78 protein-coding genes, 2 tRNA genes and 1 other annotated feature are annotated in these 80,989 nt (G+C 59.6%); of the genes, 52 read left to right on the top strand and 28 right to left on the bottom strand.

Translation table 11 applies throughout. From position 1 onward, the window contains the following. The 9 genes from Q0367_RS21045 to rplL form a co-directional block, all read left to right on the top strand. The coding region (locus Q0367_RS21045; RefSeq protein ID WP_298980716.1) for a hypothetical protein at positions 1-77 on the top strand (77 nt) is incomplete at its 5' end. A gap of 73 nt (positions 78-150) precedes the next feature. Continuing rightward, positions 151-223 (top strand) — tRNA-Trp (locus Q0367_RS05930). 78 nt (positions 224-301) lie between these two features. Next, the gene (secE, locus tag Q0367_RS05925; RefSeq protein ID WP_297638068.1) at positions 302-526 is read left to right on the top strand and encodes a preprotein translocase subunit SecE; all 225 of its coding nucleotides are present in this window, start codon (positions 302-304) and stop codon (positions 524-526) included. A 49-nt stretch (positions 527-575) separates the two neighbouring features. Next, positions 576-1,196 carry a transcription termination/antitermination protein NusG gene (gene nusG, locus Q0367_RS05920; protein WP_297638065.1) on the top strand — a complete coding sequence of 207 codons (621 nt, stop codon included), beginning with the start codon at positions 576-578 and terminating at the stop codon, positions 1,194-1,196. A gap of 167 nt (positions 1,197-1,363) precedes the next feature. After that, the gene (gene rplK / locus Q0367_RS05915; protein ID WP_297638062.1) at positions 1,364-1,789 is read left to right on the top strand and encodes a 50S ribosomal protein L11; all 426 of its coding nucleotides are present in this window, start codon (positions 1,364-1,366) and stop codon (positions 1,787-1,789) included. Positions 1,790-1,846: 57 nt separating this feature from the next. Beyond that, positions 1,847-2,566: a 50S ribosomal protein L1 gene (gene rplA, locus Q0367_RS05910; RefSeq protein ID WP_297638059.1), complete on the top strand. Its 720-nt coding sequence runs from the start codon at positions 1,847-1,849 to the stop codon at positions 2,564-2,566. A 142-nt stretch (positions 2,567-2,708) separates the two neighbouring features. Beyond that, positions 2,709-3,593 (top strand): Hsp33 family molecular chaperone HslO, encoded by an 885-nt coding sequence (hslO, locus tag Q0367_RS05905; protein ID WP_298981217.1) that lies wholly within the window; start codon positions 2,709-2,711, stop codon positions 3,591-3,593. Between the two features lie 74 nt (positions 3,594-3,667). Next, positions 3,668-3,840: a sequence feature (ribosomal protein L10 leader region), on the top strand. A gap of 35 nt (positions 3,841-3,875) precedes the next feature. After that, positions 3,876-4,406 (top strand): 50S ribosomal protein L10, encoded by a 531-nt coding sequence (rplJ, locus tag Q0367_RS05900; protein ID WP_298981215.1) that lies wholly within the window; start codon positions 3,876-3,878, stop codon positions 4,404-4,406. Positions 4,407-4,508: 102 nt separating this feature from the next. Beyond that, positions 4,509-4,898 (top strand): 50S ribosomal protein L7/L12, encoded by a 390-nt coding sequence (rplL, locus tag Q0367_RS05895; protein WP_297638049.1) that lies wholly within the window; start codon positions 4,509-4,511, stop codon positions 4,896-4,898. Between the two features lie 551 nt (positions 4,899-5,449). Here rplL and Q0367_RS05890 read toward each other — a convergent pair. From Q0367_RS05890 to Q0367_RS05880, 3 genes are all read right to left on the bottom strand, one after another. Then, a complete protein-coding gene (locus Q0367_RS05890; RefSeq protein ID WP_298981214.1) occupies positions 5,450-6,589 on the bottom strand; it encodes a SpoIID/LytB domain-containing protein in 1,140 nt (379 codons plus the stop codon). A 10-nt stretch (positions 6,590-6,599) separates the two neighbouring features. Then, positions 6,600-7,637, bottom strand: coding sequence for a hypothetical protein (locus tag Q0367_RS05885; RefSeq protein ID WP_298981213.1), 1,038 nt, complete (start codon positions 7,635-7,637; stop codon positions 6,600-6,602). A gap of 392 nt (positions 7,638-8,029) precedes the next feature. Continuing rightward, on the bottom strand, positions 8,030-9,283 hold the full coding sequence (locus tag Q0367_RS05880) for a CSLREA domain-containing protein (protein ID WP_298981212.1): 1,254 nt from the start codon (positions 9,281-9,283) through the stop codon (positions 8,030-8,032). A gap of 190 nt (positions 9,284-9,473) precedes the next feature. On the opposite strand from Q0367_RS05880, the gene Q0367_RS05875 reads away from it, so the two are divergent. The 3 genes from Q0367_RS05875 to Q0367_RS05865 all read left to right on the top strand — a co-directional run bounded on the left by Q0367_RS05875 (position 9,474) and on the right by Q0367_RS05865 (position 12,879). Beyond that, a complete protein-coding gene (locus tag Q0367_RS05875; protein WP_298981211.1) occupies positions 9,474-10,298 on the top strand; it encodes an IS982 family transposase in 825 nt (274 codons plus the stop codon). A gap of 289 nt (positions 10,299-10,587) precedes the next feature. Beyond that, positions 10,588-11,661 carry a DNA polymerase III subunit delta' gene (locus Q0367_RS05870; protein ID WP_297638042.1) on the top strand — a complete coding sequence of 358 codons (1,074 nt, stop codon included), beginning with the start codon at positions 10,588-10,590 and terminating at the stop codon, positions 11,659-11,661. A 171-nt stretch (positions 11,662-11,832) separates the two neighbouring features. Next, the gene (locus Q0367_RS05865; RefSeq protein ID WP_297638040.1) at positions 11,833-12,879 is read left to right on the top strand and encodes a stage 0 sporulation family protein; all 1,047 of its coding nucleotides are present in this window, start codon (positions 11,833-11,835) and stop codon (positions 12,877-12,879) included. Positions 12,880-12,972: 93 nt separating this feature from the next. Here Q0367_RS05865 and Q0367_RS05860 read toward each other — a convergent pair whose 3' ends face one another. The 3 genes from Q0367_RS05860 to Q0367_RS05850 all read right to left on the bottom strand — a co-directional run bounded on the left by Q0367_RS05860 (position 12,973) and on the right by Q0367_RS05850 (position 15,595). Then, positions 12,973-13,296 carry a stage V sporulation protein S gene (locus Q0367_RS05860; RefSeq protein ID WP_297638037.1) on the bottom strand — a complete coding sequence of 108 codons (324 nt, stop codon included), beginning with the start codon at positions 13,294-13,296 and terminating at the stop codon, positions 12,973-12,975. A gap of 189 nt (positions 13,297-13,485) precedes the next feature. Beyond that, positions 13,486-14,340, bottom strand: coding sequence for a (Fe-S)-binding protein (locus Q0367_RS05855; RefSeq protein WP_297638034.1), 855 nt, complete (start codon positions 14,338-14,340; stop codon positions 13,486-13,488). A 19-nt stretch (positions 14,341-14,359) separates the two neighbouring features. Further along, positions 14,360-15,595: a Xaa-Pro peptidase family protein gene (locus Q0367_RS05850; RefSeq protein ID WP_297638031.1), complete on the bottom strand. Its 1,236-nt coding sequence runs from the start codon at positions 15,593-15,595 to the stop codon at positions 14,360-14,362. Positions 15,596-16,136: 541 nt separating this feature from the next. On the opposite strand from Q0367_RS05850, the gene ssb reads away from it, so the two are divergent. Further along, entirely contained in the window at positions 16,137-16,544 is a 408-nt protein-coding gene (gene ssb, locus Q0367_RS05845; RefSeq protein WP_297638028.1) for a single-stranded DNA-binding protein, read from the top strand. Between the two features lie 204 nt (positions 16,545-16,748). On the opposite strand, the gene Q0367_RS05840 is transcribed toward ssb, so the two are convergent. After that, the gene (locus tag Q0367_RS05840; RefSeq protein ID WP_297638026.1) at positions 16,749-17,372 is read right to left on the bottom strand and encodes an MOSC domain-containing protein; all 624 of its coding nucleotides are present in this window, start codon (positions 17,370-17,372) and stop codon (positions 16,749-16,751) included. A 196-nt stretch (positions 17,373-17,568) separates the two neighbouring features. Here Q0367_RS05840 and Q0367_RS05835 point away from each other — a divergent pair, with 196 nt between their 5' ends. Genes Q0367_RS05835 through Q0367_RS05825 form a run of 3 tightly spaced genes read left to right on the top strand, consistent with a single transcriptional unit; the run spans position 17,569 to position 20,517 of the window. Continuing rightward, positions 17,569-18,276, top strand: a complete 708-nt coding sequence (locus Q0367_RS05835; RefSeq protein WP_297638023.1) for a haloacid dehalogenase — start codon at positions 17,569-17,571, stop codon at positions 18,274-18,276. Beyond that, positions 18,273-18,530, top strand: coding sequence for a hypothetical protein (locus tag Q0367_RS05830; protein WP_297638020.1), 258 nt, complete (start codon positions 18,273-18,275; stop codon positions 18,528-18,530). Before Q0367_RS05835 ends, Q0367_RS05830 begins: the two co-directional genes overlap by 4 nt. A 10-nt stretch (positions 18,531-18,540) precedes the next feature. After that, the gene (locus Q0367_RS05825) at positions 18,541-20,517 is read left to right on the top strand and encodes a hypothetical protein (protein WP_297638017.1); all 1,977 of its coding nucleotides are present in this window, start codon (positions 18,541-18,543) and stop codon (positions 20,515-20,517) included. A 3-nt stretch (positions 20,518-20,520) separates the two neighbouring features. On the opposite strand, the gene meaB is transcribed toward Q0367_RS05825, so the two are convergent. Together meaB and Q0367_RS05815 are read right to left on the bottom strand one after the other, a co-directional pair. Beyond that, positions 20,521-21,552 carry a methylmalonyl Co-A mutase-associated GTPase MeaB gene (meaB, locus tag Q0367_RS05820; RefSeq protein WP_297638012.1) on the bottom strand — a complete coding sequence of 344 codons (1,032 nt, stop codon included), beginning with the start codon at positions 21,550-21,552 and terminating at the stop codon, positions 20,521-20,523. Continuing rightward, entirely contained in the window at positions 21,553-21,957 is a 405-nt protein-coding gene (locus tag Q0367_RS05815) for a cobalamin B12-binding domain-containing protein (RefSeq protein ID WP_297638009.1), read from the bottom strand. It lies immediately after the preceding gene. 236 nt (positions 21,958-22,193) lie between these two features. On the opposite strand from Q0367_RS05815, the gene Q0367_RS05810 reads away from it, so the two are divergent. The 6 genes from Q0367_RS05810 to Q0367_RS05785 all read left to right on the top strand — a co-directional run bounded on the left by Q0367_RS05810 (position 22,194) and on the right by Q0367_RS05785 (position 28,034). Then, entirely contained in the window at positions 22,194-23,687 is a 1,494-nt protein-coding gene (locus Q0367_RS05810; protein WP_297638006.1) for an endonuclease/exonuclease/phosphatase family protein, read from the top strand. Positions 23,688-23,705: 18 nt separating this feature from the next. Next, on the top strand, positions 23,706-24,194 hold the full coding sequence (locus Q0367_RS05805) for a hypothetical protein (RefSeq protein ID WP_298981210.1): 489 nt from the start codon (positions 23,706-23,708) through the stop codon (positions 24,192-24,194). Positions 24,195-24,224: 30 nt separating this feature from the next. Beyond that, on the top strand, positions 24,225-25,301 hold the full coding sequence (locus Q0367_RS05800; protein ID WP_298981208.1) for a phosphatidylserine/phosphatidylglycerophosphate/cardiolipin synthase family protein: 1,077 nt from the start codon (positions 24,225-24,227) through the stop codon (positions 25,299-25,301). Between the two features lie 41 nt (positions 25,302-25,342). Next, positions 25,343-26,539 carry an acyl-CoA dehydrogenase family protein gene (locus tag Q0367_RS05795; RefSeq protein ID WP_297638001.1) on the top strand — a complete coding sequence of 399 codons (1,197 nt, stop codon included), beginning with the start codon at positions 25,343-25,345 and terminating at the stop codon, positions 26,537-26,539. Between the two features lie 81 nt (positions 26,540-26,620). Beyond that, a complete protein-coding gene (locus Q0367_RS05790) occupies positions 26,621-27,343 on the top strand; it encodes a ComEA family DNA-binding protein (RefSeq protein WP_297637998.1) in 723 nt (240 codons plus the stop codon). A 61-nt stretch (positions 27,344-27,404) separates the two neighbouring features. Continuing rightward, on the top strand, positions 27,405-28,034 hold the full coding sequence (locus tag Q0367_RS05785; protein WP_298981207.1) for a phasin family protein: 630 nt from the start codon (positions 27,405-27,407) through the stop codon (positions 28,032-28,034). 43 nt (positions 28,035-28,077) lie between these two features. On the opposite strand, the gene Q0367_RS05780 is transcribed toward Q0367_RS05785, so the two are convergent. The 5 genes from Q0367_RS05780 to Q0367_RS05760 all read right to left on the bottom strand — a co-directional run bounded on the left by Q0367_RS05780 (position 28,078) and on the right by Q0367_RS05760 (position 34,400). Continuing rightward, entirely contained in the window at positions 28,078-28,785 is a 708-nt protein-coding gene (locus Q0367_RS05780) for a sulfite oxidase heme-binding subunit YedZ (protein ID WP_297637992.1), read from the bottom strand. Between the two features lie 12 nt (positions 28,786-28,797). Continuing rightward, on the bottom strand, positions 28,798-29,802 hold the full coding sequence (gene msrP / locus Q0367_RS05775) for a protein-methionine-sulfoxide reductase catalytic subunit MsrP (protein WP_297637989.1): 1,005 nt from the start codon (positions 29,800-29,802) through the stop codon (positions 28,798-28,800). Between the two features lie 765 nt (positions 29,803-30,567). Further along, entirely contained in the window at positions 30,568-31,971 is a 1,404-nt protein-coding gene (locus Q0367_RS05770; RefSeq protein WP_298981206.1) for a cell wall metabolism sensor histidine kinase WalK, read from the bottom strand. Between the two features lie 6 nt (positions 31,972-31,977). Next, positions 31,978-32,709 carry a response regulator transcription factor gene (locus tag Q0367_RS05765; RefSeq protein ID WP_297637983.1) on the bottom strand — a complete coding sequence of 244 codons (732 nt, stop codon included), beginning with the start codon at positions 32,707-32,709 and terminating at the stop codon, positions 31,978-31,980. Beyond that, positions 32,706-34,400: a multicopper oxidase family protein gene (locus Q0367_RS05760; RefSeq protein ID WP_297637980.1), complete on the bottom strand. Its 1,695-nt coding sequence runs from the start codon at positions 34,398-34,400 to the stop codon at positions 32,706-32,708. The genes Q0367_RS05765 and Q0367_RS05760 overlap by 4 nt, the downstream gene beginning before the upstream one ends. A gap of 234 nt (positions 34,401-34,634) precedes the next feature. Here Q0367_RS05760 and Q0367_RS05755 point away from each other — a divergent pair, with 234 nt between their 5' ends. The 5 genes from Q0367_RS05755 to Q0367_RS05735 all read left to right on the top strand — a co-directional run bounded on the left by Q0367_RS05755 (position 34,635) and on the right by Q0367_RS05735 (position 39,029). Beyond that, positions 34,635-34,886, top strand: coding sequence for an SHOCT domain-containing protein (locus Q0367_RS05755; protein WP_297637978.1), 252 nt, complete (start codon positions 34,635-34,637; stop codon positions 34,884-34,886). A gap of 74 nt (positions 34,887-34,960) precedes the next feature. Then, positions 34,961-35,668: a DUF2085 domain-containing protein gene (locus Q0367_RS05750; protein ID WP_297637971.1), complete on the top strand. Its 708-nt coding sequence runs from the start codon at positions 34,961-34,963 to the stop codon at positions 35,666-35,668. Next, on the top strand, positions 35,640-36,224 hold the full coding sequence (locus Q0367_RS05745; RefSeq protein ID WP_297637969.1) for a cytochrome c: 585 nt from the start codon (positions 35,640-35,642) through the stop codon (positions 36,222-36,224). Before Q0367_RS05750 ends, Q0367_RS05745 begins: the two co-directional genes overlap by 29 nt. A gap of 108 nt (positions 36,225-36,332) precedes the next feature. Then, positions 36,333-38,366 (top strand): copper-translocating P-type ATPase, encoded by a 2,034-nt coding sequence (locus Q0367_RS05740; RefSeq protein WP_297637967.1) that lies wholly within the window; start codon positions 36,333-36,335, stop codon positions 38,364-38,366. Positions 38,367-38,549: 183 nt separating this feature from the next. Beyond that, entirely contained in the window at positions 38,550-39,029 is a 480-nt protein-coding gene (locus Q0367_RS05735) for a DUF2231 domain-containing protein (protein WP_297637965.1), read from the top strand. 15 nt (positions 39,030-39,044) lie between these two features. Here Q0367_RS05735 and Q0367_RS05730 read toward each other — a convergent pair whose 3' ends face one another. From Q0367_RS05730 to Q0367_RS05720, 3 genes are all read right to left on the bottom strand, one after another. Beyond that, positions 39,045-40,571: a phytoene desaturase gene (locus tag Q0367_RS05730; RefSeq protein WP_297637963.1), complete on the bottom strand. Its 1,527-nt coding sequence runs from the start codon at positions 40,569-40,571 to the stop codon at positions 39,045-39,047. A gap of 223 nt (positions 40,572-40,794) precedes the next feature. After that, positions 40,795-41,613: a TspO/MBR family protein gene (locus tag Q0367_RS05725; RefSeq protein ID WP_297639142.1), complete on the bottom strand. Its 819-nt coding sequence runs from the start codon at positions 41,611-41,613 to the stop codon at positions 40,795-40,797. Positions 41,614-41,813: 200 nt separating this feature from the next. Next, a complete protein-coding gene (locus Q0367_RS05720; protein WP_297639145.1) occupies positions 41,814-42,815 on the bottom strand; it encodes a hypothetical protein in 1,002 nt (333 codons plus the stop codon). Positions 42,816-43,154: 339 nt separating this feature from the next. Between Q0367_RS05720 and Q0367_RS05715 the strand changes: the two genes are divergently transcribed. Continuing rightward, positions 43,155-44,027, top strand: coding sequence for an aldo/keto reductase (locus Q0367_RS05715; protein WP_298981205.1), 873 nt, complete (start codon positions 43,155-43,157; stop codon positions 44,025-44,027). A 163-nt stretch (positions 44,028-44,190) separates the two neighbouring features. Here Q0367_RS05715 and Q0367_RS05710 read toward each other — a convergent pair whose 3' ends face one another. From Q0367_RS05710 to Q0367_RS05700, 3 genes are all read right to left on the bottom strand, one after another. After that, on the bottom strand, positions 44,191-44,718 hold the full coding sequence (locus Q0367_RS05710) for a universal stress protein (protein WP_297639159.1): 528 nt from the start codon (positions 44,716-44,718) through the stop codon (positions 44,191-44,193). Between the two features lie 248 nt (positions 44,719-44,966). Further along, positions 44,967-46,259 (bottom strand): isocitrate lyase, encoded by a 1,293-nt coding sequence (gene aceA, locus Q0367_RS05705; protein ID WP_298981203.1) that lies wholly within the window; start codon positions 46,257-46,259, stop codon positions 44,967-44,969. A 183-nt stretch (positions 46,260-46,442) separates the two neighbouring features. Beyond that, positions 46,443-46,805 (bottom strand): cold shock domain-containing protein, encoded by a 363-nt coding sequence (locus Q0367_RS05700; protein ID WP_298981201.1) that lies wholly within the window; start codon positions 46,803-46,805, stop codon positions 46,443-46,445. 61 nt (positions 46,806-46,866) lie between these two features. On the opposite strand from Q0367_RS05700, the gene Q0367_RS05695 reads away from it, so the two are divergent. After that, positions 46,867-46,937, top strand: a tRNA-Cys gene (locus tag Q0367_RS05695). An 81-nt stretch (positions 46,938-47,018) separates the two neighbouring features. Here Q0367_RS05695 and glgD read toward each other — a convergent pair. After that, positions 47,019-48,281: a glucose-1-phosphate adenylyltransferase subunit GlgD gene (gene glgD / locus Q0367_RS05690; protein ID WP_297639170.1), complete on the bottom strand. Its 1,263-nt coding sequence runs from the start codon at positions 48,279-48,281 to the stop codon at positions 47,019-47,021. A gap of 79 nt (positions 48,282-48,360) precedes the next feature. Next, on the bottom strand, positions 48,361-49,617 hold the full coding sequence (locus Q0367_RS05685; protein ID WP_298981199.1) for a glucose-1-phosphate adenylyltransferase: 1,257 nt from the start codon (positions 49,615-49,617) through the stop codon (positions 48,361-48,363). Between the two features lie 203 nt (positions 49,618-49,820). Here Q0367_RS05685 and Q0367_RS05680 point away from each other — a divergent pair, with 203 nt between their 5' ends. Together Q0367_RS05680 and Q0367_RS05675 are read left to right on the top strand one after the other, a co-directional pair. Continuing rightward, complete coding sequence (locus Q0367_RS05680; RefSeq protein WP_298981198.1) at positions 49,821-50,438, top strand: bifunctional 2-polyprenyl-6-hydroxyphenol methylase/3-demethylubiquinol 3-O-methyltransferase UbiG; 618 nt, start codon at positions 49,821-49,823, stop codon at positions 50,436-50,438. Positions 50,439-50,567: 129 nt separating this feature from the next. Beyond that, a complete protein-coding gene (locus Q0367_RS05675) occupies positions 50,568-51,797 on the top strand; it encodes a Xaa-Pro peptidase family protein (protein ID WP_298981197.1) in 1,230 nt (409 codons plus the stop codon). 220 nt (positions 51,798-52,017) lie between these two features. On the opposite strand, the gene Q0367_RS05670 is transcribed toward Q0367_RS05675, so the two are convergent. Continuing rightward, positions 52,018-54,462: a S41 family peptidase gene (locus tag Q0367_RS05670; RefSeq protein WP_298981196.1), complete on the bottom strand. Its 2,445-nt coding sequence runs from the start codon at positions 54,460-54,462 to the stop codon at positions 52,018-52,020. After that, positions 54,459-55,472, bottom strand: coding sequence for an NAD(P)-dependent oxidoreductase (locus Q0367_RS05665; RefSeq protein ID WP_297639187.1), 1,014 nt, complete (start codon positions 55,470-55,472; stop codon positions 54,459-54,461). The genes Q0367_RS05670 and Q0367_RS05665 overlap by 4 nt, the downstream gene beginning before the upstream one ends. A gap of 327 nt (positions 55,473-55,799) precedes the next feature. On the opposite strand from Q0367_RS05665, the gene Q0367_RS05660 reads away from it, so the two are divergent. The 9 genes from Q0367_RS05660 to Q0367_RS05620 all read left to right on the top strand — a co-directional run bounded on the left by Q0367_RS05660 (position 55,800) and on the right by Q0367_RS05620 (position 66,287). Then, a complete protein-coding gene (locus Q0367_RS05660) occupies positions 55,800-56,957 on the top strand; it encodes a CHAT domain-containing protein (RefSeq protein ID WP_297639190.1) in 1,158 nt (385 codons plus the stop codon). A gap of 81 nt (positions 56,958-57,038) precedes the next feature. Then, positions 57,039-58,454, top strand: coding sequence for an NADP-dependent phosphogluconate dehydrogenase (gene gndA / locus Q0367_RS05655; protein ID WP_297639193.1), 1,416 nt, complete (start codon positions 57,039-57,041; stop codon positions 58,452-58,454). Beyond that, positions 58,454-58,984, top strand: coding sequence for a redoxin domain-containing protein (locus tag Q0367_RS05650; protein ID WP_363325838.1), 531 nt, complete (start codon positions 58,454-58,456; stop codon positions 58,982-58,984). The genes gndA and Q0367_RS05650 overlap by 1 nt, the downstream gene beginning before the upstream one ends. 18 nt (positions 58,985-59,002) lie before the next feature. Beyond that, positions 59,003-59,761: a class I SAM-dependent methyltransferase gene (locus tag Q0367_RS05645; protein WP_297639196.1), complete on the top strand. Its 759-nt coding sequence runs from the start codon at positions 59,003-59,005 to the stop codon at positions 59,759-59,761. Between the two features lie 48 nt (positions 59,762-59,809). Next, positions 59,810-60,568, top strand: coding sequence for a class I SAM-dependent methyltransferase (locus Q0367_RS05640; RefSeq protein WP_298981195.1), 759 nt, complete (start codon positions 59,810-59,812; stop codon positions 60,566-60,568). A gap of 142 nt (positions 60,569-60,710) precedes the next feature. Next, positions 60,711-63,767 carry a penicillin-binding protein gene (locus Q0367_RS05635; RefSeq protein ID WP_297639202.1) on the top strand — a complete coding sequence of 1,019 codons (3,057 nt, stop codon included), beginning with the start codon at positions 60,711-60,713 and terminating at the stop codon, positions 63,765-63,767. Between the two features lie 15 nt (positions 63,768-63,782). After that, positions 63,783-64,580, top strand: a complete 798-nt coding sequence (gene surE, locus Q0367_RS05630) for a 5'/3'-nucleotidase SurE (RefSeq protein ID WP_298981194.1) — start codon at positions 63,783-63,785, stop codon at positions 64,578-64,580. A gap of 1 nt (position 64,581) precedes the next feature. Continuing rightward, a complete protein-coding gene (locus Q0367_RS05625) occupies positions 64,582-65,475 on the top strand; it encodes a PH domain-containing protein (protein ID WP_297639209.1) in 894 nt (297 codons plus the stop codon). Between the two features lie 14 nt (positions 65,476-65,489). Beyond that, entirely contained in the window at positions 65,490-66,287 is a 798-nt protein-coding gene (locus Q0367_RS05620; protein WP_297639221.1) for a dolichyl-phosphate beta-glucosyltransferase, read from the top strand. Here Q0367_RS05620 and Q0367_RS05615 read toward each other — a convergent pair. Further along, the gene (locus Q0367_RS05615) at positions 66,254-66,982 is read right to left on the bottom strand and encodes a CPBP family intramembrane glutamic endopeptidase (RefSeq protein WP_297639224.1); all 729 of its coding nucleotides are present in this window, start codon (positions 66,980-66,982) and stop codon (positions 66,254-66,256) included. The two genes, Q0367_RS05620 and Q0367_RS05615, sit on opposite strands and share 34 nt — an antisense overlap. Positions 66,983-67,416: 434 nt before the next feature. Between Q0367_RS05615 and Q0367_RS05610 the strand changes: the two genes are divergently transcribed. Together Q0367_RS05610 and Q0367_RS05605 are read left to right on the top strand one after the other, a co-directional pair. After that, the gene (locus Q0367_RS05610; protein WP_297639227.1) at positions 67,417-68,193 is read left to right on the top strand and encodes an electron transfer flavoprotein subunit beta/FixA family protein; all 777 of its coding nucleotides are present in this window, start codon (positions 67,417-67,419) and stop codon (positions 68,191-68,193) included. A gap of 11 nt (positions 68,194-68,204) precedes the next feature. Continuing rightward, positions 68,205-69,185: an electron transfer flavoprotein subunit alpha/FixB family protein gene (locus Q0367_RS05605; RefSeq protein WP_297639230.1), complete on the top strand. Its 981-nt coding sequence runs from the start codon at positions 68,205-68,207 to the stop codon at positions 69,183-69,185. A gap of 138 nt (positions 69,186-69,323) precedes the next feature. Here Q0367_RS05605 and pdxT read toward each other — a convergent pair whose 3' ends face one another. Further along, positions 69,324-69,968: a pyridoxal 5'-phosphate synthase glutaminase subunit PdxT gene (gene pdxT, locus Q0367_RS05600; protein WP_297639234.1), complete on the bottom strand. Its 645-nt coding sequence runs from the start codon at positions 69,966-69,968 to the stop codon at positions 69,324-69,326. 30 nt (positions 69,969-69,998) lie between these two features. Beyond that, on the bottom strand, positions 69,999-71,009 hold the full coding sequence (locus tag Q0367_RS05595; protein WP_363325839.1) for an LLM class flavin-dependent oxidoreductase: 1,011 nt from the start codon (positions 71,007-71,009) through the stop codon (positions 69,999-70,001). A gap of 331 nt (positions 71,010-71,340) precedes the next feature. Here Q0367_RS05595 and Q0367_RS05590 point away from each other — a divergent pair, with 331 nt between their 5' ends. From Q0367_RS05590 to cofC, 3 genes are read left to right on the top strand one after another with little or no spacing between them, the layout of a single operon-like run. Continuing rightward, positions 71,341-72,048 carry a nitroreductase family protein gene (locus Q0367_RS05590; RefSeq protein ID WP_297639251.1) on the top strand — a complete coding sequence of 236 codons (708 nt, stop codon included), beginning with the start codon at positions 71,341-71,343 and terminating at the stop codon, positions 72,046-72,048. Continuing rightward, positions 72,045-73,094, top strand: a complete 1,050-nt coding sequence (gene cofD / locus Q0367_RS05585) for a 2-phospho-L-lactate transferase (protein ID WP_297639254.1) — start codon at positions 72,045-72,047, stop codon at positions 73,092-73,094. Before Q0367_RS05590 ends, cofD begins: the two co-directional genes overlap by 4 nt. Continuing rightward, positions 73,091-73,882: a 2-phospho-L-lactate guanylyltransferase gene (cofC, locus tag Q0367_RS05580; RefSeq protein ID WP_297639257.1), complete on the top strand. Its 792-nt coding sequence runs from the start codon at positions 73,091-73,093 to the stop codon at positions 73,880-73,882. The genes cofD and cofC overlap by 4 nt, the downstream gene beginning before the upstream one ends. Here the strand turns inward: cofC and Q0367_RS05575 are convergent. Then, a complete protein-coding gene (locus Q0367_RS05575) occupies positions 73,857-74,360 on the bottom strand; it encodes an iron chaperone (RefSeq protein ID WP_297639260.1) in 504 nt (167 codons plus the stop codon). The genes cofC and Q0367_RS05575 overlap by 26 nt on opposite strands. Positions 74,361-74,465: 105 nt before the next feature. Between Q0367_RS05575 and Q0367_RS05570 the strand changes: the two genes are divergently transcribed. The 7 genes from Q0367_RS05570 to Q0367_RS05540 all read left to right on the top strand — a co-directional run bounded on the left by Q0367_RS05570 (position 74,466) and on the right by Q0367_RS05540 (position 80,831). After that, complete coding sequence (locus Q0367_RS05570) at positions 74,466-74,867, top strand: hypothetical protein (RefSeq protein ID WP_297639263.1); 402 nt, start codon at positions 74,466-74,468, stop codon at positions 74,865-74,867. A 35-nt stretch (positions 74,868-74,902) separates the two neighbouring features. After that, the gene (locus Q0367_RS05565) at positions 74,903-75,790 is read left to right on the top strand and encodes a transposase family protein (RefSeq protein ID WP_297639266.1); all 888 of its coding nucleotides are present in this window, start codon (positions 74,903-74,905) and stop codon (positions 75,788-75,790) included. A gap of 9 nt (positions 75,791-75,799) precedes the next feature. Beyond that, the gene (locus tag Q0367_RS05560) at positions 75,800-76,435 is read left to right on the top strand and encodes an ISAs1 family transposase (RefSeq protein ID WP_298981193.1); all 636 of its coding nucleotides are present in this window, start codon (positions 75,800-75,802) and stop codon (positions 76,433-76,435) included. 123 nt (positions 76,436-76,558) lie between these two features. Continuing rightward, positions 76,559-77,422, top strand: a complete 864-nt coding sequence (locus tag Q0367_RS05555) for a MurR/RpiR family transcriptional regulator (RefSeq protein ID WP_297639272.1) — start codon at positions 76,559-76,561, stop codon at positions 77,420-77,422. A 234-nt stretch (positions 77,423-77,656) separates the two neighbouring features. Next, complete coding sequence (locus Q0367_RS05550) at positions 77,657-78,940, top strand: sugar ABC transporter substrate-binding protein (protein WP_297639275.1); 1,284 nt, start codon at positions 77,657-77,659, stop codon at positions 78,938-78,940. Between the two features lie 168 nt (positions 78,941-79,108). Next, the gene (locus tag Q0367_RS05545) at positions 79,109-79,990 is read left to right on the top strand and encodes a carbohydrate ABC transporter permease (RefSeq protein WP_297639277.1); all 882 of its coding nucleotides are present in this window, start codon (positions 79,109-79,111) and stop codon (positions 79,988-79,990) included. After that, positions 79,983-80,831 (top strand): carbohydrate ABC transporter permease, encoded by an 849-nt coding sequence (locus tag Q0367_RS05540; RefSeq protein ID WP_297639280.1) that lies wholly within the window; start codon positions 79,983-79,985, stop codon positions 80,829-80,831. Before Q0367_RS05545 ends, Q0367_RS05540 begins: the two co-directional genes overlap by 8 nt. The last annotated feature ends 158 nt before the right edge of the window (positions 80,832-80,989 follow it).

The raw sequence follows: 80,989 nt of genomic DNA, 5'->3' as shown, positions 1-80,989 counted from the left end.
AGACAGGCAGCCGCTTCGCCATCCGCGAGGGCGGTCGCACCGTCGGCGCAGGCGTCATCACCGAAATCGTCAAGTAAATTTCTTGCAGACTGTCTGACTCTATTGTAAAATGGATGTTTGCAAACTGAGAGTTCTGGCAGTCTGCTTCACAGGCGAGTAGCTCAATTGGCAGAGCAGCGGTCTCCAAAACCGCAGGTTGCGGGTTCGAGTCCTGCCTCGCCTGCCTGAATCTGACCACCGGAGCGTAACGCCCGGTGGTCGTTTTCGGATAAGGTTCGATTCAATTGATTCGAGGGCACATATGACGAAATCTGCTGTAACGCCCAAGCCGGAGAATCGCATCGTCCGTTATTTGAAGGATACGCGCGCTGAAATCGCGAAAGTCACATGGCCGACCCGTGAAGAAGGTCTGAGGCTGTCTGCGATTGTCTTCGTGGTGACGATCATTGCGACCATCGTTCTGTTTGGTGTGGATTCATTGTTCGGATTCATCATCGGTCTGCTGATCCGGGGAACAGCGGGGTAATCTGCGCGAGACGATTGAAGGCTTGCAAGAGCGAGCAGGGGAGGCGAAAATGGCCGAACAACCGAAACCGAAGCAGCCTTCGGGCGAAATGCAAACCGAACAGCCGGTTGTCGCCGACGAGTCTGCAACGGCGGAAGAAAAGCCTCAGGCGCAATGGTACGTCGTTCACAGTTACTCCGGCATGGAGAACAAGGTGAAGAAAAACATCGAGCACCGCGCCGAATCGATGGGGATGACCGACCAGATTCTGGAAGTGGTTGTGCCGACGGAAACCGAAATCGAGATACGAAATGGCGTGCGTCGAGAGGTCGAGCGCCGCGTCTTCCCTGGCTATATCCTGGTCCACATGATCATGACCGAAGACAGCTGGTACGTCGTGCGCAACAGCCCAGGGGTGACCGGCTTCGTCGGGATGGGCAACAAGCCGACGCCGCTCAGCCAGGAAGAAGTCGACAAAATCATGAAGCGCATCGAGTCGGATGCACCTCGCATCAAGGTCAGTTTTCAGCGCGGGGAGCATGTGCGCATCCTGAGCGGCCCGTTCGCCGAGTTCACAGGCGTGGTCGACGACATTTTTCCAGACAAAGGCAAGGCGAGGGTGCTCGTCAGTTTCTTCAACCGCGAGACGCCGGTTGAGGTGGATTTTGTTCAGTTGGCGCGCGACGCCTGAGCCATCGCAAAAGAGGGTCGCTCGCTTCTGACAGCGTCGATGATTCGATGAGATAGCGTGCGTCGTTAATAACGGTTGAGTAAATTTTTATTTATGGCTGAGTCTGGGAGCTGAAGCTCGATCGCCACTCGAGCCAAGGCGTTCACCAGTCTCAGAAGGAGCGACAAATGGCGAAAAAACTAAAAGCAATTGTAAAACTCCAGCTTCCCGCCGGGAAAGCAAACCCGGCGCCGCCTGTTGGCACCGCGCTCGGTCCGCAGGGCGTCAACATCATGGCCTTCTGCAAGGAGTACAATGCCCGCACCCAGGGGCAGATCGGCCAGGTGATTCCGGTTGAAATCAGCATCTTCACCGACGGCTCTTTCACCTTTGTGCTCAAGACGCCGCCCGCCGCCGATTTGATTAAAAAGGCGGCCGGCATCCCCAAAGGCAGCGGCGAGCCTAATAAGAACAAAGTCGGCAAGATCACCCGAGCGCAGGTGCGCGAGATCGCCGAGATCAAGATGAAAGATCTCGAGGGCGTCAGCCTGGAGAGCGCCATGCGCATGGTGGAAGGCACCGCGCGCAGCATGGGCGTTACAGTGGTGGATTAAAGCGGACAAACAGTGTGGGAGGGTCATTGGCCCGTTATCACCACAAAGGAGTGAACCATGGCAAAACACAGCAAACGATATTTGGCATTAAAACAGAAAGTAGATCGCACCAAGGCGTATCCTCCCAAAGAGGCGATTGAGCTTGTCAAAGAGATGGCCAACGCCAAGTTCGACGAGACGGTGGAAGTCCACATGCGCATGGGCGTCGATCCGCGTCACGCCGACCAACAGGTGCGCGGCGTGGTGGCGCTGCCCAACGGCACAGGCCGCACCGTGCGCATTCTGGTCTTCGCCAATCCGGAAGGGCAGGCGCTGGCGCGCGAGGCGGGCGCCGATTATGTGGGCGCCGAAGACCTGGCCGAACAGATTATGAAGGGCTGGACCGATTTCGATGTGGTGCTGGCGACGCCGGACATGATGCGCGTGGTCGGTCGCCTCGGTAAGGTGCTCGGCCCGCGCGGCCTGATGCCCAGCCCCAAGACGGGCACCATCGTCCCGGCGGAAGACCTGCCGCGCGTGATCGATGAGCTGCGCCGCGGGCGCGTCGAATTTCGCGTCGATAAAACGGCGAACATCCATGTGCCGATCGGCAAGAGCAGCTTCCCAGCCGAAAAGTTGCTCCAAAATCTCGGCGCGCTGATGGAAGCGGTGCTGGCCGCCAAGCCCGCCACCCTAAAAGGCAATTATATTCAGCGCATCACCCTGACCAGCACGATGAGCCCCGGCGTCAAGGCCGACCTGGGCGCCACGATGGCGTTGAAAGCCGACGCCGCCTGAGGCGAGGCTGTCAGCCTTCAGGGGCAGGAATGACAACCGATAGAAAAACAAAGAGCGGAGCCGCGGCTCCGCTCTTTTGTCGAAAAAGGTAGAGATTGAAAACACAATCAACGAGGCGGATAGCCAGGAAGGAGAGCCTCTTGTGGAAAACTATCTCGTACGCGCGCTGACAAAGAAAAGCGGCATCCGCGGCCTGGCCTGTCTGACCACGGGCGTCGTTTTGAAGGTGGCGCAGCGCCACAACGCGTCGCCGGCGGCCACGGCTGCGCTTGGCTATGGATTGACCGGCGTCGCTTTACTGGGGGCATTGCTGAAAGTGCAGCAGCGCGTTGGACTCAAAATCGAAGGAGACGGCCCTCTGGGCAAAATGATCGTCGAATCGGACAGCTACGGTCACCTGCGCGGCTACATCGAACACCCTGACGTCGCCATGGCCCCTCCCATCGACGCCGACAAGGTGGCCGAATTGATCGGACAGCAGGGACAGCTCACGGTCATCAAAGACCTTCAGCTGAAGGATCTCTATGAAAGCGTCGTGCCGTTGCAGACCGGACGACTCGACGTCGATCTGACCTACTATCTGATCATGTCGGAACAGGTGCCTTCTGTGGTGGAAATCAGCGCGCCGGTGGATGCGGACGGCGTGTTGCGGGTGGCCGGCGGGTTGTTGCTGCAGCTGATGCCGGGCGGAGACCTGGAAAAACTGCGCCAGATGGCGGAGCGTTTGGATGACCTCCCCTCGCTCGATGCGCTGTTGAGCAACGGCGAAACTCCCCAATCCATCCTCGCCACCCTGTTCAGTGCGCATGACGACTATGACGTGTTGGAGGTGCGTGCGCTGCAATTCCGCTGTGAGTGCAGTCGGGAACGCTCCCGCCAGGCGTTGAAAGTCCTCAGCGCCCAAGAGCTGGAAGAACTGCTGGCGGAAGGGGAAGCGGTGATCGAATGCCATTTCTGCCGGGAGCGCTACCGGTTCGACCGCAGCGAGATCCAGGCGCTTCTCGATGAGAAGGCAAAAAGCAATTAATGCGTGCCGTTCGCCGCAAAATTTGTTCGATCAGGAAAAAGTCCTTATACTGTTGCTTTGGGAATCGAACGGACAGATTGTCCTGTCTGATGCTGAAGACAGCAGGTGCAAGTGTAAATGGCCGGCTCGCCGGTCAGCCTGCCGAGGCGAAAGGACGATAAATTCTTTTTGCACGTGGCTCTGTGCACAAGAATTTGCCTTGCTCTGCGCCCTTCTGCATCAGCGGAAGGGCGTTTTGTTTGGTGCGATTAAAAAATTTTCGATGGAAAGGGGGGATGTCGTTTGGCTATCAACCGTCAGAAAAAGGAAGAACTGGTCGCCCGCTACAAGGAGCTCATCGCCAATTCTTCGGCGCTGGTCTTCACCAATTATCAGGGCATCACCGTTGCGCAAGGGCGCTCGCTGCGCAACAAGCTGAAGGAGACCAACGCGACCTATGCGGTCGTCAAGAATACGCTCCTGGCGCTTGCGCTCAAGGAGAGCGACCGGGTGGCGCCTGAAGCCTTGCTGAAGGGCGCCAACGCCGTGGTCTTCTGCGGCGAGGATATCGCCAAGAGCGTCACTGCGCTCAAAGGATGGATCAAAGACAACAAGGCGGTCGAAATCACCGGCGCCTTGCTGGAAAACTCCGTCCTGGACGCCAAGGACGCCGAAGCGCTCTCCGATCTGCCCACCAAGGAGCAGACGCGCGCCATGTTGCTCGGCGTGATCAGCGCGCCGGCCCGCCAGCTGGTGCAGATGATCCATGCACCCGGCTCCAGCCTGGCGCGTGTGTTGAATGCCTACGTCGAGAAGCAACAGGAAGCGGCGTAGTTCTGAAGCCTGGACAGTGCAGCGCGCCGGCATTGTTCAGAGGTTTGAAGAGCGCACCGATTTTGTAGAAAAATTGAGATTGAACATAGGAGGATTTACAAAATGGCCGATTTGCAAGCAATCGTCGAACAGTTGGACAGCCTGACCTTGCTGGAGGCTTCTCAGCTCGTCAAGATGTTGGAAGAGAAGTGGGGCGTCAGCGCCGCGGCGCCGGTCGCCATGGCCGCCTTGCCCGGTGCAGGCGCTGCCGCCGCCGCAGAAGCCGCGCCCGTCGAAGAGAAGACCGAGTTCGACGTGATCCTGAAATCCGCCGGCGAGAAGAAGATCAATGTCATCAAAGTCGTGCGCGCGCTGACCAACCTGGGTCTGAAAGAGGCCAAGGATGTGGTCGAGACCGCCGGCTCGACGATTCTCTCCGGCGTCAGCAAGGAAGTGGCGGCGGACGCCAAGGCCAAGCTGGAGGCCGAAGGCGCGCAGGTGGAAATCCGCTAACTTTTGGCGTCAACAAGTTGCGCCTACAGGCAGGGCAATTGCGCACTTCGTGACGCCATCCATCTTGAGGCGTCAAGTCGATATACATCGGTGACAACCGCCTCATCATTGGGGAATTTTGCGCCCGATTTGCGCATTTTGTTAGACGCAACAGACTGGCCTGGGGCTGAAAATTTCAGGCGCTGCAAGGCAATCGCAGCGCCTTTTCTTTTTGGGGTGCGCCCATCTTCCCGCCGCCCTCGGCGGAAGTCGGGCGCACCCCAGCACGGCAAGGGGTTGGCTGCAACCGCCGGTTAGGCCGCCGCGAGCGCAGCAAGCAAGGCCTGCATGCGGACGGCAGTCCGCCGCGCCGTTAGGCCGCCTTTACGGAGAATCCTTCAGCACAGCTGGAATGAACCCTTTACACGGACCATCCACACACACGCTAACGTTATACGTGCGCCATCCCTGCTCGCTGAACCAGAAGTTCCCATTAGCGGAGGTCACATAGATGTCGAAACGAAGGGTGTAAGCTCCAGGCCCCCAGTTGGGAATGTTCTGGATCGTCAGGTTCACCGTCGGGGAAGGATCCCCCTTGGGCGTCCCACACACCGAGGCCGAACCGCTGCCTGTGACCTCTCCAAAACCGGCCTTGGCCCAGCGACACCGGAGAGCATAATTGAAGTTGGGATAGCCGCACGTCCAGTCAGAAACGCCCGTGTTTTGCACCCCCACCGAGATGGTGATGTCCCGCCGCGAGACATCGCAGGGGGACGGTTGTCAGACGTGCCCCAGTTGATCTGCAAGGGGTTCCAGCGATAGGACGGGGTGAGCAAAGCATTGTTGTTGCCCGCATCACGGATGTGGACGCCCGTGTAGTAGTGCACCAGGATCTGCTCAGCCCGCTCCCAGCGCACGCTCCAGGCGCCTAAATCCCGGTTGATGTTGAAGCTGAGGTTGCCTCGCGCCCAGTGGCTGGCTCCTTTCTGGCTCATGCCATGGCCATGACCCTCATTCACGATATCCGGGTGAGAGCTAATAGGGTTATCTACGGCGATCGGGTAGGGCTGTCCGCCGCTGACCGTGCGGTTGCGAATGTCGGCGAAGTATTCGGTGAAGGCAGGTAGGTCATCGTCGGGGTAGGCGCCGTAGGCGATGTAATAACGAGGGGCAACTGCATTGCACACAATGCGCTGATTGTTGTTGAGGTTGCTACTGGCGCACGGGTTGCTTGGGTTGTCCGGGAAGGTGGTCGAAGGAAGGGCTTCAAAAGTATAAGGGACAAAGACTTGGAACTGAGTAGAGTTGTTGATAGCGCTTCCCTGACGGATATGCCAATAGGCGTAGGAACGAGCGGCAATCGCTTGCGCTTGAATAGCGGTGAGGTGGAACGCTGCTACGCTGACCTCTTTGGGCACTACATCCAAGAGGTAATCGGTCTCAATAGGGATATTGACCGGGTTATTGGAGCCATACGGGTAGGCACGGCTGGAATCGCCGATGAATGCCGTACAGCCATACGAGGTGTCATTAGAGGAGCACAAAACACCTGTTGAACCTCCCCCGCTGAACAATCTATACATTCGCACCGTGATGTTCGTGGGAGGTGTGAATGAACTTATAGGAGCAGCGGATCCTTTTGGGAGAATCATGCTCCAGAGCCCGATGATGAGCAAAAGAATCGAACAATTGAAACATGTACCTCGCATCATGCATCTCTCCTTATGGCTTGCGGGTAACCGGGATTGCGCATATGTGGTCCTCGACAATGGTGGGTTCAGTTGCAAGCCAAGCGGGACATTTCACGGCCAGAGTTTGTCCATCCGGTGACCATGCTAATTGCCAACCCTCGATCGCCCCGCCTCCAAAGACGTTATGAGGCATAACCGACTGGGAAAGTCCTGTTTGCACATCCACGAGATACAATTTTTGTATAGGACGCCCCTGAGTGATCTCGGCTTGTGCCAGCGCAATAAGCTGATAACTATTGGGAGCCCAAGTAAAGTCGTACACATATTCAACATCTGGACCCGGTGATAATGCTCGCCGTTCACCGGTATTCGTATCCATCAATGTTAAATCAACGAAAGAGACAGGCCGATCTCCAATGGTGGTTAGTGCACCTATATAGCGTCCATCGGGACTCCACTGGATATAGATGGCCCACTGCTTACCATATTGAGCTTCACTCTCTTCGAAGCCGAGATTCACCTCGCAGGTTTGTCCGGAAGACCAATCGATTAAATAAAAACCGGTGTCGTTGTAAAAAGCAATCTGGTTCCCTGATGGAGACCAGACGGCTTGATACGGCTCTGGCCCATATACCTGCCCCAGAGTCGATAAGTCCTGCCACAGCGTTAGAGGCAAGGCCGGAAAGGTTTGCCGTTGAGCCGTGGCCACGTCCAGGACCTCCGGCCGTTCCGGAGCCGCTTGGGTAAAAAAGACTACTTGGCTACCGTCCGGACTGGCTGCCAAAAAAGAAGACGCCAGGCCGGACACCAGAGTCTCTATCGCCCCCCTCTCGCCCCGGCTGACGCGCAACACCACCTGCTGATCCGGGGCAACATCGGCAAAGGCGACGGCTTGGTGGGCTGCTAACCACACCGGCTTACCGGGCAAGCTGTGCCGTTCTCCATATCGTCGCACCTCACCGGTGTGTATGTTGAACACCTCGATAGACTCTTGGGCCTGGTCAGGAAGTAGACGAGTGATGAGCAGATGCTGATTATCCGGCAACCACCCGACGATGCCAATGGCCAAGGTATGGGTCAACACCGTACGCGGTTCGGAGAACTGGTGAGCCTCCAAAGATGGATCGGGTTCGACAAGCGCGGGGCGCCCCACAAACGTACAAGGCGGCGCCGGCATCGTCGGCGGGCTAGGAGCAGGTGTTATCGGTGGGGGATAGAGTGACCATGTCGGCGTCTCAACCGGGGATTGAAAAGACACCGGCGCTGCGTCTCGCCGCAGTTCTCCCAAAGTGAGGGCAAGGGCGACGGCCAGCGCCCCTAACGTCAGCAAACCCAATAACCCTCCCGTGATGCTCAGTAAGCATTTCATTTTGCACTTCTAATTTACTTGTACATGCGCTCCGATTGCAGATTCGGTCACGCACACGGCGGCCTAACGGCGGGTTGGGCGGCATCTCCTGGCTATCGGAGCACAAGAGGCAAGTACAAGAAAACCACCTCAAACGCTCCAATATCGCATCTGCCGCCTTGAGGACGGGAGACGCCACGCTGGTCAGTCGCGGGGCACCCTGCATTCGTTCCTGCATTCACGGCGGGAGATCCGAGCGGCAAGGCATGGGTTGGCGTCGAGCCGCCGTTGTTTTGCAAGGGTCCCAACAGTGGATCAACATTGTTGAGATCTCCGCTTGCCGTGAACCAAGCCCCACACGTGGAGTCATTGCTCAGGTTGTAACCCTGAGAAGCGACCGCCCCGCTTCCGTTGCAATTGTTCCATCCGCTGCCGGTGTTGTAGGCAATGATAGTGTTTTTCAGGGTGAGCGACGCCGACGCGGAGACGCCCCCACGCTGGTTATAGGCGATTGTGCTGTTGAGGACGGATAAAGAATTAGCATAGTGCCTGATCCCGCCGATGTTGTTTGTCGCCGTGTTGCCGCTGATCGTACTGTTCACGAGAGAAAGGTCACCATAGTTTTCGATCGCCCCGCCGGCCCTTGCGGTATTGCTGATGATGCTGGAGGCGGCAATGGTCAGCGGTCGGTTGCTAAAGACTCCGCCGCCGCGATCGGCTTGATTGTTGCGAATGATCACCTGCTCCAGCACCCCGCTGCCCGTGCCTGGCCCACAGCCAATGCAAAAGCCGCCGCCAGTGGCGCTGGAGCTTGTTCCGTTGACGACATTGTTCTCGATAATCACATTGCGCAATTCGAGTGCGCCCCAACTCAGGATGCCGGCGCCCGGCTGATCGGTCAACTGGCCGTTGCGGATCGTCACATTACGCACGATCAGGGTACTGTCCGATCGGAGCAGACTCAGCACGCGATCAATTCCGCCGCCGTCAATGATGGTTGTGGCAGCGCCGGCGCCTTGAAGCTCTACTGTGCCGCCAAGGGAAGAGATGGGGAAGACATCCAGGTCACCGGTAGCGTTGTCGTTCTCATTCCCGCCTGCCAGGCTCAGCGTGTACATTCCAGCGGGCAGCATAATGACATCGTTACCGGTTCCGGCGAGACAGGCATCTACGCCAGCGCGAACGTTGACGGCTTGAATGGCTTCACGCAGCGAGCAATCGCCATCTGTGTTCAGCTCATCGTTCGTTGTCGTGACGGTGATATTCACTGCCTGCGCTGGCTTTGACCAACTGAAGATGGTAAGGAGGATAAGGATCGTGATAGTCGCTCGAAGGACCTGGGCAGATATGAGTTTGTAGGTTTTCATGGAACGCACCTCCAATGGTTGGGATGTGTATAGGCTGCCGCCCAACTATCGATTAAACGGATTCCGGATTTAGATTCTTTAGACGGAATCCATAAATAATCCAAGTTGCTACCTTGAGGGTGAGTTGAAAATGTCATGGAGTTCCGTTACTGTACAGGTCTGCAAACCAAGACAGGCAACGGAGAACTCCATGGACACCAACATTATACTCGTATACTGCTTGTGCGACGATTTGCTGAAATGGCAACATCACCGAGATGACCCGCAATGCGTGCTGAGTGACGCCGAGATCATGACAATTGCGATAGTCGCGGCGATGTACTTCAGCGGCAATCAAGCCATGGCACGCCTGCTCTTGTATGAACAAGGCTATATCAAGGAGAATATCAGCCGTAGTCGCTTCTGTCGACGTCTCAAACGAGTGCAACACCAGTTCGTGATGCTGTTTCGCTTGTTGGGCGATAGGGCCAAAGAGCACAACGAAGACAACATCTATATCATTGACAGTCTACCGGTCATCGTTTGTGACAATTATCGGATTCGTCGCTGCAAGCTCTATCGAGATGAGACTTATCGCGGCTATCAAGCCAGCAAGAAGCGCTACTTCTATGGACTCAAGATTCATCTGGTCGTCACCAAAGATGGGGTCCCTGTCGAGTTTTTCTTGTCACCTGGCGCCTTCAGCGATGCTTCTGCGCTCGAGCAGTTTGACTTCGACCTTCCACCTCACTCCTGGATTGTCGGCGACAAAGCCTATAACGTCTACCACATTGAAGATGTCATGGCTGACTGCGATCGCCTGCTCTTGCCGATGCGTAAAGCCAACTCAAAACGACCTCGGGAGCCGTGGATGACTTTCCTACTCGCACACTATCGCAAACGAGTCGAAACTGCTGGTAGCCAGATAGAGCGCCTGCTGCCGAAACATATTCATGCTGTCACTGCCGATGGCTTCGAACTCAAGACCATTCTCTTTGTCTTGGCTTCCTCCATCTTTTCTATCTTCCACCTATAGGTGGCAACTTGGGTTAAATACCTATACTTTACGTGGCATTTGCGGAATTTTTCCGCAGAATGAGCGGATTCAAAGCCTCTGTTATCAGAATCTTTTCACAACTTAAGATAGACCTGCGCGCTGAGCTCTGTCAATACGAGCTTTTCCGTAACCCTCAGCAATCGTGAACCTCATCATGTCACCATCCCGACTTGCTTCGCGCTTTCGGCTCCCCCTTCGCCTCCCATCGCAGATTTCTTGAGATTGCCGCATCTCAAAAGACGCGCAGTATGGTACAATCCATAGCGTTATGACGACTTCGTTCCCTGACCTTGCGCCAGGCGAGTGGCCTGTGTACGGTCACGCGTGGGCTTCCCGGCTGCTGCAACGCGCTTTGCGCACAGAAGATGCAGCGGGAAACGGCTCCCGCCTGAGCCATGCCTATCTTTTGCTCGGTCCGCCTCAGATCGGGAAGACGACTTTTGCGCGTGCGTTCGCCGGCGCGCTGCTTTGCCAGGATCCAACGCATGCCCCGTGCCATCGCTGTCGGGCCTGCCGGTTGATGGCGTCTGACAGCCATCCGGATTTTCGTCTGTTGCAACCAACGGCAAAGGCCGAGAAGGAGCTTGTCGTCGACAGGCGAAAAGGCGAATTGCGCGCCGAGCAGGCGGAAGCCTTGATCCGCGACGTGGCCTTGCGCCCAATGGAAAGTGGACGCAAAGTCATTGTGATTCAAGATATGCATCTGGCGAATGCGACCTTCGCCAACAAAATTCTCAAAACGTTGGAAGAGCCTCCCCCGCATGTGACGCTGCTCGTGACTGCGCTTGACCGCGCCGCCGTGTTGCCTACGATCGTCAGCCGTTGTCAGGTGATGGAGCTGCGCCCGCTGGACCGGGCTCTCATTGCCGACGCCTTGCAGCGCAGATGGGGAGCTTCAAAGGAGGAGGCGGAGCTGCTGGCGCGACTCGCCGGCGGGCGTTTAGGGTGGGCGGTCGAGCAGTTGCGCAACCCGGCGCTGCGCGAGGAGCGCATGCGCCATCTGGAGACACTCTGGCGTCTGCTCGCCGCCGACCGCGTCGAACGGCTGCGCTTTGCCGGCGAGCTGGCGGCGCAGCGCGACCCCCAGCAGATGTTCGCCATGCTCGAAATCTGGATGAGCTGGTGGCGCGATGTGCTGTTGGCCCAGATGGCGCAAGGCGAGGCCTGCAGCAACGTCGACCAGACGGATCAGATCAGACGCCATGCAGAGAGCATTTCTTCGCATTCGATTCGCGCCTATCTGGCGACCCTGAAACAGGTCGAAGGCTATTTGCGCCACACGGTCAATACCCGGCTTGCGCTGGATGTCTTGATGCTCAAATTGCCGCGGCTAGAAGCATAGAGGGAAGCGCCTGGCGTCGAGCATCCCGGGGTGGCGAAGCTGTTGCAGTCGTCAATGTAGACTTCGAGAAAAGGCGACAAGCAAGGGGCGGCGGTGACGCGCCGACCGCTTGTTTACATAGATCACGCCGATGCTCTGCTCAGAGGTCGGCTCACAAGGAGAAATATCCATATGCCAATCGTAGTAGGAGTGCAATTTAAGCCGGTTACAAAGATCTATCACTTCGACGCCGCTCACATGCTCGACCTGGGGCCGCAGGATTATGTCGTCGTGGACACCGCGCGCGGGCCTGAAGTGGGGCAGGTGGTGCAGCCGCCCCATCAGATCGGCGCAGAGGAAGTGGTCGGCGAAATGAAGCGCGTGTTGCGCAAGGCTTCGGCGTGGGATTTGGTGCAACGCGACCTGTGGCTCCACAAAGAGCAGGAGGCGCTGGCGATCTGCAAAGTCAAGGCCAAAGAGCACAATCTGAACATCAAGCTGATCCGCTGTGAATACAGCTTCGACGGGGGACGATTGCTGGTCTACTTCGCCTCGGAGGAGCGCGTGGACTTTCGCAGCCTGGTGCGAGACCTGGCCAGGGTCTTCCGCACGCGCATCGAGATGCGCCAGATCGGCGTGCGCGACGAGGCCAAGTTGCTCGATGGCGTGGGCAAGTGCGGACGTCAGCTTTGCTGCACGAGCTGGCTGCGCGAGTTCACGCCGGTCAGCATTCGTATGGCGAAAAATCAACAGCTGCCGCTGAACCCGGATGAAATCAGCGGCGTCTGTGGGCGTCTGTTGTGCTGTCTTTCCTACGAGGACGAGCTCTACCGAGAGCAAAACAAAAAGATGCCCAAGCTGAACGCAGAGGTGTTGACCCCTCACGGCGCCGGTCGCGTGCGTCACATTCATCCGCTCAAAGAGACGGTGACCGTGATGTTGGAGAATCAGGCGCTGGTGGAGGTGGCGGTTTCCGAGCTGATCAGCACAAAGTCCGCCGGTGGATCCGGTTGCAGCACCTGCGGCGGCTGCACCGTCAAGCGCCGCGCCAGCGCCGAAGAGGACAACGCCAGAATACGCGCAGAAATGGCGCGACGGAAAGCGGCCAAAGAGGGAGAACAGCGCGCCCTTGCAGACGCCGAGAAGTCTTCCGGCGAGAGCCAGAGCGGCGGGGAGTCCTCCCTCCGGCGACGCCGCAGACGCCGCCGCCCTCGCGGACGCTCCGAAGGCGAGAACTAAACGAAGCCGACTGATGCAAAAAGAGGGGTGAAGCGTTGCTTCATCTCTCTTTTTGTGTTCGTTTCGGCGCTGTGCAGGTGGCTTTTTGGCATCTCAGCGCACCGCTGCAGGGTGGCCTGTCACCTTGCCGTTGCTTGGGGCATGGAGCGCCGGGGGACGGCGAAACACGGCGAAGCGCACGGCCGTGCGCTCGCTCCCTTCGATTTCAACGTCGATGAAACTCGGCACTAAGACCAGATCGATTCCGTCCTGCTCAAGATATCCGCGAGCGATGGTGACGGCTTTGATCGCCTGATTGATGGCGCTGGCGCCGATGGCCTGGATTTCTGCATAGCCGTGCTCGCGCATGACGCCGGCAATGGCGCCGGCCACCGCTGTCGATCGAGACTGTCCTGAGACTTTGATAAGCTCCGCCATGGATGATGCCTCCTGTCAAGGTCGTTGAACTGCTACGGAAAGCTTTGAAGCGCGTCGATGGAGAAAGCGCCTGTTTCTTTAGCAGTGAAGACGTATAGGAGGCGCGGAAGTTACGACGAATTGCGGCGCAGAGATGGGGACGGGGCGTCGCGTCGGAGGCGATGACCTCGCTAGGGCAATCGAATGCGCCTAGCGCCCGACATCCTGCCAGCGCCGCGGAGGCGCGGAGGACGGCCTGGATTCTTGCTCCTGAGGAGGCGAGGGCGTCACCTCGATTTGGCTGGCGAGTACCTGGGCGATATGCACGGCGCGACAGCGATGTCCTTGCCGGCTCAACAGGCCGTTGATGTGCGTCATGCAGCTCACGTCGCACAGCGCCACGACGTCGGCGCCGCTTTTGACGATGTTTTGCACCTTGCGCTGACCCATGGCGACGCTGATTTCGCTGTTTTTGATGGCGAAGAGGCCGCCGAAGCCGCAACATTCTTCAGCGCCCGGCAGTTCGACCCTTTCGGCGCCCTCCACGCGGCGGAGCAACGCGCGCGGCTGGCGGTCGATCCCTAGCTCGCGCAACAGGTGGCAACAGGCGTGATAGGTCAGCTTTCCTTCGCAGCGCGCGCCGAATTCCTCAACGCCGAGCACGTCGACGAGAAACTCGGTCAACTCGAACGTCGCCGCTCCCAAAAACTCGGCGCGCGCGCGGTATTCAGGCTCATCTTGCAAGAGCAGACTGTAGAAATGGCTGGTCATGGTGGTGCAGCTGCCGCTGGGCGCCACCACGGCGTCGACCTCGCCGCTGCGCACAAGCGGCTCGAAAATGTCGATGAAGCGCCGCGCCAGAGGACGCGCTTCTTCCCAGAAGCCGGAGTTGAAGGCCGGCTGCCCACAACAGGTCTGCTCGAAAGGAAAGACCACTTCCACCCCGCACCGCTCCAATAGCTCCACCGTCGCCATGCCGACCTCAGGGTAGATCATATCGACCATGCAGGTGACGAAAAGGGCGACGCGTCGAGGCGGTGCGTCGAATTGTTTCTTTTGCATCATCTCTCTCTGCGATTCGTTTTCACGCCATCAATGCAATCATTTCGGTTTGCAGCGGCAGCGTCGTCGTCTCAATTCCGCGCTCCGTCGCCAGGCAATTGATCTCGCTGCGGATTCCCAGCCCCAGGTGACGACCGCTGTCGTCGAAGTCAAACCCCGGCAGATAGATGCCGGGTTCAATGGTGAACAAGACGCCCGGAATCAGACGGCGGCGGTCCTGCGTCTCCAGGTTGTCGATGTTGACGCCGTTGTAGTGCGTCGTGACGCCCAGGCTGTGGCCGGTGCGGTGAAAAAAGGCGTCGCCGTAGCCCGCCGCCGCAATCACGCCGCGGCAGACGTCATCGACCTCATATCCATGCAGAGGCTCGCCCGCAGCCAGCCGCTCCTGCATGAAGCGCACGGCGGCGTCGCGGCCTTGCGCCACCACAGAGAAAATTTCTCTGGCTTTGGCCGGCGGCTCTGCGCCGCAGTAGGCGCACCATGTGATGTCGGCGTAACAGTCGAGCGGCGTCTGCGTCTCGCGCGCCCAAAGGTCGATCAACACCATGTCGCCTGGGCCAATGGGTGCATGCGTCTCCTCTGTAGGCGCATAGTGTGGATCGGCGGCGTTGCCGTTGACGGCGACGATGGCCGGGTGGTCGAACTCCATGCCCCTGGCCCGGAGAAAGTCCACGATGAATTGCTGCACTGCATACTCTGTGGGGGTCTCTCCAGAGGCAAGACGCGCGCGCAGAAACGCGAAGGCTGCGTCTTTGGCGGCAAGGCAAACCGCCGCCGCGCGTCGATGGCTGGCGATCTGGGCTTCGCTCAAAACCGCCTGGGCAAGCTGCACCAGATCGGCGCTAGAGACAATCTGCGCGGCAGTGACGCGTTCGACCAGCTCCTTCATGCCTGCATCGACCAGGCTGACATAGGGAATGGCGTTGAAGGGGCTATACTCCATGGCGATGCGCTGTGCGCTTCCGCGCGGCGAACGAACCAACGTCGCCAGCTTTGCCTCCAGCTCGCGCCAGCCGGCGTAGGTGAGAACCTCCCCCGCCAGCTCGCGGCGAACGGAGCGGAAGGTGCTCCCTTCGATGGCGTGGATCAGCCAGCGCGGCTCGCCTTGCGCCGGAATCCAGAGAAACCACCGTCGCGAGCCGCTGGTCTTCAAGCCGGCGACGTACAGGGCCACCGGGTTGGAGCCGCGAAAATCATACAGCAGCCAACCGTCGATTTGCTGATCGGCAAGATACGCCTGCACTGTTGCCAGGTTCATGGAGCTGGCCTCTCTGTTTGCGCTGAATCCTTTTGGTTGCATTGTTGCAAGAGCGCTGAGTCGTCATTATGGCATGGCCGCGACGCTCTGTCCAGTCGCCCCTTGGTGCGAAAAAACAAATATGGCCCCAATCGTCCAACAGAGGTGCGCAGCCGGCGAGATTCTCTCAGGACATGGCTGTGTGTTGGAAACTGCAGCTGAGAGCCACAGCTACGGTGCTCCCTTCTTCCTCTCTCCCATGCTGGGAGAGGGGGCCAGGGGGTGAGGGCCTGCACTTGCGAGCCGTCGAGGACGTGCGGCTGAGAGCCGCACCTTCGCTGCTACGGTGGTTATGAATTATTTTGTTAAAAACTTCCCGAAAAGCGCTTGCCGAGCGGCTTTCCCTCTATTTGAACGAGCGCGCCGAAAAACGAACAAATGTTCCGATCTCAGGTTCGGATTTTTGACGCACGACAGAAGTGCGGTTACAATGTAGGATAATGCGCAATTGCCCCCGTCTTTTTCGGCAATCATAGATTCGCCCCATGCAAAGGAGTACGTCATGTATCAGCAGATTACATTGATCGGCAATCTGGGCCGCGATCCAGAAATGCGGTACACGCCGAGCGGTGTGCCGGTCACGAGTTTCACCGTCGCCGTCAATCGCCGCTGGACGGGACAGGATGGTCAGCCGCAGGAGAAAACGCTCTGGTTCCGCGTCACGGCGTGGAGAAAACTTGCCGAGACCGCCAGCCAGTATCTGACCAAAGGCAGCAAGGTGTTGGTCGTGGGAACCTTGGAAGAGCCACAGGCATACATCGACCGAGAAGGACAGCCGCGCGCCTCGCTGGAGGTGACGGCCCAGGACATTCGCTTCCTCTCCCCACGCGGCGAAGGCATGGAAGCTCCGGTTGCGGCCGGCAGCGCCGCCGAAAGCGCTGGCATGAGCGAAGAGGACATACCTTTCTGAGCTTCAGGAAGGTCTCAGCCGAAGGAGGAGCGCCTTTTTTCCAGGCGCTCTTCTTTTTGTCAGGCGCACTGCCTCGACGACGCTGAGAAGGATGAAGAGGTTATTCGGTTCTCGGGCGGGCCCCTCACCCCCCGGCCCCCTCTCCCAATGCTGGTAGAGGGGAAGGAGGGAGCGTCGGGGATTTGGTGAACCGACGCAGCGCTGCTATTTCTCCTCCAGCGCGGCGCGCGCCCGCTCGGCCAGCGGCGTTTCGAGGAGGCGGCGGATGCTCTCGGCCTCGGGCCGAGGATTGTAGAAGGCCCGAAACATCTCCGCCACGGTGACGGCGACGCCCGGGTAGGGCTCCAGCGTTACGGCGTCGCCGACGCGCACCACACCGGGTTGCAGGACGCGACAGTAGGCGCCAGGACGTTCCGCCGCGCGGAAGCGTTTGACGAAGCCAGGATCCCCCATGCGCGCAGCGAGCGTTGCGCAGGGGATGCGCGCCGCAGTCACCTGAAGCCTCGCCTCGCCCACCTGCAAAATGTCGCCGATGTGGAGAGCCGCGCTCTCCAGCCCGCTGATGGTCAAATTTTCGCCAAAGGTTCCCGGCGCCAGCTCATAGCCTAATTGCACAGACCACCACGCGTAATCCGGTTCGCCATAGAGGTAGACCGCCTGATCAAGGCCGCCGTGATGCTCTTGATCGGCCACCACATCGCCTACCAGGCCGAGCGGCGTGATTTCCGCCGGCGTCGAGATCGGCGTTTTGAAGATGCCGGTCTCTTCTGAAAACCCGGCTGTGCGTAGCAGCCGTCTTTGTCCGATGTTGACGCTGATCAGGCGCATGGTTTTGATCTCCTCTCGTTGTGATGGCGTTGTTCTCTATCATAGCGGAAAATGGAGCAAAACGCTGCATCGAAACAAGATCAAGCGCGCAACGGATGCACATTTGCGATGGGCGATTCGCCGATAGCCTGCTTTTTTCGGTATAATCACCACCGCGCCGACGTACACTGGCGAAAAAACAAAGGGGGACAGACCTGTGACCGATTCGTTGACCGAGATTGTCGAAAGCATTCGCCAGGAGCTGACGACGCTCAACGACCTGCGCGATGCCACCCTGGCACGCAGCCGCGCCTTGACGCGTTCGTGCGCGCTCAGCATCCGCGCCATTCATCGCCATGAATGGACGGAGGCGGATGCGCTGCTGGAGCAGGCGCGCACAGAAGCGAAGGCAATGGTGGAGGCCATCGCTGCGCATCCGATGCTCTACTACACGGGCTACACCCAGGACGCGCTCAAAGAGTTGGTCGAGGCGTATCTGGTCAACGCCGTCGCGCGCGGGTTGCCGTTCCCGACGCCGGGCGATCTTTATGTCACCGGCGCCACCTATCTGCGCGGCATGAGCGAGGCTGCCACCGAAATGCGACGTTTCGTGCTCGACCTGGTGCGTCGCGGTCAGGTGGACGAGGCGGAGCGCTTTCTGGAGTTCATGGATGAGGTGTACAGCCATCTGGTGACCGTCGACTTTCCCGACGCCGTCACCGATGGGCTGCGGCGTCACACCGATGTGTTGCGCAGCGTCGTTGAGCGCACGCGCGGTGATCTGACGATGGCCATCCGGCAGGAGCAGATGCGCAGCGCGCTGCTCAGCTTTGAGCAGAACCTGGCGCGCTATACGGGCGTCGATATTTCTATCGCCGAGGCAAGCTTGCCCCAGGCGCCCTTTGAGGAGGAGGAGCGCGGATGACGGAGAAGAGCCGCTCGCTTGTGCGGGCGAGCGAAATTGGCCTGTGGGCCTATTGTCATCGAGCGTGGTGGTTGGCTCATGTGCAGGGCGCCGCCCACCAAAATCCCCAATGGCTGGAGCGTGGGGCTGAACAGCATATCCTTCACGGCGAACGGACGCTGTGGGCGCAACGAGCGCAGCGCATCGGCCTTTGGCTTTTCGCCGTGGCCCTCGTCCTGCTGATTGTTGCAACGCTTTTCCATCTCCTCTTTTGACCTTCCGCCCATGACAAGCCTGCTCAATTCCAAACGAACGCAGCTTTCGACATCGACGTCGGCGAGCCGCGTGGAACGCAGCGCGCTGGTGCAGAGCGCTCTGGAACGGCTGATTGCTGCGGCGAAAAATCGGCAGGACGCCCCCCTTCAAATCGAAGAACGCGCGGTTTATCAGCCTGATTCGTGGCTGCTGCAAAAATGTTGGGAAGCGCTGGCCGACGCCGGGGCCGGCACGGAAGCCTTGACCGTGGCGCACATGGCGGCGTCGCGTCAGCCGCTGGCGCCGGTGCAGGCGCTCTATCGCCTCTCCCGGCAGATCGACCGCAAGTTGGGGCTGGCCAACTTGATCCGACAGGAGCTGGCAAGCCTGCACCCTCAGTTGATGGCGGCCGAGACGCACAGAGAAGCCCCGGAGCGTGACAGTGCGCTGGTTCGCGAGCAGCTTTTGTACGCGGCGGCGACGGCGGCCGCCATCGGTGAGGCGCAGCGAGCTTTCACGTTGCTAGAACGGCTCGACCAGTTCGTTGAGCCATGGGAGCGCCCCATCGTCATGCCGGAGCAGCGTCAGGTGCTGAGCGAAACGATCGTGAAGCTGCCTCCCCATCCGCTCACCGTTGCGCTCATCACGCACGCGCTGCGCCGCTACGGCGACGCCGGCGCCCAGTTTGTGCTGGCTGTGACCAGCATGGCCGGCGAACATCTGCGCGCAAGCCCCGCCGCTTCTCGCCCTGCGCGATTATTGAAGCATGGCGTGAATGCATTCCGCCACACCGCTCTGACCAGCCTGCATGCACGACGACTGACCACGATTGCGTTGGCGCAGGCGGGCGCCAGCGACGAGGTGCTGAATCAATTGACGGCGATTGCGAATATCCAGGCCGCGCGGCGCGAAAGCGGCCTTTCTCTGCGGAAAGCCGATCAAAACGTCCTGCGCCAGGTCAAGCGCCCCACCGCCGACGCAGACGTCGATTTTCTGGTGTACACCATCCAGGAGGCGGTGCGAGCCATGCCGGTGCGCACGATGCCGCGCGAACACCGCATCGAGCTGGCGAATCGACTGGTGTTGCTCGGCGCCAAGAGCGACGGTTGGACGGCGGCGGGCGCCGCCGCGACCCTGGTCGAGCTCGGCGCCATCAAGTACGCAGTCGAGGTCGTCGAGTCGATCCCGCCCGGCGATCCCACCAAGGCGGAGGGCTACATCGGCCTGGTGCGCGGCCTGCTGGCCGTCGATGAGCCGGCGCTGGCCCAAGAGCAGATCGCCAAAGGGCTGGCGTGGGTGCGCTCTTATCCCGGCCGCAATCCGGCGCGAGCGCTGATTTGGGGGTTGGCCGAGCTTTTTCTGGAACGGCGCGAGCCTGCGCAGGCGCTGGCGGTGCTCGACGCCTGGGAAGAGCCGGGCGGCTTCTGGCGTGGGTTGCGCAATCGCCTGGGCCGCAAATGGAGCGACGACGATCTGCGCAACCAGGGGCTGCGTCTGCGCGCGCTGCTGCAGCAGGATGCGCAGACGCCCAAAGCCGTGCAGCAACAGATCCACGCGTTGCTGACCTGGGCGCCCCGTCTGCTGGATGGGGAGGCGCTCTTCAACTTCCTGACGGAGAATCTGCTGGCGCCTTTACTGGCCGCCGGCCGCGTCGAGCAGGCGTTGAGCGTGCTGCCGCTTTATCAGCGAGCGATGGGAGGAGGCAGCGGTGAGAAACACGCCTCGCGCCTGGCCAACCTTTCTCGCCTGCTGGCGTCGGAGCTGGCGACGTTCTTACAGGCGCCGAGGGCCGGCGAGGTCAACAGCGGCGACCCTTCCACCGTTCGTTCTGCGCTGGAGGCTTTCCTGCTCGGGGTGTGGCAGGCGGACAGTCAGCGCAGCCTCTGGCACACCGTGCACGGCGTCGAAGGGACGCTGCCCTTGCTGATTGCGCTGGACGGCCCGGAGGCGGTCGTGGCGCTGGCGAAAGGGATCGCCCAGTCCGGCAAACAATGGAGCGAAGCTTAGGGCTTACAGATGCGCCAGTAAATCGGCGGCGGCGGAATAGGGATCGATCTCGCGTCGGCGGATGCGCTCCATCAATTCCTCGAGGTTGCCGGGACGGATGCGAGAGGCAATGCGTCGATTCAATTCGGCGCGCAGGATGTTTTCCAGCGTATGGGCGATGCGCAGTTGTTCGCGCAGCGCCATCTCTCCCGATTCAAGCAGCCAGCGGCGGTGAGCGTCAATGCGCTGCCGCAGCGCTTCGACGCCGCTTCCTTCGGTCGCCACGGTCTTCATGACGATGACTTTCCACCTCGCCTCTTCATCGCCTTCGAGCGGAGACTCCACGCGCAGCAACTGCCCGTGATGACGCACATAGCGAGCGCCGTCGCCCTCGATCTCGAGCATCATTTCCAGGGCGCGGATCGTGCGGTCGGCGCCGGGTCGATCGGCCTTGTTGACGACCAGGATGTCGGCGATTTCCAGAATGCCGGCTTTGATCGCCTGCACCTCATCGCCCAACCCCGGCGCTTCGACGACGAGCGTGGTATGGGCGGTGCTGGCGATCTCCACCTCCGCCTGGCCAACGCCGACGGTCTCCACAAGGATGCGCTCAAAGCCGGCGGCGTCGAGCACCGTGACGACGTCGCCGGTGGTTTTGCTCAGGCCGCCGAGGCTGCCCCGCGTCGCCATGCTGCGGACAAAGACGCCGGCGTCGCCCGCCAGCGAGCGCATGCGCACGCGATCGCCGAGCAGCGCTCCGCCGGTGAAGGGGCTGGTGGGGTCGATAGCCACGATGCCGACGGTCAGGCCGGCGTTGCGGTAACTCTGCGCCAGTGCGGTGACGAGCGTCGACTTCCCGGTGCCCGGCGCGCCGGTGACGCCGATGATGTGGGCGCGGCCGCAGTGCGGATAGAGCGCCGCCAGCAACTCGCCTGCGTCGTTCTCCTGATTTTCAACGCGCGAAATCGCGCGCGCCAGGTGCAGGCGGTGGCCGTTGAGCACACCCTCCACCAAGGCGGCGATGGAAGGACGCTGAATCGTTTCGACTGCGCTCATTCAGGCCGGAACCTTGACGTTGTTGCGAATGAAATTGACGTACTCTTGACTGGGGGTGCCTGGGCCAAAGACGGCGGCGACGCCGGCGGCTTTGAGTTTCTCGACGTCTTCTTCAGGGATGATGCCGCCGACGATGACCAGCACATTGTCCTGCCCCTGGGCGCGCAAGAGTTCGACCACTTTGGGGCACAGGGTCATGTGCGCTCCGCTCAGAATGCTCAGTCCGACGACGTCGACGTCTTCCTGCAGCGCCGCTTCGGCGATCATCTGCGGCGTCTGTCGGATGCCGGTGTAGATTACCTCGAAGCCTGCATCGCGCAACATGCGCGCCACCACCTTGGCGCCGCGATCGTGGCCGTCAAGGCCGGGCTTAGCCACCAATACACGAATCTTGCGCTCGCTCATTCTCCGGCTCCTTCAACAGCAAACGGGTTCATCTTTTGATCAGTGACCATCGAGCGGAAACATTGCTCAAAGTGTAACACGTCTTCCGTTAGATGACCACATCCATGCGCACAGCGATGCGCCTGGCGCGTTGACCAGGATAGAAAAGGAAGAAGGGCGGCGGGCGCTTCGTCGAAAGACGTTTCTTCTGGTACAATTTTCTTTTGTATTATCGACGATCAGGAAGGGATCAGCTTGTGATTGAGCTGTTTTATGCTTCAAACGTCATCTCGCGCCGCCAGGGAATCCCCAGGCAGCGCCTGACGTTTGTCCTGTTGGTGGAAAATCACGCCTACGCCAAGCAGGTTGCCGTGCGCTGGCGAGGGGAGGACGGCGAGTGGCGGGACACCCCGGCTCGCTATATGGCGCCCACCGGCGAGGGGCGGGAGGTCTGGCGCGCCGACGTCGAGGTTGCGCTGACGGAGAAACGCTCGCTGCCGGGCAACGTTCAGTTCGTGCTGTACGTCAGCCAGCAGGGGCGCGAGCACTGGGAAAATAACGGAGGGCGCACCTACGCGTTGGAGGCTGACTGTGGCGTTCTGCTCGGCGAGCGTCATCCTGTGGCGCATCTCGATTTCTCTCCGCATGTGCGTCCAGAGCAGCAGACGCTTCCTGTGGCGGTGGCGGTGCGAGGCCGCGCCGCCGAGGTGGCCATCGAGTGGAGCACAGACGGTTGGAAGAGTAAACGACGCACAAAGTGCACCTTCTCCAGGCGCTACTGGGATCGAGAGGAGCTGAGCAACGCGCGCAATCCCAATCAGTACGGCGTCGGCGTCTGGACAGCGCGGCTGCGCGTACGCGATGCGTTTCGCGTTGAATATGCGATCCGCGCCGTCATCGACGGCAAAGAGCAGTGGGACAACAACCTGGGCGTCAACTACGTCGCCAAACGCGACTCCCTCAAGGTGATGATCCTCAACCTGCATTGCTATCAAGAAGAGAATCAGATGGCCAAGCTGGCGACGGTTGCGCAGGCGATCCGACAGTTGAAGATCGACGTCGTCTGTTTGCAGGAGGTGGCCGAACATTGGAACGATGGCGCCGGCGACTGGGCTTCCAACACGGCGCGCATCATCCATGCGCAACTTCCCCAGCCGTATTACATGGCGGTCGATTGGTCTCACCGGGGGTTTGAGCGCTATCGCGAGGGCGTCGCCATTTTAAGCCGCTATCCTTTTATGCGCACCGAGGCGCGCTACGTCTCTGAATCGCAGGATATCTACGATATTCACAGTCGCAAAGTGTTGATGGGGCAAATTCATGCGCCCGGCTTTGGTTTGCTCAACATTTTCTCCGTGCATCTGAGCTGGTGGGAGCAAGGCTTCCGCACGCAGTTCGACGCCCTTTGCGAGTGGGCCGAGCAGCGACACACACGCCACGTCGCCGCTACGCTGCTCTGCGGCGATTTCAACGTGCGCGTCGGCTCTCCTGGCTACGCATACATCGTCGAACAGAGCGATTTTGAAGATCAGTTTCTGAAGATTGCCGATCGGAGCGCCTTCGACGCCATCTTTCGGCATCCGCGAGACGACGGGGCGCGACGCATGGAGGAGGACAGACGCATCGACTTCATTTTGATGAAGCGCAACAGCAAATTGCGCCCTGTCGCAGCGCAACGCTTGTTCACAGACAATGTTTACGGGCGCGTCTCGGATCACGAGGGGTTTCTGGTGGAGTTCGAGCCGGTTTGATGGAGATGCTCACCGCGTATGGAATTCGCTGAAGAGTACGCCACGCCCATCGATGGGGAACTGGGCGTCCCGTTCGCAAAACGGAACGAGTTCAAGGAACTGTTTTATTTGCGCTGGGGAAAGATCCGTTTTGACGTGCGCTGGGGCTCAGAACTCAACATCAAAGTGCTGCTCAAAGTCTATCGCAGCGACGGCATCGTTGAACATTTCATCGTCGACACCGATCCCTATCGAGAGACGTGGAACTCGCATCGACGCGTGACGCGCGATTTTTTCATCCATCCCTTTCCCGCCACATATGGACGGGTGACCTGCGTCAAATTTTCCTACATCGTCCACCTGCACGAGCGCTCCATCCCGTCGAAGTTGGAGTACATTTTTTTCGATGGTCCGGACTTCGACAACGACCAGCATCAGCGCCGACGCATCACCGATCTGTACGCCACCCCGAACCGATGGCGCACGTATGAGCTGGATGCGGCAACGTTGCAGCGCAACGTCGACTGAATCAACCAGAATTTCGATGCGCTCAATATCGTGCCGAAGTTCACCAAAGGGCTGCCCCATCACCCCTATCACCCGAAGCGCTACATTCACGACCAGATTGACGCCGCCATCGCCCGCAAACGGAGTGCGCCGGATCGTCGGGAGACCATCAAAGTGTGCGTGGACTGCATCGACGACGCCGATTTCGTCAACCACTTGCTCTACGCCATGTCGCAGGGAGTGGAGGTGCAGGCGCAGGTGGACTGGCGCAAGATGACGTTGACGAACTCCGTCAACTATCTGCGCCTCAAACGCTCGGGCATGGAGCTGTTGGGCGTCTTCTGCACGCCGAAGCACCCCCTGATCGAGGTGGCGCCTGACATGCACAACAAATTTATCCTCTTCGGGCAGGAAGACGCCATTTTAGGCTCGTTCAACATCACCTTCGATCGCTGGGGGGCCAACTGGGAGTCGGGCATGACCTTTCGCTGCGCAGCGCTGGGGACCTTGTTCGACAACATTTTTCAGAGCATCCGCGGGGGCGTCATTCAAAAATATCAGATCGATCCGCTCAGCCGCTTTAACCTCTTATACACCTTTGGCAGGCAGACGCTGCCCAACGGCAAATATTATCGCCCGCATCACGCCATCCTCTCTGAAATCAACCGGGCGCAGCGCTCGATTCGAATCTGCCTGTTTCTGTTAGGGGAGATGGTGGGCGAACACCATGACAGCGTCGTCGACGCGCTGATCCGGGCCAAACAGCGCGGGGTGGATGTCCAACTGCTGCTCAACGGCCATCTGGCGCGCCAGGGAGACCCCAGCGTGGAGATTTCCATGCAGGAGGAGCTGCGTCGCCCCCTCCTGCCTGCGGTGTATCGGCTCAAAAAGGCCGGCGTGCCCGTGTTGCTGGCCTATGGACGGTACGATCAACCGGTTCCCTACTGCCCGATCCACTCCAAGTATTGCGTTGTGGACGAACGGATCGTGCTGGAGGGCAGCTTCAACTGGTACAACACGTCGGTCTTTTCGCACGATCTCTACGTAGTGGTGGCCGATGCAGCCATTGCGCGGCTCTATCTCAACGAATATGAGCAGACGCTGCGCGATTTCCGCATCTTTGATTGACTTCAGGACAGGAATGAAGCAGAGAAGCAGGGAGACGGCAAATGCATTTCCCGATGACGCAACGACAGGAGCAATTTCTGGCAATCGCAGAAAAGCTTGCAAATAATTTTGCTATGCGCGCGGCCGAACAGGATCGCACCGGAGCGTTCCCCTATGAAAATTTCGCCGAGATACGCGCCGCCGGTCTGCCGGCGCTGCCCGTGCCGGTCGAATATGGCGGATGGGGAGCCGATCTGCTGGAGACGATCCTCGTGACGGAGCAACTGGCGAAGGGCGACGGCAGCACCGCGTTGAGCTTTGTCATGCACCTGCAAACCATCGGCTCCGCCGCAGAGAAGGGAGACTGGCCGCCAGAGCTCTTCGCCAGCCTTTGCAAGGCGGCGGTTGAACGCGGCGCGCTGGTCAATGCGCTGGCGACCGAACCGAACCTGGGCAGCCCCAGCCGCGGCGGACGCCCTCAGACAATCGCCCGGCCTCGCTACGCGCCCGACGGAAAAGTTGCGGGATGGGTGATCGACGGCTGCAAGAGCTTCGCCAGCATGTTCCCCGTGCTCGATTACGCCGTCATTTCCGCTGCGCTCGAAGATGGCAGCGGTGAAGTTGGCCGTTTCCTCGTCGCCGTCGACGCGCGCTTCCAGGTTGACGAGCCCTGGGACGCCCTCGGCATGCGCACGACCGGCAGCCATACGGTGGCGCTGCGCAGCGTCGAGGCGCCCCCTCACGCCTTGATCGGGCGCTCTGCGCCCGGGGCGACGAAAGGCGGCGGCAACGCCTGGTTCACCCTTGGCGTCAGCGCCGTCTACCTGGGCGTTGCGGCGGCTGCGCTAGACGTCGCCGCGCAGTACGCACTCGAACGCACTCCCACCGCGCTTGGCCGCCCCATTGCCACGCTGGAGAGCGTGCAACGCCGTTTGGGGCAGGCGGCGCTGCTGCTGCACACAGCGCGTACACAGCTCTATTACACCGCTGAACAGTGGGCGCGCCATCCTGACCGTCGCAGCGACCTGGCGTCCTCACTCGCAATTGCGAAGGTGACGACGACCAACCATGCCGTCGAGGCGGTTGACCACTGCCTGCGCACCGTCGGCGGCGTCGGGCTGACGCGGGCGTTGCCGTTGGAGCGCTATTACCGCGATGTGCGCGCCGGCCTGAGCCATCCTCCCGGTGACGATGAGGCGCTGATGATTCTGGCGCAGGAAACCTTGCAACGCATCCGCAAGCAGCCTCTCGCCTTCTGATGCGACAAATGGCCGTTGACGCAAGGCTGTCGAAACCGCAAAAATTGCGACATCACCGTCTTCATCGTGGGGAAGGGTGCAATGTCGCTTTCATCTCGGTCTACGGATGCTTTCTCAGGCGGCGCAGAACGGTTTTCCCAGCCCGCACAACCGCAAGCGACCTCTCCGTTGCGCGCCATATTTTTACCTTACCTTCTGGGGTTGCTGACCGCCTTTACGCTTTCCGGCGTTGGCTTTCTAGCGCTGCGCCGCCCTGAACCTCCCCCGATTCAAATCATGCCGCCTCCCACGCCTGCGCCGACCGCCACGTTCACCCCCACGCCGACGCCGGGGCCGATTGCAGTCTACGTCAGCGGCGCAGTCAACGCTCCCGGCGTCTTTACGTTGCCTCCAGAGGCGCGCGTTGCAGACGCCGTCGCTGCAGCAGGCGGGCTGCGCGAAGACGCAGACTCTGCCCGCATCAACCTGGCGGCGCGGCTCTTCGACGCCGCCCAGGTGCATGTGTTGGCGATAGGCGAGCAAGGCGCTGTGGGGGCGCCGGTCGGACTCTCCGGCCTGCTGCCGACTCCGACGCCGGCGACGCGCTCGATAGGCGTTGAATCGGTTTCGCAGGGGTTGATCGATCTCAACACGGCGACGCGCACCGAATTGGAGTCGCTCCCCGGCATCGGACCTAGCAAAGCCCAGGCTATTATCGACAACCGCCCCTACACAACGATCGACGAGTTGGAGCGCGTGCCCGGCATCGGGCCGGCCACGGTCAACCGGCTGCGTCCACTGGTGACCGTTCAAACGCAGCCCTGACCTTTCATCGAGGCTCTCCTCGCTCAATTTTCTCCTACGCGCCTCGAACATCCAATCAGAATTGCGCCAGAATCCCGACAACATACAATGGTCAGCGCGACGCTACAACATCGGCGCACATTGCCGAGATTGCGCCGATCTTGCAACCGCCGCCTTTTGTTTTCAACGCAGACAAAGGCGTGGCCGTTGGACGCCGCGCCGGCAGTGCAGAACATCCACAAGCCAGAGGTCAAGAATAGCTATGGCAGAGGAAGAAAAAAAAGGAATTGGCGAGCAGGCCCGTGAAGCGATCATCGATGTTCGCAATGAACTGATTGTGCAAAGCGCAAATCTGTACCTCCTGGTGCGCAAGGTGCTGCTGTCGAGCCTCGGCGCCGTGGCTTTGACCATGGACGAGGCAAACGAGATCCTGACGAAGCTGGTCGAGCGTGGAGAAGTGGCGGAGGCGGACCTCCAGCGCATGATCGAGGAGCTGCGCGCACGACGCGCCAGGCGCGAGGCGGAAGCTGCGAGCGCCCACAATGAACCGACGCGCAAAGCGGCGAGCAGCCTGGAGGAAAGCGTCGAGACCATCCTGACGCGCTTGAATGTGCCCAATAAAAGCGAGATTGAGGAGTTGAGCCGCAAGATCAGCCAGCTCAATGAAAAGGTGACGGCGCTGAACCAGCATCGACAAAACGAGAAAAAATGAGGGCGAGCGGCGCCGCCGCGTGCGCGAACAAAGCAGGCTCCGTTCACTCCGATGGTTGCCAGGTGCGATTCGCTCGCGCGGCATTCTTTACAGCCTGAGTTGAGCGGATAGAAAGGCTACGTCGAATGCGAGGAATGCGCACCACCAGCAAAAGGCTCAGCAGCGCTCCGTAGATCATCGGCTCCCAACGTTCGGGGGCCTTCGCCTGCCAAAGGAAGTGCAACACCGCCAACGCCCCCGCCACATAGACGAGACGATGCAAGCGCTTCCAGCGCTTGCCCAGTCGTCTCATCCATCCACGCGTCGAAGTAAGGGCCAAGGGAAGCAGCAACAGAAACGCCAGGCTGCCGGCAAGGATGTAGGGCTTGCTCAGGAGAGCGTCTCGCACAATCAGCTCTAGATTCAGGCCGTAATCCAATCCAACGAAATTCAAGAGGTGCAGGGAAGCGTAAAAAAAGGCGATTAGCCCCAGAGACTTGCGGACGGTCAACGCCCTGTGAAACCCGAACATCGTGCTCAAGGGCGTGCAGGCGAGGCTCAGGAAGAGTGCGATCATGGCGGCGCGACCGGTCACATTGTTGATCGTGTTGACCGGATCGACGCCGAGGTCGCCGCTCGCAGCGCGCCAGAGGAGCCAGAAGAGCGGCGTCAGCGCTGCCAGCGTCACCGCCCACCAGAAGCCCTCTCTGCGCAGAAACGCCGCAAAGGCGATGCAGGCGCTTTTCACCCTTTGTCGTGCACTCGACAACATACGGGATAGGGTTCAGTAATTCCGCCGCAGATCCATGCCTTCGTAGAGATAGGCCACCTCCTCTGCGTAGCCGTTGAACATCAACGTCGGTCGGCGCCCGAGCTCACCGATGCGCCGCTCTGAAGCCTGCGACCAGCGCGGATGATCGACGGTGGGGTTGACGTTGGCGTAAAAGCCGTATTCGTGCGGCGCCGCCGTGCTCCACGTCGTGGCCGGCATCTCCTCGGTGAGCTCGATGGTGACGATGGATTTGATGCTTTTGAAGCCGTACTTCCACGGCACCACCAGGCGAATGGGCGCGCCCTGCTGGTTGGTGAGCGGCTTGCCGTACATGCCGGTGGCGAGAATTGTCAGCGGATGCATGGCTTCATCGAGGCGCAATCCCTCCTGATACGGCCACTCCAGGATGTTCATGCGCTGGCCGCGCATCTCCTCCGGACGATAGACCGTGACAAATTTAACATATTTCGCCGCAGATTTGGGGTCGGCGTCTTTCAGCAGCGACGCCAGCGGAAAGCCCACCCAGGGAATCACCATCGACCACGCTTCGACGCAGCGCAGGCGGTAGATGCGTTCTTCTTGCGTGTAGCGTTTGTAGATGTCGTCGATGTCGATCACGAACGGGTTGTTGACCAGGCCTGTCACCTCCACCTGCCAGGGATAAGGGTTAAATTTTGCGGCTTCGACAGCCACGGCCTCTTTGTTCGTGCTGAATTCATAGAAGTTGTTGTAATTGGTGATTTCCTCGAACTTATTCAGCGGATCGCCCAGTTCGTCCCGGTCGGCGCCGGCGGTTGGTTCGGCGTGTGCAAGGGCGGGCGGCAAATTCTCTGCGCGTCGCACTGGGGCCGCCGGCGGTTTATCCTCCACGATAGTGGCGCCACGGCCGGTGAGCGGCGCCGCAGAACAGGCGGCAAGCGCCAGCGACCCCACAGCTGCGCCGGCGGCCGCCATAAATTTGCGTCGGTTCAGGTAGACGTGCTCTGGCGTGATTTCAGAAGGCGAAATTTTGACCATAAACTCCTCTTTTCCGTTCCACAGCAGGGCTAATCTTATCCACGCTGAATGAAACAGGAGAAAGTATGTGCGTTCTCAAGATGCTCACACAGAAATCAACGCATGACGCACATACTGGATATAACAGGTTTGTCGGCGTAGGGCTGTATGATTTCTTTCATCTGCGCTTACCTGCCTACACTCATGATACGGGAAAGATGTAACAGAGAAATGAAAGGGAGATTAAGCGTCTGTGAACCTATTTGTTCATTGACAGCGCTTCCCATCGAAAAATCTTCACAGAAATCCTTCGGCGGAACGAGGTGGGCCCTCACCCCCTGCCCCCTCTCCCAAGGCTGGGAGAGGGGGAGAAGGGAGCGCCAAGGGCTTGGCTAACCGGCGAAGCGCTGCTACGAGCAGCGCCTACGAAATACGCCACCACGACGCTCTTCCGTAGGTGCGGCTCCCAGCCGCACATCCTCGGCAGGCCCCCAAGATACGGGATGAACCGGCGAAGCGCTGCTACGAGCAGCGCCTACGAAATACGCCACCACGACGCTCTTCCGTAGGTGCGGCTCCCAGCCGCACATCCTCGGCAGGCCCATGCAGGCTCTCACCCCCTGCCCCCTCTCCCAAGGCTGGGAGAAGGGGAGGAGGGAGCGCTGTAGTCCTCGGGGCCGATCAGAAGCCGTAGAGGATGGGGTGATAAACGGGATCGGCGAAGAAGGGGCGGCGGAATGTTGTGGAGCAACGATTCCGATTAGGAAAAAACATAGGAAAGCGGCGTCAGCTTTGGTTGCCTTTCACCGGCAGCCATACGCCAAACTCCGCCCCGCGGTCGCTTCCAGGCGCAGGGCTATCCACCCAGATGTGGCCGCCATGCGCTTCGACCAGCTTGCGAACGATCGCCAGCCCCAAGCCCGCGCCGCCTGTGGTGCGACTGCGAGAAGGATCGCCTCGATAGAACCGGTCGAACACATGGGGTAGGTCTTCTGCGGAAATTCCCGCTCCATTGTCCGTCACCGTCAAAATGACATGCCCCTGAGCGACGCAGAGGCGCACGACAACGTTGCCGTGGTCAGGGGCATGGCGGAGGGCGTTGTCGAGCAGATTGTGCAGAATTTGTTGAATGCGCGAGGCGTCCGCCTCAACCCACACCGGCTGCGACGGCGCCTCCACGCGCACAGAGATGTGATGTTCCTGGGCGCGCGGGTGGAGGGTGTTCACCAGTGCGCAGATCACTTCCACCAGATCGATGCGGCTTGGCTCGAGGCGGAGCTGCCCTGCCTCTGCGTTGGCGAGGGTGCGCAGGTCGTCGACCAGGCGACTCAGCAGCAGCGTCTCGGCGTGGAGCGCCTCCAGATTCTGCGCATCGGCGGGGAAGACGCCGTCTAACATCGCCTCAATGGCGCCCTGCACGCCGGCGAGCGGCGTGCGCAGCTCGTGGGCGATGTCGGCCATCAGGTTGCGTCGGAGCGTCTCTTGCGCCTCCAGCGAAGCCGCCATCCGGTTGAAGACGCGGGTCAACTCGCCGATCTCGTCGTTGCTGCGCACCGGCGCGCGGGCGCTCAGGTCGCCGGCGGCGATGCGTTGCGCCGCGCGCGTCAACTGACTGAGCGGAAGCGTAATCTGACGCATGAGCAAGGCGCCCAATCCCAGCGCCGTCGCAGCAGCAATCAGCGCGGCGACGAAGACGGTGCGCGTGATCATTTCGATGAGCATCTTTGGCTCGCCGCTGAGGGCGCCCATCAGCGCGCCTTCCACCACCAGCGTCCCCACCTCGACGTTGTTGGAAAGGATCGGCCAGCGTTGCAGCGGCGGCTCGACAAGGGGCGCCCCTCCTGGCTCGCCTGCAGAGTCGGCGACGACCCGACCGTCGCGATCCAATACCTGGATGCGGTTGGAAGGCATGCCCATCATAACGCCAAACACGCCGATCATGGGGCCATCCGACGCCTTGCGCACCAGTCGCCCTAACGCAGCGTCGAGTCCCTCCCAGCTTTGCCGATCGGCGTAATAGCGACTGAGCGCCTCTTGCATGGCTGCAGGGCGCACCATCTGCGCGCCCACCATGAAATGCTCGAACTGCGTGGCCGCGGCGCTGCTGCTCAGCCAGACGGTGGCCGTCATGCCGATGAAAATGATCAACGCAAAGGCGGCGGTTAGACGAAACCAGAGACGATTCAGCATCGCCGTTCAGCTCCTGGTCAACCGATAGCCGACGCCGTGGACGGTCTCGATGAAACGATTGCGTCGGCCCGAATCGCCTAGCTTGCGCCGCAAATTCTTGATGTGTGCATCGATGGTGCGAGGGAAGGCATCCTCGCCGCCGACGCCCCCGGCCTGAAGCACATCGAGCAGCTCGTTGCGGGTGAACGGCCGCCCGGGCCGGCGCATGAGCGCGTAGAGCAAATCGAACTCAGCAGCTGTGAGGTCAAGCGCCACGCCTTCCAACGTCACAGTGCGATGCACGGGATCGAGGCGCAGTTCTCCGTGCACAAGCGTCTGCGCCCCGGCGGTTAAAGCCGTCTGGTCGAGCCGGCGCAGGGCGGCCTCGACGCGCGCGGTCAGCTCGCGCGGGCTGAACGGCTTGACGACGTAATCGTCTGCGCCGATGCTTAAACCCTGCACTCGATCGGCTTCCTCCACGCGCGCGGTGAGCATGATGATGTAGACGGTGGCAAGCGCAGGGTCGCGACTGCGGCGCAGGCGTTGGGTGATCTCCCATCCACTGATCCCGGGCAGCATCAGATCGAGCACGATCAGATTGGGCTTCTCGTGGAAAGCGAGCGCAAGCCCTGTTTCGCCATCCGACGCCGTCAGGACGCGATGGCCCGCCTGCTCCAAATACCCCTGCACCACGCGACGAATCTGCCGGTCGTCCTCGATGACCAGGATCACGGCGGGCGTGAGGCTTCTTTCTGTCATACAATTTCAAAATTGCGCATCATGCCGCTGTCTTCGTGCTCCAGGTTATGACAGTGCAACAGGTAGACGCCGCGATAGCCGTCGAAGCGCACGAGGATGCGCACGCGCTCGCCCGGCATGAGCAATATCGTATCCTTCCAACCGCTGTCCAGCAACCCTTCGTTGACCGTCTCCCAACCGCGACGCTGTGCGTCATCGACGCTGCGGTCGAGCACCTGGAAATGCACGCCGTGCACGTGCACCGGGTGCGCCATGAAGTCTTTCATGCCGGCCATCATGCCGCCCATGGCGTCGGCGCCGCCGTGCTGCATGTGGGCGCCATGGTGCATGGCGTTAGAAGCGGCGACAGGCGCGTCCATGACATTGATCAGCTCCCACACTTCGGTTGCGCCGAAGCGCACCTTTTCATCGTCCGCAACGACGTCCATTTCAAAGCGTCGCCCGTTGATAGTCCAATTCATCTGATCATCCATTGCAAAGATGAAGGTGCGCGGGTGGTCGGCGTTGACGGCGTCGACCAGGGAGAGACGCTCAAATGGAAGAAGTTGCTCCGGCAGAGCCAGAGGGGCATCGACCGCTTCGGCGATGTGGAAGGCTGCGATCTCGAACGCCGCGCCGTTGGGCAGCGGCTCCGGCGCCATCATCATCTGCATCGGCCCTGCTTCCACGCCCTCAAAGGGCAGGCTGATCAGTTTCACCTCCTCTCCCGCCTTGCGCTGGCTGAAGTCGGCCCACAGCTCCACGCGTTCGCCGGGCGAAAGCATGACGTAGGGATAAGTGAGCGGACGTTCGAGCAGGCCGCCGTCCCCGCCGATGACGATCATCGGCGCGCCGTCGCTCCAGGCCAGCTTATAGATGCGTGCGTTGGAGCCGTTGAGAATGCGCAGGCGATAGGGGCGGGTGGCGACGGAGAATGCGGCGTTAGGGCGGCCGTTGACCAGAATTTCTTCGCCAAGGAAACCCATCATCTGCTCCATCATGCCCGCCATCCCGGCGGCGATGTACACGAGTTGGTGGTTGCGGTCAAAGCGGCGATCCTGGAGAATGAGCGGCAGCTCCTGTGCGCCGGCGGGCAAGCCGAGCGCAGCCTCTTGTGCGTCTGTGACGATGAAAAGCCCCGCCAGGCCGCGATAAGCCTGTTCCGCCGTGCGCTCGTGAGGATGGGGGTGGAACCAGTAGGTTCCCGGGCGAGTGCGCACCTCAAATTCATAGATGGCCTCCTGGCCGGGTTCGATCAACCGTGAAGGATGGCCATCCATCTCCGCCGGCACGATCAGCCCATGCCAGTGAATATTGGTCGGTTCGCTCAGGGTGTTGTGGACATACACGCGCACGCGCTGTCCGCGCGTCGCCCGCACGATCGGCCCCAGGTAAGAGTCGGGCAGATTCGTAACAGCGTCTGGCGCGCCTTCCAGCACCTCGCCGACGTAGGTGAGCACGCGCGTGGGGCTTCCTGCGAAGATCGGGACCTCCGCCGCCTTGACGGTGAGGCGAAACGCCAGGTCCACACTCTTTGCCGCAGTAGAAGCAGCCGCCGTCTGTGGCGTTGTGGGCGTCGGAGGGAGGGCGGCAGGCAACGGTGGAGCGGCGCAGGCGCTCAAACTCAGCGCAGCCGCGCCCAGCCCGCTGTAAAGCAAAAACTGGCGACGGGTCAACAGGCTGCGGCGGTGCAGTGAAACGTTTTCGGACATGTCGTTCTCCCTAGCCTCATCATAACAAACTTTCGCAAAGAGCTTCAGCGGCGCCTTTCTGGGCGCCGTCTTGATCTTTATTTCTGCACAAATATTTCTGCACAAAGTTGTGAAGCAAATATGAAGATAGGCGCAATTTCATTGCTCTTCGCACCTGCTTCACATTTGCTTCACAAATGAAGCGTATGCTGAAAAGCAGGAGGTTTTGTTATGCCATGTCATGGAGGTTTTACGATGATGATGGGGCCTTGGGGGTGGAGCGGCATGTGGTTTGGATGGCTGCTGATGGTTGGCTTCACCGTTGCAGTGATTTTGTTGATCGTCTGGCTTGTGCGGCTTTCCGCCACAGGTCGCAATGAAAACACGGGTGAAAGTCGAGTTGCGCAGCGCAACGAGTCGGCGCTGGAAATTCTCCAAGCGCGCTATGCGCGAGGAGAGATTTCCAAAGAAGAATATCTCGAGATGCGCGCAACCCTGAGTCAATGATGCGTTCGTCGCTCCGTGCTCGATCCGTGATGTCATCTGTCTTTCAACTCGAGGCTGGTGAGAGGCGCAAGGCTGTGGGAAGGAACGACAGGGCCCCTTGCGCCCTTTCCACGCCGGTTCTGTTGGTGATGCTGTCTTTTGCGCTGCTCCCTTTCGCGGCGCCTGTTGCCATGCATCTAGGCTGGAATGGTGTTGGAGAGGGTTTCTATCGATTCTATGCGCTTTTCTGTCATCAATTGCCGCAACGAAGCTGGTTTTTCTTTGGGGAAAAACTCACCTATACACTCTCTGAAATCCGGCAAGTGGCTCCGACGCTGACGCCGGAGAATATGCGGCAATTTATCGGAAACGAAACAATGGGATGGAAGGTCGCCTGGAGCGACCGCATGATTGCATTTTACACAATGACGCCTATCTTTGGATTGGTGTATGCATGGTTATCGCGTCGGATCGCTCTTCATCCTCTGCCCCTGAAAGTGCTTCTATTGGCGCTGTTCCCGCTGGCAATTGACGGAGTCTCCCATGCCTTGAATGACGCGCTCTTTGGCCCTGCTTCCACCGAGGGATTTCGCAACACCAATGCATGGCTGGCGGCTCTCACATTGAACCGTTTTCCCGGATTTTACGCCGGCGATCATTTAGGAACCTTCAACTGGTGGGTAAGGTTGTTGACAGGCATGCTGGCAGCCTGGGCTGTCGCCTTCACCTTATTCCCTTCGCTGGATCGTTTTGGAATGCGCAGACAATCCAACCATGAAACGCGGAGCCAAACTACCCGGTAAATTCCAGAGACGCAAAAACGCGCGGAAGAATCCTTTGCAGATTCCCTCATTTTCGGTTTTCGCCCTTGTGTTGCTGGCGACGGCCGCGCTCCTTGCGTCTGCGCTTTATTTCCAGAAAAATCCCTCCGTAGAGAGGGAAGACAGCTCTCCTGAAGCCGGTCAACCTGTCACGATCAACGGCGTGACCGTTCCGCCGCCGCCTGCGCTGGATGCATCTGCAATTGTTCAAGGAGAGCAGCTTTATGCTCAGCATTGCGCTGCATGTCATGGCGTCAATTTAGAGGGGGCGGCTAACTGGCGAGTTCCTCTGCCGGATGGTTCATTGCCTGCCCCACCTCACGATAGCAGCGGTCACACCTGGCACCATCCAGACTCTGTACTGATTGCGATTACGCGCAATGGCGGCGATCCGGCTCGAAATTCTCGTATGCCTGCGTTCAGGGGACAACTCACCGATGAAGAGATCGAGGCGGTCCTGACCTTCATGAAAAGTCGGTGGGGGGAAGAAGAGCGCCGGTATCAATGGTGGATCACTGTGATGAGCGCAAATCAGTGAGGAAAAGCCATGCATCATTCAAATCCTTCCGATCCTGCGCATGGGCGCCATGCGTCACACGCTGCACCTTCCACGCACTCGCCGGTCACGTCTCCGCATAGGCGAGGCATGCCCATAACGCACGACCATACGACGTCCCAGGCCGCCCCCAAAATTCATCGGGGGCATATCGATCACACCGGCCATGAGGCGTTGTTCCGCAGGCGCTTCTGGTGGTGCCTTGCACTCAGCATCCCTGTTATTCTTTACAGCGAAATGGTGCAACAGTGGCTGGGATGGAGCGCGCCCGCTTTCCCCGGCAGCAAATGGATTCCGCTGTTGTTCTCGGTCGTCGTCTTTGGGTACGGCGGCGTCCCCTTTTTACAGATGGCGATTCCGGAGCTAAAGAACCGCAAGCCGGGCATGATGGCGCTCATCTCGCTTGCGATCTCCGTCGCTTTTATTTACAGCCTCGTCGTAGAATTCGGCGGTTTTGGAGAGAGCTTTTTCTGGGAGCTCGTCACCCTGATCGACATCATGCTTTTGGGGCACTGGCTGGAAATGCGCTCCGTGCGCCAGGCCTCACGCGCCCTGGATGAACTGGTCAAGTTGCTGCCGGACACCGCCGAGCGCCTTCGACCGGATGGCGTTCCAGAAACTGTGCCTATTGCATCCCTGCGCGCAGGCGACCGGGTCTTGGTCCGGCCAGGCGCCAGCATTCCCGTTGATGGCGAGGTCATCGAAGGCGAGTCGGCAGTCAATGAAGCGATGCTGACGGGCGAATCCAAACCCGTGAAAAAACGGCCTGGAGATAAGGTGATCGCAGGCACGATCAACGGGGATGGCAGTCTGCGCGTGCGCGTCACGGCTACAGGCGACGAGACAGCGTTGGCCAACATCATGCGGCTGGTGGAGCAGGCGCAACAATCCAAATCTAGAACGCAAGTGCTTGCCGATCGGGCGGCAGGCTGGCTTTTCTATATCGCCTTGCTCGTGGCGGCGTTGACCGCCGTCGGCTGGACATTGGCCTCGGGCTTCCATCTGAAAACGATTGAAAGGGTGGTCACCGTGCTGGTGATTTCCTGTCCCCATGCTTTAGGATTGGCCGTCCCGCTCGTTGTGGCAATCACAACCTCTCTCGGCGCCGCCAATGGCATCCTCGTGCGCAATCGGCTGGCGCTCGAGGCAGCGCGCAATCTGGACGTTGTGATCTTCGACAAAACTGGGACAGTGACGGAAGGCAGGTTCGGCGTGACCGGTGTTCGCACTGCCGATGGGTGGACGGAGGAAGAGGCGCTCGCCATCGCCGCCGCTGCGGAAGGGGACTCCGAGCATTTGATTGCACAGGCGATTCGAGCCGAAGCGCAGGCCCGCAACCTGACGCTGCCGATGGCCTCTGGGTTCACTGCGCTCAAAGGAAGGGGTGTACAGGCTTCCATCGCCGGCAAGACGGTTTTTATCGGAGGGCCGCAATTGTTGGAATCACTAAGTGTCGTCGTTCCTGAAGCGCTGAGCGCATTTGCTGCGGAGGCCGGCCAGAAGGCGCAGTCGGCCATATATTTGATAGTGGAGCGGCAGGTGGTCGCCGTTCTTTCGGTGGCGGATGTGATTCGCCCAGAGAGCAAGGAGGCAGTTCGTTCTCTTCAGCAGATGGGGCTTGAAGTCGCCCTGTTAACGGGCGACAGTCGAGCCGTCGCAGAGGCGGTGGCCGCCGAGTTGAACGTCGACCATGTGTTCGCCGAAGTGCTGCCGGAGCAGAAGGTTCAAGTGGTCATGAAGTTTCAGCGCCATCAAAAACGGGTGGCGATGGTGGGAGATGGCGTCAACGATGCGCCGGCGCTTGTGCAGGCCGACGTGGGCATCGCCGTCGGCGCCGGAACCGACGTAGCCATCGAGTCGGCGGGCATTATCCTCGTGAAAAGCAACCCGTTCGATGTCGTCAAGGTGATTGCGCTCAGCCGGGCCAGTTATCGCAAAATGGTGCAGAATTTATGGTGGGCCGCCGGGTACAACATAATTGCCTTGCCGCTCGCCGCCGGCCTCCTGGCGCCCTGGGGCGTCCATCTGACGCCGGCGTTAGGCGCAGGGCTCATGTCACTGAGCACAATCATTGTCGCCATCAACGCCCAGCTGTTGCGCAACAGTCGAATCTTTAAACGTTGATACACCGGTGAATATCCTCTCTCTGTTGCGCACGTTTCCCAGCCATTGCTCTTCGCCGATTTTTTGCCTGAATGAAAAGATTTGGGTACGCTTCTGCCGTTGTGACAGAGGCTAGATTGGCACAGGTCGAATCGACGATGCACTGCGGCCTGTGCATCTTTCAAGAGATCGACGAGGAGCGCCATGAATTTCACCCATCTTCACCCCGCCACCGTTCATTTCCCGATCGCCTTTTTGCTGCTCGCCAGCGCGCTGACGCTTCTCCATTTATTTCGTCGACCGGCGCTGAATTTGAAGCCTACGATCTGGATGCTGCTTGTCCTGGGCTGGATTGGCGGAGGCGTCGCCGTGCTGACAGGGCTGCTTGCGCAGGCATACTTGCCGCCGCAGGCGCCCTATCGCGCCGTGCTCAACTTTCACATCTGGAGCGGGCTGGCGACGCTGACGCTCTATGGTTTTTGGCTCTATCGAGGCTGGACCTACCGCAGCGCCCGAGCGCGCCAGCAGCGCATGCGCAGCGGCGTATCGACCGAAGATCTGCTCGACGACGCCGCTGCGCGCTGGTGGGTTGCGTTGTTGGCGATCGCAGGCGCCCTCCTCATCGCAGCGACAGGCTGGTTCGGCGGTCGCCTGGTCTACGAATTCGGCGTAAACGTAGGATGAGCAGTTCCGGCGCACCTACGCAGCGGCCATCGATGCGCTGAGCCTCCGAACCGGTTCTTTGACGGCGCTCGGATTGAGCAAGCCATCCACGATTTTGGCCGAAGAGAGCACGCCCGGCAGCCCGGCGCCCGGATGTGTGCCGGCGCCGACGAAATACAGATTCTCAAAGTCCTCCGAGCGATTGTGCGGGCGGAACCACGCTGACTGCAACAAAGTCGGCGCCACCGAGAAAGCCGCTCCCAGATAGCTGTTGAGCGTGTCTTGGAAATGTAGCGGATCGATATAATGCTCGGCGATGATGTTCTGCTGCAGATCGGGCAGGTAGTTGTCCTCTAGGAACTGCATGATGGCGTCGCGATAGGGTTTGGCCTGGACGCTCCAGTCCACGCGAGCGTTCAGGTTGGGCACCGGCGAAAGCACATAGAAGGTTTCGCATCCTTCCGGCGCCATGCCAGGGTCGGTCATGGTCGGCATGTGCAGATAAAGAGAAAAATCTTCCGGCAGGTCCTGCTCGGCGAAAATCTCGCGCAAAAGCCCCTTGTACCGCTTGCTCAAGAGAATGTTGTGATGCGCCAGCGGCGTGCCGGTGTTGTAGCGCTTCTTCGTGCCGAAATAGATGACGAAAAGCGACATGCTGTATTTCTTGCTCTTCACCCAGCGGTCGCTGTTTCTGCGGCGATGCTCTTTTGGAATTAAATTGAGGTAGGTCCATGCCACATCAGCATTGGAGACGACGGCGTCGGCTGCATAGATCTCTCCGCTTGCCAGACGTACCCCGTTGACGCGTCCACCGTCGGTTAAAATTTCCTGCACCTCAGCGTTGAGATGCACCTGGACGCCAAGCTCCTGAAGCAGACGGCCGAACGCATCAACGATGGCGCCCGTGCCGCCCAGCGCATAATGGATGCCCCACTCTCGCTCTAAATAGTGAATCAGCACATAGAGCGAGGCGGCGTCGAGTGGGTTGCCGCCGATCAAGAGAGGATGGAAGGTGAAGCAGCGGCGCAGAAACTCATCCTCGATAAATTGGCTCACGTACCCGTAGACGCTTCGATAGGACTGCAGGCGAATCAGGTCGGGAACCACGCGCAGCATGTCGGTGAAATGAAGGAAAGGTTTGTCGATCAGCCCCATGCCCGTTTCGAAAATCTCTTTCGTGGTGGCCATGAAGCGCGTGTAGCCCTCCTTATCGCGCGGGTTCCAGCGTTCGATCTGCTGCAGAATATACTCATGGTCGCCGTTATAGCTGAAGGAGCGGCCGGTGTGGTCGAAAATCTTGTAGAACGGATCAAGTTGCACCAGCTTGAAGTAATCTTCGCGACGGCGACCGGCCAGCTCCCAAATCTCATCGAAGAGCCAGGGCGCTGTGATCACCGTCGGGCCGCCGTCGAACTTAAAGCCGTTGATCTCGTAGGTGTAGGCGCGGCCGCCGAGTTTGTCCCGCTTCTCGAAGAGCGTGACGTCATGTCCGCGCGCCGCCAACCGCGCAGCGACGCCCAATCCGCCGAATCCACTGCCGATGACGATAATTTTTTGTTTCATAGCAAGTCCTCATTCAAAAATGATGATAGGTTTCAAGTAGGCTTTGTGTTGATATAACTCACCTTACGCAGTTGGCTTTGTTTTCGAGAAGCTCTAGATTTATAACAAACGCAAAGGCGCCGGTTTCCTTGTAGGTGCGGCTCTCAGCCGCACGTTCTCGATGCCCCGCAAGGTCTTGGAGAATGCAAGAAAGCGTAGCTGCGAGCTACGCTACGGATTGCCTTCAGCCCGGCGGCTTTACATGCGCTTTGCGACTCTGCACCCAGATGGCCGTTGCGATGAGCGCCAACAGACCCGCAACGGTCAGCGCTCCCCACGCTACGACGGGGGTGGCGTTTTGCTTCACTGCAATGCCGATCAGGGCCCAGATTAACACAGCTACATAGGCCAGGTCGCACGCTTTCCAGGAAAAAATGACGCCAAGGACGCCGGCGACAATGATCATCAGCAAGGCCCAAAACGCCGGAGATAGCGGCTCCCCACTCCACTGCGCATCGAGCAGGACGATGGCGACATTGGCGACTGTCGCCACTGTGATCCATCCGAGATAAATGCTAAAAGGGACGTCGACGACCCAGCGTTCCGCTTTCGAGGCCGAGCCAGGAGCGCTTGTCAGGCGCCAATAGATCAGGATGAGGCTTGCCAGCAACGTTGCCATCGCCACCAGACTCAACATGAACTGGTTGTAGTGCCAGAAAAAGATCCAGGTCGAGTTGGCGGCTGCACTGATAAGATAGGGCCAGCGGATGCTGCGCAGCCGAGAGTTCGTGCGCTGCGCGGGAAGCGCCTGATAGACGGCGTAGCTGATCAGCCCCAGATAGATGACGCCCCAAATTGAAAAGACGTAGCCGGCAGGTGTAAACAGCGAGGGAAATCGATCGGAAATCTCGCCTGTGCTTTGCCCGTTGAGCGGCAGAGTCGTGGCCAGTCCGTTGACCAGAATCGTAGCCAGTGTGGCGGCCAGCACCAGAATCGGATACACCCGATCGCTGCGTTTAGTTGTATTCCGTTCAGCTTCATGTATGGCCAAAGTGTCGTTCATTATTTGCTCCTGTAACAGATTGTACAGGTTTAGTCTAGGTTAAAAATAAATTTTGTTCGGTGAGTATGCTCCTATTTGTAAATGGGGAGTGGTGGATCAAGAGATGGTCGCAGGAAGCTAGATGAGCGACGGAGAGGGAGGCAAAAAATCGGGGTGGTGCGCAGAGAGAGTTGCACCACCCCCAAGATACGGAAGCGCTTTTACTCGGGAAAAACAACCGAGATATTGAGCGGCGTCGTTTGCAAGATCGGGGCGAACTTGCCGATCTGGCGAAGCGCATCGAGCGATTCGGGGTCGGCGCCGGTGAGAACAGGGAGCACGCCGCCGTCCAATCCCAGCTCCACCAGATTGGCCATTTGGCCGCTATCCCAGCGGATCAGCGGCAGCGGATTGCCGTTTAGGGTGATGGCCAGCCCTTCCGGCCTGGTCTGCACGTTGATCGACTGAATGCCGAGTTCGGCGACCTGCTCCATCTGCTCGGCGTTCAGGTTCAGGCCTGCGAGAGCGTCGGGAGGCAGGAAGCCGGCGATCATTCCCAGCCCTTCCAGCGTCGCCGTGCCTGCCGCATCATAGCGAATCGTCAGAGGCCCTAGAGCTCCCAACAGACCGGCTGCAAATGGGGGAATTCCCAGCTCTCCCAGCACCTGCGACACCGCAGCCTGCACGCTGGCCTGCAGAGCCGCCCGATCGGGCGCCGGCCCAACCAGGGTGGGATTGTCGCCCGCGCCGGGGAAAAGGAACGCTACGCCCAGGCTCATGTTGCGCGCCAACGGCAACACCTTCACCAATGTATCGGCGTTGTCGACGCCGACGATCTCCAGCACCGCGCCCAAGGACTGCAGCGTCTCTGCATTCCAGTCCATCGTCAACATTGGCCTGCCGTTGGCGTAGATGGCAAGACCATTCGGCCCCAGGTCTACAAATGCGCTGCGCACGCCGGCCCTTCTCACGAGTGCGATCTGCTCCGGTGTGCGCGCCAGCGCATCCAGCTCAATGCCTAATGCAGAAAGGTCGATTCCTTTCAAGGAAACCTGACCCTGTTCATCGTAGACCAGTGCAATCGCCGGAATATCCACCACCAGCGCATCGGGCGGCGCAGAGGCGGCCAGATTGCCCTGCCCCGGGCGCGCCATACAGCCGGTGAGCACAGTGGACAGAATCAACAGCATGGAGAGCAAAAGCGCCAGCCGTCTGTTCTGCATGAGGAAGCCTCCTTGTTTTAATTTTCGTTCGTCTCAAATGATGAATCTCTGGATGGATGCCCCGTTTTATCCCAAAACCGGGCGTATGGAGAAGGCGCTGCAATGTACTGCAAAGCTCCCGACAGCTATTCTAGCACAGAGCAACCGTTTGTCCAACGCAAAAATCGAATCCACACCTGGCGCTCTTAGACAGACCTGACAAAAGATCAGGGTCAGGCGTATAATAGATTCGAAACGCGCCATTGCTGTGGCTTTTTGCTCTGGCTTTGGCGCCGCTGCGGTTGACGTCACCGATCGGAAATTTTTCATAGCTCGGCAAAGAGAAAAAGGGAGGCTTACATGACAACGCATAAACCGATCGAAAAACGGATGTTCGGACGCACCGGCCATATGAGCACAGTCACAATTTTCGGCGCAGTTGCGCTGGCTTCCGTTTCACAGGCGGAAGCCGACCGCACGCTCGATCTGCTGTTGGAATACGGCGTGAACCATATCGACACGGCGGCCTCCTACGGCGACTCAGAGCTGCGCATTGGCCCCTGGATGGACCGTCACCGCAAGGAGTTCTTTCTGGCGACCAAAACTGGCCAGCGCACTTACGCAGCTGCGCGAGATGAGATTCATCGCTCTCTGGAGCGCCTGCGCGTCGATTCGGTCGACCTGATTCAGCTTCACAACCTTGTGCATCCCGACGAGTGGGACGTGGCGATGGGGCCGGGTGGCGCCCTGGAGGCCTGCATCGAAGCGCGCGAGCAAGGGCTGGTGCGCTTCATCGGCGTCACCGGGCATGGCCGCACTGTGGCAGCCATGCATCGTCGTAGCCTTCAGCGCTTCGATTTCGACTCGGTCTTGTTGCCCTACAACTATGTGGTGATGCAAGACGAAGTCTATGAACATGATTTTGAGTTACTGTTGAAACTTTGCCAGGAGCGCAACGTCGCCGTGCAGACGATCAAGGCGATCACGCGCGGCCCGTGGGCGACGGCGGAGCGCACGAGCCCTGTCTGGTATCAACCTCTAGAGAGCCAGCGTTCCATCGACCTGGCCGTGCACTGGGTGCTTGGTCGACCGGGCATTTTCCTCAACACGGTGGGAGACATTCGCCTCTTGCCCAAAGTGCTAGACGCCGCTGCTCGCTTCGAACGTCGCCCAACCGACGAGGAAATGAAGGCGCTCGTGCAAGAAGAGCGCATGTCGACGCTCTTCGTATAATTGCACGCTCGACGGAGGGTCGGCGTGGCTGCAGCCGGATAATTTTTTATGGGGAATGGACTATGTGCAGAGGAGAAGCGGTCCTTTTACTTTTCAAGGATCGCCAGACTCAATAGGGCAATGAGAGAGGGGCGGTCTTCAGATCGCCCCTTCGACGTCTGCATCACTCCTCAACCTGCTCCTCGCCATGAGGGCGCACCATCAAAACCGGCTTGTTAACGCGAGCGACCACATATTGGGCGACGCTGCCGAAGATGAGCTTCTGAAGACCGGTGCGCCAGTGTGTGGTCATTGCAATCAGGTCGATCGGATGGTGTTCCACAAACTTGACGATCTCTTCTCCTCGATCGCCAAAGCGCACTTCGACGTCGACTTCATATCCCGCCTCTCGCAGCAGATGAACGTCGCCCGCCAGCTCGCTGCGCACTTCCGCCACTGCGCTTTCCCATTCCTGGCTGGCGTAGATCGGGTGGCGCGCCAGCGTCACATCGCGCTCCGAGGCGAACGTCGTGATGGCGACGTCGTAGCCCGTGGGCCGAGGAGGAAGCGGTGTGTGTCCTTCCGGCGGAGCGCCCACGCGCAGCAAAATCAGTTCAGCACGTTCAGGCGGGAAAAATTTAATCAGGTGTGGATAGATGTGGCGGCAAAAGGTGGAGCCGTCGTTCGGAACCAGGATGCGAAATTTGGTCATGGCGCAATCTCCTTTGATCAGCCATTGCAGGCGCCCGCTTGAGGCGCATGTCCGTCCGCCTCGTCTTCGAGGCGCGCAATTTTCACCCTCCATTTAAGGATAGCATGGTTTATTTTCGATCGCCCTGTACGCCTGTCCCCCTTCCTGCATGACATCGCTCCCAATTGCCGCAAGCCCACCTACTGTGGGCTTGCGGTCGGCTTGCATAAACATCGAAGGCGCTTCGGCTGTAGGCGCTGTTACGCATTTCAGTGGACGGAGACGAACTGCTCCTCTTCCGTAGAGCCGCTGAGCGCGGTGGTGGAGGCGGCGCCGCCGGTGACCGTCAATTGCACTTCATCGAAATAGCCGGCGCCGACAAAAGTCTGGTGTTTGACGGCGGTGAAGCCGAACTCGCGCTCCATGGCGAATTCTTTCTCCTGGAGGCGCGTGTAGGCGGCCATGCCTTCGTCTCGATAGGCGCGCGCCAGCTCGAACATGGCGCTGTTGAGCGAGTGGAAGCCCGCCAGCGTGACGAACTGGAATTTGTAGCCCATCTCCCCCAACCGCTCCTGGAAGTTCGCGATGGTCTTTTCGTCGAGGTTGCGGCGCCAGTTGAAGGAAGGCGAGCAGTTGTAGGCCAGCATCTTGCCCGGGAATTTTTCATGGATGCCCTGGGCGAACTCGCGCGCTTCGCCGAGGTCCGGTCTGGAGGTTTCACACCAGATCAGATCGGCGTAGGGCGCATACGCCCGCCCGCGCTCGATGGCGTACTCGATGCCGCCCTTGATGGAGTAAAAGCCTTCAAAGGTGCGGTCTCGACCGACGATGAACGGCTGGTCGCGGGGATCGATGTCGCTGGTGATCAGCTGCGCCGAATCGGCGTCGGTGCGGGCAATCAAGAGCGTCGGCGTCCCCATCACATCGGCCGCCAGGCGCGCGGCCACCAGCTTGTGGATAAACTCGCGCATTGGCACCAGCACCTTGCCGCCCATGTGGCCGCATTTTTTGGCCGAAGAGAGCTGATCCTCGAAATGGACGCCGGCCGCCCCTGCCTCGATCATGGCGCGCATCAGCTCGTAGGAATTGAGCGCACCGCCAAAGCCAGATTCGGCGTCGGCGACGATCGGCGCCATCCAGTAGCGGCCATGCTGGCCATTCATATGGTCGATCTGATCGGCGCGCTGCAGCGCCTTATTGATGCGCCGCACCAGCGTGGGCACGCTGTCGACCGGATAGAGGCTCTGGTCCGGGTATGTTTCGCCCGCCGTGTTGTTGTCCCCCGCCACCTGCCAACCGCTGACATAAATCGCTTTCAGACCGGCCTGCACCATCTGCACGGCCTGGTTGCCTGTCAGAGCGCCCAGGGCGCGGATGAACGGCTCACTGTGCAGCAGGCTCCAGAGCCGCTCGGCGCCCATGCTTGCGAGCGTATATTCGATCATGAAGCTGCCCCGTAGCCGCAGCACCTGCTCTGCGGTGTAAGGGCGTTCAATGCCGGCCCATCGCTGCAATGTCGTCCATTCCTGGGTCATCTGTGCGGCAAGATTCTGCTCGTGCATGGCTTTTTCTCCTCCTGCTTTGAACGTGATGCAAACTCTCGGTTCTCGGCGCCGGCTTTGAAACTGAACAAACTTGCACACCGGACGAACCATGTGCGAGGGGACGTTGCAGGGGAACAACGTCCAGTTGCATCTATCTTGCAGAAGAGGAGTTGCAATGCGGTTGCAGTGAAATGAAATGTTTCAAGAGGATGGCTCGTTCACGACGAGCAGCCGGACGTCTGTAGCCTGGACGCCGCGCTCACCCTCCTGAACGGTGAACTCCACCAGATCGCCCGGGCGGGGGAGGCGCTTTCCCCGCACTGCGTTGCGATGCACATAAATTTCCGGTTTCCGGGCGCGAACGATAAATCCATATTGTTTGCGTCGGTGAAACCATTTCACCAACCCGCGCTCACGCCCCGGCGCAGGCATGATCTGGCGGCAGCCCGGACAGTAGCGAGGCGCAACGGCATCGGGTTGTCTTTGTTCCTCCTGCGTCCACAGGAAAGAGATCCCACAACGAGCGCAGTACAGCTCTTCATCCCGCCATTCCAGCTTCGCCATCTTGCCTTTTGCCCTTCAAATTTGACATTTCCTCGTTCGCTTGTTACCCTTAATATAATATGGCGACGTAGCCAAGTGGTAAGGCAGGGGTCTGCAAAACCCCGATCGCCGGTTCAAATCCGGCCGTCGCCTCTCTTCTTTTTTCTGGCAAAGACTTTCCCGCCGCACAGCCAAAACGGGCGCAGATCAAAAACGCCGGTTCAATTCAAATCGTCATCGTAGACTCACCCCAATGTCGGCGCCGCTGGGGACTTTTTTGCGCCTGCCGAAGTCTTTCTCCGTGCTTTCGGGGTGAATCACAACGTTGCGGCCGATCACCATCCCTTCTGGAATGACCGAGTGCTCACCCACCAATGTAAGGCCGGTGTTGAGCACGGATGGCATGGCTTTGTTGGCGGTGTTGTCGTCGCCGTCGCCGACGCGCGCACCTGCGCCGATGTGCACGCGCTTGTCGATGACGCAGCGATCGACGACGGCGCCCGCCTCGATGATCGTGTCGGCCAACACTACGCTGTCGCGGACAACCGCGCCTTCGGCTACGCGAACACCCGGCGAAAGGATGCTACGCTCGACGACGCCGTCTACCCAGCAGCCATTGGAGATCAAGCTGCCGCCAACCTGCGCGTTGCCTCCAATTTTGACCGGCGCCCGCTCCTCGCTGCGCGTGTGCACCACCCAGTCCGGATCGTAGAGGTTGAGCGCCGGGTCTTCGGCCAGCAGGCTCATGTTGGCCTCCCAGTACGCCTGGACGTTGCCGACGTCGGCCCAGTAGCCCGGGAACGCATAGGCGCGCACACACCATCCCTGAGCGATCATGGCGGGCAGCACGTCTCTGCCGAAGTCAAGATACTCTTCGTGCGCCTGGAGCGTTTCCATCAGCAAATTCTTGCGGAAGACATAGATGCCCATCGAGGCGAGCGTCTCGCGCGAGCGTTTGGGCTTTTCGCGAAAGTCGACGATGCGGTCGTCGGGGCCAAGCGTGACGATGCCGAAGCGATGCGTCTCGTGCGGGTTGACCCGGCGCACGGCCACCGTCAGGTCGGCGTTGCTTTGGATATGTTGGCGCAGCATCGGGCGATAGTCCATCAGGTAAATGTGGTCGCCGGCCAGGATCAAAACATGCTCCTCATCCTGTTGGGCGACGAAATCGAGGTTGCGACGCACGGCGTCCGCCGTGCCCTTCTGCCAGTCGCCGTAGCGCCCGCCGCGATAGGGTTGCAACAGCCGCACGCCGCCTTGGGCGCGATCGAGATCCCACGGTTTGCCGATGCCGATGTGATCGTTGAGACTGCGCGGCTTGTATTGCGTGAGGATCGCCACATTGAAAATGCCGCTGTTGACGCAGTTGCTGAGCGGGAAATCGATGATGCGGAACTTGCCGCCGAAAGGCACGGCGGCTTCGGCGCGCACCTCGGTCAGGACGCTGAGCTCTTCGCTGGAGCCGCCGGCCATGATCATTGCAAAGGCGTTTGCCATACGTTCACCTCGCTGGAACAACTGTGAGGAGCGAACAGCGCCGCCGCTGCGCCCCTTGCACAGAAATGGGTCTTAAAAACTAGATCGTCTTGCCGTCCGGTACAATTCTATCCGGTGGAAAATCCGACTCGTCCCGTCTGCTGTTGATCAACACATTGCGGCCGATCTGAGCGCCGTCTGGGATGTAAGCGCCCTTGCCCACGACGGTGATGCCTGCGAAAAGTCGATCCGGCATCTGTTCGTTGGGCGTCTCTTTGTTGCCCACGCCGACGATGGCGCCTGCACCCACCACCACTTTTTTGTCGATCACGACGCAATCCAGCCGGGCGCCGGGGCCCACCCAGGTGTCGTTCATGACGACGCTGTCCTGCACCACTGCGCCCGGGCTGACATAGACGCCCGGGCTGAGCACACTGTTGACCACCAGCCCGCGGATGATGCAGCCGTTGGAGATCATGCTGTTGACGATTTTGGCCTGCGGGCCGATTTTCACCGGCGGCCGCTCCTCAGATTTGGTGAGGATGGGCCAGTTGTCGGTGTAGAGATCGAGCGCAGGCGAAGGCCCCAGCAGCGCCATGCTGGTCGACCAGTAGGCGTCGATCGTGCCGACGTCCACCCAATATCCCTCGAAACGGTAGGCGTAGACGCGATCGCCCGCTGCGATCATGGCCGGAATGACGTCCTTGCCGAAGTCGTTGCGCGGCTTCTCCGGCCGCCCTTCGCTGAGCCGACGTTCGAGCGTGTTGGCGTTGAAGACGTAAATGCCCATCGAAGCCAGGTTGCCCTTGTCTCGATCCTTGGGTTTTTCATAAAATTCGATGATGCGCTGCTCCTCGTTGACCACCATGATGCCGAAGCGATGCGTCTCTTCGAGCGGCACGGGCATCACGGCGATGGTCAGGTCGGCTCCTTTTTCCAGGTGATAGTCGATCAGCGGACGATAGTCCATTTTGTAGATGTGATCGCCCGACAGAATCAACACATTGTCGGCGCGATTTTCATGGATAAAGTTGAGGTTCTGATAAATGGCGTCCGCCGTGCCTGCGTACCAATATTGTCCCTTTCGCGCCTGATAGGGCTGCAACAGGCGCACGCCGCCGCGACTGCGGTCCAGGTCCCACGGCTTGCCGATGCCGATATGGTCATGAAGGCTGTGCGGGCGATACTGCGTCAACACACCCACCGTGTAGATGCCGCTGTTGACGCAGTTGCTGAGCGTGAAATCGATGATGCGGAACTTACCGGCGAAAGGCACGGCCGGTTTGGCGCGCTCCTCGGAGAGCACCGTAAGCCGCGTGCCCTCGCCCCCGGCCAAAATCATGGCGATTGTTCTCATGGCCTTCCTTCCTGTTGAGGTGTGCATCTGGAAGTCTATGTTTCCTAATTGTAGAAGAAACAGTGCGATTCGACAACCTGATAGCAAACCGAACGGCGCCAGCCTGCCTGCGTTGCGCCAATGGCGAATCGCTCGAGGCGCCAGGCCCCAAAAGCCAGAGTGCGCTGCTTGCTTTCCCGGCGCAGCAGTGATACGCTGGCCCCATGACGCAGGAGGATCGCACCCGCTGGAATGAACGCTATCAGAGCGGCGATGCGCCGATCGAGGCCAAGCCCAACCGGTTTTTGGCGGCGCATGCACAGATCGTCGACGACGTGGCGACGGCGCGTCGTCGCACCGGAGAAACGCCCGCCGCGCTTGACCTGGCCTGCGGCGCCGGTGGAACCGTCCTCTGGTTTGCACAGCGCGGTTGGCGCGCCGTCGGCGTCGATGTGAGCGACGCCGCGCTGGCGTTGGCGCAGGAGGCCGCCGAACGCCTGGGCGTCTCCGAACGCGTGGCGTTCATCCACGCCGATCTGGATGTATGGCGCCCGCCGGCGAATGCTTTCGACTGCGTCACCTGTTTTTATTTTCTGGATCGTCGGCTATGGCCATGGCTGCGCGCGGCCGTCCGTCCAGGAGGGTTGCTGGCCATGCAGACTTTTCATCGAGGTGCGCTCAAAATTCGTCCGAATTCCAACCCCGACTATTTGCTGGAAGAAGGCGAGCTGGCCCAGCTCGTCAGCAGCTGGGGCTGGAGACTGCTCGCCACGGCGGACGATGAGACCGCTCAAACCACGGAAGCCATCCTGGCGCAGCGCCCTGAAGCCGTAGAATCATGAATGAATCGAGCAAGAGTTGGCCGTGTTGCGTGGTGCGTGCTCCGTGTTCCGTGACAAAACACGCACCACGTACCACGCAACACGCACCACGCAACATATCCAAAAACTCACAAAGAAGAAAGAACAACTATGAAACAAGACCTCGATCGCCTGATGGAAGAACGCAATCTCGACGCTTTTCTGGTGCTCGGCGACTCCGCCGGAAATCCGGTCATGAATTATCTGACGCGCGGCGCCCATCTGGAGCGCGCGCTGATCGTCAAGCGACGCAACGGGCCGCTCACGCTGATTCACGGCGGCATGGAGCGCGACACGGCGGCGCAGACAGGGCTGCGGCTGATCGATCGCGACGCCGTCTATAATCCGATGCGCTATTTGCAGGAGCACGGCGGCGATGAGTTGGCGGCGCAGGTCGCCTATTTTACGGACGTGATTCGCGATGAAGGACTGCAGGGGCGCCTAGGCGTCTACGGCATGTTTGACGCCGGCGCCGCCATGACGCTGCTGAACGCTCTGCAGGCGCAAGTGAGCAACGTCGAGCTTGTGGGCGAATTCGGCCGCTCCCTGTTCAGCCTGGCGCGCGAGACGAAAGACGCCGATGAAATCGCAGAGATGGCGGAGGCGGGACGGCTCACCAGCTTGATCGTCGGCGATGTGCAGGAATTTATTCGCAGCCACGCTGTGCGCGGAGAGGTCGTGGTCAAGACCGACGGCGAGCCGCTCACCGTCGGCGACGTGAAAGCGTTTCTGCGCGTGCGCGCCCTTCATTATGGTCTTTTTGAACAGGGCGACACGATCTTCGCGCAAGGAAGAGAGGCGGGCGTGCCGCACAACCGCGGGACAGAGTCCACGGCGCTGCGGCTGGGTCAGTCGATCATCTTCGACATCTTCCCTCGCACGGGCAGCGGCTATTATCACGACATGACGCGCACCTGGTGTCTTGGCTACGCCACCGATGAAGTGTATGCAACCTATGAACAGGTCAAAGAAATCTTTGACCGGGCCATGGCGGCGGTGAAGATCGGTCTGCCCTGTCGAGAGTTGCAGGCGATGACGCTCGACTATTTCGAGGCGAAAGGGCATCCGACGGCGCGCACTCATCCCGGCGGCCATGACGGCTATGTGCACAGCCTGGGCCACGGCGTCGGCCTGGACATCCACGAAGAGCCGCGGCTCAGCATCGCCCCAGGGAACAACACCCTGTTGGCGGCGGGGCATGTGGTGAGCGTCGAGCCGGGGCTGTACTATCCGGAGCGCGGCTTCGGGGTGCGCATCGAGGACACCATCGCCCTGCAGCCCGACGGCAGTGTGCGCAACCTGACGCGCTTCCCCTATGATCTGGTGGTGCCGATGGGGTGAAAGTTCAGAAGAACTGGGACGTCGCCGACGCCTTCCCGAAAGTTGCAAGCTTTTAACAGAGCTTTCGTGTAATGCGTAGGCGCCGCGGCGAGCAACGTTTCCTTGGGATATCTACAACCCGGCGATCGGTTGGGGGACGCGGCTCCTGGCTGCGCCCCCAACATGAATTGCGGATGATTTCGTGAAAGCGTATTGAGCTTCTGGGCAGGCGAACATCCCCCTATTCGTTGATCCGGACAAAGTCGGCGTTGATCCAGCCGCCCCTTTCGCCGAAGTCGATCTTCACCCAGGCGCCATCAGCGGAGCGTTCGAGCAGCGTGTAGGTTTCTCCGTCGTTGACCAGGCCGATGATGCTGCCCATGGCGCCCGGTTGAGAGCGCACGATGACGCGCGAGCCTCCGCTGACGATAGTCACCGTCGCGCCGACGGCCGCCTCTTCGGTGGGCTCCGGCGTGACGGCGGGCATTGGCTCCTCCGCCGCCTCTTCGGTGGGAGCAGGCGTCGCCTCTTCTGCGGGTTCCGGCGTGGCTGCGGGCGTTGGCTCCTCCACCGCTTCTTCGGTGGGGGTGGGCGCAGCCTCTTCGGTCGGCGCTTCCGCCTCAGCAGGGCGCGCAGGCTGGGCGATTGGCGAGCCCTCGAACGGCGTTGCGCCGTAGGGCAGCGCTTCGGCGCCGGTGACCACGGCAATCGCCGTCTCAAGGAGCGGGTCGCCTTCGGCGAAAAGCGTCTCCTCTGTCACAGGCACGCGCACCGTGGGCGGCACGCCTACGCCTTCGATGATGAGGTTGCCTTCCATGTCGACCGGACGGCCGATCGAGATTTGCAGGTACTCGAACTCCGGCATCAGGAAGAGATTCTGCGAGCCGCCCAGCCCGGCGGTGGGATAGTGGGCCACGACGTTGGCGCGATCCTGTTGCGTCATAGCGTAGGTGAAAAATTCACAGGCGCTGCCGCAGTTCGGCCCGGTGATCACCGCCACCGGCCCTCGATAGCGTAGACTCTCATCGGGCAGGTAGAAGCGGTCGATTTGATCTGGATCGAAGTAGAAGTCGCCCAGGCTTTCGTCGTAATAGCCGGTCTGGCCCAGCTCCAGCGGCTCGTCGAAGAAGTAGGCCGCCATCTGATCGGCCAAAAAGCCGCTGCCCCCGCCATTTTGGCGCATGTCGATGATCAGGCCGGGCGCCTGGAAGCGGTTGAGCGTCTGCATCATGCGCTCCCACAGTTGCACGGTGAGCAGCTCGTTGTCGGAGAAGCTGTAAATTTTGACGTAGCCCAGCCCGTTGTCGAGCAGACGGAACTCGACAGGCAGCTCGGCGCCGGTGCGTCCCACGTTGAACGATGAGATGCGGAAGCTCTCGCTCTCAGCTTCGCCGGTGAGCACGACGGTCTGCGCTTCCTCGTCGCCGGGGTTCTTGAAGGTGATTTCGACCTCTTCGCCGATGGGCACGCGCGTGGCGTAGCGTAGCTGCTGCAGACGGCGCACATGGTCGGTCGAGAAGGGCGAAGAGAAGGGCACGATCGAATCGACGTAGTCGTCGATCGGCTGCCCGTTCCAGGTGAGGATCTCGGCGCCGAGCTGAATGCCGGCGCGCTCGGCGGGGCTGTTGGGCGTGACGAAGTTGACGATCGTGCGACCGTCGTCGAGGTCTCGAATGGCGATGCCGACGCCGCCGCGCGTCGCCTCGATGAAGTCTTGCTGGATGAACGGGCCGCTCAGGTGACCGTCCGGGATCGACCAGATGAAATCGCGCAGGGCGCGGCGGTAGGCCAGTGCGTCATTGTTGGCCTCGGCTTCCTCGAAGCGAGGGCGAAACTCGGCGGCTTTGGCATCCCAGTCGATGCCCTTCAGCTCGGTGAAGGCGTACTTGCGGCGGAAGAGATCGATCATGGCGTCGAAGGCTTCGGTGTAGCTCAGGTCGGAGAAGTCGTCGAGCGTCAGGCTCTCCGGCTCGATCAGCACCATCTCCGGATAGCGCGAGCGGTCGAAGGTGAAGGGGTCGGTGTCCAGATCAACGATCGTGTAGCCGGCGGGCAGTCGCACGATGGGGTCGTCTGCGGTGAAGAGCTTGCCGTCCTCGCCGAAACCGCTGGGGAAGCCCTGTTGGTCATCCGGCGCCCAGACGATCAACTTGCCGCCGATGATTTCGCCTTTGCCGCTGGGGTCGGTGGCTGCGCGCGTGGTGGCGAACGCCGTCGACCAGCCGCCGCCGCTCTGATCGCGCTGCTCCAGGAAGGGATCGCCGAAGATGTTAGTCCAGTAGGCGATGGCGAAGACCATGACGCCTGTGTCCTCGCGTCCGTTGTTGTCGACGTCGCGCAGCGTGCCCTGCGGCTCGATCGGCAGCGAGAGCGTCCACTCGAAGGGCGGGTCGAAAAAGTCGCCCAGAATCTGGCCTAAAACCTGCGATTCCTTGGGGAAGATAAATCCTTTATTGCGATCGATGAAACCCGCCTGATCCTCCAACACGATCAGCGGCTGGGCGACGCCCAGGGCGACCAACGGATTGCTGTAGTCCATAGTCCCGCGCACGATGACGGGGCCGCCCTCGTCGTTGACAATTTCAGCCAACGGCGGCTCTTCTTCCTGCGCATGCAACAGGACGACCGGCGTCAACACCAACGCCAGCAGCAACAGCGCCGTCAGCAACGATCGGGTGTGATTCATAGCTGCCTCCCTCCTGGTGTGGAATGACAATGATCCCCAGAACTTAGCCGTGAGCGTTCATAATCGATGACGTCGTCGAGGATTTGTGCGAGTGTGTATTTGGGCGTCCAGCCGATGGCGTTGCGAATTTTGGTTGTGTCGGGAACGCGGCGTTGCATATCTTCAAAGCCGGGAGCGTACGCCTCGCTGTAAGGAATATACTGAATCGGCGAACGGCTGTCTGTGCGTTCAATCACGGTTTGAGCAAGCTCGGTGATCGTCACCTCGTGGCTGCTGCCGATGTTGTAAATTTCCCCCGCCGTAATGTCCGGTCGGTCGAGCAGGTCGATGATGGCGCGCACCGTGTCGCGCACATGACAAAAGCAGCGAGACTGCGTTCCGTCGCCGTAGACCGTCAACGGTTCATTGCGCAGCGCCGCCTGGACGAAGCGCGGCACCACCATGCCGTAACGACCGGTCTGCCCCGGCCCCACCGTGTTGAAGAAACGCGCAATCGTGACCGGCAGGCCGAACTCCCGATAGGCCGCCAGCCCCAAAAATTCATCGAGCAGCTTGCTGGCCGCATAGCTCCAGCGGCTGCGGCTCGAAGCGCCGAGCAGCAGGTCATCCTCCTCAGAAAAGGGCGCCTTGACGCCTTTGCCGTAGACTTCGCTGGTGCTGGCCAGCAGCGTGCGACAGCGATAGCGTCGCGCCGCCGCCAGCACAGCGTGGGTGCCAAGCACGTTGGTCTCGATCGTCTCGGTCGGTCGCTCCACCACCAGTTGCACGCCGACCGCCGCCGCCAGGTGCACGATGGCGTCCGCCTCGCTGGCCAGCCGATCGAGCACAAGCGCATTGCGCAGGTCGTCGATGGCGAAGGAATAGAGCGGATGATGCGCAAAAGCGCGGATATTCTCGAAACTGCCCGTGCTGAGGTTGTCGAGCACCGACACCCGATCCCCGCGTTCCAACAACGCCCGCGCCAGGTGCGAGCCGATGAAACCGGCGCCGCCTGTGATCAATACTTGCATACAACGCGTCCAGTCGAAACATCAGGATGGAAACGCACAACCTTCCGCCTTCCAAGGGGCGCAGCTCATAGCTGCGTTCCCTCGAATTTCCCAAGACCTTGCGGTCCACCGAGAACGTGCGGCTGAGCGCTGCATCTGGCATCGTAAAATGCGCTCATAGAAGTCATCGCCTCCGGCGTGACACGGTGATATGCCAGAATTTGTGGCTACGAGCCGCAGCTACGATGCCGCGCGCAAGGTCGATGCGGCCTATTATCCTACGATCTTGAGCGATCCGCCAATCGCTCTTTGACGCCTGCTTTTGATGCGGGCTACAATGTTTGGGTTATGACGAGCGAGTGGATTTTCGACCTCTTTCTCGATTTGACCGAGGACGGCTATCGGGCGACGGTGCGCAGCTCCCCTGCAGGCGCGGCGACGATTGCGTTCGAGCCGCCCTTTCAGCGCCGCGATCAATACGCCGTCGTGCAGCGGCTGCTTGCAGACCCCGGGGAAGATGAAACGCAGCGAAACGCTCAGTTTGCGCTGGCGCGTGAGGTCGGCGGCAAGCTCTTTCACGCCATTTTCGTCGGCCCCATTCTGGAGCTGTGGCAGGAAAGCTGGCGACTCGCCTACACGAGCCGCGCCAGCCTGCGCGTGCAGGTAAGCTTCGGCGATGCGCCCTTTCTGCGCACCCTGCCTTGGGAATATCTCTACGACGAGACGCGCGATGAATTCCTGGCGCTTTCCGTGCACACGCCGCTGGCGCGCCGCCAACCGGCCGCCCACGCCTTGCGTCCGCTGGCGGTGGAGCCGCCCTTGCGCGTGCTGGTGGTGATGGCCGGGCCGGAAGGGCACCCGCCGCTCGCCGTCGGACGCGACTGGCGCGCGCTGCTTGACGCCGTCGATTACCTCGCCGCCGACGGCCGCATGGTCTTCGAGCGCTTGCCCAGGCCGACGTTGCTCGACCTGCAGCGTCGGCTGCGTCAGCGCAACTATCATGTCTTGCATTTTATCGGCTTTGCCGTGCACGATCCGCAAACTCAGAGCGGCGTTGTGGTTTTTGAGGACGAAATGGGGCGCGGCCGCGCCGTCAGCGGCGAACATCTGGGCAAGCTGCTGAGCGACCACTTTTCCCTGCGCCTGGCGATGATCGAGGTGCGCAACGCGGCACGCGCAGGGGGGCTTGACCCAGGCGCCGAGGTGAGCGAACAGGTGGTGCGCCGCGGCGTTCCCGCCGCCATCTATCGGCCGTCCAAGCTGCGCACCCGCCCCTCTTTGGCCTTTTTTCACGAATTCTATCGCATGTTGGCGGCGTTTCACCCGGTTGACGTCGCCATGGCCGAGGCGCGCCGCGCGATTCAGCTGGAGGAGTCCGGCGCCGGTTGGGGATTGTCGCATCTGGTCAGTCGCATCCCGGACGGTCGCCTGTTCGAACGCTATGCGCCGCCCGCGCCGGCTCCCAAGCCGCGCCTGTACATGCGTTCCGTGTTGACAAAACGATAAGATGGGCGACCTTACGGAACGTCTCGATACGCTACGATAAACTACACTTTCATGGAGCACTGAGAAAGGAACGAGGCAAACATGAGCAAGGCGGACATCGGCCTGATTGGACTGGCGGTGATGGGGCAAAATCTGGTGCTCAACATGGAGCGCAACGGCTACACCGTCGCCATTTATAATCGCACCACGCGCGTGACGGATGAATTCGTCGCCGCCCATCCGGGCAAGAAGCTGGCGCCTGCGCATACGCTGGAGGAGTTTGTGGCCGCCCTGGAGCGACCGCGCAAAATCCTGATCATGGTGAAGGCGGGCGCCCCTGTCGACGCCGTGCTCGACAGTCTGGTTCCGCTGCTGGAGCCTGGCGATCTGGTGATGGATGGCGGCAACAGCCATTTTGTGGACACCGAGCGCCGCGCTAAAGCGCTGGAGGAGGCCGGACTGCTCTTCATGGGGGTCGGCGTCAGCGGCGGCGAAGAAGGCGCGCTGTGGGGTCCCAGCATCATGCCGGGCGGTTCGCTCGAGGGCTGGAAACTGGTGTCCGACATCCTTTCCGCCATCGCCGCCAAGGCGCCGGAAGACGGCAAACCCTGCGTCGCCTACATGGGGCCGCGCAGCGCCGGCCACTACGTCAAAATGGTGCACAACGGCATCGAATACGGCGACATGCAGTTGATCGCCGAAGCCTATGACCTCCTGCGGCGCGGACTGGGGCTGGAGGCGCACGAGCTGGCCGAAATTTTCGAGGAATGGAACAAAGGCGAGCTGGACAGCTATCTGATCGACATCACCGCCCAGATCTTTCGCAAGATCGACGAAATCACCGGAAAACCGTTGGTGGACCTTGTGCTCGACGCCGCCGGTCAGAAAGGCACCGGCAAATGGACGAGCCAGGACTCCTTCGACATCGGCGCGCCGACGCCGACCATCAACAGCGCCGTGACCGAGCGCATCCTCTCCAGCCTGAAGGCGGAACGCGTGGCCGCCTCCAGGGTGTTGCCCGGCCCGGAGGCTCGCTACACCGGCGATCGTCAGGCGCTGATCGACGCCGTGCGCCAGGCGCTCTACGCCAGCAAGATCAGCGCCTACGCCCAGGGCATGGCGATGTTGCGCACCGCCAGCAAGGCGCGCGACTATGGGCTGAACCTCGGCGAAATTGCAGCAATCTGGCGCAACGGCTGCATCATCCGCGCGCGCTTCCTCAATCGAATCACCGAAGCGTTCAATCGCAACCCGTCTCTGACCAATCTGCTGCTCGATGAGGAGTTTGCAGCCGCGGTGCGAGAACGACTGCCGGCCTGGCGCCATGTCGTGCAGACGGCGGTGGCGCTCGGCGTGCCGACGCCGGCGTTCAGCGCCAGCCTCGCCTATTACGACAGCTATCGCAGCGAGCGGCTGCCGGCCAACTTGATTCAGGCGCAGCGCGACTTCTTCGGCGCGCACACCTACGAGCGCATCGACATGGAGGGCGTCTTCCATTCCGATTGGGCCAACGCATAATGAATCGCTGGACAATCATCCTCGTTTTGTTGCTGTTTCTGGGGAGCGGCTGGGTCTGGTGGACCCAGCCGGACGCCCCTGCGCAAGACAATTCGTCTTCTCTTGCGCCGCAGCCTGCCGTGGGACGGCCTGCGCCCGACTTTGCGTTGCCGACGCTGGACGGCGGCGAATTTCGCCTGAGCGATTATCGAGGCAAGCCTGTCGTGCTCAATTTTTGGGCCACCTGGTGCGGCCCCTGCCGGCGCGAGCTGCCCGCCATTCAGCGCGCCGCCGAACACTACGATGGCCTCGTGGTCTTCGCCGCCATCGACCAGGCCGAGCCGATCGAGCGCGTGCAGCGCTTTGTGGAGGAGGTCGGCCTGACCGTCATCGTGCCGCTGGACGGCGAGCAGCTCGTCGGAGAGCGCTACGGCGTGCGCGGCCTGCCCACCACCTACTTCATCGATGAAACCGGCGTGATTCGCTCGATCTGGATGGGCGAAATGAACAGCATCATCCTGGCCGAACAGATTGCAGGCATTCTGCGATGAAGTGAGCTACGAGTGTAGATGAGCACCGAAGTGATGAATTCAGAGGCCACAAAAAGCAGCGTGTTGCCGCCTCCCGAAGAAAAAGCCCTCTATGTGAATCGCATGTTTGCGCGGATTGCGCCGACCTATGATCTGATGAACCGGCTCATGACCTTCGGGCAGGATCAGCGGTGGCGCCGCGAGATGCTCGATTATTGCAACTTGCCGCCTCACGGCCTTTTGCTGGATGTCGGAACAGGCACAGGCGACATCGCCTACATGGCCATGCGGCGCTATCCGACGGTGCGAGCAGTAGGCTCTGATTTCACCTACGAGATGATGGCGGCGGGCGTCGATAAAGTCCCGGGCTTGCGGTTGCCCTTCATTCAAGCGGACGCCTGTGCACTGCCCTTTCCGGACAACACGTTCGACGCCGTGGTGAGTGGATTTCTCATCCGCAACGTCGTGGATCGCGTGGCGGCCTTCCGCGAGATGGCGCGCGTCACCAAGCCGGGCGGTCGCGTCGTCTGTCTGGAGACGACGCCCCCTTCCAACAGTCCGCTCGGCCCGCTTTTCCGTCTGTACTTCTTTCAGATGGTGCCGCTGATCGGCTCCCTCGTGGCGCGGGATCGCCAGGCGTATGCGTATCTCCCCCACAGCACGGTGGAATTTCCACCGCCCGCTGAACTGGCGCGCCTGATGGAGAGAGCCGGTCTCCACCATGTCTTCTTTGTGGAACGCATGATGCGCTCCGTGGCCATTCACGTCGGCACGAAGCTGCCTTCGCCGGCTCGATAGCAGTCCGCGAACTTTTACATTTCTTTCAGCGTTGAGAACAGCAGAATCATGGAAACATTCAACCTGCATGGAGAACGGGCGGCGCTCCGTGGCAACCCAAGCTTTGTCTGGCGAGAAGGGCAAAATCGTCGCCTGAAGATGATCATAAGCTGGGGGCTGGCGGGCCGGGAGCGCGTCGAGCATATCCTGGTGGATGGCTGCGGCGTCGGCATGTACGTGCGCGCACTGGCGCCATACGCAGAGCGCATAAGCGGCGTCGACATCGAAGCCGACTATCTGAGCGTCGCACAACGCAACGCACCCGACGCCCTGCTCTGCCTGGCTGCAGCCGAGGCGTTGCCCTTCGCCGACCAGAGCGTCGATCTGGCGCTGAGCCATGAGGTGCTCGAGCATGTGGCGGACGACCGTGCGGCAGTGGCGGAGATGGTGCGGGTGCTGCGCCCCGGCGGCCGCGCCGTGATCTTCGTCCCCAATCGCCTCTATCCCTTCGAGACGCACGGCGTTTACTGGCGCGGCGTCTATCATTTCGGCAACGTTCCGCTGGTCAACTACCTGCCGGACGCCTTGCGCAATCGGCTGGCGCCGCATGTGCGCGCGTACACGGCCGCCGGCCTGCGCCGCCTTTTTATCGGTCAACCGGTGCGCATCGTGCATCACAGCCAGGTTTTTCCCGGATACGACAACATCGTGCAACGTCGTCCGGCCTTGGGCAGACTGTTGCGTCGTCTCACCTATGCGATGGAGCGCTCTCCGCTCTGCATCCTGGGATTGAGCCATCTGCTCGTCGTGGAAAAAATTGTGAGGTAGGAAAAAGTTCTCATGCAAGAAAGTCGTCATACAGGAAAGCCTGTGACTTCCATGCAGAAGCCTTTGTCCAAAATGATTTGAACTTGATGCGCAGGCTGTTTGGCAGGATTGGTCAAAACGTGTTACGCTACACGGCTGAGTTATGACAAAACGATTAGACCGACACGACACCATTCTCATGGCCCGGCGACGCAGACAGCGAGCCGAGCAAACAAAACCAAGAATCTGGCTGCGGCTCACCCAACTTCTCCTGATTTTCCTGTTCGTCATCGGCGCCTCAATCGCTGCGTTCACCGGCGTTGTCGCCGCTGCGGTGTTCGGCGTCTATCAGGAATACGCCGCTCAGTTGCCCGACGTCAGCGTAATCGAGCAACAGCAGGATCAATTTCAGACGGTGCGCATCTACGACCGCACCGGCCAGCATCTCCTGTACGAGAGCGTCGACCCGCGCCCCTTCGGCGGCGACCGGCGCTTCATAACGCTCGACCGCATGAGCCCCTATATCTGGCAGGCGGCGGTTGCGCTGGAAGACCGCAACTTTTTTGAGAATCCTGGGATCAACGTACGCGGCCTGTTGCGCGCCTTTGTCTCGAATCTTCAAGGCGGAGCTGTGCAGGGCGGCTCATCGATCACCCAGCAGCTTGTGAAGAACATCTTCATTCCGCCGGAGGAGCGCGCACAGCAGAGCTACGCGCGCAAAATCAAAGAGGTGGTGCTCGCCCTCGAGCTGACGCGGCGCTACCCGAAAGAAAAGCTGCTTGAATGGTATTTGAACTACAACTTCTACGGCAACCTGGCCTACGGCGTCGAGGCGGCCAGCCAGGTTTACTTTGGCAAAAGCGCGCGCGATCTGACTCTTGCTGAAGCAGCCATGCTGGCGGCGATCCCGCAATTTCCGGCGCTCAACCCCATCGACAACCCGGAGGACGCCAAACGGCGTCAGGGCGTCACCTTGCAGGCGATGGTCGAAGCCGGCTTCATCACGCAGGCGCAGGCGGACGCCGCCTTCCAGGAGGAGCTCTCGGTGCGCAGGTCCGTGGCCGAGCGCTTCGACATCCTGACGGCGCCCCACTTTGCGCTCTACGTGCTCGACCAGTTGAAGCAGCAATACAACACGACGGATGATCCGTTCTTCATCTGGCGCAAAGGGTTGACCGTCTACACCACGCTTGATGTGGAGCTGCAGAAATACGCCGAGCAGGTGGCGCGCGAACAGGTGCGCATCCTGCAGGAGCAGGATAAGAACGCCAGCAACGCCGCCGTCGTCGCCATCAAAAACGACACCGGCGAAATTCTGGCCATGGTCGGCTCGCTCGACTACAACAACCGCGAGATCGACGGCCAGGTCAACGTGGCGTTGGCCGAACGCCAGCCCGGCTCCAGCTTCAAACCCTACGTGTATCTGACGGCGCTGCAGAAGGGCATGACGCCGGCGACCATGATTCTGGACGTCCCGACGGCCTTTCCCCAGGCGGACGGCACCTTTTATCGGCCGGAGAACTACGACCGACAATATCATGGTCCGGTGTCGCTGCGCAATGCCTTGGCGCGTTCGTACAACATTCCGGCCATTCGCGTGATGCAGCAGGTGGGCGTAGCCGAGGCGCTGCGCACGGCGCACCGCATGGGCATCAACGGACTGAACCGCGGGTTGAGCTTCTATGGCCTCAGCCTGGTGTTGGGCGGCGGCGAGGTCTCCCTGCTCGACCACACCTACGCGTATTCGGTCTTCGCCAACAGCGGCGTCATGGTGGGTGAGCCGGTGCCGCCGAGCCAATTGCGCAGCGGCTATCGCACGCTCAACCCGGTGTCGATCCTGCAGATTCGCGACAGCGAGGGAAACATTCTTAAGAAATACGAGCAGCCCCAGGCCGAGCGCATCTTCAGCGCCGAGGTGGCGTACCTGATGCAGGACATTTTGAGCGATGACGTGGCGCGCGCGCCCGCCTTCGGCGCCAACACGGCGCTCACCCTGCCCGATCGCAAGGTGGCCGTCAAGACCGGCACCACCAACGGCTTCAAAGACAACTGGACGGTCGGCTTCACGCCGCAACTGACCGTCGGCGTTTGGGTCGGCAACACCGACAACGAGTCGATGCGCAACGTCACCGGCCTCTCCGGCGCTGCGCCGATCTGGAACGCAGTGATGCGCAAATATCATGAGAACGAACCCCCGCGCTGGTATCCGATGCCGCCTGGCGTAATCCAGCGCGTCGTCTGTATGCCGAGCGGGCTGCTGCCGACGCCCCAGTGTCAGGAGCAGCGCACCGAGATCTTCGTGGCCGGCACCGAACCCACCATGCTCGACAACGTCTGGCAGGAATTTGAGATCGACCGGGAGACCGGGCTGTTGGCCGGGCCGGCGACGCCGCCCGAGCGCATCGAGCGCCGCGTCTATATGATCCTGCCGCGCGAGGCCGCCGACTGGGTGGCGGAAAACGGCATCCCCCAGCCGCCCACCACGATGGCGTCGCTGCGCCCTGAAGATTTCGACCCGGACATCGCCATCATTCAGCCGGCGTTGGGCAGCTACATCTCCGGCGAGGTGGAGTTCATCGGCAACGCCCGCGGCGGCCCCTATCGACTGGAGATCGGCGCCGGCCTCGATCCGACGGAATGGATTCAAATCGGCCCGGAGCACGGCGAAGAAGTTCAAAACGGCGTGTTGGAGCGGCTGGACACCCGCACCCTGGCCGAAGGGCTGTACATGGTGCGGCTGACCGTCAACCGCGGGGACGGCGTGCGACAGGTGGCCATCCCTGTGACCATCGACAATACGCCGCCGACCATCGTACTGACGGAGCCGCGGCCGGATCAGCTCTTCGTCATGGAGACGGATGAACAGATCAACGTCAACGCTCTGGTCAACGACAACCTGGCCATCGATCGCGTCGAGTTCATGATCAACGGCAGCGTCTTTGTCACAAGCACCGTGGCGCCCTATAACGAACGCTGGAAGATCACCATGCGCGATCTCAACTCGGCGGCAGGCGGGCAGCCATGGCCGGGATTCCAGTCCGACGACCCAGAGGTGCAGCCCGGGCTAGTTGTCACCTATCCCGGCGGCTTCCAGGCCATTGTCACCAACGGCGGCGTCTACTTTGAAGGACATCTTTTCAAGGCGATCGCCTACGACGCCGCCGGCAATCGAGCGGAAAGTGCAGAAGTGCGGGTCTATGTGCGCCACCGCAAACAATAAACGAGGACTTCGAGGATGACAACCATTTTGGTGACGAATGACGACGGCGTCTTTTCGCCTGGGTTGCTGGCGCTGAAGCAGGCGCTGACGTCGATCGCCGAGGTGATTGTGCTTGCGCCGGAGCGCAACTGGAGCGCTTCCAGCCATCTCAAGACGATGCATAAGCCTCTACGCATTCACAAGACGAAGCTGGCCGACGGCAGCCCTGCCTACAGCAGCAGCGGCAGCCCGACCGACTGCGTGGCGTTAGCGATGGGCGGAGCCCTGGAGGTCATTCCAGACATGGTCGTCGCCGGCGTCAACGCCGGCTATAACCTCGGCGTTGACGTGACCTACAGCGGCACGGTGGCGTGTGCGATGGAGGCGGTCATCAAAGGAGCGCCCGGCATTGCGGTGAGCGCCTCCTTCTTCGAGGAAGAAGACGCCGACGCCGCTGCCGTGCGCCGCAGGGCGGGCGAGGTGGCCTGCGCCATTGCGCAATATGTGCTGCACAACCCCCTTCCCGAATATACGCTGCTCAACGTCAACGTGCCTGCAGCCGACTTCGCCGGCGTCCGCCTCACGCGCATGGGCCGACGTCATTACGACGCCAGCGAGGTCGAACAGCGTCGCGACCCCTATGGACGCCCATACTACTGGTTGGGCGGCTCGCGACCGATAGACGAAGACGATCCGGACACCGACGTCGGGGCGATCCAACAAGGATACGTCAGCGTGACGCCGATCTCGCTGGATATGACGCACTATGCATTTTTAGAAACTTTGCGCATCGAACGGCCGGCGTTTTCGTTGGATGGGCTGAGGGTAAAATAGGATGGTTTTTGCAGCAAAGCCTGCGCCTGCGCGCTGGGAGGGCGTTGCAGTCATCGTCTGGATCGTTCTGATCGATCTGCTGATGGTGGTCTGGGCGCTGCGTCGCCCGATCGATCTGCTCCAGTTTGTGCTCTTTCTGGCGGTGGTGCTCAGCATTCCTGTGCTCATTCACCTCATCTATCGCACCTGGGCCGCTTTCTCGGTCGAATATTGGATCGACCGCAACGCCGTGACCTTGCATTGGGCGCATTTTCAACAGGTCATCCCGATGCAAAGTGTGCGCGAGATCGTGCAAGGGGCGCCGTGGTTGGAGGCGCCCAAAGCCAACCTGCTGCGTTGGCCTCTTCCGTTCCTCGACGTCGAGGCGCAGCCCTCGGCGCAGTCGATTCACCTCTGCGCCACGCGCCCCCCCTCAGAATGCATCACATTGAAGACGGACGTCGGCGCGTATGTGCTGTCCCCGTCCGATGAAGTGGGCTTCATCGAGGCGCTGCAGGAACGGCGCCGACTGGGCGCTACGCAGAATGTCCAGCCGGAGCGAGTGCGACGCACCTGGCTCGCCACCACTTTGGGCGCCGATCGTCAGGGCCTGTGGCTGTTAGGGATCGGCTTGGTCGGCGTGCTTTTGCTCTTCGCAGTGTTGACAATTCGCTTCCCCGATTTGCCCGACGTTCTGGCGGTTCGTTACAATAGCCAGGGGTTGCCGGTCGAAATTCGCGAAAAAACGGTGTTGTTTCGGCTGGTGTTCATCGGGTTGTTGGCGTGGGCCGTCAACGCGATCGGCGGCGTCTGGCTGGCGGGTCAGCGGCATCAGACTGCAGCGCACATGCTGTGGGGAGGCGCAATTGTCGTACAGGTGTTTTTGCTGTTGGCGTTGATTAGCCTGATCGCTTGAGGGGATGCCTTTTTGTGAGCAATGCAAGCCAGACGGTCTTTTTGAGCATCATTATTCCCGCTTACAACGAAGAGCGGCGGCTGCCCCCTTCCCTGGAAAAAGTCGTCGCCTTCCTCCAACAACAGGCGTATAAGAGCGAAGTGCTCGTCGTTGAGAATGGCTCCACCGATCGAACGACGGAAGTGGTGCAGGCTTTCATCGACGCCCATCAGGACGCCGAAGGCAAGGTGCGCCTTGCGCTTCTGCACAGCAGCCCTGGCAAAGGCGCCGCGGTCAAGGTCGGCATGTTGGCGGCGCAGGGGGACTACCGCTTCATTTGCGACGCCGACCTCGCCATGCCGATCGAGGAGATCGTCAAATTTCTGCCCCCGGTTCAACCCCCGGAAATGTTTGACATCGCAATTGCAAGCCGGGAGGCGCCGGGCGCCGTGCGCTACAACGAGCCTCTCTATCGTCACATCATGGGTCGCGTCTTCAACTTTCTGGTGCGCATGATGGCGGTGCCGGGCATTCAGGACACGCAGTGCGGTTTCAAGATGTTCACCCGTCAGGCGGCGTTGCACCTCTTTCCGCTGCAACAAATTGAAGGATGGAGCTTTGACGTCGAAGTGCTCTACATTGCTCGCCAGCACGGCCTGCGCCTGATCGAAGTGCCGATCCATTGGTACTATCAGGAAGACAGCCGAGTGCGTCCTGTGCACGACACCATCAACATGGTGCGCGAGCTGCTCAAAATTCGTCGCAACGGTCGCGCCGGTCTCTATAACCTGGCCGCCCCTCAATCCACAGTGGACGAAATCCCGGCGAGCTGATCCGCTTTCCTTTTTGCACGTAGTCGCATCGCCAGCGCAATTTGCACCACGTTGGCGACGTAGTGCGCCACAACAGGCGCAATGAGGCTCTGTTCAGCAAGAAAAAGCGTCCCGAAGATCATACCCGCCGCGCCTGCTCCCACCATGCCCCACAGCCCCTGCGGCGCATGCAAAACGCCGAAGAGAATGCTGACGAGCACCATCAGGAGCGGCGCAGGGAAAAGCGGCGACAGACCTCCGATCAATAAACTGCGAAAAAGCAGCTCCTCTAAGAACACGACCGGCCCTAACGCCAGAGCGACTCGGTAGGCTTCAGCTTTGGAGCGGGGAAGAATCATTTCGATAAAACGCTGAGACACAAAGCGCTCGCCCCCCTTTTTGCCGGCCTGGCGGGACAATCCGAGCAAAACCAGCGCCAGCGTCATCCCGATCCCCGCTCCGATCAGCATCTGACGCAGCGGCTGCTGAAACGTCCAGCCGAGTGTGGCGGCGTCGAGCCCGCTGAGAAACCCCAAAACGATGCACAATGCGATCAGAAAAAAGCGCAAGATCGTGTCTACGCGATCGAGCAGCGGGTTCTCGGGCGGCTGCCAGCGTTTCAACAGCCGCGCCGTGGCCAGCGTCGAATAGCTGATGAAAATCGTCACAAGGGACAGACCAACGAGAAAAATCTTGTAATCGCCCTGGATCGCCATGCCCCACCTGCTTTGCCAATTCGCTCCCGATGATGGTATAGTGCCACAACAAGCGAGAAGAGCGATATTCTTCTCTTGAAAAGGAGGCGAAAACAACGGCGTTTTCCCTCCTTTTTGTTTGATATCGGGTTCGCCGTCCGTTGTGTCTACGATCTCTTACAACCATCCGGTTCTTACAACAGTGCTTCAACATCTCTGCAACCCAATGCGCTATACTTGAAAAAGTCAATGCGAGTCGTCGGCTCTCCACAGGATGCACAGGACGAAGTGAACGCAGCGCAATGACATCTGTCCCTACAGATTGTTCTCAATTGCGTGCAAGATGACATATGCGCCTCCGGTCGCTGAAGCGCAGAGATGATTTGATGAATTGCAGCAAAACAGCCTTTCAGTCTGAAAAACTTCTTTGAAAGACCCGAACAGGAGGTCAAAACGTGAAAGTTGTTGTGCTCGTCAAACAGACGCCGGACACCGCCGAGCTCCCCAAAGTGTCGGCGGAAGATGTCCGCAGCGGCAAGATCAAGGCTACGATGGTGATCAACCCCTGGGATGAGTTCGCCGTCGAAGAGGCGATCCTGCTCGGCGATCGCTACGACGTCGAGTCCGTCGCCATCAGCATGGGCTCCCCGGACGCCGTCGATGCGCTGAAGCATGCGCTGGCGATGGGCGTCGGCGGCGCAGCCCTCATCGACAGCAGTGCGCTGAGCGGCGGCGATCTGTGGACCACGGCGGCGGCGTTGGCGGCTGCCGTGAAGGCGCAGGGCGCAGACCTGGTCCTGACCGGCAAACAGAGCGTCGACGACAACAGCGGCGCCGTCTACGCCGGCGTGGCCGCGCAGTTGGGCTGGCCGATGGTGAGCGCCGTCACGAAAATCGTGGATATTTCCAACGGACAGATCACCGTCGAACGCATGGTGGAGGGCGCGCAGGAGACCATCAGCGTGCCGCTGCCCGCCGTGATCAGCGTCGGCAAGGAGATCAACGAGCCGCGCTACCCCAGCTTTATGGGCATCCGCAAGGCGAGCAAAGCCGTGATTCCGTCCACGCCGGCTGCGGAGCTGGGCATCGCCTCCGGCTCGGGCAAGACGCAGTGGACGAACATCCGCAAACCGGAAGAGCGCAAGACAAAGTGCGTCATCATTGAGGGCGCCACTGTGGAAGAAAAAGCCGCCAAACTGGTCGACGCGCTGTTGGCCGAGAAGGTGATATAGGAGACGAACTCATGTCTGTACTGGTCTGGATCGAACAAAATCAGAATGGGGTGGTTCCCAATTCGTTTGAAGTATTGGGCAAAGCTCGGGAGATTGCCGCCGCCCTTGGAACGCAGACGGTGGCCGCCGTCCTCGGCGACAACGCCTCCGCCGCCGAGAGTGTGCGACCATACGGGCCGGATGTCGTGCTGGCGATCACCGGTCCCGTGCTGGCCAATTATCGGCTGAGCGCCTACACGGCTGCGCTGCGCAAGGCGGTGGAGGCGGTCGGCGCCACCGTCGTGCTCACGGCGGCCACCGTGCGCGGTCGCGAAGTCGCCGCCATGCTCGCCAGCCAGCTCGACGCCGGCTATGCGCCGGACGCCATCGATCTGCGCGTCGAAAATGGCCGGTTGGTGGCCGTGCGCTCCGTGTATTCGAACAACATCCTCGCCGACGTCACGTTCAACAGCCCTGTCCAGGTGGTCAGCGTGCGTCCGCGCTCCTTCCCCATGCCGGAGCCAGGCGCCCCCGGCGGCGAGGTTCGGACGCTCGACCCTGGCCTCAGCGAAAACGACGTCAAAGAGAAAGTGCTTGAAGTGAAATCGACGGACACCGGCGAGATCAGCCTGACCGACGCGTCGATCATCGTCTCCGGTGGACGAGGCGTCGCGCAAGACCCGGCCAAGGGTTTTGCGCTGGTGGCGGAGCTGGCCAGCGTGCTCGGCGCCGCCGTAGGCGCCAGTCGCGCCGCCGTCGACGCCGGCTACATCCCCTACAAACATCAGGTGGGGCAGACGGGAAAGACGGTCAAGCCGGACCTCTACATCGCTGCGGGCATCAGCGGCGCCATTCAGCATCTGGCTGGCATGGGCGGCAGCAAGGTGATCGTCGCTATCAACAAAGACCCGGAAGCGCCCATCTTCGAGAAGGCAAACTACGGCATCGTCGGCGACCTCTTTCAGGTGTTGCCGGCGCTGACAGCCGAGTTCAAGAAACGCCTGGGGAAGTAAGAACATCCCTGCACGAAAACGCCCGTCGACCTTCACAGAAGCTCAGAGCAACTGTGAAGGTCGACGGGCGTTTTTCATTGGCGTCGGCGCCGCCGAGACGTCAAGCCCTTTTGGAAAATTCGGCAGCCAACCCGGGCGTCAGCAGGTTTGCTCCGCTCTCTCCAAGTTCAATTCGCCTCGTCCCTTTTGCGCCTCAACCATTTCGATAAAGAGCTGATGCCAGCGCAGGTCGTCCGTCAACTCCGGGTGAAAGGCCGTCGCCAGGATGTTGACTTGCTGCACGGCGACGACGACCTCTTCGCCGCGGCCGGCGATGCGCGCCAGCGTCTCCACATCGCTCCCCACCTCGACGATGGCCGGCGCCCGAATGAAGACAGCGCGCACAGGCTCTTCGCCTAACCTTGGCACGCGTAGAAATGTCTCGAAACTCTCGTTCTGACGACCGAAATAGTTGCGGCTGACGGTCACGTCGAGGCCTCCGATGAGCGGCTGTCCACCCGCTTTCTGGCCGATCGCACGGTTTGCAAGCAGAATCATGCCGGCGCAGGTGCCCCAAATGGGTTTTCCCGCCTGCACCCATGCCTTCAGAGGAGCCACCAGTCCCCAGCGCTCCGCCACCAGCCCCATTGTGGTGCTCTCGCCGCCGGGGAGGATCAGCCCATCCAACCCGGCCAGATGCTCTGGCTTGCGCACCTCCACCGTTCGCACGCCCAGCCGATGCAGCATCGCCTCGTGCTCGATGAATGCGCCTTGCAGCGCAAGGACGCCAATCGTTAGCGCCATACAACCTCACTCAACAAAATCATGCTCCCTTCAATATCCATCTGCAAAGGTGTCGATCATCAACTTGACGTCGCCCAGAGGATACAACACCGGACAGGTGGCGCCGTATCGGATGTACTCGCGCACCTTGGCTTTGACTTCGGCGGGCGTCCCGCTGGCCGTGATGCGCTGCACCAGCTCATCTGGGACGTATTTCATCGCCGCGCGCACCTGCTCTTTGGTGGCCGGCCATCCCAGGATCGACTGAATCTGTTGCACGACTTCAGGCTTGACGCCGCTGGCTTTGGCGATGTGAGGCTGCTGCGCCAGATACTGCGTGAGCAGCTCGCGCGCGCCGTCGAGCGCAACCTGACGATCCTCGTGAACCGAACAGACGACGAGCTGGGGACGATCGATGTCCTCAAGGCGACGGCCTGCTTTGGCGGCCCCGCGCTCCAGATGCTCCATCGCTTCGAGGTTGTATTCCGGCGGCACGCAGTAGTTGAGCAAAACGCCGTCTGCGATCTCGCCGGTCAGCTCCATCATCTGCGGTCCGGTGGCGCCGATCACGATCTGAACGTTGCGCGGCTCGCGACGGCCATGCACGACGTCCAGCTCCACCCCTTCCAGATGATGAAACTCGCCGTGAAAGGTGACGCGCTCCATCGCCAGCAGCCGCCGCAGCAGCTCGACCGTCTCGCGCATCGCCGTCAACGGTTTGCGTCGCTCGATGCCTACATTTTTCGCCAACGGGTCCCACCACGCGCCGATGCCGCAGATGATGCGGTCCGGCGCCAGGTCGTCGAGCGTCAGGAAGGTGGCGGCGAGCAGGCCGATGTTGCGCGTCCAGTTGTTGATCACGCCGGAGCCAACTTTGATGCGCTCCGTCACCGCTGCGTAGGCGGCCATCGGCACGATGGCGTCGCGCACGAGCCGGCTCTCCGCCTGCCAGACCGCTTCAAAGCCTTTGGCTTCGGCGTAACGCGCATATTCCATGCCATCTCGAATCGGGTGTTTGTCTTGCAGATAGAGGGCGACCCGTGTGTAGCGTGTTTCTGACATCATGGACTCTCCTTGGGTTCTTCGTTGGGTGTGCTTTCTCTCCGAGGCGGCCTACCATGCGCAGGATTCGCTCCTACGCCTTGTCCGATGTTGAACGGATTGAACAGCGGATTGCTCCTTGCAGCGGATTATACAACAAATTTTACGGCTATCGATGATGCACAGTCCACCGGGAACGTCAGGAATGTACGCGGCTGCGAGCCGCACCCACCTTCACCGCCGCCTGTTGGCGAAATTCACTCTATCGATTGTCAGGTTCAACGGCGCAACCTCTGCTCGTCAGCCAGATTTTGGTTTCTCGCCGGGCGTCCCCATGCTATAATTTTCATCAATGCAAACGTCAATCCGTGAAGCTTCCATAGTCGAGGCGCCGGCGACCGGCGCAGAAGCGCGATGGTCCCCTGGCTGTGCGGATTTCCAGCCTGACGGCGACGATTCGCTCGCCACTTTTCTCCATCTCGCGCAGACGCGACGTTCCATTCGTCGCTACACCGATGAACCGATCGCCGACGAGCTGCTGGAGAAATTGTTGACCGCTGCGATCTGGGCGCCCTCGGCGCACAATCGTCAGCCGTGGCGCTTCTGCATCGTGCGCTCTGACGCCGCCAAAGAACGCTTGAGCGCCTCGATGGCGGAGGCCTGGCGGCGGGACCTGACGAACGATGGCGCCGACCCTACCACCGTTGAGCGTCGCATCGCCATCAGCCATGCCCGTCTCACCGGTGCGCCGGTGTTGATCGTCCCTTGCGTGACGATGGAAGAGATGGATGTCTATCCAGACGCCGCCCGCAATCGCGCAGAATGGATCATGGCTGTGCAGAGCGTGGCGCTCGCCTGTCAGAACCTGTTGTTGGCGGCGCACGCCGCCGGGTTAGGCGCCTGCTGGATGTGCGCGCCGCTCTTTGCGCCGACGCCGGTGCGCAGCGCGCTCGACCTGCCTGAATCGTGGGAGCCGCAGGCGATTCTGACGCTTGGCTATCCGGCGGAAAGCAAGCAAAAGGCGCGGCGCCCGCTTGCCGACTGTCTCGTGTGGAGATGATGGTGAACAACGACCAGAGGCCTATTTCCGATCCATTTGAATCGTTGCGATCAGACGATCTGCTTCCCCTGCGCGTCGTAGCGCTGGCGGGCGGCGTCGGCGGCGCCAGGCTGTCGGCAGGGCTGCAGGCCGTGTTGCCCCCTGGCGCGCTCTCGGTGATCGTCAACACAGGCGACGACTTCGAGCACTGGGGGCTGACCATCTGCCCGGACCTCGACACGGTGATGTACAACCTCGCCGGCGTCAACAACCCAGAGACCGGCTGGGGGCGCGCCGATGACAGTTTCACCGTGCTGCACACGATGGGGCTGTTGGGCGGGGAAGATTGGTTCCGCCTTGGCGACAAAGACCTCGCCGTTCATCTGCGGCGCACCGAATGGCTGCGTCAGGGGGTCAGCCTGACCGAAGTCACCGACCGCCTGCGCCGCGCTTTTGGCGTTCCTTCGCACATCTTCCCGATGAGCGACGCGCCGGTGCGCACGCTCGTCCACACCGATGAAGGCGACCTGCCTTTCCAGCATTACTTCGTCGGGAGACGTTGCGAACCGTGCGTGATCGACGTTTCATTTGTCGGCGCTGCGGAGGCGAACCTCCCCGAAGCCGCCTATGCGGCGTTGCTGGCCGCGGATGTGGTTGTTTTCTGTCCGAGCAATCCCTATCTCAGCATCGATCCGATCCTGAGCGTCGGCGAGATGCGTTCCCTGTTGAAAAAATTGCGCGCGCCCAAGGTGGCGGTGACGCCCATCATTGGCGGCAAGGCGCTCAAGGGGCCGGCGGCGAAGATGATGCGCGAGATGGGGTACCCGGTCACGCCGGTGACGATCGCCGCGCATTTCGACGATGTGCTGGATGGCTTCATTCTGGATCGAGAAGACGAGGCTGCGGCGCCTCACATGCGCCTGCCGACGCTGGTCACGGATACGATCATGCGCACTATGGAGGACAAAATACGCCTGGCGCGCGTCACGCTTGACTTTGCGCAGTCGCTTCTGCAACTTTCCCGTGCACGCAAAACAAAAGTGCGCACAGGCGACCTCACCCCATGAAACTCCGCCCCATGAGCCTGTGGTTGATTATGCCGGTCAAGCCTTTTCACGAAGCCAAGAGTCGGTTGAACGGCGTTCTCTCAGAAGACCAGCGTGCGAAACTCAGCGCGCATCTGTTGGTGCGCACCCTGTCCATCGCAGCTGCGACGCAATTGTTCGAGCGCACGGTGGTCGTGAGTCGCGACCCTGCGGCCCTGGCGACAGCGGCGCGCTGCAGCGCGCTTCCGCTTGAGGAGCAAGGGTGTGAACTCAACGCCGCTTTCACGCAGGCCTGCGCGTTCGCCGCCGCTTCGGGAGCAGAGGCGGCGTTGCTGCTGCCCTCAGACCTGCCCCGACTCCAGCCCGAAGACCTGTGCAGCCTGGTTGAGCCATTTCACCGCCATCCTTCATCTGTGGTGATTGCGCCGAGCTGCGATGGCGGCACGAATGCGCTGCTGCTTCCTCTGCCTCTCCCCTTCCCACTTGCGTTCGGGGGCGGAAGCAGTCAAGAGCATCGACGGCGGGCGCGCGCCGCCGGGTGCGAGGTTTGTTTTGTAGACCGCCCTGCGCTTCGTTTTGATCTCGACACGCCCACCGACCTGTCGGAGTGGCTCGGCGTCCCGCCCGACCCAATTCGGTTGTCAGCGGTAAAAAGCCATTTCTCTTCGCTATGGGAACATGTCTGGCGGAATGATCCCGAATCGCCTGTCGATCCATCTGTTGCATCTCAACAGGGTGCGCAGACATCGCCTCGAAGCAAAGAGATGGGCATGGCGGAGGACGCTACCCTTCCCCCACGGCTTTCTTGATCAGCGCGCGAATCTTCTCCTCCTCAACCTCGGTTAGCTCCTTCAGGGCAAAGGCGGTTGGCCACATGGCGCCCTCGTCGAGCAGGGCGGCGTCGCTAAAGCCAAGCGTCGAATATCTCGTGTTGAACTTCTGCGCGGCCTGAAAGAAGCAAACGACTTTGCCGTCTTTGGCGTAGGCGGGCATGCCGTACCAAAGCCGCGGGGCAAGCGCTGGCGCGCTGGCTTTGATGAGGGCGTGGAGTCGCATCCCCATCGAACGGTCCGGCTCCGGCAGCTCTGCGATCTTGGCGAGCACGGCGCTTTCTTCGTCCACCTTGCTTCCTCGCCCCGCACGGCGCGCCGCTTTCAACTCCTGGGCGCGCGCTCTCATTGCAGCGCGTTCTTCTTCAGTGAAGCCCTCCAGGCTCTCATCGGCGGCGGAAGCGCTTTGAGAGGATTTGCGCGAAGCTTTCCTGGGCGTGTTTTCGCTTTGGGTCATGGAGGTTTCCTTTCGATTCTCCTTATAGATAACCAGTGGTGCTAGTTGAAAAAGTCATGAGATGCACTGCTCCAAAAACCTACCAAACAAAAGGAGCAAGCCCTCATGACCACCGAAGATTTTATCATTGAACTGTTCTGCAGAATTGATGATCAGATGAAAGACCTCACGAAACATCCACAAGCCAACTTGCACCCCAGCGAAATCGTTCCCTTGGCCATTCTGTTTGCGCTCAAGGGAGTGGGAGATGGCGCCTTTTCTCGTTGGCCGGTTCGAGATTGGCGCCCGTTGTTCCCGAAATTGCCCGAAAGAACCCGGCTGTTTCGCTTGTTCAAGACCCATCAAGACCGGACGAACCGCTTCCTTGCCGAACCGACGGCGCCGGGCGTGGCTGACACCTACGGGATCGAGTTGTTGCCTCCCTATCGAGGAGGACGCAGTGAGAAACCGATCGGCAAGAAGGGGTGCTCGAACCATCGTTGGATCATGGGTGGAAAGCTTGGCTAGGTCCTGAACCGATGGGAACGGATTGTCGGTTAGGATTGCGCTACAGCCAAAATGTCCATGACACCGCCTTCCACCCGCTGCTCCGGTCGTTTGAAGAGGAGATGTTCCTCCTGGTGGATCCTGGCTTTTACTCCAAGACGGAGAACCCTGCCAACATGAAAGTCTGTAAGCGAATCAGCTGGAATGTGCGGATGATGGCGGAAACCGTTTTGTCCATGCTGACCACGGGGCGTCATTTCAAACGCTCCGCCATCGGGTTTGGGAGTATTTCAAGGCTCGCTTGGCGTTTACCATGGCGGCGTTCAATCTGTTGGTTCAGCGGCATGGCCTGCATCCCGACGAGAACGGCGTTATTCGCCTTTCCATTGCTGAGTTCAGTTTATGATGTAGCATCATTGGTTACTAACTATAGCACATTGGCAGAGGCGCTGGCGCACATCTCGGATTCACGGTCAGCGCGCGGTCAGAGCTATGAATGGCAGTTTCTTTTGATCTTGATCGGCGCCGCCCTCATGAGCGGAAAGAAATCGATGCTTGAGATCAACAACTGGGTGCAAATGCACGGTGAGGAGCTGAAAACGACGTTGAAGCCGAAAAAGGGTCGGATACCCAGTCTTGCCACCCTGCAGCGCGTGGTTCGGGATGTCGAGATTACGACGCTGGAAGCAACGCTGAGCAAGTTCCAACGGGGCTTGAGCCATGAAACCGGTGATGTCGGCGCCGTGGTGACGCAGGATGGACGCAAATTGCATGGGCTGGCATTGGATGGCAAGACCGTACGTGGAGCCAGTGCCTACGGCGAAACAGTCCACTCAGTGAGTTTGGTGCATCACAGCTCCGGCCTCGTGTTCGACCAAGACAAGACCTGCGAGAAACTGCATGAACGCTGCGTAGCCGAAAAGATATTGGCGCACAACGACTGACAAGACACAGTGCTCACGATGGACGCCTTGCATCCTTGCCAGGAGCGCGCAAAACAGATTCGGCAGAGGGGTGGCGACTACCTGTTTGTGGTCAAGCGCAACCAACGGGTCATCTATGAAGATATCGCTAGAGCGTTTTCTGTCTTGCCGCCCAAAGGCGCCTGCGAGACCGAGTTCTGGCAGTACGAAGCCACTCCCGTGCATCATCGCGGACATAGGCGTACGGAGACACATGGGCTAGAGAGTACGCCAGCCCTCAATCACTGCCTGCCCTTTGCCGATGTTGGGCTGGTCGTACGCCGCACTCGCACTGCCATCCAACATGGCGCCCAAGAAAAATCGGTTTCCGTCGAATACCGGATTACCAGCCTCGACCGCCAGCGTGTCACCTTGGACCAGGTTGAACCACTGCGCCGTGGTCACTGGACTATCGAAAAGATCACTCATTATCCTCGTGATGTCAGCTTTGGTGAAGACCGCTCCACAATTCGCACCGGCAATGCACCGCAAGCACTTGCAGCCTTGCGCAACGCTATCGCCACCTTGCTACGTGTCGAAGGCTGGAACACTCTACCCAGTGGCTTTCGGTATTGTGAACGCTCTCCGCAAATTCCGTTGCGATTGATGGGAACCATTGCAACTTGATTATGCCCTACCCACACAAAAAATAACTATTGACAATTATTTTCATGAATGATATAATATTGAAAATAAATTTCAAGAAATTAATTTTCGACTCATCGTTGACAATCCACTAACTATAACTATATGAAGAATATTAATAACTTTGAGCGCGGCGCGCTTTCAGTAATTGCAGATGCATTGCCAAGGCTAACCGGATCAGCGCAAAAAGTAGCACATTTTATTCTGAACGCTCCTCGCGAAACGATTAATCTGACCATCACAGAACTTGCCATCAAAGCTGGTGTGAGTGAGGCAAGCATTGTTCGTTTTGCTCAATCGCTTGGTTACGAAGGTTTTCATGCACTTAAAATCAGTTTAGCCGAGGATATCGTCTCACCCATGCTGCTTGTTCATGAGGACTTAGGACCCAACGATAGTCCCGGTGTAGCCGTCCAAAAGGTGATCACGGCGGGTATGCGTTCTCTTGAAGACACTTTACACATTTTGGATACATTTCTACTGGAATCAGTTATCCAGACGTTATGCAACGCCCGCCAAATCGAACTGTTTGCCTCGGGTAATTCAATCCCTCTCGCTATGGATCTAAACTTTCGTCTGACGAAAATTGGGCTGCGTAGTCGGTTTTCTATTGACCCAACCGTGCAGGAAATGTACGCCAGTTTAGTTTCAGCTGAGGATGTTGCTGTAGGAATTTCGCACACAGGTAGCTCTATCGACACAGTCCATGCGTTAGCGCTGGCAAAGGAACGGGGTGCATGTACGATTGGCATTACTAATCATTCGAATTCTCCCCTTACGCGTCATAGCGATTATTGTTTACTCACGTCCACGCGGGTCACTCAATTTCGTGAGGAAGAGATGGCTTCCAATCTGGCCATGCTGGCACTCACCGAAGCGATCTACGTAGGCATTTGCGTGCAAAGGGCTGATGCATCGATTCAAGCTGCCTCCAAGACAATGCAAGCGACCCGCCATCGCAAATACTAGGGGAGGCGAAAAGAAAAACAGAAAGGAGGTGAGAATAGGGAGCTACCTAGAGAATGATTTCCACTCAATAGAAGAGAGGGGATACTACTCACCCGGCCAAGGACAACTAGTATCCCCTCAGGAAGCGACATTTCGAGAAGCCTATCAACGTCTTAACGTTGAAGATTTTCTCTTGTCGCTGTTGGGCTATTCTACTTCAAAATGGCCATTTTGTTCAACAAGGGGAACAAGAAAATGAAGCACAGAACCTTCGCCTTGCCACTAATGTTGATATTGCTTATTGCTATCCTAAGTAGTTGCACCACCATTGCGCCGCAAGCCGCACCTTCAGCGCCAGGGGCTAAAGGCAGTGTGACGCTAGAGTTTATGCAGTGGTGGGAACCGGAATTACCGGCGGGTGCATTTCGTGCGTTAATGGACGAGTTTGAAGCGCAAAATCCAGGAATTAAAGTTCAGCTCATCAGCGGCCCTTACTCCACCACTCGAGAACAAGTGGTGGCTGGCGCCGCAGCGGGTACCATGTCGGACGTCGTTGGACTCGATGGAGCCTGGGTGAACGATTTTGTGAAGCAGGGTGCTCTGGCAAATCTGAGCGAACTTATGGCTCAGACAGGCTATGACGACAGTGCGCTTGCGGCGCAAATTCAATTGAACGGCTCTACGTACATGATCCCCGTGGTCAATTTTGTATATCCCCTATTCGTCAATCTGGACTTGATGGATGCGGCTGGTATCGTTAATGTCCCTACCACGCGGAGTGAGTTTGCTGCTGCTGCTGCTGCGTTGACCGAGCCTTTGAGCAATCGCTATGGCTGGGTGCTACCATTGTCGCTAGAACAGCCAAACGGCATTCAAAACGATGTAATGTCCTGGGTATGGGCATCTGGAGGCAGCATGATGACGGAAGACAAACCGGACTTAACGAACCCGGCCGTGCGGAGCGCTGCCGAGTACATCAAAGGCTTGTATGATGCCGGCGTGATTGCTCCCGGCGCGTTCTCCATGCGCGAGCAAGACAAAGTTGAAGAATTCGTCAACGGTCGTGTCGGTATGATGATCAGTAGTATGGCCCACATCAACATGATTCGCGAACGCAACCCGGACTTGAAATTTACCATCGCAGCGGTCCCAGTAGAGGATGGGTACACCGGCAAACGTGGCCTCGCCTACGCCTCCTGGGGGATCGGCGTCGCAGCGAATAGTCCCCATCAAGCAGAAGCATGGAAATTAATTGAATTCCTGATGAGCGAGGAGGCAAATTCCAAGCTATCTTCGATCGCCAATGCGTTCCCCGGTAATATTAACTCGACCCCGGATTTTGTGCAGACCGATGAGTTGTTCGGCGCGGCATTTGAAGTGTTCCAAGCTGCGAGTCTCGTCAACGAATTTGTTGGCCTGCCTGTTGCTGAAGAATTGATGCGCCTTTTCGCGGAGCAATTTCAGTTATACCTTGACGGCAGCCAGACTCTAGACGATGCACTCAACAAAGCCCAAGAGGCCTGGATGGCGCACTTCTAAAGGACCATTTGGACCGGAGCGGCGCAAGTTAATTCTGCACGATGCTCTAGTCGAGGTTTGCTGGAGGTGACAAGAGATCTCTTCGTTGTCTCTGGCAAACCTCAATTCTGGCGTGATGGTTTACGCACTCAATTCGCATTAAAGTGAGAAGTCATAGGAAAGCGTGTAATGTCAAAGATTTTTAGAAAATCAACCCCGCTTATCTATCTCTCTCCAACAATTCTATTGCTGACGATCTTGTCGCTCATTCCCATCGTCATGGTTTTCATCTATTCCTTTATGGACAACGTTGTCATGAACCAGAATCCGAAGTTTGTAGGGATGACGAATTATGTAAAAATTGTTACCAACAGCGTCTTCCTGCAAGCATTTTCAAACACAATGTACTTTACGGTAATGAGCGTTGTTTTTCATCTGATTTTAGGACTCACCTTCGCCTTGTTGTTAAACGCTAGAGCGCTTCCTCCTTTCCTCAAAGCAATTTTTCGGACGATCTATATTTTACCTTGGGTATTTACGGCGGCCGTCATTGCCATCCTATGGCGGCTCATGTTAAATCCTAACGGCGTTATCAACTATCTGCTTATTACCTTCGAAATTATCGAAAGACCGGTCGAATGGCTCAGTTCTAGACAATTGGCCCTACATGCAGTCACCTTCATAAATATCTGGGCAGGATATCCATTCTACATGGTTAGTCTATTGGCGGGTCTACAAGGAATTTCCGAAGAATTATATGAAGCAGGCACCATTGACGGCGCCAACCAGCGCCAACTTTTTTGGTACATCACCCTTCCCCAACTTAAGCCAATTATCATTAGCCTCGCCATGCTAGACTTCATCTGGACCATGCATCAATTCACCCTCATTTGGATGACGACAGGCGGTGGACCGATCCGCGCGACAGAAATGTTGAGCACGCTCACTTATAAACTTGCTTTCAGTTCATACCAATTTTCTCATGCCTCCGCGACTGCTTTCTTGATTCTTGCTTTGTCGGCGTTTGTAGCTATCTTCTATGTTCGACAACAGAAGGCAGCCGATGAATAATCCCAAAAGTGCTATGCAACGGAGTATTATTTATATTTTATTATCAGTGACTCTATTGATAGGAACGCTATATGCGGGGTTTCCGGTATTGTGGATGGTGTCTTCTTCATTTAAATCCAATACTCAGATATTCGCATATCCTCCACAATTAATTGACGATTCTTTTTCTTTACAAGCATATACATCGGTGCTCTCGAATCCTCAAAAATTGCGCTTCTTCTTTAACAGTTACCTTATTTCAATATTGGTGACTCTCTGCACATTAATAGTGGGCATCCTTGCCGGATATAGTTTTAGTCGCTACAACTTCAAATTTAAGAGACTGCTCAATATGCTGATTATCAGCATTCAGGCAGTACCTCCGATTACTCTGCTAATTCCTTATTTTAGTTTAATTGTAACGTTGCAACTATACAACACTTATGCTGCCCTAGTGCTGACCTACATGGTCTTTACACTTTCGTATGCTATCATCATGATGACTGGCTACTTTAACACCCTTCCTCGCGAGCTGGATGAAGCGGTTATGCTCGATGGCGGCAGTTCGTTTGTTGCTCTCTGGCGTGTTTTAGTCCCGATTTCGCTGCCAGGCATTGTCTCGGTGGGTGTTTATACATTCATGATTGCCTGGAATGAATTTTTATTTGCGCTGACGCTCACGAAAACGAATGACATGCGCACGGTGCCTGTCGGGATTCAATTATTAATGGGGCAACACTCCTACGAATGGAACGAAATGATGGCTATGAGTGTGTTGGGGTCCTTACCGGTATTGATTCTTTTTTTATTCTTTCAACGCTACTTTATTGCTGGAATGACCGCAGGTTCAGTGAAAGGATAAAAAAACTGTTTTCTCTGTAAATATCGATCTTCTATCTGTCCATTCGCTGAAAAATCTGGTGAAAACATGAATTTATTGGTGCGCTCTGGGGATGAACACAGAGCAGATGATAACCACCGAACGGATTGACGATTTTCCGCTGCTGCTGGCGGTGATGC

It is taken from the genome of uncultured Caldilinea sp. (assembly GCF_937128415.1).
Classification (GTDB): Bacteria; Chloroflexota; Anaerolineae; order Caldilineales; family Caldilineaceae; genus Caldilinea.
Note: the sequence above shows the minus strand (reverse complement) of the source record. Positions and strands in the feature narration are given on the sequence as shown.

Excerpts from the sequence above, each read along its gene's own strand:
- secE (WP_297638068.1), top strand. The coding sequence starts at position 302 with ATGACGAAATCTGCTGTAACGCCCAAGCCGGAGAATCGCATCGTCCGT.
- nusG (WP_297638065.1), top strand. The coding sequence starts at position 576 with ATGGCCGAACAACCGAAACCGAAGCAGCCTTCGGGCGAAATGCAAACC.
- rplK (WP_297638062.1), top strand. The coding sequence starts at position 1,364 with ATGGCGAAAAAACTAAAAGCAATTGTAAAACTCCAGCTTCCCGCCGGG.
- rplA (WP_297638059.1), top strand. The coding sequence starts at position 1,847 with ATGGCAAAACACAGCAAACGATATTTGGCATTAAAACAGAAAGTAGAT.
- rplL (WP_297638049.1), top strand. The coding sequence starts at position 4,509 with ATGGCCGATTTGCAAGCAATCGTCGAACAGTTGGACAGCCTGACCTTG.
- Q0367_RS05890 (WP_298981214.1), bottom strand. The coding sequence starts at position 6,589 with ATGATGCGAGGTACATGTTTCAATTGTTCGATTCTTTTGCTCATCATC.
- Q0367_RS05880 (WP_298981212.1), bottom strand. The coding sequence starts at position 9,283 with ATGAAAACCTACAAACTCATATCTGCCCAGGTCCTTCGAGCGACTATC.
- Q0367_RS05875 (WP_298981211.1), top strand. The coding sequence starts at position 9,474 with ATGGACACCAACATTATACTCGTATACTGCTTGTGCGACGATTTGCTG.
- Q0367_RS05870 (WP_297638042.1), top strand. The coding sequence starts at position 10,588 with ATGACGACTTCGTTCCCTGACCTTGCGCCAGGCGAGTGGCCTGTGTAC.
- Q0367_RS05865 (WP_297638040.1), top strand. The coding sequence starts at position 11,833 with ATGCCAATCGTAGTAGGAGTGCAATTTAAGCCGGTTACAAAGATCTAT.
- Q0367_RS05860 (WP_297638037.1), bottom strand. The coding sequence starts at position 13,296 with ATGGCGGAGCTTATCAAAGTCTCAGGACAGTCTCGATCGACAGCGGTG.
- Q0367_RS05855 (WP_297638034.1), bottom strand. The coding sequence starts at position 14,340 with ATGATGCAAAAGAAACAATTCGACGCACCGCCTCGACGCGTCGCCCTT.
- Q0367_RS05850 (WP_297638031.1), bottom strand. The coding sequence starts at position 15,595 with ATGAACCTGGCAACAGTGCAGGCGTATCTTGCCGATCAGCAAATCGAC.
- ssb (WP_297638028.1), top strand. The coding sequence starts at position 16,137 with ATGTATCAGCAGATTACATTGATCGGCAATCTGGGCCGCGATCCAGAA.
- Q0367_RS05840 (WP_297638026.1), bottom strand. The coding sequence starts at position 17,372 with ATGCGCCTGATCAGCGTCAACATCGGACAAAGACGGCTGCTACGCACA.
- Q0367_RS05830 (WP_297638020.1), top strand. The coding sequence starts at position 18,273 with ATGACGGAGAAGAGCCGCTCGCTTGTGCGGGCGAGCGAAATTGGCCTG.
- Q0367_RS05825 (WP_297638017.1), top strand. The coding sequence starts at position 18,541 with ATGACAAGCCTGCTCAATTCCAAACGAACGCAGCTTTCGACATCGACG.
- meaB (WP_297638012.1), bottom strand. The coding sequence starts at position 21,552 with ATGAGCGCAGTCGAAACGATTCAGCGTCCTTCCATCGCCGCCTTGGTG.
- Q0367_RS05815 (WP_297638009.1), bottom strand. The coding sequence starts at position 21,957 with ATGAGCGAGCGCAAGATTCGTGTATTGGTGGCTAAGCCCGGCCTTGAC.
- Q0367_RS05805 (WP_298981210.1), top strand. The coding sequence starts at position 23,706 with ATGGAATTCGCTGAAGAGTACGCCACGCCCATCGATGGGGAACTGGGC.
- Q0367_RS05795 (WP_297638001.1), top strand. The coding sequence starts at position 25,343 with ATGCATTTCCCGATGACGCAACGACAGGAGCAATTTCTGGCAATCGCA.
- Q0367_RS05790 (WP_297637998.1), top strand. The coding sequence starts at position 26,621 with ATGTCGCTTTCATCTCGGTCTACGGATGCTTTCTCAGGCGGCGCAGAA.
- Q0367_RS05780 (WP_297637992.1), bottom strand. The coding sequence starts at position 28,785 with ATGTTGTCGAGTGCACGACAAAGGGTGAAAAGCGCCTGCATCGCCTTT.
- msrP (WP_297637989.1), bottom strand. The coding sequence starts at position 29,802 with ATGGTCAAAATTTCGCCTTCTGAAATCACGCCAGAGCACGTCTACCTG.
- Q0367_RS05770 (WP_298981206.1), bottom strand. The coding sequence starts at position 31,971 with ATGCTGAATCGTCTCTGGTTTCGTCTAACCGCCGCCTTTGCGTTGATC.
- Q0367_RS05765 (WP_297637983.1), bottom strand. The coding sequence starts at position 32,709 with ATGACAGAAAGAAGCCTCACGCCCGCCGTGATCCTGGTCATCGAGGAC.
- Q0367_RS05760 (WP_297637980.1), bottom strand. The coding sequence starts at position 34,400 with ATGTCCGAAAACGTTTCACTGCACCGCCGCAGCCTGTTGACCCGTCGC.
- Q0367_RS05755 (WP_297637978.1), top strand. The coding sequence starts at position 34,635 with ATGATGATGGGGCCTTGGGGGTGGAGCGGCATGTGGTTTGGATGGCTG.
- Q0367_RS05745 (WP_297637969.1), top strand. The coding sequence starts at position 35,640 with ATGAAACGCGGAGCCAAACTACCCGGTAAATTCCAGAGACGCAAAAAC.
- Q0367_RS05740 (WP_297637967.1), top strand. The coding sequence starts at position 36,333 with ATGCCCATAACGCACGACCATACGACGTCCCAGGCCGCCCCCAAAATT.
- Q0367_RS05735 (WP_297637965.1), top strand. The coding sequence starts at position 38,550 with ATGAATTTCACCCATCTTCACCCCGCCACCGTTCATTTCCCGATCGCC.
- Q0367_RS05730 (WP_297637963.1), bottom strand. The coding sequence starts at position 40,571 with ATGAAACAAAAAATTATCGTCATCGGCAGTGGATTCGGCGGATTGGGC.
- Q0367_RS05725 (WP_297639142.1), bottom strand. The coding sequence starts at position 41,613 with ATGAACGACACTTTGGCCATACATGAAGCTGAACGGAATACAACTAAA.
- Q0367_RS05720 (WP_297639145.1), bottom strand. The coding sequence starts at position 42,815 with ATGCAGAACAGACGGCTGGCGCTTTTGCTCTCCATGCTGTTGATTCTG.
- Q0367_RS05715 (WP_298981205.1), top strand. The coding sequence starts at position 43,155 with ATGACAACGCATAAACCGATCGAAAAACGGATGTTCGGACGCACCGGC.
- Q0367_RS05710 (WP_297639159.1), bottom strand. The coding sequence starts at position 44,718 with ATGACCAAATTTCGCATCCTGGTTCCGAACGACGGCTCCACCTTTTGC.
- aceA (WP_298981203.1), bottom strand. The coding sequence starts at position 46,259 with ATGCACGAGCAGAATCTTGCCGCACAGATGACCCAGGAATGGACGACA.
- Q0367_RS05700 (WP_298981201.1), bottom strand. The coding sequence starts at position 46,805 with ATGGCGAAGCTGGAATGGCGGGATGAAGAGCTGTACTGCGCTCGTTGT.
- glgD (WP_297639170.1), bottom strand. The coding sequence starts at position 48,281 with ATGGCAAACGCCTTTGCAATGATCATGGCCGGCGGCTCCAGCGAAGAG.
- Q0367_RS05685 (WP_298981199.1), bottom strand. The coding sequence starts at position 49,617 with ATGAGAACAATCGCCATGATTTTGGCCGGGGGCGAGGGCACGCGGCTT.
- Q0367_RS05680 (WP_298981198.1), top strand. The coding sequence starts at position 49,821 with ATGACGCAGGAGGATCGCACCCGCTGGAATGAACGCTATCAGAGCGGC.
- Q0367_RS05675 (WP_298981197.1), top strand. The coding sequence starts at position 50,568 with ATGAAACAAGACCTCGATCGCCTGATGGAAGAACGCAATCTCGACGCT.
- Q0367_RS05670 (WP_298981196.1), bottom strand. The coding sequence starts at position 54,462 with ATGAATCACACCCGATCGTTGCTGACGGCGCTGTTGCTGCTGGCGTTG.
- Q0367_RS05665 (WP_297639187.1), bottom strand. The coding sequence starts at position 55,472 with ATGCAAGTATTGATCACAGGCGGCGCCGGTTTCATCGGCTCGCACCTG.
- Q0367_RS05660 (WP_297639190.1), top strand. The coding sequence starts at position 55,800 with ATGACGAGCGAGTGGATTTTCGACCTCTTTCTCGATTTGACCGAGGAC.
- gndA (WP_297639193.1), top strand. The coding sequence starts at position 57,039 with ATGAGCAAGGCGGACATCGGCCTGATTGGACTGGCGGTGATGGGGCAA.
- Q0367_RS05650 (WP_363325838.1), top strand. The coding sequence starts at position 58,454 with ATGAATCGCTGGACAATCATCCTCGTTTTGTTGCTGTTTCTGGGGAGC.
- Q0367_RS05645 (WP_297639196.1), top strand. The coding sequence starts at position 59,003 with ATGAGCACCGAAGTGATGAATTCAGAGGCCACAAAAAGCAGCGTGTTG.
- Q0367_RS05640 (WP_298981195.1), top strand. The coding sequence starts at position 59,810 with ATGGAAACATTCAACCTGCATGGAGAACGGGCGGCGCTCCGTGGCAAC.
- Q0367_RS05635 (WP_297639202.1), top strand. The coding sequence starts at position 60,711 with ATGACAAAACGATTAGACCGACACGACACCATTCTCATGGCCCGGCGA.
- surE (WP_298981194.1), top strand. The coding sequence starts at position 63,783 with ATGACAACCATTTTGGTGACGAATGACGACGGCGTCTTTTCGCCTGGG.
- Q0367_RS05625 (WP_297639209.1), top strand. The coding sequence starts at position 64,582 with ATGGTTTTTGCAGCAAAGCCTGCGCCTGCGCGCTGGGAGGGCGTTGCA.
- Q0367_RS05615 (WP_297639224.1), bottom strand. The coding sequence starts at position 66,982 with ATGGCGATCCAGGGCGATTACAAGATTTTTCTCGTTGGTCTGTCCCTT.
- Q0367_RS05605 (WP_297639230.1), top strand. The coding sequence starts at position 68,205 with ATGTCTGTACTGGTCTGGATCGAACAAAATCAGAATGGGGTGGTTCCC.
- pdxT (WP_297639234.1), bottom strand. The coding sequence starts at position 69,968 with ATGGCGCTAACGATTGGCGTCCTTGCGCTGCAAGGCGCATTCATCGAG.
- Q0367_RS05595 (WP_363325839.1), bottom strand. The coding sequence starts at position 71,009 with ATGTCAGAAACACGCTACACACGGGTCGCCCTCTATCTGCAAGACAAA.
- Q0367_RS05590 (WP_297639251.1), top strand. The coding sequence starts at position 71,341 with ATGCAAACGTCAATCCGTGAAGCTTCCATAGTCGAGGCGCCGGCGACC.
- cofD (WP_297639254.1), top strand. The coding sequence starts at position 72,045 with ATGATGGTGAACAACGACCAGAGGCCTATTTCCGATCCATTTGAATCG.
- cofC (WP_297639257.1), top strand. The coding sequence starts at position 73,091 with ATGAAACTCCGCCCCATGAGCCTGTGGTTGATTATGCCGGTCAAGCCT.
- Q0367_RS05575 (WP_297639260.1), bottom strand. The coding sequence starts at position 74,360 with ATGACCCAAAGCGAAAACACGCCCAGGAAAGCTTCGCGCAAATCCTCT.
- Q0367_RS05570 (WP_297639263.1), top strand. The coding sequence starts at position 74,466 with ATGACCACCGAAGATTTTATCATTGAACTGTTCTGCAGAATTGATGAT.
- Q0367_RS05555 (WP_297639272.1), top strand. The coding sequence starts at position 76,559 with ATGAAGAATATTAATAACTTTGAGCGCGGCGCGCTTTCAGTAATTGCA.
- Q0367_RS05550 (WP_297639275.1), top strand. The coding sequence starts at position 77,657 with ATGAAGCACAGAACCTTCGCCTTGCCACTAATGTTGATATTGCTTATT.
- Q0367_RS05545 (WP_297639277.1), top strand. The coding sequence starts at position 79,109 with ATGTCAAAGATTTTTAGAAAATCAACCCCGCTTATCTATCTCTCTCCA.
- Q0367_RS05540 (WP_297639280.1), top strand. The coding sequence starts at position 79,983 with ATGAATAATCCCAAAAGTGCTATGCAACGGAGTATTATTTATATTTTA.